The sequence below is a fragment of the Salaquimonas pukyongi genome (assembly GCF_001953055.1).
Lineage (GTDB): Bacteria > Pseudomonadota > Alphaproteobacteria > Rhizobiales > Rhizobiaceae > Salaquimonas > Salaquimonas pukyongi.
Genome location: NZ_CP019044.1, coordinates 567,372 through 680,829, shown reverse-complemented (window position 1 = coordinate 680,829; position 113,458 = coordinate 567,372). Strand labels below are relative to the sequence as shown.

Below are 113,458 nucleotides of genomic sequence, written 5' to 3'. Positions count from 1 at the left end.
TGGCTTGAATGCGGGCGTCACGCCAGCCAGGCGCTAGCATGCGCAGCGAATGGATGCCGAGAAATACAGCCAGTCCAGCGATCAACCAAAGCATCCTAATTCTCCAAAACTGGTCCCGGTCCGGGTTGGATGTTCATCCCATGTTTCGCGCATGGGGAAAAGGCATGATATGGAAAAACAGTGTTTGAAAGAAATGTGTGAGATCCATGGCGATTGATCTGAACAAGGCACGCCAGCGGCTGGCCGCCAAACGGGAAGAACTGGAGGAACTGTCGCGGATATCCCGGGAGGCACGGGCGACGGTCGAACTCGACCAGCAGTCCGTCGGGCGGCTTTCGCGCATGGATGCAATGCAGCAACAGGCCATGGCGGAAGCCCAGGAGCGAACGCGCAAGCGTGACCTCGTTCGCATTGAGCAGGCCGAAAGGCGGTTGCGCGAAGAAGAATACGGCTATTGCACGGAATGCGGCGAGGAAATCGCCGATGGACGGCTCGCCGTCGATCCGATGGCCGAAAAATGCATCAACTGCGCGTAACCGGTCTACTCAGCCGGTTCTTCGCCCCGCTCAAGCCATTCCTTGTCGATGTCCGGCAGTTCCTCGTTGGCAAATGCCGCTTCGAAGGCCTGCAGGCGTTTGTAAACGCTCATGAGCTCGACAATCGTCGTCCATGAATTGATGAGATACTGAAACGAACCCTCGACGCGTGAAAAGGCGCGGATGATCTGCTGCATGACACCAAGGGTGATGACGCCGCTGGCAATCGTCGGGGCAAGCGCGATGTAGGGCACCAGATTGCCGATCTGCAGATAGAAGATGCGCACGACGTTGAAATAGAGGTAATTGAAATAAAGCCGGAAGTAGTTCTTGCGGACATTGGAAAAGAGTTCGGCAACCGTCGGCGGCTGTGCGCGGTCGGCATGGTCCTCTCCGTAGACGAGTTCCTTGCGATAGGCGGCCTCAACCCGCTGATTTCGGAACTCGAGCCCGGGCAGCCGGATACCGACCAGTGCCACCAGTGCCGTGCCGAATATGGACCACAGGATCGCCACGAAAACCAGCCCCTGGGAGACCTCGCCGATAATCGGCAGCACCTTCACGCTGGCCGACAGGCCCCACAGCAACGGCAGGAAGGCAATGAGCGTCATCACCGAATCCAGGAGATTGACTCCCAGGCCCTCGGTAATCTGGGCAAAGCGCATCGTATCTTCCTGAACGCGCTGGGACGCACCCTCGATATGGCGCACTTCCTTCCAGCGGGACATGTAGTAGTCGTTCATGGCCGTGCGCCAGCGGAACACGAAGTGGCTGACGAAGAAGCGGAACAGGGTGGCGACGAAAACATACACCAGCGCGATCTTCAAAAAGGAGAGGATGGCGAGATAGATTTCGGTTTCGGTCACGCTGTTGGGCGTGCCAAGCGCTCTCTGGATCATGTCGTAGAAGGTGCCGAACCACTCGTTGATCATCACATCGAGCTGAACCAGAAACCAGTTGACGAAAAAGATCAGGGCCGAGCCGGCCACCGACCACAACTGCCAGGGGTGTGGCGCAAACCACATCCAGAAGCCGACAAAGGCGAAAATGAAAACCAGCATGTACTGGTAGAACCAGAAATTGACCGCCCCTTCCCGGGCAGCCTGAAAGGCGGCCGTGGCTGCCTCGTCAGCGCCTTCCGCCAGTGGCGGCGGAAAGGCGTAACCGGCAAGATTGCCGAGACTTAGGGCATCGCCCATGCCCTGGAAGACAAAGAACCACAACAGGATGCCTGCCAGTGCCCAAACCAGGAAGGAGGAAAAGAACAGCTTGGGATGGGGAAAAAAGGAATAGAACACAGGCGCAGGCTCCCTTGGTTTCCTGGAGCAGGCGGAATATCGCAGACCATGGCGGAAAGCTAGGTCATCACGAGACTTTGTCTGGCTACAAATTATGCACTGACGGGCAATCCTTGTCCCCGCGGTTAACTCTCTGATTACCGTTGGCACTCAAAATCGGCGCAAATGCATGGCGATTCGTGGAGCGTACGCTGCAATGAAAAAATCCGCACGGGGCAATGGCTCCAAACCTTCAATGGTCGTAAACAACACGGAAATCCTTCTGCCCGACATTGTGGAAGCAGAAAGGCTTGCCGGTGCAGCAGAGCCCAAGGATGCCGAAATGGCACGCCATTACGCTGAAATGATGGAGCAAATCTATCTTGATGCCGGCGAGCTGGATCTTGAAAATTGCGCACCTGACCGCCGGTATTTCAAGCGCGGCAAGGAAGCCTGGGTCTACGAACACGGCAACATCGCCGAACTGGTATTCGTGCGATAGGCCCGCATAGGGAGGGCGCGATCCGGCCAGACAGCCATTCACGGATTCGTCATCCTTGCGCTATTGGATTTTCCATCCAATGCTCCCAGATTGATCGCAAAAGACGATGTTGGGAGCATGAGATGGCCTACAAGAAAACCGACGAAGCAATTGCCCGCCTGACGCCCGAACAGCACCGGGTGACCCAGCAAAACGGCACCGAGCGCCCGTTCACCGGGGAATATGACGATCATTTCGAGCCCGGCATTTATGTGGACATCGTTTCCGGTGAGCCGCTGTTTGCCTCGTCGGCCAAGTTCAATTCCGGCTGTGGATGGCCGTCCTTCTCCAAACCCATCGTTAAGGACAACGTCAACGAACTGCGTGACACCACCCATGGAATGATCCGCACCGAGGTACGCTCAACCCATGGCGACAGTCATCTGGGTCATGTCTTTCCCGATGGACCGCAGGAGATGGGCGGGCTGCGCTATTGCATCAATTCAGCCTCGCTGCGCTTCATTGCGAAAGAAAAAATGGAAACGGAAGGCTATGGCGAGTATCTTGACCAGGTGGAGGAAGGATAAATGACCTTGCAACGTGCTGTACTGGCTGGTGGCTGCTTTTGGGGCATGCAGGACCTGATCCGCAAACTGCCTGGGGTGAGCCGGACACGGGTTGGCTATACTGGCGGCGATGTCGCCAACGCCACCTACCGCAATCATGGAACCCATGCCGAAGGCATTGAAATCTGGTTCGATCCGGAAAAGACCAGCTATCGCGAATTGCTGGAGTTCTTTTTCCAGATTCATGACCCGACGACCGTAAACCGGCAGGGCAATGACACGGGCATGAGCTACCGCTCCGCCATCTACTACACCGATGAGGAGCAAAAGCACATCGCCGAAGACACGATTGCCGATGTGAACGCATCCGGTCTGTGGCCCGGAAAAGTGGTCACCGAAGTGGCTCCGGCAAGTGATTTCTGGGAAGCTGAACCCGAGCATCAGGATTATCTGGAGCGCTATCCCAACGGCTATACGTGCCACTTCCCCCGCCCCGGCTGGGTTCTGCCCAAACGCGATGCTGCCGAATAGCGGCACTGAACATATGAGGGGGCCTTGCCCCCTCGCCTTCACGCATGATGATGGCGCGCGCTGCCGCTCACCGGCCCGGCTCATAATTCAGAACGAAGTCGATGACCTTTGCTTGCGGCATCTCACAGGGCCGCAGCAGCGGCTGGCCATCGGCCATGAAATACAAATTGAAGCTGACATGGCCGCTGCCGCCCAGTTCCTCGGCAAACAGCTTCATGCGCTTTTTGTCTGCCGAAACGGTAATGGCCGTGGCATACCGGCGGCTACGGTATCGGCCGGTTGAGTAGCCTTCCGGCAACCCGGCCAGGCGCTGTACAAATTCATCCATGGAAATGTCTCCGGGAAGTTGGCACCATGGGAACGGGTTTCATGTCAACTGCCGGAACCTGCTGCCTGAACACCATTGCCTGAAACAAGGTGCGCCGCCATGCTGACCTATACGCTCATTTTGACCATCCTGCTGGCGATGTTTCTTTATTCGCTGTTCAGCGCATCGATCAGCCGAAGCATCTTGACGCTGCCGATCCTGTTTGTGGCTTTCGGTTATGGAGTATCAGAGCCCTTGCGTGCGGCCGCCGACCCGGTGCTGTTGCACGAAGGAAAGCGGCTTCTGGCGGAAATCACCCTCATCCTCGTGCTGTTTTCCGATGCCAGCCACGTGCAGTTCAAACGCATTCGCGAATGCTGGCAGATATCGGCACGCATGCTGTTGATCGGCCTGCCGCTGAGCATCGTGCTCGGTGCTGTGACCGCCATGCTGCTGAACCCTGAATCGGGATTTGCCATGGCGCTGCTCACGGCGGCGCTGCTTACCCCCACCGATGCGGCGCTGGGCCAGCCGGTGGTTTCCAATTCCGCGGTCCCGGCCAGATTGAGCCAGACGATCAATGTCGAAAGCGGGCTGAATGACGGCCTTGTGCTGCCCTTCGTTCTTCTGGGCGCCATTCTCGCATCGGCCGGAATGAACGAGGTACATCCTGACGGGCTTGCACTTTCCACGCTCACCCAGATCGTATTGGGACCGGTGGCCGGAATTGCCATTGGCTGGGGCGCTGCCCGTTCGATGGATTGGGCACAGAACCGTGACCTGACGGCAGAATCGGCTGCAGGCGTGGTGTTTCTTACCACGGCTTTCGCCGCCTACATTCTTTCGTCCGCCATCGGCGGCAACGGATTTATCGCCGCCTTTGCCGCCGGCATGACGTTCGGCAACACGTTCCGCCATGACATAAGGTTCATCTCCGAGTTCATGGAAGGCGTCGGCCTGGTCCTGACCATGGCCGCCTTTCTGGTATTCGGCGCGTTCCTGCTTCCCGATGGCCTTGCCCACGCATCGACCAAGGCAGTGATCCTCGCCCTGCTCTTTTTGACGGTCGTGCGCATGCTGCCAGTTTTCCTGTCTCTTGCCGGCACGGGGCTACCGGTAAGGGAGAAACTGTTTTTGGGCTGGTTCGGGCCGCGCGGGCTGGCTTCGATCCTGTTTACCCTCATCATCCTGGACGAATTCGAACTGCCCAATGAGCCGGAATTGCTCGCCTGCGTTTCCATGACCGTCGCAGTTTCGGTCGTCCTGCACGGCATCAGCGCCACACCCCTTGCCAATCGCATCGGCAAACAGAAAGACTGAAATTTTCCGGTGGCGCTACATTGGCGGCAGGGCCAGCGGCCAACGCCCCAGATCGATATGCCGGCTACAACCGACAAGGCTCCTGACCAGAACAAAGTCCCTTACCGTCCAGCAAATCGGCGCATCAAGGCAGATTTCAGGAACGGGGCTGCGGTCCCATAACAAGGTAAGGTGGGGCGTGAATTTTCCCCGCCCCCACCAAAGCCCTGACCTGACCAATTCACGGATCAGATTTCTGCGCAGGCTTGAAGCCGGACTGGCGCCGGAACTACAGCGCAGCACAATTGCCCGGCGCTCGCCCCTGCCGAAAGCGCACAACCGGTCGAAACCGATGTCGAAACCGTGTACCCGCACCCGTGCCGCAGCACGCAATGCGGTGGCGATGTCGCCCTTTCTGGGGCCGCGCCTGGACATCGCCGGACACAAAGACACGTGCAACCGATTGGCGTCATAGGGTCGGCCGGACAAGCCATTGTGCCGCCGGCACTGACGCGCAAGTTCCACCGCCGCATCAGCAGCCGGACCATCGGGGCGGAGAGCAAAATAGAAAAGGTCGTGCTGTGGCGGCGGTTCGAACCGCAAGGAAATCTGTGTTTCCTGCATGGTTGCATCTATCGCTTCAGTTCATCTGTTCACTATATGTTCTTATTCTCGCGGCGCTGTGTCAACAAGTGTGCCGGACTTCGGCTGGCTGTTATTCCCACTCGATGGTGCCGGGCGGCTTGGAGGTCACGTCATAGACGACGCGGTTGATGCCGCGCACTTCGTTGATGATCCGGGTGGCGGCCTTGCCCAGGAATTCCATGTCGTAGTGATAGAAATCCGCCGTCATGCCATCGACGGAGGTTACCGCCCTAAGTGCGCAGACATATTCATAGGTGCGCCCGTCGCCCATGACACCGACGGTCTGGACCGGCAGCAGAACCGCAAAGGCCTGCCAGATGGCATCGTAAAGGCCGGCTTTTCTGATCTCGTCCAGATAGATGGCATCGGCTTCCTGAAGAATGCGGATTTTTTCACGGGTTACTCCGCCCGGCAGGCGGATTGCGAGGCCAGGTCCGGGAAAGGGATGCCGGCCGATGAAGCTGTCAGGCAGACCAAGCTCACGGCCAAGAGCTCTGACCTCGTCCTTGAAGAGTTCGCGCAGGGGCTCGACCAGCTTCATGTTCATGCGCTCGGGAAGGCCGCCCACATTGTGATGGCTCTTGATCGTCACCGACGGCCCGCCGGTAAAGGAGACGCTTTCGATGACGTCCGGATAAAGCGTGCCCTGGGCCAGAAAGTCAGCACCGCCGAGCTTCCTGGCTTCCTCCTCGAAGACATCGATAAAGAGCTTGCCGATGGTTTTGCGCTTTACCTCCGGATCGGCTTCACCTTCCAGTGCACCGACAAAGGTATCGGCAGCGTCCACATGGACGAGCGGAATGTTGTAGTGTTCGCGGAACATGGAAACGACCTCTGCCGCCTCGTCCTTGCGCATCAGCCCGTGGTCGACCAGGATGCAGGTCAGCTGATCGCCCACCGCCTCGTGGATCAAAAGTGCGGCAACGGATGAATCGACACCGCCGGAAAGGCCGCAGATCACCCTGCCCTTGCCCACCTGATCACGGATCGCGGCAATGGCCTGCTCCTTGTAGGCAGCCATGGTCCAGTCGCCCTTGAGCCCGGCGATCTTGTGCACGAAATTGGAGATCAGCTTGGCGCCGTCGGGCGTGTGCACCACTTCGGGATGAAACTGGACGGCATAATAGCGGCGTGCCTCGTCAGCCGTTGCCGCATAGGGGGCATTGGGAGAAGCGGCGATAACTTCAAAGCCCTTCGGCAGCTGCGTTACCCGGTCGCCGTGGCTCATCCAGACCTGGTGGCTTTCGCCGGCTTCCCAAACCCCCTCAAAAAGCGCCGAAGGCCGGACTACTTCGACGAAGGCACGGCCGAACTCCCGGTGATGGCCGCCTTCCACCTTGCCGCCCAGTTGCGCGCACATGGTTTGCTGACCATAGCAGATGCCCAAAACGGGCAGGCCGCTGTCAAAAACGACCTCCGGCGCGCCTGGGCTGTCCGTCTCGGTGGCCGAGGCAGGCCCGCCCGACAGGATCACCGCCTTTGGCTTTAACCGCTTGAAACCTTCTTGCGCCGACTGGAAGGGTACGATCTCGGAATAAACGCCTGCTTCCCGGACACGGCGGGCGATCAGCTGGGTGACCTGACTGCCGAAATCGACGATGAGAACGGTATCGGGATGGGAAGTAAGCGCATCGGGCATGGAGGAACCTTCCTTCAAAAGGTGCCCTTAGCCGGATACGGCCCATGGTGCAATTGCCGCGCTGCCGCTTCTCACAAAATGTCACCTGCCGCGATTGCTGCCTCGATGCGATCCACCGCGTCTGCCAGCTTCTCGTCGACCACATGCAGATACTGTTTCCAGTCGTCCACATGGGCAAGTTCTTCCGCACCATCTGAAATGCCGCGCAGGCCGGTCAGCGGCCTGCCAAAGGCCATGCAGGCACGCAGCACCGCAAAGCTCTCCATGTCGACCATCTCGGCATTGACTGCCTCATAGGCAGCACCCGAAACGATGTTGGCGCCGGTCGACAGGCTGGCGGACGGAATGCCGGGAACCTGCATCGTCAATTCGACCACGCCGGGAAGATCGAGAAACGGGGTTACGCCCTTTTCAAATCCAAGGGGGACGCATCCATATCCCGATAGCTGACGGAAGATGCCTGATAGACTTCCGTCTGGGGCAGTGTGGCAGAACCTGCCGAACCCAGGGACACGACCAGATCGGGCAGCAGGTCTTCATGCTTGAGGCGGCCCAGGGCAGCGGCAAGCTGAACGGCCGCCTCCACCGGGCCAACCCCGGTGATGAGCGGTGTGAACCGCTGCGCTAGATGTTCGCCAAATTCGGCTTCCGCCGCCATGACGTAGAGGACCGACTTTCCTGCAACGCTTTTGAGTTTCATTGCGCAGCCTTCAGTTCAAACTCGATATGGCCGCGTTCAGCATCGCCGCAAAGGATACCCACAAAAGATATGGAACAAACAGCCAGGAAGCGAGCGGTACTTCCTTCCGTGTTTCGCCGGTAAAGGAAAGAATTAACAAGAGCAGGATCATGATGACGGCCAGCGCAAGCTCAATCTGTTTCGCGCCGAAGAAGACTGCCGTCCACGCGCCATTGAGGATGAGCTGTGCAAACCAGACCCTTACCGCACCAGATTTCGGGTTCCGCCGCCAGGCCAGCGCACCGGCGAAGCCGATCATGATGTAGAGCACCGTCCAGACCGGACCAAACACCCAGTTGGGCGGGTTGAAAAACGGCTTGTTCAGTTCCCCATACCATTCGCCCACCGGGAACAAAAAGGACATGGCAAACCCGACCCCCAGGGCAAGGGTGACAAAGACAATGACAGGTCTGATGAGGGCAGGTCTGGCGAGGGTCATCCGCTTTTCCTTCAACTGCCTATTTGGAGCGCTGCATTACCGCAAAGAAGAAGCCGTCCGTGCCGGTCGAAGCGGGTGTCAGCGTGATGCATTTCATGTCCGAGGACCAGGGCTTTGCCTTGTCGAAACCGAACAAATCCTGCCAGACCTCACCAGCCGACAGCAGCTCCCAGCCTGCATGGCGCTCGCAGAACGCATAGGCCTGCTGCTCGTTCTCCTCGGCGAAGACCGAGCAGGTGACATAAGCAAGATAGCCTTCCGGGCGGACATATCGGGCTGCTTCGTCCAGCGCCGCCGCCTGCTCGTCCATTCGCGTTTCCAGCATGGCGGGCGTCAACCGCCATTTGGCATCCGGGCGCCGCCGCCAGGTTCCCGAACCGGTGCAGGGCGCATCCACCAATACCCGGTCCATGCGCCCTTCAAGGGGCGAAAGATCATCTCTGGGAGCCCGGGGGGAATGGACCTGCACATTACGCACCCCGGCACGCTTGAGCCGCTCGAAAATCGGAGCAAGGCGGTTCTTGTCGGCATCATGGGCGTGGACCTGGCCACGATTTTCCATCCCTGCGGCAAGTGCCAGCGTCTTGCCTCCACCACCGGCGCAATAGTCGAGCACCTGTTCACCACGACGCGCGAACACCAGATCGGCGGCGATCTGGCTGCCCTCGTCCTGGATTTCGAACCAGCCCTTCTGATAGGCGGGCTCGGCCTGCACATTCGGCAGGCGGCGCGCGCCCTTGCCCGGCGCAATTCGAATGCCGTTGCGGGCAATCGCGGTATTTTTTGCGCCGGTGGAAGAAAGCGCCCTGATCACCTTGTCCCGGTCTGCCTTCAGCGTATTGACGCGAAGATCAAGCGGCGGGCGGGCGGCAAGGGCCTTGGCCTCTGCGACCCACTCCTCTTCAAATGCCTCCTCAAAGGAGGGAACACACCATTCTGGTACATCCGCCTCGACATGGGCATCGGCAAAGGCCGTGTCCTTGCTTTCTGCCGCCAGCAGTTTTTCTTCCGGGATCGCTGGGGCGAAGCGGTCACCCTGGAAAGCTTCGCGCAATTGCTCCAGTCCGACATCCCAGTCGCGCTGCAAAGTGAGAAAGACGGCCGCATGGGGGCTATCGTCACCCATCAGCCATGCAGCGGAGGCCTGCTTGCGCAGTGTATCATAGACAAGATTGCCGATCGCAGAGCGGTCGCCGGAACCGGCAAAGCGGTGCGACAGCCCCCAATCGCGAAGCGCCTGTGCCGCCGGCCGCTTGCGCGCTGCCATATCCTCCAGGACTTCAATCGCCGCTTGTACCCTTCCGCCCAGACGCACAGGCCTATCCCTGTGCGAACAGCAGGGCTGAAAGGACGAATTCAGCCAGCATGAGCAGGATTATCTGCACGCTGCGAAAAAACAGGCGGCGGCGGCGAAACACATTGTGACGCCCCGTCATTTCCTGCAGGTGCAAATAGCGGAAAACAACAAAGGCAAAGGCCAGGAGGACGGTGAGCCAACTGGTCACCTTGAGCGCAAGACTTGCCGCCACAAGGGCATAGAAGATAACCGGCAGTTCGAACTGGTTTGCCACGGCACGCGAAAAGACCCGCAATTCATCCGGTTCATCGCGGGTTGCCTTGAAGGTTTCCGGCTCGACCTTTCCTGCCTTGATGGCAGCAATGCGGGCCTTCGACAGTTTCGAATAGGCGACAATCGTCAGAACGATCTGAGCCGCAAAAGCCAGGCACAGCAGTTTGACCTTCAGATCGGGCGCATACGCCCAGAGCTCCATCAAGATGTCCATCAGGCCATTCCTAGTTTCGGTGGTAGTTGGGGCTTTCGCGGGTAATCGTGATGTTGTGGGCGTGACTTTCGGTCAGGCCGGCGCCGGTGATCCGAACAAAGGTGGCCTTTTCCTGGAAGTCGGTAATCGACGTCCCGCCGACATAGCCCATGGCGGCCCGCAAGCCGCCGGCAAGCTGGTGTATGACGTGGGAAGCTGCCCCCTTATAGGCCACCTGCCCTTCAATCCCTTCGGGAACAAGCTTGTGGGTATCGCTGACTTCAGCCTGGAAATAACGGTCTGCAGAACCGCGCGCCATGGCGCCAACCGATCCCATGCCGCGATAGGCCTTGTAGGACCGGCCCTGATGCAGATAGACCTCGCCGGGGCTTTCCTCGGTGCCTGCCAGCAGGGATCCCACCATTACCACCGAGGCGCCGGCGGCGATGGCCTTGGCCAGATCGCCGGAATACTTGATGCCGCCATCGGCGATGACCGGAATGCCGCTGCGGTTTGCAACCTCCACTGCCGACATGATGGCCGACAGCTGGGGAACGCCGACACCGGCAACAATGCGTGTGGTGCAAATGGAGCCTGGTCCGATGCCGACTTTCACGGCGTCGGCACCGGCATCGATCAACGCCTTGGTGCCCTCTGCCGTTGCGACGTTACCGGCAACGATGCGTACGGCATTGGACAGCTTCTTGACCCGCGTCACGGCGTCCAGCACGCGCTGGGAATGCCCGTGGGCAGTATCGACCACCACCATGTCGGCACCGGCATCGATCAGGCGTTCGGCGCGCTCATGACCATCGTCGCCAACGCTGGTGGCTGCAGCGACCCGCAGGCGGCCCTGCCCGTCCTTGGCGGCGTTGGGGTTGAGTTGCGATTTTTCCATGTCCTTGACGGTGATCAGGCCGATGCAGCGGCCTTCGGCATCGGTTACCAGCAGTTTTTCGATCCGGTGCTGGTGCAGCAGTTTGCGGGCATCGTCCTGGCTGACGCCGTCGCGAACGGTGATCAGGTTCTCCTGGGTCATCAATTCGCTGACCTTCTGCTTCGGATTTGAGGCAAAGCGGACATCGCGGTTGGTCAGAATGCCGATCAGCTTGCCGGTAACGTGGCCGCCCGACCCGCCGTTTTGAACAACCGGAATGCCGGAGATGCCGTTGCTTTTCATCAGGCCAAGGGCATCCTCCAGCGTCGCTTCCGGACCGATGACCAGCGGATTGACCACCATGCCCGATTCGAATTTCTTGACCTGGCGAACTTCTTCGGCCTGTTCGGCCGGAGTCAGGTTGCGATGGATCACCCCCATGCCGCCGGCCTGCGCCATGGCAATGGCCAGCCGCGACTCGGTCACCGTATCCATTGCCGCCGACAGAATCGGCAGGTTCAGGTCGATGCCATCTGCCACCCGGGTGCGAATATCCACCTGCCCGGGCATCACCCGGGAATGGCCCGGCTGCAGCAATACGTCATCGAAGGTGAGCGCTATCTCACCGGTGGAAGTGTGAATAATACTGGACATTGCCAACCTGTTAGGAACCGCTTTGGATGGGACAGCCGAAGCTCCGCGGCTGCTTGAATGGCAGGCGACGGGACATGCACGTCAGGGCCTGCGGATTGGCAAGGGTGGTTACCACGGCGCCAGGCACAGTGCAAAGCCTATTCGCGCCGAGTACCCAAAATTCAGGCCAGCGGTGTTGAGGCCGTGAAGGCGGCGAAGTTACGCGGTCAGCGGAGAATGCGATAAACGCGAAGGCGGTCTTCCAAAGGGGAAACAAGCTCCAGCCATGGGGGTACGGAACCCGACCGCAGACGCATGCCCAAGGCGCCCGGTTTTGTTTTTCGGGCGGGCGTTTGCGAGATATTGGTACGCGGATCGCGCTGACAGTAAACCAGATAATCGGCACCGCGCCTTGCTGCAATCTGCCTGGCAGTTTCGTCATCAGCGGCGAAGAAATCCAGTGTGTCCAGTATAGCCTGTTCGTTGCGGTGATAATTGCCGCCGACCACCGAATGGTGTGTGAAGACAAGGATCGGCGGGCCTGAACCCAGATCGTTCATCACGATACCGGCGGGCAGGGATGCCAAATCGGCATAATCGCCTTGATGGTTGCAGAACCTGCGAATCGGGCGTTCTTTCTGCCATGACGGCGCAGCAGCATTGGCGACCACTGTTTGCTTGTTACCTGGGAAAACAAAACCGGCAGTAAGCAGCCAGACGGGCGTCAGCAGCGGAAGACAGGCTATCGCGGCCATCGCGGTGCTTGAAAGGCTGGCCGTTCCGGTCGCCGCAAGAATACGCCGCCGAACAAGGTCCGCCAGAACGACGCAGAGCGGCACCGCTGCGAAAACCCCGATCCGCAGCGCCCGGACCTGCAGAAAGGAAAGCAGGAGGCTGATGGCAAGAATGGAGAGGACGGGCAAAATGGCATTGCCGATTATTCCCTTCACACGCAGCCAGACGCCGGCAACCAGCAGGATTGCCAGATAAAGGGGGACGGCAAGCTGCGCTTTGCCGAACATTTCTACGAAATCAATCAACCCCTTGGCTTCGGAGATTCTGGCCAGCCAGCGGGCCGTCAACTCAGCGCTCAAAGTGCCATAGGGACCGCCAATGCACTGGGGATAGGCGAGCCAGACAACAAGCCCGCACAGGCTTGCAGCAAGCGCGCCGGCTGACAGGCGAATCACCGTGCTGCCCAGTTGCGATGATGTGAGCCTTTCTGCCGGCAGCGCCGGCAACAGGACAAAGGCTGCGCAAACTGCACCCATTGCCGCAAGATAGACAATCGAAATGGAATCACAGCGTGCGATGAACCAGGCAGAGGGCGCAACCGCAAGGGGATAAAGCGCAAGCAACGAAACTGAAGCGGAAAGTCCAAGATGCCGTATGGCGGCTCCTGCGTCCGGCATGCCGAAAGCCCAGGCAAGTCCCACGCAGCCGAACAGCAGAACCACAAGAGGCAGGTTGTCGAGGCCAATCACGAGGGACAGGGAGACGGCAAGGCCTGCCAGCAAAATACCCCATTTTTTGTCTGCAGCAATCAATCCCAATACGGCAAGAAACACCAGCAGGGCCTGAACGTTATGGTGGTCGATCCTGCCGGGGGCGAACATGGTTAGCGCGGCAATGTTGCTGACCGCAAAGAACACCGTGACCAGCCGGTTGGCGGACGGCCAGATGCGCTCAACGATGGCGACAAGAGTCATCAGGGTCGCGAAAAGCACCAATGCTGGCCAGATCAGGGCGGCGATACGGAAGGCAACAGCCTGCCCGGCGACCGGTTCCATCAAGACGGCGATGGCAGCGATGGGCACATCGATCAACCGTGACCAGTGCAGGTCCGCTCCAAGGGGAGCGTTCATCCGTGAAACGGACACGTCGTACCATGCCTGGCCCTGAAGCCAGTTCTGCACCTGATGAAGACGCAGAAAATCATCCGGGTCAGGCATCGCGCCCTGGCTGAACAACGCCGTCAGCGGATTGATGAACCAGGCGGCATAATACAATGCAATCCATACGGCCATGCGCAAGACGGACACGCGAGCCGGTTTGAGGTTTTCGCCCGCCGGACTGCCGATGGTAGCGCTTGGTCCCTGCTGTAGCATGATTTAGATCCAATTGAATTTGCCGCCGGCGCAATCGATTTGGCTCACGGTTCGGCGCAGGGACAGATTCGGCTATTCAATTTAAGATTTGATTTACGGCGAATGGCTACTGTGTGCGCACAAATCCATCTGTCATGTGCGTAGAGTTCGCTCTGGCAGGGCGCCACCGGCAACACAATCAGAAACACAGGGCAGAACCAGCAGGGCAGAACCAGCAGGGCGGAACCAGCAGGCGAATTATGCTACAGCTTTCAAAAGCAGAGAAAACCGAGATGACCAAGGCAGCGCAAAAGGCAAAGGAAATGCGCATTGCAGTCCTCGTTCCGTGCAAGAACGAGGAAGTGACGATTGCCAAGGTGATCAAGGACTTCAAGAAGGCGCTGCCTGCAGCCGCCGTCTACGTCTACGACAACAATTCGACCGACGACACGGCAGCTGTTGCCAGCAAGGCCGGAGCTGTGATCGGCTATGAAAGCCGGCCCGGCAAGGGCAATGTGGTTCGGCGCATGTTTGCCGAGATCGATGCCGATATCTACATCATGGTCGATGGCGATGACACCTATGATGCCGCCAATGCGCCGCTTCTGGTCAGCAAGCTGATCAACGAGCGGGCCGATATGGTGGTGGGTGCGCGCATCGGCGCCGACACCGATCATCAACGGCGCGGCCATGCCGCGGGCAACCGGTTGTTCAACCTGCTTTATACGTCCCTGTTCGGCCGCGAGTTCAGCGATATTTTTTCAGGCTATCGCGCCTTTACCCGCCGTTTCGTGAAGAGTTTTCCTGCAGTCTCCGCCGGTTTCGAGATTGAAACCGAGCTTTCCGTCCACGCGTCGCAGCTGCGCCTGCCGGTCGCAGAACTTGCGCTGGAATACAAGGACCGGCCGGAAGGCTCCGAAAGCAAGCTTTCAACGGTCCGCGACGGGTTGCGCATCCTCAAGACGATCATCGTGCTGTTGAAGGAATACAAGCCTTTCTGGTTTTTCGGGGCAATCGGCCTTGCCGGCATCCTGTTTGCCTGCGCACTAGCGTTTCCCCTGATCATCGAATACAGCCGCAGCGGTTTTGTAACGCGGCTGCCCACGGCAATTCTTGCCACCGGTATCGTGATCGTTTCGATGCTCACCATTACCGCCGGCGTGGTGCTCGATTCAATTCGCCGCATGCGCGCGGAGATCAAACGCATGTTCTACAACATGACCCGCACCCGGGCTGGAGAATAAGCCATGCGGCTTGACCTGGCCCTGTTGATCATCGTGCCGGTGATGATTGCCTTTGGCCAGTTCCTGTTCAAGATGGCAGGGCGCCAGTTAAGCGGCAATCTTGCGCGCGATCTTTGGAGCATCGCCTTCAACCCTTATTTCATCGGGGCAATGGCGCTTTACGGCATCGCCTCGTTCTTGTGGGTGATCGCCGTCTCCAAAACCGATATTTCCCGCGCCTACCCATTCATGGCGTCGGGCTTCGTCATTGTGCCGATCATCGGGTACTTTCTGCTTTCCGAGCAGCTCAACCCGACCTTCTTCTTCGGCACAGCATTGATCGTTGCCGGCATTTTGGTCATCAGCCACGCCTGATCTGAATCCAAGATCAGCAAGGGGCCGGCGCGCAACCGGCCTCTGCCTACATCCCCAGACCACCGACACAGACATATTTGGTTTCCAGATAGTCCTCGATGCCCTGATGGCCGCCTTCACGGCCAAGCCCCGATTCCTTGAAGCCGCCAAAAGGAGCTTCCACCGTGGTGATCACCCCCTCATTCACCCCTACAAGCCCGTATTCCAGGGCTTCTGAAACCCGGAAGGCACGGCCCAGGTCACGGGTGTAGAAATAGGCGGCAAGCCCGTATTCGGTGTTGTTGGCAAGGTCGATCGCCTCTTCCTCGGTCTTGAATTTGTAGACCGGGGAGATCGGCCCGAAAATCTCCTCTTTGGTGAACTTCATGCGCGGTTTGGCATTGGCAATGACGGTCGGCTCGAAGAAACTGCCGCCCAGTTCATGCCGCTTGCCGCCGGCGACGATCTTGCCGCCCTTTTTTGTGGCATCGGCAATCATCGCCTCCACGGTTTCCACCGCCTTCATGTCGATCAGCGGGCCCTGCTGCACCCCTTCTTCAAGCCCGTTGCCGACCTTTAGTTCCCCGGCGGCGGCAGCGAGCTTATCGACGAACTTGTTGTAGATCTTCGACTGAACGTAAAACCGGTTGGTGCACACACAGGTCTGGCCGGAATTGCGGTACTTGGCGGCGATTGCCCCCTCCACCGCACGGTCGATGTCGGCATCGTCGAAGACGATGAAAGGCGCGTTTCCACCCAGTTCCATGGAAACCTTCTTGACGGTACCCGCGCACTGTTTGAGCAATTGCTTGCCGACTGCAGTGGAACCGGTGAAGGTTACCTTCTTCACCTTGGCGTTGCGGGTGATTTCGCCGCCGATTTCGGAAGCCGAGCCGGTGACGACGTTGATCACGCCGGGCGGAATGCCCGCCTCTTCGGCCAGCAGGCCCCAGGCGATGCCGGAATATGGCGTCTGGGAAGCCGGCTTTACAACGCTGGTGCAGCCAGCGGCTATGGCCGGGCCGATCTTGCGGGCCAGCATGGAGGACGGGAAATTCCATGGTGTGATCGCAGCAATCACGCCGACCGGCTGCCTGGTTACCATGATGCGGCGGTCGGCCCAGGGAGAGGGAACAAGATCGCCATAACTGCGCCGCGCCTCCTCTGCAAACCACAGAACATAGCCGGCGGACATGCCGACTTCACCGCGCGCTTCAAACAGCGATTTGCCCTGTTCCTGGGTCAGCAGCTGGGCGAGCGCTTCCTGATTGTCCATGATCGCGTCATGCAGGCGGCGCAGCATTTTCGAGCGCTCCAGCGCGGTGGTCTTGCGAAAGGTGGCAAATGCCTGAGCCGCCGCATCAATGGCGCGGGCGGTTTCCGCCTTTCCGGACCTGGGAACCGTGCCGATGGTCTCACCCGTTGCCGGATTGTTGACGGACAGCGTTTCGCCGCTGTCAGCATCCACCCATTCGCCGCCGATCAGATTCTTTTCTTTCAAATATGCGTTGGAATTTGCCAGCATCATCAGTTCTCCGCATTATGATCGTGTTGGTGCAAAAATGGTTCATGGTCTGCCGTGCAGAATGGCACGGAATAAAACCTGATTGAAGCGCAGGCAGCAACCCAGCACACGAAGGCGCTACTTGGCAGCATCCGCCCTTTCCTTGCGCGGCGGTTTGTCCCGGGATGTGCCTGCACGCTTCGGCTCAGTGTCAGGCTGGGATCCTGGGCCGGGCTTCTGTCCTGGGCCGGACCGGGATTCCGTTGCGCTCTTTTCGGCTTCTTGCAGAAACCCTTCAGGCGGCGGTGGGCATTCGCGGAAGATGCGTGCCGTACAGGTAGCACAAATATCCTGATCAAGCACCGGCACGATCTCGGCGATCGCATCGCCCTTGGAGGTGTGAACGTGTTCGGTGGAAAGGGCTTCTGAGACGTGAAAGCGGTCAAGGCGCTTGATGGCCGCAACCTGTTTTGCCTGGACGTGGAAAGAGCCGCCCCGGCGCTTGCGGCGGCGTGCTTCCTCGATCAGCAGTTCGGCAGCGGGCAGGTCAATCTCCCCTACCCCCTTGACCATGAACAGCATGTGCTTTTGTCTGGCGCGCTTGCGCTCGATCTCGCGGAACTTGCGGCGAACATGCTCCACCGAACCGAAATAGAATGGCCCGTCCATGCGCACGAACACCATCTGCGGACACTCCACCAGCCCATGGGTTTCGGAATTGCGGAACACGCGATGCGTCGTATTGGGGTCCGGGGCACCGATGCCGATGAAGGGATGCGCCGACTTGTTGAGAAAGATCAGGAAGGACAGCATCACACCGATATAGATGGCGAACTCAAGATCGATGAACAGCGTCGAAACGAAGGTGATCATTGCAATCGAGGTTTCGGCACGGCTGGTGTTCATGATGTGCCACAGCTCCCGGAAATCGATCAGCTTCCAGGCGACCAGGATGATCACACCTGCCATTGCCGGAATCGGCACATAGGCAAACAGCGGCGCCACAAAAATCAGGATCAAAAACAGGAAGGCGGCAGCGAAAATGGCGGCAAGGGGGGTTGCAGCGCCCACCTCGTAATTAAGCCCCGAGCGGGTGAACGATCCCGAAGCTGCATAGCACTGGAAAAATGCTCCAAAGGTATTTGAAACGCCCTGACCGATGAATTCCTGGTTGCCGTCGAGTTCCTGACCGGACTTGATGGCAATGGCACGTGCGATGGAGACGGCCTCAAGCAGGCCGACCAGGGCGATGGCGAAGGCTGCCGGGGCAAGATCGCCCATCAGATTGATGTTGAAGGAAGGGGCGGAAAACTCCGGAAAGACCGAGGGAATGGCACCGACCAGATTGACGCCGTTTTCCTCGCCCTTCAACGCCACGCTGGCGAAGGAGCCGGCAAGCAAGGCAAACAGGTAATTCGGCAATCTGGGAAAATACCTTTTCGATACAACGGCGACCGCAAGCGCGATGAAGGCAATCAGGGCCGAGCGCCAATCCGTTGCGGCGACATTGTGATAGGCGGCCACTGCATAATCGACCATGTCGTCTGGCCTGGGCAACTCGATCCCGAGGGCGTGTTTTATCTGGCTCAAGGCAACCAGCGTGGCAGCGCCGGCCATGAAGCCTACCATCACCGAATGGGAGACGAAGTCGACCAGGGCGCCAAGGCGTGCCAGGCCGAGCGCAAGCTGGAAAATTCCCACCAGAAGAGTGAGCGTTATGGCCGCCTGAATCCACTGGCCCGATCCCGGCTCGAACGAACCGGACAGGGCACCGAAAACGAGTGCGGAAATCGCCGTGGTGGGACCGGAGACCACATGCCAGGACGAGCCGAAAAGCGCCGCGACGACCGGCGTGATCATCGCAGTATAAAATCCGTATTCCGGCGGAAGGCCGGCAATGGCTGCAAACGCGACTGCCTGGGGAAGCACGATTGTGGCCCCCGTCAATCCGGCATAGACATCGGACCGCAGGGCCTGGCCGTTGATCATGCTGCGCCATTCGAGGAATGGCAGCAGGCGCTGCAGGGATACTCCCTGAAGGTATGCTACCAGATCTCTAGGGCGGAAGCCAGCCATGGTGATTACGTCCAAAAAAACAGGAAATCAGCCAGTGTCCGCGGGAGGCCGGCATCGCAGACTTCCCGCGCAACGGATATCCAATTCCTGCCCGTATAGTCCCCGACGGCCCGCCGGGAGTAGTGCCAGATGGTTCAAACCGTTTTGGCGAACGGGTGTTGCGGTAGTGTGGCGCCGGTTCAGCTGTGCATTCCACCCGTTACCCCAAAAAGGGTGGAGGACGGTTGCAGCCTGCCTGCGGAAACGCAAATCCGGATTGCCAGCAGGACCTAACGTCAAGACATGCGCCTTTGACCGGCGAGAATCAACCCCAAAACCGCCAATGTGATGGCCATCAGCGCATACAGGAAAAGGTCGAGCCTTCCGCCGACCAGCAAGGCGATGACACCAGAGAAAACAGCGGAAAAAAGCCGGCTTGCCGACTCAACAAAAGAGGACACGAAACCGGCGATGGCGCCATGGGGGTCGAGCGACAACGCCATGCAGTTTGCCGCCATGGTCAGAAAACTGGTGGCAAACAGGATCATGGTGAAGGACAGGAGATAGGCATCGAGCACACCGGCGAACCAGAAAACCAGCATCAGCGCAACCGAGGCAACGGCAATCATGCCGCCCGTAAACAGGGCAAACTGCGGACCGCGTCGATGGATCAGGGCGCGGTTGAAATACTGTCCGATGATGATGCCAATGCCGTGTATGGCAAAAAGGACGGCAAACAGTGCGCCCTCAATGGCGAACTCCTCCCTGTAGATGCGGGGAACGGAAATCAGGATCAGCATCATCAGGCTCATGACGGGCCCAAGCAGCAGGCCGTAAAACCGCGACTGCCGGTTGCGCATGACAGCAACAGCGTTCGCAAGCAGGGTCGAAAGGCGGGTGGCACGCGGATCGGTCCTGGCGATGGTCTCGGGCAGGAACGCCATGCCGACCAGCAAAAGCAAAAGACCGAACAGCAAAATTGCAGCGAAAATCATCCGCCAGCTTCCGAACTGCATGAAGGCTACGCCGGCAAGGGGTGCCACGATCGGACCAAAGGCAAACACCATGGTTGCCAGGGCGATGTTGGCGGCAAGCTGGCGGCCGGAGAAAAGGTCACGCAAAATGGCGCGTGCGACTACCGGGCCGCCGGAGGCCCCAAGCCCCTGAACTGCCCGGCCTGCAAGCAGCATGGCCGCATTTTCCGCAAACAGGCACAAAACGGTTCCCGCGGCAAAAGCTGCCAGCCCCGACATCAGAACCGGACGCCGCCCGAACCGGTCCGACAGGGGACCGGTGAAGAGCTGCCCGATGCCGATGAACGCAAGGAATACCGGCACCGCCATCTGTATGGCGCTGTAGTCGGCGTTGAGGTCAGCCGCCATCAGCCCGAAGGCAGGCAGAAGAATATCGACGGAGAAGGCAGACACGCTGAGCAGCAGGCCGCAATAGATGATGATCTGAAGTGGTGTCACGGAGGAATACCCGCCAGGTGAACGCAAAGTCCTGCTGTAGCGAATTGAAAAGCAGAGCGAAAGCAAAAGGCAAAAAGAGATGTTCACCATTGCGGGCCGGCAATTGACTAGACCGGGCAATGGCCTTCATTAAGAAGCCATGGCGATTGTCCGTCTTTCCGATTCCATGATCAACCAGATTGCCGCCGGCGAGGTCGTCGAGCGGCCCGCAAGCGTTGTCAAGGAACTGGTGGAAAACGCCATCGATGCCGGCGCTTCCCGCATCGACATCGTTACGGCGGAAGGCGGCAAGGCGCTAATCCGCATTTCCGACAATGGCAGCGGCATGACGCGCAACGATCTGGCGCTTGCCGTTGAGCGCCATTGCACCTCGAAGCTGGCGAACGACCTGCTCGATATCAGTACGCTTGGCTTTCGCGGAGAAGCGCTGCCCTCCATCGGCTCCATTGCAGAATTGCGCATTCTTTCGCGGGCAAAGGACGAACCCAATGCCTGGCAGATTTCCGTCGACAATGCGAACGTTCACCCCGTCAAGCCCGGCGCGCTTTCAGCCGGAACAGTTATTGAAGTACGCGATCTGTTTTCGCGCGTTCCGGCACGGCGCAAGTTTCTGAAGTCGGACCGTGCAGAAACAAACGCAATCACCGAAACCGTCAAACGCATTGCGCTTGCCTTTCCCGGCATTCATTTCACGCTTGGCGGCGGTGACCGCAGCGCACTGGACTGGCCAGCCGGCACCATGCGCGACCGCATCCGCCAGATTGTTGGCCGGGAATTTCTCGATAACGCAATGACGGTGGAGGCAGAACGCGAAGGCATTGTAATGCGCGGGTTTGCGGGCCTTCCGACCTTCAACCGGGGCAATGCCCTCAACCAGTTCTTTTTCGTCAACGGCAGGCCGGTGCGCGACAAACAGCTCATGGGCGCGGTGCGTGGCGCGTATTCCGATTTTCTGCTGCGGGACCGGCATCCGGTCCTGGTGCTGTTTCTCACCGTGCCGCCGCAGGAAGTGGATGTTAATGTTCATCCGGCCAAGGCAGACGTGCGCTTTCGCGATGCAGCGCTGGTGCGCGGCCTGCTGGTCGGAAGCCTGAAACGGGCCATTCTCGATGCCGGGCATCGTGCCTCAAGCGAAGGCGGCGCGGGAATGGCTGCAGCGTTCCGGCCAGGATTTTCCAGCCCGCAGGCACCGGCATTTAAGCCTGGCAGCTACCATGCCCCGCTCAACGACCCTTCACCTGCGCAAGATGCCGCTGCATTCCCGCCGGCGGCCTCCCCTTATGCAGACAACGGATTTGGCGAGGCTCCTGCAGCATATCAGCCGGAAATGGACAGCTTTTCCCAGCCTTCCGGCAATGCGGCCGCCGTGCAAGATGAACCGGCAGAAGGAGCACAGCGCCATCCGCTGGGAGCGGCCAGAGCGCAGTTGCACAAGAACTACATCATCGCGCAGACCGAACGGGGGCTGGTGATCGTCGACCAGCATGCAGCTCACGAACGAATTGTCTATGAAGCGCTGAAGGTAGGCCTGAAGGACGGGCTACCCTCGCAAATGCTGCTCATTCCCGAAATCGTCGACCTGCCTGAAGAGGACGCTGCAAGGCTGGCGGAAGCAGCCGACGAACTTTCCGCGCTTGGGCTCACCATCGAACAGTTCGGCCCGGGGGCAATTGCCGTGCGGGAAACGCCGGCCATGCTTGGCGAGGTCGATGCCCAGGCGCTTGTTCGCGATCTTGCGGACGAACTTGCCGAATGGGGATCGGCCCAGGGACTGCGCGACCGGCTTGAACATGTTGCAGCCACCATGGCCTGCCACGGCAGTGTGCGGTCTGGCAGGTTGCTCAAGCCCGACGAAATGAACGCGCTGCTGCGGCAGATGGAAGTGACCCCCAATTCCGGCCAGTGCAATCACGGCAGGCCGACCTGGGTGGAGCTTGATCTGAAGGACATTGAACGCCTGTTCGGGCGGTAACCAGCAATCTACCGGCTGCGATGCTTGCACGGTCTGGCCTGACACTCTAAATGGTAGGCTACTGACAAGGCGGAGAACGCGATCATGCTGGAACCGGGCTCCAGAGAAGCAAAAATACGCTATGGCGATGCCGACTTTGACGTGATTTCGCCAGGCTCCTTTGTGCGCTGCGCGGTGACCGGCAAACCGATCCCGATTGATGAACTCAAATACTGGTCGGTTGACCGCCAGGAGGCTTATGTTGACGTGGCTGCTTCCGTGCGGCGCGAACAGGGTCTTGCCTGATCTCAGCCGGCAGCTTCCAGCCCATCTTCCGGTTTTTTTGCAGATTCCAGTTGGCGCTTTTCGAAGCGCTGCAAGGTAGCATCGATGATGCGCTCATCGGTGCCATTATCGGCAAAGGCCAGCTCAATTTCGGCAACGGCGCTCGCCTTGGCAAGGCGTTCCTGTGCCTCGCCCATGCCCCTGAGGCGTACATGGTCCTTGGCGGTGGTTACCAGTTCCGCGTTTGTCAGCTTGGCGCGGTCCAATAATTCAGTAACATCGTCGCGGGAAAACAGATGGTGATCGCCAAATGCCCTGACCATGGCCAACTGCCCGCCTGCCCCGACCAGGCTGTCGAAAAACTTCTGCGGATCGGCGATGCCGGAATAGGCAAGCAGTGATTTCCCCTTCCAACGGGCGGCGTCGAGCATCTTGTAACGGCCCTGATAGACCGGCTTTCCGGCACGCGCTGCCATGCGCACCGCCGATTGTGCACCTGCGTCGTCGCCAATCACCAGAATGGCATCGGCAAGCGGCAACTGGTCCTTCATGCGTACGCGCAGCGGGCCGGCCGGCATGGCAAAACCGTTGCCGATGCCGCGCCGGGAATCGACGACGACCAGCGCATAGTCCCGCTTCAGGCGCGGGTTTTGAAAGCCGTCATCCATGATGATGAAGTCGCAGCCCAGTTCGACCAGCATTTGTGCGCCGGTAAGCCGGTTGGAGGAAATCACCGTTGTCGCCGAACGGGCAAGCAGCAATGGTTCATCACCCACATCCCCGGCATTGTGGCGACCGAGCTCCACCTGAGCGGGGCCGGAAATCCTGCCGCCATAACCGCGCGAGAGAAACCCCGGTTTGAAACCGCGTTTTCTGACCGTTTCAGCCAGAGCCAGGGCGGTCGGCGTCTTTCCACCACCACCGGCAACAAAATTGCCGACGCATAAAACCGGCACGTCGACAGCGCCTGACGACCGCGCATGCATTGCCAGGGCCGCAGCTCTTGAATAGAGGATGGAAAACGGCGCCATCAACCAGGCCTTTACCCCCGGCGGTTCGAACCAGAACGGTGGCGTTTCGTTAATCGCCATTTCCGATGTCCTCGAGTTTGCGCTTTACCGTCAGCGGGAAGACATAGGAATCCAGCACGTCGATCGTGCGGTCGAGCGCACCGCGCATGTCGCGTACGGTGTCCTGGGCTGCCTGGATCATCCGTTCGCACTCATCTGGATTGCTCAGAAGAAATTCAAGGTTGGCAGCCAGCATGTCGCCATCCTCAACCAGCCGCACCGCCTTGCGCGATAACAGGCTGCGGTAGGAATCGCGAAAGTTTGTTACATGCTTACCCGACAGGATCGCATTGCCGATGGCTGCCGGTTCCAGAGGGTTCTGGCCGCCATATCCTGCCAGGCTTCTGCCCATGTAGACAATCGGCGCCATGCGCAGATAAAGCCCCATCTCGCCGATCGTATCTCCCAGATAGACATCGGTGATGGCGCGGATCGCCTCCTTGCGGCTGCGCCTTGCGACATCCAGCGACAGGCCCTGTGCCAGCGCCTCGATCTCATCACCGCGTTCAGGATGGCGGGGAACCAGAATAAGCAGCAATTGGGGAAATGCAGGCTTCAGCCGCTTGAACACATCGAGCAGGATCTGCTCCTCACCGCGGTGGGTGCTGGCGGCAATAAAGGCAGGGCGGCCGGTGAGATGACCTGCAACGCGGCGCAGTTCCGCCTCGTCATATGGCAGTTCCTTGGTGTCGACCTTCAGATTGCCGGAAATAACAACCGGCCTTGCCCCGAGTTTGCGGTAGCGCTCGGCATCGAGCGAGGATTGGGCGATCACATGGGAAAAACTCTCAAACAGGGCCGAGGCAACCTGAGGGGCGTTTTTCCAGCGTGCATAGGATTTGTCCGACATGCGGGCATTGACCAGCACATGCGGGATGCGGCGGTGCCTCAAGCGCTCGATACAGGTCGGCCAGATCTCCGATTCGGTGAATACCGCGAGATCCGGTTTCCAGTGGTCGAGAAACCGGTTGACGGCCTGTTCCAGATCGAGCGGCACATATTGATGAAACGCCCCTCTGGGCAGCCGCTTTGCCACTACCTTGGCGGAAGTGACGGTGCCGGTTGTCATGACCGCATGGACGCCATGGGCGTGTACCCGCTCGATCAGTGCCAGAACCGCCATGGATTCGCCGACACTGGCGGCATGAAACCAGACCAGGGGGCCGGCAGGCCGCTCGGTACTGGGATAGCCATAGCGCTCATAGCGGCGGGCGCGATCTTCCTTGCCGCGCCGGGCCCTGAGGGCAAGAAACGGTCCCATGAACGGATAGATCAGCCGGCCGAAACGCCGGTATCCGCCAAGGGTGAGGCGGGTGATGAGATCATTCATCGCCAAGCCGCAAACTCCCCTTGCCGCGCAATCCTGCTGCTGTATCCATCCGGAAGTCTCATTTTCCCTCTCCCGGCATGCCCGTCACTTCAGGCTCCGGTACGCCCGTCAGTTCATAGGCCCTGCGGGTAATGCGGTCCATCTCGTCCTTCAGCCTGATGCGCGCTGCTTCCAGTTCGTCCGGCCCGGCAGTGGCGGAAACCCTGACGCGCTCGCCAGCCACGATGGCAGATTTGCCGAACGGCAGGTTGATTGTCGTCCTGTCCCAGCTTTTGGGCAAGACCCAGCGGCGGGAAGACGCCACGGCCAGCGGCACAATCGGCCGGCCGGATTTCTGCGCAAGGGAGATAATCCCCTGCCCGACGCGCCGCGGGGTTCCCTTGGGAATGTCGGCGGTCTGGAGCACGTTCTGCCCGTTCTTCAGCATGCGCAACATTTCAAGAAACCCCCGCAAGGCTCCCTTGGACAGGGTATGGCGCGGATTTCGGCCTCCCGAAGCCCGGATCGTGCTGGCGCCAAAAGCTTCCGCAACGCGGGCGGTGATTTCACCATCCAGGCTGCGTGAGATCATTACCGCACCGCTGAGCCCGATGGGAATGGCAGGCAGGAGAACATGCTGGCCATGCCACACGGAGACAATAACCGGCAGTTCCGGCTCAACCTGATCAAGAATGTCGTCCGGCTCCACCACCCAGGAATTGGTCCTGAAAACGAACTTCAGATACCGCACGGCAATCCAGGCGACGATGGCGGCGAAAGCTCCATTTTGCGAAATCCATCGGCCGGGCTTGCGCAGCCAGACGGGCGTCCTGCGCCGTTTCGGCTTTGCCGTGCCGGGTTCCTCAGTCTTGCGACCGGACATAACTTGCTACCTTTTTTGAAACCGGCCGCGCACTCCATGCCGGCATTGGCGCACCCTGTCGCCTTCAGCCGTATTTTCCGTCACCATCGGGATCGAGAATCTTGTGCAGGTGAACGATGAAATAGCGCATGTGAGCATTATCAACCGTCTGCTGTGCCTTGGCCTTCCATGCCTGATGGGCCGAGCGGTAATCGGGGAAAAGACCGACAATGTCCACCTTGTCGAGGTCGCGAAAGGTAACGCCCTGAAGTTCGTTCAGTTCGCCACCGAAAACCAGATGCAGCAACTGGCCATCCTTTTCCACCGGTTTGTTCTTGTCTTCACTCGTCATTTGCTGCTCCGGTTGCGTTGAATTGTCATTACCCTGGTGTTGGTCAGGCGATTTCCGCTAGCCGAAAATCCGGTATTGCTTGACCAGCCAAATGCGGTTGTGCGTTCAGCGTTCGCCGATTCCGCCAAAACCTGAATTGCTCTAATGAAGAAATCCGCCTGATTTCGCAAGTTCGATAACATCCCCCACCGCCTCCATGCCACTGGCAAGCAGGGGGCCGTATCGGGTTGCCGGCTGATTGTATTGCGGGCGCGCCCCATCCAGCCCGGCCAGAATGCCGCCCGCTTCCTGCAGGATGACATCGGCAGCGGCGATATCCCATTCGCTGGCACCCTGTTTTACAAGCGCGGCGTCCACCTTGCAGCCCGCCACCATGGCAAGCCGGTATGCCAGCGAGGGCACAAACGGCACTACGCTGAGCGTGTCGCCATGGCTTGCCCTGATTTCCCGGTTGAGCTTGCTCGAAGCGGTAACGCTGGCAACGGAACGGCCGGAAAGTACCGCCAGCTTGCCGCCGTTCAGCCTGGCGCCCAGACCGCCGGCTGCAGCATAGGTTTCGCCCAGTGCAGGGCATTCGAGAACGCCGGCAACCGGAACGCCGTTTTCCACCACCGCAACAGAGATGCACCATTCCTTTCTGCCATCGATGAACCCTCTTGTTCCATCGATGGGATCAACGACGAAGATGCGGCTTGCCGAAAGCCGCTCGCCGCTGTCCTCGGTTTCCTCAGAAAGCCAGCCATAGCCAGGACGTGCCGCCCGCAGGGTTTCGATCAGGAAGCGGTCAACGGCAAAATCAGCTTCCGAGACGGGAGAATTGCCATGCTTGTGCCAGACCTGATTGTCGGCCCTGAAAAACGTCATGGCGATCCGGCCTGCTTGTTTGGCAGCTTTTTCGATCAGCTGAAGATCGGCAGAAAGCGGAGCAGGATCATTTGCCGCCAATGGTCATGCCCTCGATCAGCAGGGACGGCGCATTCGTTGCACCCCGGAACTCCAGATCATTGGCCGGTGTCATTGCCATGAACATGTCCTTGAGATTGCCGGCGATGGTGATCTCCGCAACCGGATGGGTGATCTTTCCGTTTTCGATCCAAAAACCACTGGCGCCCTTGGAATAATCGCCGGTTACCATGTTGATGCCGTGTCCGATGGTTTCGGTACACAGGAAACCGGTGCCGATGTCGCGCGCCAATTCCTGTGGTGACTTGCTGCCATTGGCAATCCAGGCATTGGTGGAGGATGGCGATGTGCCCGAGCCGCTGCGCGAGGCACGCGCATTGGTTTGAAGATCGAGTTCGCGGGCTGTCGCCCCGTCCAGCAACCAGGTGGTCAACTGTCCCTTGTCGACAAGAACCAGTGGTTTGCAGGCCAGGCCTTCACCATCGAAAGGCCTTGAACCCAACCCCCGCTTTCGCAGCGGGTCGTCGGTTACCGTGATCGCGGAAGCAGCAATCTGTTCGCCCAGCCGGTCCCGCAGGAAACTGGTTTTGCGAGCCACCGAAGCTGCATTGATGGCACCCAGCAGGCTTGCAAGAAGGCCGCCGGCAAGACGCCGGTCGAAAATCACCGGATAATTGCCACTGTCGACCTTTCTGGGATTGGCGCGGCGCACGGCGCGCTCCCCGGCTGTCCTGCCGATTTCCGCCGGGCTCCTCAGATCGCCGCGATGGACGGCACTGGAAAAGTCGTAGTCGCGCTCCATCGTGTCGCCATCGCCGCTGACCATGGAAGCCGACACCGAACAGCCCGAACGGGCATAGCTGCCGGAAAACCCGGCAGAGGTGGCAAGCACGAAACCGGAGATGCCCCAGCCCGCAGATGCTCCCATTGATTTGGAAACGCCGGTGACGGCCAGCCCGGCGTCTTCCGCCTCAAGCGCTGCCTCCTGCAGCCGGGCAGGATCGGGCGGGGAGGATTCCAGCAGGTCAAGATCGGGGATTTCGGTGATCAGGTCTTCGCGCGGCGCCAGATCCTGAAACGGGTCTTCCGGCGAAACGCGGGCCATGGCGACGGCGCGTTCTGCGACCATCGCCAGGTCACTAACCTGGTTGGTCGATACCGTGGCAACGCGCTTGCCGGAAAAAACGCGAAGGTAAAAATCATCGCCCTCCGCACTGCCGGTGTTTTCCACCTTGCCTTCGCGGACCGAAACACCAACGGACTGCCCTTTTGTAACGACAACGTCACACTGGTCAGCACCGGCCTTCAGCGCTGCAGAGACGAGGCGGCTGGCATCTTCTTCAAGGCTTTCAAACTGAACCACCAAACGGCGTTCCTTTCCCATAATGCATACGGACCGTGCGTTCCATAGGGCGTTGCACCGCCCGCTTCAAGGTGGCAATTGCCGAGCGTGTGTTGACAGGTCGGCCTCCAGGGCGCAGGAGGCAATGAAAATGTCTGCGATGGTCTGAATTACGGGGCGCTTCTACCTTGGCCAAAACACCAGCTAAAGGGGTACAGAACGGCCCGGCTTTTCTGACCGGCTCCACCATGCGTCATGTGGTGGTCATGTCGACGACCGGCGCGCTGGGCCTGGTTGCCATCTTTCTGGTCGACCTTGCCAACCTTTTCTATATCTCGCTGCTTGGCCAGCAGGAACTGGCGGCGGCAATCGGCTATGCCTCCACCATCATGTTTTTTGCCGTTTCGGTGTGCATCGGCCTGACGATCGCGGCAGGCGCGCTCACCGCACGCGCCATCGGCTCCGGCAATGAAAGGCGGGCCAAGGCCTATGCGGGGGCATCGCTGATCTTCATGCTTGTCATGGCCATTATAATGGCCGTCGTGCTTTTTACGTTGATCGGATGGTCGCTTGATCTCCTCGGCGCAAAGGGGCGCACGAAGGAAATTGCGGCCGGTTTCATGGCCATCACCATTCCTTCCATCCCTCTGCTCGGGATTGGCATGGCAAGCGCCGGGCTGCTGCGTGCCAAAGGCGATGCCAAGCGGGCAATGTATGTCACGCTTTCCTCCGGTCTATCGGCTGCCGCCATCGACCCGTTGCTGATTTTCTATTTTGATCTGGGAATAACCGGCGCGGCGATTTCAGTGGTGATCGTGCGCGTACTTTTCGTGATCGTCGGCCTTCATGGCACGGTGCGCGTGCACGACATGGTGCGCATGCCAAGCGGAGAGGAATTGCATGCCTTTACAGCCCCCTTCCTTCGCATTGCCGGCCCCGCCGTTCTCACCCAGGTGGCAACACCGGTCGGCAATGCCTATGTGACGGGCGCCATCGCAGGTTTCGGCGATGATGCGGTTGCCGGCTGGGCGATCGTGGGGCGGATCATTCCCCTTGCCTTTGCCGCCATCTTTGCGCTTTCGGGCGCCGTTGGCCCGATCCTTGCGCAGAATTACGGTGCAGGCCGTCTTGACCGCGTCAACAGCGCCATGCGTGACTCGCTGGTATTCACGCTGGTCTATGTCGTCGCCATGTGGGGCCTGCTGGCGCTTCTGAAAGATCTGATCATCTTCGTATTCGGCGCCAAGGGCGATGCGCAGCAGATGATCGCCGTCTTCTGCTATCTGGTTGCCGGAACGCAGATATTCGCCGGCTTCCTGTTCGTTGCAAATGCCGCCTTCAACAATCTCGACCACCCCATCTATTCCACCTTTTTCAACTGGGGGCGGGCGACACTGGGCGTCATTCCCTTTGCCCATGTGGGCAGCCGCTGGGGAGCAGAAGGCATCATCATCGGCTGGGGGCTGGGCGGCGCACTGTTCGGCATTCTGGCGCTTGTGGCCTGTCACGTCGTTCTGCGCAGCCTGCCTCGCCAGGCTGCAAAAGAGGGCATCAGCGTCTATGTGCCGGCCGTGGCCAATTCACCGTTTTCCTCCGGCCGGGGAGCGGGTCTCTAGAGTGTGTCTGCTTCCAGCAGGCGTTCCAGACCGCGTTTAGCCTCTTCGTATACCGGTGCGGTTTCGGCAAGGATTTCGCGCACCTTGAGAAAATCGAGGACCCGGTAGGCATCGACCTTGGGCCGCAGAAAGAGGTCGGGCGGATCGGTTCTGAGTTTTAGTCCGGTGATCGACTGCATCATCAGCTGGCTGGCACCAAAGGCAGAATCGATCCGGGAAGGCAGCTTGCCGGGCGTTCCCATGGGCAGGCCGACGACATCCACGGCAACGACCCTGTATTTCGCGCTGTCGAGCAGGTCGAACGGCAGGGGATTGTTGATGCCGCCATCAATCAGCACACAGCCATCGATGATAACCGGAACAAAGACCACCGGAATGGCGGCAGAAGCTGCCACGGCCTTTCGCAGGTCGCCGGTGTCCAGCACCTTCAGCGCATTGCCATAATAATCGGTCGCGGTAATGGAAAGCGGAACCGACAGCTCATCAAAGGTATGGGGAAAGGTTTCCGGCAGGAACGTCTCCAGCACCATTTCAATGTCCATCTGGCCAAACGGCACCGCGCCGGAAAACGCACGCAACGGCTGGGGACGCAACTTCCACAAACTGGCAAACACCGCGGTGCGGTTGCCGAACGCTCCCAGCAAGAGTTCCTCGATGTCCGCACCGCTCATGCCCGATGCATAGCCGGCCCCAACAATGGCGCCGATAGACGAACCGGATATCGCCGCCGGCGTGACGCCCAGATCGTCAAACGCCTTGAGAACATGGATATGGGCAATGCCCCGCGCACCGCCGCCGCCCAATGCCAGGGCAACCTTTTTTTGATTTGTCATACGTAGTTTTCCCGCATGAAACCGGAACTGGCCTGCCCATACACAATGGAGGACCGCCGGTCCATGCTCATGCCAACGCTTTGCAGTTAGCGGTCAGTTCGCCGCGGCATCCCGGAGCACGGGCTGCGGTCCGATGGTGACGATGGCCGGTTCCACCGAGAGCAGGCGCGATGCGATTTCCCTTACATCATCGAGCGTGACCGAGTTGATGTATTCAGGCCTTTTCTCGACATAATCAATGGGCAGCGCCTCGGCCTGAAGACGAACCAGCCCGTCGGCAATCTTGGCCGAGGTATCGAGGTTGTTGATCGCATAGGCGCCAAGAACGAATTTCTTGGCCGCTTCCAGTTCGCCTGCTTCCGGTCCGTTCTCGGCCATGCTGCGTATTTCATCAAGCATGAGATCGAGTGCCTGTCCTGCCTGGTCGGGCCTCGTGGAAAATCCCGCGGAAAGATAGGCACTGTGGCGAAGCGTGCTCAGATTCGACCCGATATTGTAGACAAGGCCGCGCTTTTCCCGGACTTCATCATACAGCCGCGAGGAGAATGTGCCGCCGCCAAGAATGTGGTTCATCAGATAGGCGGCAAAGAAATCGGGATCGGCACGCTTGACCCCCGGCAGGGCAATGGAAACCGTTGTTTGCGGCGTATTGAATTCGATGTGCTTTTTGAAACCAAACACCGGCTCGACATCGCCAACGGGCTCCAGGGCGGCATTTGCAGGCAGGGCGGAGAAGGCTTCATCCACCATCCTTGCAGCATCCTGCGGCGCAATTGCACCGACGATGCCTATGGTCAGGTTGTCGCGCGCCATAATGCGCTGGTGCTGTTCAACGATATCCCGGCGGGTGATGCGGGCAAGCGTTCGCTCGTCTCCGCGCGAGCCCAGGCTGTAGGGGTGCCTGGAAAACAGGTTGTCCCGCATGGTGTTTGCTAGAATGGCCCGCGGACTGGTTTTGCTGCGCACAGCCCGCTGAATGAAGCCTGCACGGATGCGTTCCAACGCCTGCTCCTCGAATGCCGGTGCTGCCAGAATGCCGGCGAGCAATGTGAACGCGCCTTGAACTTCCTCTGCCAAAACGCGCATGCCGCCACTAAGGGCATCGCGGCCGGAGGAAAATCCCATTTCAATACCGCGCGCCTCAAGCTCGGCCTTGAGCTCGGCAGCATCCATGCCGCCGGCTCCCTCATCCATCATTGCCGCAAGCACGGCGGCAAGGCCGGCTTTTCCGGCCGGATCCTGATTGGCGCCCCCTTTAAACTCGAAGGACAGTGTCACTATGGGAACGGTGTAGTCTTCAACAATCCAGAACCGTATCCCTGAAGGCGAAGTAACTTCTCGGGTGTCGGCGGCCTGCGCGCCAGTTACCGTGCCCACCACCATGAGCAAGACCGCCAAAAAGCGCAGAGTGGCAGGAAACAGCGGAAAATTCCGGTTCATGGCTTGGGCCTTAAATAGGAGGTAACGGAGCGCTGCGGGCGCAGATATTTGCGTGCCACAGCATTGACGTCCTCAACGGTTACGGCGGCAATGCGATCCGGCCATTGGTGGATGTCCTCGATCTTACCGCCCAGCGAAAGAACCGTGCCGTAGAGGCGGGCAAGGGTCGTCTGGCTGTCGCGCTCGAAAATGACGCTTTTCAGCAGGGCATTGCGCTGGCGGTTCAGTTCTTCCTCGCTGACCCCGTTCTCGATGATGTCGTCGAGTACGTCCGCAATGGCGCGCTCCACGTCTTCCACGGTGAATTTGCCGCGCGGCCTGCCATAGAGGCCGAAACGGGTCTGGCCCCTGGAAGCGCCCTGAAACCAGGCCCCTGCCCCCGTGGCGATTTCATCTTCTACAATCAGCTTGCGGTAAATGCGTGCGGTGGTTGACCCGCCGAGGATCGATGCCAGCAGATCGAGCGCTTCGGCTTCTCCCGGCTGTGCCGTCTGATAGGAGGGAACGAGGTAGAAACGCTCGAAGGAGGGGGTTGTCACCCGCTCGTCAAAATATTCGGCAGAGCGTGCTGCCACCGGCTCGGGTTCAACAACCCGGTTGACCGGCACCACTCCTTCACCAGGCGGCAGCTTGCCATAGGTGCGGCTCGCCAATTCCAGCACGTTTTGCGCCTCGACATCGCCGGCAACCACCAGCACGGCATTGTCCGGCCGATAGTGCTGCTTGTAAAACTGCATGGCATCGTCAAGGGCAAGACCCTTGATCTCGTGTTCCCAGCCAATGATCGGAATGCCGTAGGGGTGATGCTTGTAAAGCAGGGCTGCAACCGTTTCGCCCAAAATACCGCCCGGACTTGAATCGACCCGCGAGCGGCGCTCCTCCAAAATCACATTCTTTTCCGGTTCGATGACGGCCTCGGTTAAAACCAGATTCGCCATGCGGTCGGCCTCGTAGAACATGACCATTTCCAGCGCCTGGGGTGAAACCTTCTGATAATAGGCGGTGAAATCCACGGTGGTGAAGGCATTTTCCTGCCCGCCGATTTCAGCCACCTTGCCGGAAAATTCACCGGCAGGAACGTTTCTGGTTCCCTTGAACATCAAATGCTCAAGGAAATGTGCAAGGCCGGATTTTCCTCTTGGGTCCTCCGCCGAACCGCTCTTGTACCAGACCATGTGGGTGACGACGGGTGCGCGGCGGTCCGGAATGACCACCACTTCCAAGCCGTTGGCAAGCAGAAACCGGGATATCTCCGGCTTTCCTGCTGCAGTGCCTGCGCTTGCGCCGGCAAACGCTGCCAGGGTGCAAGCAACAGCCAGGCAAACAGCGGCGATACGAATTCGAAAGCTCAGGATGGAAACCTCCCATTGACGGATCAAACCGGAACTACAGCTCGCAGAAATACTCCACAAAACTACGGGGAAACATACCGGGCTGCCGTCAAATGAACAGCGCAAATTCACAGGCTTTCATCACAAGACGTTCATCGGTGAAGCGTTTCAGACGGCGAAAGAATGGCGATGGACGTCTCGCCACGGGTTCGCAGGTCCAGCACGTCATAGCCGTCAAATGAGCCAGGCATGGCTGCCGTATTTTCCTCCAATATCACGAGGGCATCGTCAGCCAGCCAGCCGCCATCCCTTAATGCGGCAAGCGCACGCTCTCCCAGCCCCTTGGCGTAGGGTGGATCGAGAAAGGCGAGATCAAATGGCGGCATGTTTCCGCACGGGCCGGGCCTGGTGGCATCGCGCCTGAAAATCCGGGTGCAGCCCTGCAGCCCCAATTGCTCGATATTGGTTCTGAGCAGGGCGCGGCCTTCGGTGCTGTTGTCGACAAACAGCGCATAGGACGCGCCCCGGGACAATGCCTCGAGACCGAGCGCACCGGTGCCGGCAAACAGGTCGATCACCCGCTTGCCGGTAACATCCATGCGGGCTGCCAGAATGTTGAACAGGCTCTCGCGATTGCGGTCGCTGGTCGGCCGGATCAGGCCTCTGTTTGTGTTTGACTTTGGGCCGGCCAGCCGCCGCCCGCCAAACTTACCGCCGACGATCCGCACCGGGTTTCCCCTTTTGTGGCACTGCAGGCGATACCTTGCGGGCGACCTTTGGTTTGCGCTTTTTGGCGGGCCGTGTCGACAGTTTGTCCAGCGCTTCCTCGGCGGCGGGTTTTCTGTTGCCCGTATTGTACCGCTTGCCCCTTGATGCCTTTTTTGCAGGGCTCTTTTTTTGCGTTGCAGGCTGGACGCTGTTTGGTTTGAGGGCGGGGTTGGGTGCAGCGGTTTCGAACTGCGCCCCGGCCTTGTCGATCAACCGGGCGCCCAACTGGTCGCGAAGGGTGCGGCCCCTGATTTCGCGTACCGTGCCGGGTTCAAGATCGCCAAGCTGAAAGGGACCGTAGGAAACACGGATGAGGCGGGTGACGGCAAGACCCAGCGTCCCCAGGACCTGTTTGACTTCGCGGTTTTTTCCTTCCCGGAACGCCATGGTGATCCAGGCATTGGTTCCCTGGGTGCGCTCCAGCACTGCCTCGATGGAGCCGTAGAGAACCCCGTCAACGGCGATCCCTTCCTTGAGTGTGTCGAGTTGTTGCTGGTTGACCGAACCGTGAACACGCACCCGATATCGGCGCAACCAGCCGGTATCGGGCAATTCCAGAACCCGTGCAAGGCCGCCATCATTGGTCAACAGCATCAGACCCTCGGTGTTGATATCAAGCCGGCCCACCGTGATAACGCGCGGCAGGTTTTCCGGCAGGGCATCGAACACCGTTTTGCGTCCTTCAGGATCGCGGTTTGTCGTCACCAGTCCGGACGGCTTGTGATAAAGCCACAGCCGCGTGCGGTCCTTCGCCGGCAAAACCTCACCGTCCACCTCGATATGATCTGCGTTGCTGACGGTCACCGCCGGCGTGTTCAGCACCTTGCCGTTAAGACGGACCCTGCCTGCAGCAATCCAGGCCTCCGCTTCGCGCCGCGAGCAAAGGCCGGCACGGGCCATGCGCTTGGCAATCCGCTCCGGCTTGTCTTCTTGCCCGGCCGGTGTGTGTGTGGTTTCAGGTTTGTCTTGCATGACGGGATGATTTAGACGGTTTTGAGTTCGGCGAACAGCCACCATTGTGTCAGTGGCGCAAAAAACCGGAGCCAATGTTGAGCGGCTGGATGGACATTGCGATGGAAGAAGCCGCCGCGGCCGGTGCCCGGGGCGAAATTCCGGTGGGTGCGGTCATCTCGAAGGATGGCAGGCTTGTCGCACGGGCGGGCAACCGGACCCGCGAGCAGAACGATCCTACTGCCCATGCGGAAATTCTTGTGATCCGCGAGGCATGCCGCGCGCTTGAAAACGAACGGCTGACCGATTGTGATCTTACGGTAACGCTGGAGCCCTGTGCCATGTGTGCGGCGGCCATCAGTTTTGCGCGCATCCGGCGGCTTTACTATGCCGCATCCGACCCAAAAGGCGGCGCGGTGGAAAACGGCACACGGTTTTATTCCAGCGCAGCCTGCCACCACCGGCCGGAAGTCTATTCGGGAATACAGGAAATCCGCGCCAATGAATTGCTGACGGAATTCTTCAAGAAACTGCGGAATTAGGCTCCAGGCCCCTACAGACTTGGCCTGGTGGCTTCTTCGAGCTCACGGCGTTTGCGATCTGCTGCCGCCTTGGCCAGTTCTTCTTCTGTGTAGCCCTGATCGCCGACCGGCGCATTTTCCGAATAGGTGCGGTATTCAATCGGCGGTTCCGTCAGATAGCGGCGCTGATGGCCGGTCTTGCCGACCGAGGCGATTTCCTTGCGTTCAGCGCGCACTGCCTTGGAAATTTCCGATGGGGTACAGCGGCGCGCCGAAATGCCGCTCGGATCGCAGTTTACATTGGGGATGCCTTCTCCCTTGGGGGCATCGCCCGGACCGGCTGAACGGAAATTCTTGGTGCTGCGGGCAAACCGCATTTCCTCGACAATATCGCCACGCACCGATTCAGCCTCCTCGCGAACGCGGGCAATTCTTTGTTCGGGGGTTTCCGGCCAGGCTTGATCGTCCACTTCGGCACTCTGCGTTGGCTCGATCAGCTGTTTCTCCTCGGGAACCACCAAATCGGGCCGGGGATCATAGTCGATTTTCTGGGGACGCTTCTTGCGGAACGAGAGGATGTTCGCAAGATCGCTCACCGTCGCCTTTTCCTGGGCGACGCCGGTTCCATAGGTGGTGCCGCCTACACAGCCTGAAAGCGTTGCAGAAGCCAGCAGGACGCCGGCCAGCACCATTGTGGATTTTTCAGTAATCACAGCGCTCCCCTGAGCCTTGTCACGCGTTGCACTCAAACTCCGGTCTGAGCCGGCTTGTCCGGTATCGTGCGCATGCATAGCCAGAAATACGGCGTATTTCCGGCACGCGATGAAAATATCGCATTATCCCCCCTGAATCAATGCGACAGCTCCGCGCGGTGGGAGGATTCCCGCTCCTGTGCGCCGTAAACCGCCAACGGGGTTAACGCTGAAGATGCCGGTTCAGGCCGATGATGCGGCTGATAACGCCGGGAATCAGGCTTTTGCGTCGATCTCGCGCACAGCAGCAGCGTCGCGCAGCGAAAGCTCTGGATAATCGGGATCAGAGCCGACTTCCGGCAAAATCCGCCATGATCGGGCGCATTTCCTGCCTTGCGCGGGTTTGTGAACCACGCCAACGCCGGAAACCTCGTCCAGCATGAAGGCATCTGCAGGCGGCGCATCGGCGGATACGCCGATCTGGCTTGTGATGCAGATTTCGGCAAGATCAAGCCCTTCAACCGCGGCCATCAGTTCATCATCGGTGATGTGGACAACAGGAGCCGATTCGAGCGAGGAGCCAATGCGCTTTTCACGGCGCTCGATCTCCAGCGCGCCGGTAACCACACGGCGCACCCGGCGAACCTTCTTCCATTTGGCAGCCAGCGCATCATCGCGCCAGTCCTCGGGGCATTTGCGGAACTGTTCCAGATGCACGGAGCGGGCCTGCGGGAACCGCTCAAGCCAGGCTTCTTCCATGGTAAAGGGCAACATGGGGGCGAGCCAGGTGACCACGCGCTCGAAAACGAGACGCACGACCTGCAGCGCCGCCTTGCGGCGCAGACTCGAAGGCGCATCGCAATAGAGCGTGTCCTTGCGGATATCGAAATAGAATGCCGACAGGTCGGTGACCATGAAATCGAGCAGATGGTGAGCGATGCGCTTGAAGTCAAAACTGTCATAGCCGGTGTTGACGACGCCATCGAGTTCCCGCAGCCGGTGCAGCATCAGCCGCTCCAGCTCCGGCATGTCGGCAGGCACTACTTCGTCCCCTGCATCGTGGGCAAGGGTACCGAGCATCCAGCGGATGGTGTTTCTGAGTTTGCGATAGGCGTCGATGTTGGTCTGGATGATGGTCTGGCCGAGGCGCTGGTCTTCCCAGTAGTCGGTGGTCATCACCCAAAGGCGCAGAATGTCTGCGCCGGACTTGTTCATCACATCCTGTGGAAAGACCTGGTTGTTGAGTGACTTCGACATCTTGCGGCCGTCCTCAGCCATGGTGAAGCCATGGGTGATAACGGTCTCATAGGGCGCACGGCCGCGCGTGCCGCAACTTTCCAGCAAGGAGGAATGAAACCAGCCACGGTGCTGGTCCGATCCTTCCAGATAGACGTCGGCCGGCCATTTCAGATCGTCGCGATCTTCAAGCGTAAAGGCATGGGTGGAACCTGAATCGAACCACACGTCGAGAATGTCCGTGACCTTTATCCATTTGGCGGGATCATGGTCGTTGCCGAGAAAACGCTCCTTTGCCCCTTCGGCAAACCAGGCATCTGCTCCTTCAGCCTTGAAGGCTTCGAGAATGCGGGCATTGACGGCTTCGTCCTTGAGCACATTGCCGTCTTCATCGGCAAAGACGCATATCGGCACGCCCCAGGCGCGCTGGCGCGACAGCACCCAGTCGGGCCGCTCGGCAATCATCGAACGCAGGCGCACCTGACCGGCGGACGGCACAAAGCGGGTGTCGTCGATGGCGTTGAGCGCACGCGAACGCAAGGTCGAGCCGTCACCCAAATCCTTGTCCATATAGACGAACCATTGCGGCGTGTTGCGGAAGATTACCGGCTTCTTCGAGCGCCATGAATGGGGATAGGTGTGTTTCAGGCGGCCACGGGCAAACAGCCGGTCGGCCTCGATCAGCGCGGTGATGACCGCCTGATTGGCGTTGCCCTTCTTGCCCTTGTCATCGATGACGCGGGCTGCGCCCTCTTCCCGGTCAGGACCGAAGCCTGGTGCATCCTTGGTAAAATAGCCCGCATCGTCCACGGTGAAGGGGATGGCGGGAGAAATGCCCCGCCCCTCAAGATCGCGGGCGTTGTCCATCCAGGCATCAAAATCCTCCCGGCCATGGCCAGGGGCAGTGTGGACAAAGCCGGTACCGGCATCGTCGGTAACGTGATCGCCTTCCAGCAGGGGAACGGCAAATTCGTAGCCGCCGCCAAAGCCCTTCAACGGATGGGCACAGGCAAGGGCCGCCAGTTCGTCTGCTGCAACATCGCGCAGGCGCTTGTATTCGAGCTTTGCTTTTTCGAAGGAACCTGCCGCCAGCTTGTCGGCAAAGATCAGCTTCTCGCCCGGGCGCGGGCCAAAGTCGTTTTCGGCCGCCGTGACCTCGTAAAGACCGTAACCAATGCGGCTGGAATAGGAGATGGCGCGGTTGCCGGGGATGGTCCAGGGCGTCGTCGTCCAGATAACGACGAAGGCATCCGACAGTTCATCGGAGCCAGCTGTAACAGGAAACTTCACCCAGATCGTGTCGGACTCGTAATCCTGATACTCGACTTCGGCTTCGGCCAGTGCGGTGCGCTCGACCACGGACCACATCACCGGCTTGGAGCCGCGATAGAGCTGTCCGGACATGGCGAATTTCAACAGTTCACCAGCGATGCGGGCCTCTGCCTTGAAATTCATCGTGGTGTAGGGCTGTTTGAAATCGCCCTCAACGCCCAGGCGCTTGAATTCCTCGGTCTGTACATCGATCCAGTGCTGGGCAAATTCGCGGCATTCCCTGCGGAATTCGTTGACCGGCACCTCGTCCTTGTTTTTGCCCTTTGCGCGGTATTGTTCCTCGATCTTCCATTCGATCGGCAGGCCGTGACAATCCCAGCCGGGCACATAGTTCGAGTTGTAACCACGCATCTGGAAGGAACGGGTGATGACGTCCTTCAGGATCTTGTTGAGTGCATGGCCGATATGGATGTTGCCATTGGCATAGGGCGGGCCGTCATGCAGCACGTAGAGCGGGCGGTCCCTCGCATCCTCGCGCAGCAGGCGGTAGAGGTCCATTTCCTGCCAGCGGGCGACGATTTCCGGCTCCTTCTTCGGCAAGCCGGCGCGCATGGGAAACTCGGTTTTCGGCAGATAAAGCGTTTGAGACCAGTCTCGGTCTTGGGTGTTCTTGTCAGTCATTGTTCTCAATCGGTGGTGTGCCCGCTTGCAATCAAGCGGCGGGGACCTTGCGGTTTACTCGAACTTGCAGGGAAAAGGCCGTGCGGCGCATGCCGGTACAACCCAGACAACAACGCTTCCCGGGACCCGGCTGGCCGACAAGGCTCAGGCCGGGACCGGGCCGGTAATTCGTATGGCAAAGGCGAAGGCGGGGCGCTTTTTCATGGCGCTTCCATAGCAGCAGGCAGAGGGCGAATAAATAGGCTTGTTCTTGAATTTTGCGCCAAATGCGCATACTCTATATGGCAAATGGCAAAGAGAGGCGGCAATGAGTAACAACATTCAGGCAGCAGCACCAGCGGTTGACGAGAAAGCGCGTGCAGGGACGAACCCTTCTGTCAGCGCCTTCAAAGTGCCGGCAAGCCGATTGGAAAAGCTGAAGTCCCTGGGGTTTTCGGCCGGGGAAATCGCCGAGGTTGTGGCGCCCCGGCGTACCCTTGACCGCAGGAAAAAGAGCCCAAAACCGCTACCGCTTGACGAGTCGGACCGTGTGTTGCGTCTTGAGCGCATCATGGAGCACGCAGAACGGGTTCTGGGTACAAGAGAGAAAGCCAATTTATGGCTGCGCCGCCCAAACCGGGCTTTGAACGGTGCCATTCCCATGGAACTTCTGAAGTCTGAGTCCGGTGCATTCCACGTCTCGGAAGTGTTGGGGCACATTGAATTCGGCATGTATTCATAACCGATGAAAGTCTGGCGCATCTCCGCTTTCGCCGACTTGTCGGGCCGTGGCGGGATGATTTATGCAGCGCGGTGGAACCATCGCGGCACTCCCATTGTCTATACCTCCGATCATGTCTCAACCGCATTGCTGGAAATGCTGGTTCATGCCGATCTGGCGCTTCTGCCGGATTTCTATCAATTGCTGGAAATCCGGATACCCGATGATGTTGTCATAAAAGAACCACAACTGCGCACCGGGTGGCAGGACGATGTCATGGTTACCCGGCAAATCTGGCAGGATTTCGTGGAAAAGGACGAGGGTATGGTTCTGCAGGTTCCCTGTATCATCGCACCGAATGCCTTCAATTATCTGATCAATCCGGCGGCCCTGCAGGAAAGCGGAATAAAGATTGTTTCATCGAACCGACATGCCATTGATCGACGTTTTCGGGTTTAATCACCACACCTCGCGGTCCAGCCTGTCATAGATCAGGCGGCGCATGGCCCGTGCCGCCAAGCCTGGAAACCCCCTTCCCGCAAAGGAAAAGAACACCGGCCCGAAACCTGGAATGATCGTCGGTTTGCCGGAAAGGGCACCGGCCAGAATTTTCTGCGCTGCCTCCTGCGGCAACATGCGTTTTTCCGCCTTGGCCCCTTTCGGTGCGTGACGCTCGGCATGGGCGGTGCGCAACGGCCCGGGAAAGGCACAACTGACCGAGATACCCTGCCGGGCAAACGGCTTGCGGATGCTTTTTGCGTAGATGGCAATCACATCCTTGGTTGCGGCATAAACCGACGCGCCGGGATAGGCGGTGAAATGGGAAAGCGAGGAGACGAACACCAGATTGGAACCTGCATTCAGTTTGCCGGCGCGGGCAAGACCGGCAGCAAGTGCCATGGGAGCGAAAGCGTTGAGATGAACGAGCCTGGGGATCGCATCGGCATCAATCACTTCAAACCGGCCCGTAGCATTGGCGCCCGCATTCAGGATGACAAGATCAAACGTTTCTTTCCGTGCAAGGCGGGTCAGCAGTTTTTCAACTTCAGCAGGCTCTGACAGGTCGCACTGAAAATGAACGCCATTCGTTGCAGAAAACTCCCGTCCGGTGTGAGCATGACGGTCAACGGTTACCAATTGCCAGCCGTCCTGCACCAGTTTTTCAGCAAATGCCCTGCCAAGCCCCATGGATGTGCCGGTGATCAATGCCCTTTTCTTCGCCACTTCACAGCCCCCGAGCCAAAAGGCCTTCGCCCGACCAATAACGCAGGAAGGAAAGCCTGCGGACCGCAACCCGGCGGGCGATGGCGTGATCGATCATCGCCGCCATGGCAGCCGGCGGTGTGAAGAACGCGCCTGCCCTGCCGGTATCCAGTCCGGCCTTTTGATGCATGGTTGTGCGGGTGGGACCGGGATGAAGGATTTGCACCCGCACCCGGCCGCGCCACTCTTCGCGCAGCGAGCGGGCAAAGCCGTTCAGGCCCGCCTTGGAGGCGGCATAACTTGCAAAGGCCGGAGCCCCGCGATGCGCCGTCGAACCGATCAGCGTCAGCGTTCCCCCACCCTTTTCAAGCAGCGGGAAAAGATGATGGGCCAGCACCATGGAAGCCGTCAGATTGGTGGTCAGCGTTTCCAGAATTCGCGCGATATCCTCGTCCGCCGGATCACAGACAAAGCCGGTGCCGGCATTGAGCACCGCGTGATCGAGCATCTCCCAGCCGCGCGCTGTAATCGCCGCCGCAATCCGGCCAGCTGCATCCCTCGGCTTTGCCTGATCGGTCCTTGAATGGGTAAGGCCCGGGTTCTGCGCCGCCAGGTCTGAAAGTTCTTCAGGAAAGGAGCGCCCGGTGGCAATGATCTCGTGGCGCTTTACCCAGCGGCGGACGAGTTCCAGGCCAATTCCGGACGTGCCGCCGGTCACAAGGATGCGCCGGCGCTTTGCCGCAAGCGTCGTCATTGCACCGTAACGGGCGGACTGCGTTCAAGTATCCGGCGCGCGGCCAGGCTGTCCTCATCCATTTGATAGACCAGCGCTTCGGCACTTTCGAACTTCTCTTCCGCCCGTATCCAGCCATGAAAGAAAACCGTTACCGCTTCGCCGTAGAGGTCGCCGGAAAAATCGAAAATGAAGGTTTCCAGCAGCGGTGCCCCGTTGTCGAAGGTGGGGCGCCGGCCGAAACTCGCCACACCGTCATGCAGGCTGCCATCAGCCCGCTGCAGGCGCACCGCGTAGACGCCATGGCGAAGCTGCGTTTCTTCCGGAAGCTTCAGATTGGCCGTGGGATAGCCGAGCGTGCGGCCAAGCCGGGCGCCTTCCACAACGGTGCCCGCTACATCGAATGGCCGGTCCAGCAACCGGTTGGCGGTAGCGACATCTCCTTCGCCCAGCGCGGTTCTGATCCGGGAGGAAGAAACGATGCTGGATGGCTGTTGCGGATCGTTAAAGGCATCGATCAGCGTCACACCGAAACCATGTTCCCTGCCCCATTGCATCAACAGATCGGGGGTTCCGCCCCGGTTCCGGCCGAAATGAAAGTCGTGACCGGCAACCACGTGGGAAACCTTCAAGCCCTGCTGGAGGTGCTTCTGCAGAAAATCTTCAGCTGTCTGCCGGGCAAGACCATCGTCAAAGGGTTCGCTGACCACACCATCCATGCCAGCGTCCAGCAGCAGGTGGGCCTTGCGCCGGGCACCTGTCAGGCGGAATACCGGCTGCTGCGGGCGGAAAAAGGTTCTTGGATGGGGTTCGAAGGTCAGCGCCAGTGCCGGAACGGATGTTGTACGGGCAATTTCCAGTGTCTGCTCCAGCACCGCCCGGTGTCCCAGATGCACACCGTCGAAATTGCCGATGGCCACAACTCCGCCCTGAAGACGGGCCGGCAGGCCGGATGTTGATTCATACCAGTCGCTCAAAGTGCCCTGCATGGCGGCCAACACGCCCTGCTACCATTCCAGCCGGGGCATGTAGGCCACCGGATGGGCGTCATGTCCGGCCAGAAAGCGGCCCACAAGGTTATGATCGGGCTCCTCTGGCGCACCGTATTCCTGTGCGTGGATGCCGCCGCTGATGTAAAGCGCATCGACCCCATAAGCGGCGGCCCCGGCGATATCTGTCGGCATGCCATCCCCGATGGCCAGAATGCGCTTGCTGTCAAACGTTTTTCCGGCAATGCGCCCGGCTTCGGAAAGGGCCAGGTCATAGATCGGTCTGTAGGGCTTTCCGGCAATTTGCGTTTTGCCGCCCAAACGCTCGTATTCGCGTGCGATGGCACCGGCGCAGTAAATCAGTCGGTCACCAAGCTCCACGACGATATCGGGATTGGCGCAGATCATGCTGAGACCACGGTCCTTAAGCCGGGCAAGAAGCGGTGTGTAGTCTTCCGGCGTCTCGGTCTGTTCATCCCACGGACCAGAGCACACGACGACTTCCGCTTCATCCTCGCCAACCAGTTCCACGTTGAGACCCTCAAAGAGGTTGAGATCCTTTTCCGTGCCGATGTGAAGGATCTTCGCGGGGCCCTGTGCAATAAGGCTGCGCGTCACATCGCCTGACGTCACCACGGTATCAAAAGTGCCGGACGGAACGCCGAGCTTTGCCAATTGGGCAAAGACCGATTTGCGCTGGCGGGGCGCATTGGTGATCATCACTACCGTACCGCCGCCCTGGCGAAAAGAGGAAAGTGCGCTGACCGCCGCCGGCTTGGCCGCCAGCCCGTTATGCAGCACGCCCCATACGTCGCACAAAAGCAGATCGTAGCCATCGGCAATTCGTGACAGGCCATCGATCCGGGGCGCTGCCGGTTTTTCGCTTGCCGGCACAGCCGTGTTCATTCCGCATCCTTCCGAAATTGAGGCCCGCAGCCTGCATGTTTCACATTGACGCCCTTATGACCAGAGTGTCGCGCCCGTTGCAAGCCAAAGTCGCGCCTGCTGGACAAGGCTGTATCAACATTTTTGAGCGGCCATTTAATCATGTTTGCTTACCATCCAGGCGGGATGGGCTTTGAGAAGCCGCCAGCTTGGTGTTTACTATGGGGAGTTTGGTGGCGGCACGGCAGCTTTTGCCGGTGTTGCGGCGGAGAATTCCAGTCATGCGTATGCTCGGCAAGATCGGTCTACCCCTTGCGATCGCCTTGATCGCGGCCATTGCCGCTATCGCGGCAAGGGGGCTGTTTGCCTTGTCGGCAGTGGATACGGTGATGGCAGCAGCAGCCGTCTTCTGCTGCCTGATGGTTCTGGCCATCTATTCCGGCCAGGCTATTTCCAGCCATCTGATCCGCAAACGGCTTTCAGCGGTATCTTCCTTCGACAGCGACATTGTACGCCGGCTGGACCAGATCGAACGCGATCACCCCGACCGTGCGCAGTTTGCCAGCATGGATGAACGGCTGGATGAACTGGAAGACAAAATGCTTGGCCAGATGGCTGCGCTTTCCGCCGGCACTTCACATCCGCGCCAACTGGCGGAAAACCCGGCAGGAAACGCTGCCAAAGCTGCCGAAAGCAACCGCGACTGGTCGCTGGACTTCGAGAACGAAAATGTCGTGCGGCTTGTAACCGGCAAGGAAAGCGATGCACTGGCTGACAAGAACCACAAACAGTACCTTCAGCAAGTTGCCCGATCGCTGGATAAAGGGACGCTGCGCATCAAACTGCAGCCCGTTATCGATCTGCTGTCCCGCAAGATCGCCTATGTGGAAGCGGTGCCTTGTGTGGAAATCGATGGCATGGAGCATGCCACACGCAGTCTGCTGAGCAGTCTCGACACGCGCCAGAAGGCCGAGATCGATCATTTTGCGGTGTTCGAACTGGCCCGGGTCTGCCGCGCCATGGACGAGGATTCAGAATCCGCAGGTATTTTCTACCGTTTCCACTGTCCGGAATATGAAGACAGCGATCACTGGCAAATACTGTCCCGCAAACTCAAAAGCGATCATAAACTGGCGGAGCGGTTTATCGCGGTAATTGCTGTGGAGGCCGTAAACAGCAAGGCGGAGGAACGACTGAATCCGCTTTTCTCGCTGGCCGAACTGGACATTTCAATTGCCCTGGCAGGAATTGGCGGTACCCGGAAAACTCTGCGACACCTTGCCGGGCGGCGCTACAGCCATCTGCTTGCCCCGGCTAGCGCCCTGCTCTCCTATCTGCCCGGAACGAACCGGCGGACCGGTGAAGAGATTGTTCCAGGTGCTGCAAGAGCCGGAAGCACTGTGATTGCAACGGATATCACAGAACGCCACCAGGCCACCGGGCTGCTGGACCTTGACGTCCCGTTCGGAACGGGCGATCTCATCTCCCCGCCACGCAGCATCAGGCTGTATTCCAGGGCTGACGAAGCAGCCGGCAAGGCAAACGATCATTCCGCCTGATGATATCCAGGGCATGCGCCTTGATGCCTGCCATGGCGGATAAATTTGCAGTAAATCCCCCCGCCCTCTCCATCGATCCATTGACAAGCGGCGGTCTGCTGCCTATCTCCCCCTTGTTAGCACTCTCCTACTGGGAGTGCTAAAGTTTTTGAGGCCCTGTTTCCGACCGGCTCCGGTCGTTTAAACAACAGGTAAATGGTTCAGAAAATTGGGAAAATAGCGATGGCTAAAATGAACTTCCGTCCACTTCACGACCGTGTGGTCGTGCGCCGCGTTGAATCCGAGGAGAAAACTGCCGGTGGGATTATCCTTCCCGACACCGCTCAGGAAAAGCCTTCCGAAGGAGAGATCGTTGCAGTTGGCTCCGGTGCCCGTGACGAAAACGGCAAGCTGGTGGAACTCGACGTCAAGGTCGGCGACCGCGTGCTGTTCGGAAAATGGTCCGGCACCGAGGTAAAGCTCAACGGCGAAGAAGTGCTGATCATGAAAGAATCCGACATCATGGGCGTGATCGGCTAACGCCGCCCCTAATTACACACTTATCCGGGCTGGCTGACAACGCCGCCCCAACATTCAGGAGCAGAAAATGGCTGCAAAAGAGGTAAAATTCGGTCAGAGTGCCCGTGAGCGCATGCTCAAGGGCGTGGACATTCTCGCCGACGCAGTAAAAGTGACGCTTGGCCCGAAAGGCCGCAACGTCGTTATCGACAAGTCCTTTGGCGCACCGCGTATCACCAAGGACGGTGTGACGGTCGCCAAGGAAATCGAACTTGAGGACAAGTTCGAAAACATGGGCGCACAGATGGTGCGCGAAGTCGCTTCCAAGACCAACGACATCGCCGGTGACGGCACCACCACCGCCACCGTTCTGGCACAGTCGATCGTGCGCGAAGGCGCCAAGGCAGTGGCCGCCGGCATGAACCCGATGGACCTGAAACGCGGCGTTGACATGGCCGTGACCGAGGTCGTTGCCGAGGTGGTCAAGAAAGCCAAGAAGATCAAGACTTCGGAAGAAGTTGCGCAGGTTGGTACGATTTCGGCCAATGGCGAAAAGGAAATCGGCGAGATGATCGCCAGCGCCATGCAGAAAGTCGGCAATGAAGGCGTGATCACCGTCGAGGAAGCGAAAACGGCTGAAACCGAACTGGAAGTCGTTGAGGGCATGCAGTTTGACCGCGGTTACCTGTCACCTTATTTCGTGACCAACCCCGACAAGATGATCGCCAGCCTGGAAGACCCCTACATCCTGCTGCACGAGAAGAAACTCTCCAACCTGCAGGCCATGCTTCCGATCCTTGAATCGGTCGTCCAGTCTTCCCGTCCGCTGCTGATCATCGCCGAAGACGTTGAAGGCGAAGCCCTGGCCACGCTGGTAGTCAACAAGCTGCGCGGCGGCCTGAAAATCGCTGCCGTCAAAGCTCCAGGCTTCGGTGACCGCCGCAAGGCGATGCTTGAAGACATCGCCATCCTCACCGGCGGCCAGGTCATTTCCGAAGACCTCGGCATCAAGCTGGAAAACGTCACGCTCGACATGCTCGGCACTGCCAAGAAAGTGGAAATCTCCAAGGAGAACACCACGATCGTCGATGGGGCCGGCAAAAAAGGCGAGATCGAAGGCCGCGTAAGCCAGATCAAGCAGCAGATCGAGGAAACCACTTCCGATTATGATCGCGAGAAGCTGCAGGAACGTCTTGCCAAACTGGCAGGCGGCGTTGCCGTAATTCGCGTTGGCGGCTCGACCGAAGTCGAGGTTAAAGAGCGCAAGGACCGTGTTGACGACGCCCTGAACGCTACCCGCGCTGCGGTTGAAGAAGGCATTGTCCCGGGCGGTGGTACCGCACTGGCACGCGCTTCCAACTTCATCAACTCGAAAGGCGAAAACGCCGACCAGGACGCCGGTATCAACATCATCCGCCGCGCCCTTCAGTCGCCGCTGCGCCAGATTGCGCAGAACGCCGGTGCTGAAGCCTCGATCGTTGCCGGCAAGGTGATGGAATCAAAATCGGCTTCCTTCGGCTTTAATGCCCAGACCGGTGAATATGGTGACATGATCGCCATGGGCATCGTTGACCCGGTCAAGGTTGTGCGCACCGCACTGGAAGACGCTGCTTCCATTGCCGGCCTGCTGATCACCACCGAGGCCATGGTCGCTGAAGCGCCGAAGAAAGAGTCTGCTGCTCCGGCCATGCCCGACATGGGCGGAATGGGCGGAATGGGCGGCATGATGTAAGAACGCGTCATACGCGTTCGCCGTCAAGGCCAATCAAATGCAGGGGCCGTCCTTCGGGGCGGCCCTTTTGCTTGAACAGGTTCCATCAAACAATCTGCTTGTCAAAACGGCCGCGCGGCGCCACTGTATCGGCGATGGTTTCGTCGAATCACCGGTTCGGCGAATGCAAAAGGGAACATGGTGCGGCAATGCCGAAAGGCAGCGTCAATTCCATGACTGCCCCCGCAACTGTAGGCGGTATGCGACCCTGAAACAGCCACTGGGCATTTCCACCAAGGAGTGCGCCCGGGAAGGATCAGGCAAGCTGCGACCCGCAAGTCAGGAGACCTGCCATCACAATGCAAACCCAACCGGGCGGGGTGCCCCGGCAAGGAGCATTTTGATGACCGGTCCTGCAAGCTGCAGCCCTGGTTTGAATTTCTGCCCCTTCCTTCCCCGCCTGAACAACGTGGCGCGGAGGGCGCGATGGTACTTGAAAAAATCATGAATGCACTGAAAACGGCTCCCACCGGAGCTGAAGCATCCGGCCAACTGGCCCGGATTACCTTTCTTGAATGGCTTTGGTCGCTTTCCGATGACGCCGATTTTGCCGCACAGGCAGCAGCGGTGGATGCCCGTTTGGCCGCGAGTGGATCTGCCGCCCCGGCAGTGCTGGCCTTTCGCGCCTGCCTTAAGGATGCGACCCGGCCGCTGGCGGTGCCGCGGCGCCGTGGCGGTGCACGGGGACGGCGGCTGCTTCACTGACGCCATTGCTCTCAAAACCGGCGTTGAAAGGCAGGGGTCTGATACCGTATGATGGGTCAGGAGGCCCGCCGTGACCCGTAGCCGCATCGAGACCGATTCCCTTGGCCATGTGAAGGTGCCGGCCAACCGGTATTGGGGCGCACAAACCCAGCGCTCGATTGAGAATTTTCCGATCGGCGGCGAGCGCATGCCGCTGCCGCTCATTCATGCGCTTGGCCTCGTGAAGCTTGCTGCGGCAAAAGCCAATGTCAAACTTGGCACGCTGGACAAGAAGCTTGCCGAACCGATAATGGCGGCAGCAAGGGAGGTTGCTGACGGCAAGCTCGATGAGCACTTTCCGCTGGTGGTCTGGCAGACCGGATCTGGCACCCAAACCAACATGAACGCCAATGAGGTGATCGCCAACCGGGCGATTGAAATGCTTGGCGGCAAGATGGGATCGAAAGAGCCGGTTCATCCCAACGACCATGTAAACTGCAGCCAGTCGTCGAACGACACCTTTCCCACCGCCATGCATGTGGCAACCGCAATCGGGTGCGAGCGGGAATTGCTGCCGGCCATGCGCAATCTCAAACAGGCGCTGGGCGCCAAGGCCTCGCGCTGGCGCAAGCTGGTCAAGATCGGCCGCACGCACACCCAGGACGCCACGCCCCTGACACTCGGTCAGGAGTTTTCCGGTTATGCGGCGATGATCAAGCGCGACGAACGGCTGGTGCGGCGCGCGATGGTGCATGTGATGGACCTTGCCCAGGGCGGGACGGCGGTCGGCACCGGGATCAACGCGCCGGGGGAGTTTGCAAAGACGTTTGCCGCCATCATGGCCGAAGAGACCGGCATGGCATTCAAGACCGCGCCGAACAAGTTCGAGGCGCTGACATCCCACAACGCATTGTCCATTCTGCATGGGGCGCTCAACGCGCTGGCAGCCGACCTTTACAAGATCGCAAACGATATCCGCCTTTTGGCCAGCGGCCCGCGGTCGGGTATTGGCGAGATTTCCCTGCCGGCCAACGAGCCCGGTTCCTCCATCATGCCGGGCAAGGTCAACCCGACCCAGGCGGAGGCACTGACCATGGTGTGCGCCCAGGTGATGGGAAACCACCAGACCGTCACCTTCGCCGCCAGCCAGGGGCAATTCGAGCTCAACGTCTTCAAACCGGTGATAGCGCTGGCCGTTTTGCAGTCGCTAAAGCTGCTGGCTGACGCCATGAACTCTTTCGCCTTGCGTTGTGTTGCCGGTATTGAGGCAAATACCGCTCGGATCGCGGAACTGGTCGATCGCTCGCTGATGCTGGTAACGGCGCTGGCTCCGGAGATCGGTTATGATGCCGCCGCCAGGATTGCCAAGACAGCCCATGAAAACGGCACCAGCCTGCGCCAGGAGGCGCTTGCCTCCGGACTGGTTGACGCTGAAACCTTCGACCGGCTTATCGACCCGCGCAGGATGGTCTGATTGAGTGCACAAAGCGCCATGGATCGTTCATTCTGAATGAACACTGTGTGCGCTCCTTGACGGATTGCGTATTGATCGCAATGGCATACATGGCGATGACGCTACATCATCTCGAAAGGCTGTTTCATGTCCACTTCTGCAAAACTGCTTGCCGCCCGCATTTTGATGTCTTTCATCTTCATCATGGCGGGCCTGCAAAAACTCGGCTCCATCGACGGCACGGCCGGCTACATCGCCGCTTACGGCTTTCCGGCCTCCACGTTACTTGCCTGGGCTGCGGCCATTTTCGAACTGGTTGCCGGCGGCTTTATCCTGGCCGGCTTCTTTACCCGCACCACCGCCTGGGCGCTTGCTGCCTTCTGCCTGTTTACCGGTGCCGTGTTCCATTTCGATCTGGGCGACCAGATGCAGACCATTCTGCTGATGAAAAACATCGCGATTGCCGGTGGCTTCGTTGCCCTTGCCGCCGTTGGGCCGGGCACGATTTCAGTCGATGGAAAGCGCTTGCGTTAACCTGTGAAGATCAGTTTGCCGCCACCGCTTCGGCGACCTGGCGGCAAACGCCTTTCAGAACCGCCCGGTCTTCCCTTGAAAGGCGAATTTTCTTCGAGGCGATGAGGTTTGCCTGCGATCGGAGGATGATGCCGTCTCTCAAGATCCTGAGATGGTTTGCCTTCAGGGTCGAACCTGTCGAGGTGATGTCGACAATGATGTCGGCGGTGCCGGCTGCCGGCGCGCCTTCGGTTGCTCCAAGACTTTCGGCAATGCGGTAAAGCGCGATGCCGTGATCGGCAAACCAGTTCTGCGTTAACTGCCAGTATTTGGTGGCAACGCGGAGTGGGCGATGGTGACTGCGCCGAAACCCGGCAGCAACATCATCAAGGTCGGCCATGGTGGTGACATCGGCCCAGGCATCGGGCACGGCGACCACGACATCAGCGCCGCCAAAGCCCAGCCGGCAGGCAAAATCGAGGAAGGTTCCGGGATCTGCAACGCTTTCGCGGGCCAGGTCCTCGCCGGTGACACCAAGCGCGATCTTGCCGGCAATCAGCTCGCGGGCAATTTCGGAGGCTGACAGAAAGGCGATTTCGATTTCAGGCCTGCCCTTCACCGAACCGCGATAGGAACGGCTGTCCTTCGGCAGTTCGATCCTGAACCCCGCCTGGGCGAAAACTTCCAGTGCCTTTTCCTTCAGCCTTCCCTTGGAGGGCAGCGCGATGGTGATCGTCATGGCCGCGCCTCCATTGTTCCAGGCGTTTCCTTCAGTTTCGGCTTTACCCGATCGACATAAACGGCAAAGCCCGTCGCCGGCATTTTCTGCCGCGAGCCAAGAACCGTCATCAGCCGGTCATAGCGTCCGCCACCTGCCAGCGGCTTCGCGTCGGACGAGCCGCCACGCACCTCGAATACAAAGCCGGTATAATAGTCGAGCGTGCGCCCGAAACCGGCGCGGTAGCGCAGGGAGACATTATCAAGATCGAGTTTTTCCAGCGCCACGGCGCGCTTGTGGAAAGCTTCCAGCGCCTTGCCAAGGGGAATGTTGGCGCGGCGCGCAAAGGACCAAAGCCGCCGGTTGGCATCTTTCAGCGGCATGTCCAGATCGAGAAAGGCTTCCAGCACTTCGCGTTTTTCCGGTACAAGGTGCGCTGCGGCAAGGGCGGCCTTTTCCATCAGTCTTGCGGCGATCTCTTCGGCGGTGCGGCCTGATTGCGGCGGCAGGCCGGCCTTCTTCATGTCGCGGGCAATGGCCTTTTCCACCGCTTCGCGGTCGCCCGCCTCGACGGCCCTTGCCAGCTCGGGCGCCAGATGGTCCAGGCTGCCATTGTTCTTGCCCGACAGGCGGTCGAGGTCGGCTGTAAGGCGTGTCGAATCGCCGAAATTTCGGCCAAGACGTTCGCGCCAGGCCTTGGGCAGGCCGAGGGATTTCAGCACCGCCTCGAAAATCGCCTGATCGCCCACGGCCACCGACAGGCGGTTTCGGCCCAGCATGCGCAAAAGATCGATGCAATCGGCCAGGCAGCGCACATCGGCGGCCCCTTTCTTTTCAGTGCCGATGTCCTCGATGCCGGCCTGCAGGAATTCCGCCGGCTCGTCGGCGCGCTGGCGAAAGACCTTGCCCACATAGCCATAGCGTTTTCTCGCCTTGCCGCTTTCAAGATGGCTGAGGCAGACAGGAATGGTGAATTCCGGCCGAAGACACAGGTCGCGGCCGCGCTGATCGGCGGTGATGAAGATACGGCGGCGAATGTCCTCACCGGCGGTGTTCAAAATGGGCTCTGCCGGCTGCAGAAGGCCGATTTCCGGCAGGGCGCATTTTTTTTCGCGCAGGAAGGATTCAATGCGCTGGGAAAGGGCAGTCATCGATTAACCCGCTTCCCACTCGGCTTTCTGTTCGGCGAGCAGGCGGGTGACCTCGGCGAGAAGGTCGGCCTCGTCGATTTCGAACTGGCCGGGGCGGGTTTCGCGCCATTCCTCATTGCTCTCGATGGCCGCGGCCTGTTTGCGGCCCTCGATCATGTCCTTGATCTGGACCTTGCCTTGCGCGCGCTCGTCGGATCCCTGGATGATGGCGATGGGCATTTCGCGCCGGTCGGCATATTGCAACTGTTTGCCGAACTTGTTGGGATTGCCCTGATACATCTCCGCGCGGATGCCCGCTTGGCGCAGGTCCTGCACCATTTTCTGGTAATTGCCGAGCGCCCCGGTATCCTTGTCCATGACGGTCACAAGGACCGGGGCAACCTCGTCATCCTGGCCAAGCTTGCCGAGGTTTTTCAGCGCCGTCATCAGGCGCGAGACGCCGATGGAAAAGCCGGTGGCCGGCACGTCCTGTCCGGTAAAGCGCTTGACGAGGCCGTCATAGCGCCCGCCGCCGCCAACCGAGCCGAAGACCACTTCCTGGCCTTTTTCGTTTTTTACGGGGAAGGTTAGTTCTGCTTCGAAAACAGGACCGGTGTAATATTCAAGGCCACGGACAACGGAGGGGTCGATTTTGATGCGGTCGGAGCTGTAGCCAGCGGCAGCGACGAGAGCCTTGATGTTTGCAAGATCGACTGAACCTCGCTCAAATGTATTCTCAGCGTCCCCCTCGAAACGGTCTGTGTCGAATCCCTCATAGATATATCCGCACCTCTTGCCATCATCCAAAACAGCAAAATCGATGGAAGATGCGAGAAATGACAGCAGCCAGTCTATGTCATTTGAGCGGAGCCCAACACCCGGCGTAAAATCCCCCTCGCCTTCCTTGCCACCGTCCCAGCGGCCCGGGCCGAGCAGGAGCTTCACTCCCTCGATGCCGAACTTGTCGAGCTTGTCGATGCTCCGCATGACGCCGAGGCGCCTTTCGGCATTTTCCTCGCCGCCCAGGCCGATTGCCTCCATCACACCGTCGAGCACCTTGCGGTTGTTGACGCGGATGACATAGTCGCCGCGCGCAATGCCGAGCGCCTCCATGACATCGGCCATCATCATGCACATTTCCGCATCGGCCTGGACGCCGGGCGCGCCGACACTATCGGCATCGAACTGCATGAACTGGCGGAAACGGCCCGGACCCGGCTTTTCGTTTCTGAACACCCAGCCATTGCGGTAGGTGCGGTAGGGAAGCTGTATTTCGTTGATGTTTTCGGCCACATGGCGGGCCAGCGGCGCGGTCAGATCATAGCGCAGGCTCATCCACTGTTCGTCGTCATCCTGCACCGAAAAGACGCCCTCGTTCGGGCGGTCGGAATCAGGCAGGAACTTTCCGAGGCAGTCGGTAAATTCGAACATCGGCGTTTCGACCGGATCAAAGCCGTAGCGCTCGAAAACCTCGCGGATCTTCGCCACCATTTCATCCGTAGCGCGGATGTCGGCGGGCGAACGGTCAACGAAACCGCGCGGCAGGCGCGCCTTCAGTTTCTGCGGCTTTTTCTTTTTCTCAGACATGTTCGGAAGGCCATCACTACAGGCAATCGGGATTTGCGGGTTTTCCTAGAGCGTGTCTTGATTAGCTGGAAGCAGTTTGAATGGATGGATTTTTCGTGCCTGGCAAGGAGAATACCACAGCAGGATGTTTATCCATCCTGCGAGGATTTCGACGAAGCCAGCGCGAAAAAGACACCACAGGTGATACAATACCATGTGGAATACCCTTTTGTTCTGCAATCGCCTGAACCTGGTTCCCGGGCCCTCGGACTGCGTTGCAAAACGCTGACAGTGCCTGCACTGCTGCGCTTTTTGCGCCTTGCCGAAGACCCGGTAACCGGCGTTCAAACGATTCCATCTAACCAGGACACGCTCTAGACGATCACCGGGTGAAGAACAAGCGGGAGAGGGCTTTGTGTGCCCGGGCAGTGGTGACAAGCACAGGAATGACGGAAGAGTGGGATAGCGCCTTGCCCGAAGTGATCATCGAGTTTGCGCCTCGCTTGCATCCCCTCTCAAGAGCAAAGAACAGCGCAACAATCGGGTGGCGGGGCTGCCGCCATCTCTTGTAGAATGCCGTCATGAACAATATCCATCTCACCCTGTTTAACACCACCCTCGGGCGCTGTGGCATTGCCTGGGGAGAAAGCGGCATTCTTGCCGTCAGCTTTCCCGAAGACAGCGATGACAGAACGCGGGAGCGCCTGCGCCGCCGGGCTGTTGATGCCGAAGAGGCCGGCGAAGCACCGCCGCATGTTGCTTCGGTGATAGCGGCGATCCGGGCACTGATGGATGGCCGCAGCGAAGACCTTCACGAAGCCGAACTGGACATGAGCGGACTTGCCGAATTCGACCGGCAACTCTATCGGCTATCGCGGCAGATCAGCCCCGGCAAGACCCGCACCTATGGCGATCTGGCGCGTGACCTGGGCGATGTGGCGCTGTCACAGCAGGTTGGCCAATCCCTGGAGCGCAACCCCTTCCCGATCATCGTTCCCTGTCACCGGGTGGTGGGCGCCGATGGCAGAATGACGGGGTTTTCCGCACCGGGCGGCGTTGAAACCAAACGGCAATTGCTCAAGATCGAAGGCGCCATCGAACCGGACCTGCTGGATCTGATGGGCACTGCCTGACGGCATGTTACCGGTTCAGGTCCGCTGTTTGTTACGCAGCTTGTGGGTCAGCGCCATGGCGATGCAGTGGGAAAGTTCTTCTTCCGGCAGTTCATCGCCCGTTTTAAAGATCAGGGCACGGTTTCCCTCGTAGTCGAACCTGTCGGGGTATTGCTCCCTGAAACGCTCCACCAGGCCACTGGTGCAGATAAAATACATGGCAACCGCATCGGGGCGGCCGCGCACTGCATCGATGCGAATCGTGCTGCCCGATTTCGGATTTTCCGTCACGAAGGAGGGCTGGCCCCACTTCAGGCATTCCACGATTTCACCAGCGCCGTGCGTTTTACTGGCGGTATCAAGCACCAGTTGCCGCAGCCGGCGCAGCATTGCCTGCCGCTTCGGGTCGATTGGCGCCAGATGGGTTTCGAACAGTTCTGTCATCGTGTTGCCGTTTACACTTAAACCGGCCGCTTCAGTGCGTTGCGCTTTTCCTCAACGCCTTGACGGCAGCAGCAGCCTTCCACGTGATCGTTGACGAGGCCCATCGCCTGCATGAAGGCATAAACGGTGGTCGGGCCGACAAAGGACCAGCCACGTTTTTTCAGGTCCTTGGAAATACGGGTGGAAGTTTCCGTCTTGCCGAGCTGGCGCAGCGATTCCCAGTCGCAGCACGCCGGGCGATCTTCAGGCCCCGGCTCCTGTGCCCAGAAATAGGCCGCGAGCGAGCCGAACTCCTGCTGCATTTCAAGGGCGCGGTTTGCATTGTTGATGGTGGAGACGATCTTGCCGCGATGGCGCACAATACCGGCATCGCCCAGCAGGCGTTCAATGTCGGCATCGCCAAACGTCGAAACTCTGGCAATGTCGAAGCCGGCGAACGCCTTGCGGAAATTCTCGCGCTTTCTGAGAATGGTGAGCCAGGAAAGGCCGGACTGGAACCCTTCCAGGCAGAGCTTTTCGAACAGGCGGGTGTCGTCGGTGACCGGTTGGCCCCACTCATTGTCGTGATAGGCCAGATAATCGGCCATGTTGCCGTGCCACCAACAGCGCCACTTGCCATCCTCGCCCTCAATCAGGCCATTTTCAGGTGCCATCGAAATACTCCATTCGAATCGCAGTGATTGTGATGAAAGTAACACCTGCTGGCGACAAATTCCGTCAGGATAAAAAACCGGTTTGAATCGACCGGCGTTTCGATATGATCACGCCGCCAGAGCCAAAGAACACGTTTCCTGTCATGCTGTTTTGCCGATTTCCGTTTTTGCGTATGTTCACCGGGCGTTGCCTTCTCCCGGCAATCGCCTGCATTGCGGCGGCATTGGTAACCATCCAGCCGGTGCGGGCGGCAAGCAATGACGATCTGCTGCGCGGCTTCAACCTGACGGTCTTTGGCGCAGAGTTCGCACCGTTCGGAATTCAGTCACGTTATATCCGCAAATTCAACGGGCCGGTTCGGTTCAACATCATCAATCTGGCAAAGCGTGACCGGACAGCGGCGGTAAAGCGGTTCATCCGCTCGCTCAACGGCGCCGTTTCCGGCCTGAGGACATCAACGACCCGAAACCCGGCATTGGCCAATTTCAACGTCTATGTGGTCGATCAGGCAGACTATGTGAAGGTGGCGCGTGAACAGGTCTACAAACGCTCTACGGCACGGGTGCCGGGCAAATGTCTTGTGCGCTCGGTTTTTTCACGCAGTGGCATTATCCGTTCAGATGCGGTGGTGGTGTCGGATGGCGGCGAAGCCCTTTTCAAGCGCTGCATGATTGAGGAGATCCTGCAGGGGCTGGGCCCGCTCAACGAGCATCCGTCCCTGAAGGAGAGCATGTTCAACGACCGTTCGCGCCACACCACGTTTACCCGCTTCGACCGGATCATTCTCAACATGCTGTATGACCGGCGCATTCGAAATGGCGCAACCATCGGCGCAGTGCAGGATATCCTGCCGGCTGTGCTGGCCGATGCCAAACGGCGGGTGCGCTGAGCTGATTAACCCATTGCTAACCGTGCTGCTAAACCTCCCGGTTACCAAGAATCGAGACAGTTTTAGCCTTCGCGTTCATCTTTACCATTCCGTTGCCATGGCAGCGCAGGATTGACTGCAAAGACAGGGCTGACGGACAGGGGTGAGGTTACCGCTATCCATTTTTGCCAGTTCTGTGCATTCCAGTAGCGAGTAAACGATGCGCAAAATGTTCCTGGCCGCTTCTGCCGGCGTTGTGATTTCACTGACCCTGTCATTGTCCGCCGGTGCGCAGTCACGCTACAGCCCGCCACCGGCAACGGTGCTTTCGGGCGATCTAGCTTCACCGTGGCTACTGCAGCTCACCAACCGCGACCAGTATCGCAAGGTAACGCGCCGCAATGCCGCCGCCTTGCAACTGCTCAACAAACAGCGGAAGAAAAAGCGGTTGAAACGCACCGCCATGCAGCAGGATTCCCAGCAGGTTATACAGCCGGTTTCCCGATCACAGCCGCAGGCCGCCCCTCAAATGGCGGCATTGCCGAAGAAACCCGATGACGGGCTGGATCCGAAATATCTGCCCCAGCGTGTCGCCTATTCGGGCAGCGAAAAACCTGGAACCATCGTTATCGATACCTCACGGCGCTATCTCTACCTGGTGGAAGATAACGGCCAGGCCACGCGCTATGGCGTCGGCGTTGGACGGGAAGGTTTTTCCTGGACGGGTACGGAAAAAATCACCCGCAAGGCCGAGTGGCCCCAATGGCGCCCGCCAGAGGAAATGCGCATCCGTGAAAGAAAGAAAGGGCGCGAACTGCCCGTCGTCATGGAGGGCGGGCCCGCCAATCCGCTCGGTGCACGGGCGCTCTATCTGGGTAGCACGCTGTACCGCATTCACGGTACCAATCAGCCCTGGACCATCGGAGGTGCTGTTTCATCCGGTTGCATCCGGATGCGTAACGAAGATGTGACAGACCTCTACGCACGCGTCGGTGTCGGCACGAAAGTGGTTGTCCGCTAAGCTGCATTGCATCACGTATCCGCCCGAAAAGCGCCCTTTGTTGCTGTTTTTCAATGCCCTAACGGTTAACTGCCGGCATGTTGGCAATGTTGCGCTTTTTCAACACATCAACAATTCCTGAGAACAAACGGGTGCATTGCGGCTTTTGCCGGCGCGTAACCCCTTGAATTTCCTATGGCCTTCCGTAAGGTGGCGCCGGGGCGTGCCAGAAGGCACCAGCAGACTCACAGTCATATGGGAAATAAAGATGCTTACGAGGAGAAGCTTCGTAACCGCACTGGCAGTAGGAACCGTTCTTGGAACCGGTATGCTGAACAGCACCAACGCTGAAGCGCGGTATTTTGATTCAACAACGAGGACCTGGGTTGAAGGCGAACCGGTGAAGCGCCGGCTCGACCAGCGCAAGGTTCCCTCGAAGTTCAAGCGCCGCAACGTAACGGTTCGAACCAGCCAGCAGCCTGGTACGGTAATCATCCACACCGACGAGAAGTTCCTTTACTACGTTACCGGCAGGAACAAGGCCATTCGTTATGGCGTCGGCGTGGGGCGCGAGGGCTTTGGCTGGAATGGCGAGGTTGCCATTCGCAGAAAAACCGAATGGCCGGTTTGGATTCCGCCAAGGGAGATGATCCAGCGCGAACGCGAACAGGGCCGTGAATTGCCAGCGCGCATGGAGGGGGGACCGGAAAACCCGCTCGGCGCCCGTGCCCTGTATCTTTACAAGGGTAACCGCGACACACTTTACCGCATTCACGGCACCAATCAGCCCTGGTCGATCGGGCTTAACCTTTCCTCCGGCTGCATCCGCATGATGAACAAGGATGTGGAAGATCTCTATGAGCGTGTCGATATCGGCACGAAAGTGATCGTCATCGGGCCCGGCGAGGATCCAAGTCCCTATATCAGCGCGCCGCGCAACCCGCTGGCCGCGATATTCGGCAACGGATAATACCCGGCTGCAAGTCATCATCGGTTTGAAACGGCCCGCCTGGAGAAATCCCGGCGGGTTTTGATTGCGCCTAGAGCATGTCCTGATTAGCTTTTGTTTTCTGCAATCGCCTGAACCTGGTTCCCGGGCCCTCGGACCGCGTTGCAAAACGCTGACAGTGCCTGCACCACGGCGGATTTTTCGCCTTGCCGAAGGCCCGGTTACCGGCGTTCAAACATTCCATCTAACCAGGACACGCTCTAAGCTTCTTCACGGCTTGCGGCATGGTTCCGCCATGGGCCCAGTTGAGCAGCTCGGCCGTGTGAACGATAGGGATATCCGTGCCGCTGGCAATCTGGGTAATGCAACCTATGTTGCCGGCCGCGATGATCTCCGGCTCTACCCGTTTGATGTTGGCGATCTTTCTGTCCTTCAGCTGCGAAGCGATGTCGGGCTGAAGAATGTTGTAAGTTCCCGCAGACCCGCAACACAAATGGCCTTCGGGAACATCGACAACGGTAAACCCGGCATCGGCCAGCAGTTTCTTTGGTTGCGTGGTGATCTTCTGGCCATGCTGCATGGAGCAGGCAGAATGATAGGCGAGGCGAATGCCCCTGCCGGCTTCGCTCTGTGGCAGATCGATATCCGCAAGGAACTCTGTAATGTCCTTTGCCATGCCGGAAACCTCGGCGGCCTTGTCTGCATAGGCTGCATCCTCGCGCAGCATGTGCGCGTAGTCCTTTACGGTGGTGCCACAGCCTGACGTGGTGATGATGATCGCATCAAGGCCACCCTTGTCGGCTTCGCCCAGCCAGGCATCGATATTGCGCTTGGCAGCCTTGTGGGATTCTGCCTCGCGGCCCATGTGGTGCACCAGCGCGCCGCAACATCCTTCTGCCGGCGGCGTCAGCACTTCGTAACCCAGCCGGGTCAGCAGGTTGATCGTTGCAAGGTTGATTGCAGGATCCAGTATCCGCTGGGCACATCCCTGCATCATGACGACCCTGCCCCGGGCGCTGCCGTTTTGCGGCGCGTGGCGGGAGTTCTGCAACTTGCGATCGGCCTTGGGCAGGCTAGAGGGCGCAAGCGCAAGCATCGCCGCCATGGGTTTGGTGCCCGGCAGGCTTTTTATCAGCCCGGCAAACGGTTTTCCAAGACGCGCCGCCGACAAGGCAAAACGAAAACGCTCCGGATAGGGCAGAACCTGTGCCAGCATCCATCGGTACAGACGATCAATCATGGGGCGCTTGTAGGTTTCCTGGATATGGGCTCGGGCATGGTCAACCAGATGCATGTAGTGAACGCCGGAAGGACAGGTCGTCATGCAGGCAAGACAGGAAAGGCAGCGATCGATGTGCTTTACCGTTCGCGCGTCTGCCGGGCGGCCGTTTTCCAGCATGTCCTTGATCAGATAGATGCGGCCACGCGGGCTGTCGAGTTCATCGCCAAGGGTCAGATAGGTGGGACAGGTTGCCGTGCAGAAGCCGCAATGAACGCATTTGCGCAGGATTTTCTCGCTATGCGCTGTGGCTGCATCCTTCAGCTGTTCTTCAGTAAAACGGGTCTGCATCTTATGCCTGCTCCACCGCTCGGGCCATCAGGCCCGGATTGAGGATTCCGGCAGGATCGAATTGCCGCCGCAGGTTTTGTGAAATCGCTGCGATGCGTGGTGCTTCGGGATGAAAGGCGTCAGCTTCACCTTTGCCATCAGCCTGCCGGCGGAACAGGGTTGCGTGACCGCCATGGCCATCAACCGCACTGCGGATTAGCGAAGCGGCCTCATCGTCCGGCGTTGCGGTGTTGAGCCAGATGAGCCCGCCACCCCAATCATAGACGGCTTGGCTTTCCAGTTTGCCGGAAATCCGGGCGACCACATCCGGACCGTCGGACGGCTTGACCGAAAGGCGCCAGATAGATCCTTCCCTGCCAGCAAAGGGTTCTACGTCGCGAACCCAGCGCCACCCTGCCGCGGTTTTTTCCGGATCGGATTCGATTGCCAGCTGCGCTTGCGGGGGCAGAAGCGGGGCCAGCATTTCCTTCAGCCGTCCGGTCCTGTAATTCACCGACTCCGGCAGGCCCTCGCAACGGATCATGGTAACGGGGTTGCCATCCATTCCCTTTTGCAAATGCGCCGCTCCGGTCACATCGAAGGGCGAGCCCAATGCCCTGGCAAGGATCGTTATTGCCGTCCGGTCGTCCAGCCCCTCGACAAGGACAACGCCGGTCGCCCGGGGCCGGGGCAGCAGTTTGAAGGAAACCTCGGTCAGCACGCCCAGCGTGCCATGGCTGCCGCACATGAGTTTGACCAGATCATAGCCGGTGACGTTTTTCATCACCCGCCCGCCATTCTTGATGGCCTCGCCTTCCCCGCTGACAAAGCGGACACCAATCAGGCTGTCGCGTGCGCTGCCTGCCTGCATCCGGCGCGGCCCGGAGACGCCGGCGGCAATCACCCCGCCTATTGTCGAAACACCTTCCGTCCCCAGCAAGGCGCGATAATCGGCCGGTTCGAACGGGAGATGCTGGTCTTCAGATGCCAGCGCATCGACAATCGTCTGAAGGGGAGTGCCGGCTTGTGCCACCAGGGTCAGTGCGCCGGGTTCATACAGGGTGATGCCCGACAGTTTTTCCGTCGACAGGATATCGGCAGCCCTGACCGGATTACCGACAGGCCGTGTCCCGCCGCCCGCGATCTTCAGCGGTGCAACGGTGTTGAAGCGGCCGCGAATCAGTTCGGCCAGCGCCGCCTCGCTATCGGGTTTGAACAGTTCTGCCATGAATCACGCCGCTTTCCGGCGATTTGCATGCCTGCGCCCATGGCTTGAGGGCATTGGAAAAACCTTGGCCGGATTGAGCAGCCAGTGCGGATCGAAGACATCCTTGACGCGCATCTGGATTTCCAGATCGGCATCGTTGTACTGATGCACCATCAGGTCGCGTTTTTCGATGCCGACACCATGTTCGCCAGTCAGGCAACCACCAACCTCGACACAGAGTTTCAGGATATCGGCGCCGAAGGCTTCACACTTTTCCAGATCGCCAGGCTTGTTGGCATCAAACAGGATCAGGGGGTGGAGATTGCCGTCACCTGCATGAAACACATTGGCAACGCCCAATCCGTAATCTACCGACATTTCCTGCATGCGCTTTAGCACCTCCGGCAGGCGTGAGGTGGGAATGGTCCCATCCATGCACATATAGTCCGCCATCTGACCCATGGCGCCGAAGGCTGCCTTGCGGCCTTTCCAGATAAGGTCGGATTGCACCGCGGAATTGCTTTCGCGCATGACCTGCGGATCATGGCGGGTGGCAATGGCCTTGATCTTCTCCAACTGCTCGGCGATTTCGGCCTCCGAACCTTCCACCTCGACGATCAAAAGCGCCTCCACATCGGTGGGATAACCGGCATGGGCGAAATTCTCGCAGGCAATGATGGCCGGCTTGTCCATGAACTCCATGGCTACCGGAAGAACGCCGGACTTGATGATGTCTGCGACACAGGCACCGGCAACCTCATTGGCATCAAAGCCCAACAGAATGGGCCGGGCACCTTCCGGCTTGGGCAGTATTTTCAGCACTGCTTCGGTGACCATGCCGAACTGGCCTTCCGAACCGCAAACGATCCCCAGAAGATCATATCCGGCAGGATCGAGATGCGGACCGCCAATCTCCACGACTTCGCCGTCCATCATCACCATGGTCACGCCGAGCAGGTTGTTGGTGGTGACGCCATATTTAAGACAATGGGCGCCGCCGGAATTCATGGCGATGTTGCCGGCGATGGCGCAGGCAAGCTGGCTCGACGGATCGGGTGCATAGAAAAAGCCGCCTTCTGCAACGCTGCCGGAGACCGCAAGATTGGTGATGCCGGACTGAACCCTTGCAAAGCGGTTGTCATAATCCACTGCCAGTATCCGGTTCATGCGGGCTACCCCGATGACGATCGAATCGGCAGTGGGAAGCGCCCCGCCGGCAAGCGACGTACCGGCCCCACGCGGGACAACCGGCAGGCCCATGGCGCTGCAAATGCGCAAAACCTGGGAAACCTCTTCCGTGTTCCGTGGCAGACAGACCGCCAGCGGGGGCAGCGATACGCCGTCAGCGCATCGCATTCATAGGCAAGGGTTTCTTCCGGGTCATGGATTACACCATCCTTGCCAATCGCTGCTTCAAGCGCGGCAACAATCTCCCTCTTGCGCGACAGGATTGCGCCATCTGCCTTTGGCATCTCGACAAGCGACATCCTACCCTCCTCCGGTTTCAGGAAACACAGCAGGATAAATGGTAAATAATTTTTACCAATATGGCAAGCCTCACCCGAAAAGGGGGCATTTTTCCGGTTTGGCGTGTGACAAAACGCCTGTCAGTCCGACTTGCCGTGACGGCCCCTGATCCTGCGGACAAGCACCCAGACACAGAAAACAGCAACCGGCACAAACATGCCTGCCAGCATTTTGGGTGTAAGCGGGGCAGGAAGATATTTTTCCAGGGCCTGGCTGAGGTAGTAGAACAGGCCGACCACGTAATAGGAAACCGCGGCCACTGAAAGCCCTTCGACCGTCTGTTGCAGGCGCAGTTGCATTCGGGTCCGCTTGTTCATGGACGAGAGCAGATTCCGGTTCTGGCTCTCGATCTCGATGTCCACCTTGGCACGCAGCAGATTGGCCACCCTTGCCAGTTTGCGCGACAGGTTGGCCTGGCGGTCCTCCACGGAGGCACAGGTGCGCAAGGCCGGCGGCAGGCTACGGTTGAGGTAGCTTCCCAGGGTAACATTGCCGGACAGCGATTCACTGCCCAGTTCCTTGATGCGATCCTGAACGATGCCGCCATAGGCGCGGCTGGCACCAAACCGGAAGAGGCTGGCCGCCGCATCGCTTTCAAGTTCAGCGGCAAGGGAGTTGATCTTGGCCAGCAATTCCGCCGATTCATCGGCCGAAGCATCCTTCGTCTCTGCAGTCAGGCGCGAAAGGTCGACCTCCATATGGGACAGCTTTTGGGACAGGCTGCGGGCGAGCGGCAGTCCCAGCATGGCCAGCGTGCGATAGGTTTCAAGTTCAATCGCCATTTTGGTGTAGGCACCGACCTGCGCCGAACCGAGACCGGATTCGAGCAGCAAAAACACCGTCATGCCATTGGGATCCTGACGGAAATCGGTTGCAAGCAGGGATTTTCCGTCGGAAAGCCGGTTAACGGCCAGACTCTCGGGATCGAACTTGGCCAGCAGCTTTCGATTGGCCGGGGTATTTGCGCGAATTTCCAGGCGCGTTGCCGAAATCAGGCTGCCTGGCGGATTAAAACCAGCCGCGAAGGGATGGTCGTGCAGATCGCCCAGAAAGCTGCGCGGTGCAGGCGCATCGAAGGTGAAGGCGGTGAACTCGCTGTGACTTTCCCACTGCAACCGGCCCCTGCCCCAGGGAATGGCATGGTACCGCATTTCGGCTGCCGGCACCGTTTCTCCGCGCATCCGGCACAAATGGGCGAAGACGGCGCTTGCCACCGATTTGCCGCCCTCCGACATGAAGGCAAAGTGCAGTACAACGCGGTTGGTCTCGAATTCGGGCAAAGGCCGGGAGTGGATTTCACCGACGACGAAAGCGTGTTCGGGGTGACGGGGAAACTCGTTCAGCCTGGCAGTCGCCGCACTGGTGTGGTTGGCCAGTTCACTGGTGCCATCGGCATGTCTGCGTGCTGCAGCCTTGCGCGATCCAGCCCTTGATGAAGCGGGTTTCGACATGGTCCTCTCCTGCGCATTGCCCTGTTGCTGGCGGAAAAACGCTTCAAACGCAGGCTTCCTGCCTTTGCAACCGGCAGATTGCAACCAAACCCGTTTCATAGACCTGCTTGTGCAACCAACCAACCGGCAAATTTTGCATTCTATTTATGATCGGGAGAATGCCGGTTTTCAGTGGTAAGAATTATTGACCAATGTTGATGATCTCTGTATCGTTGCAGCATGACCATATTCCAGCAAGTCAGCCAGGACAGATCCGCCGACGAGGTGGCCCACCAGATTGAGGGACTTATTCTGGAAGGGGTTTTGCGGCCTGGTGATCAATTGCCGGGTGAGCGGGAACTTGCGACAGAACTTGGGATATCAAGGCCGGTTGTACGCGAGGCCATCGAAACCCTCGTTGCCAGCCATATCCTGCACCGGCGCCAGGGAGATGGAACCTTTGTCGGCGATATTATCGGCCAGGTCTTTTCCGATCCGATTGCCACACTGCTGCCGCATCACCGCAAGGCAACGCATGACTATCTGGAATACCGCCGGGAAGTGGAGGGTATTGCGGCCGGCATGGCCGCGGAACGGGCAACCGGATATGACCGCGACATGCTGCATCAATGCATCGAGCGGATGCAGTCGGCCCATGAGCGGCAGGATTTTGCAGAAGAGGCGAAAGTCGACCTGGAGTTTCATTCACTGATTGGCGAGATGGCGCACAATCTGGTGCTGCTGCATACCCTGCGTTCCTGTTACAAACTGCTTTCGGAAGGCATTTTTCAAAACCGCAGCAGGCTTTACGAAAAACCAGGCGCTCGCCAGGCGCTCTTTGACCAGCACATGGCGATTGCAGGGGAAATACAGGCAGGCAACCGCGAGGCGGCAAGCAAGGCGGCACGCGATCACATGTCCTATGTGATGGAAAAAAGCCTGGAACTGGACAATGAAGCAGAGCGTGAGCGGATTTCCAGCCTGCGCTTCAAAAAACGGGAACACTGACGCGCTTGCGCCGGCGTACGATCATAAAAACTGCTGGGGGAATATCATGCCACAACCGGTCAAAGTTGGCCTTTTCGTTACCTGCCTGGTCGACCTGTTCCGCCCGACCGTCGGGTTTGCGGCGGTCAAACTTCTGGAGGAGGCAGGCTGTGACGTGCATGTGCCCGTGCAGCAAACCTGCTGCGGACAGCCGGCCTGGAATTCGGGCGACCGGGCCGATACTGCCGATATTGCAAAGCAGGTGATCAAGGCTTTCGAAGAGTTTGATTATGTCGTGGCGCCGTCGGGTTCGTGCGCCGGCATGTTGTCGAAACACTATCCGGAACTGTTTGACGGTGTTCACGTGTGGGGGGAGCGAAGCCGCGCCTTCGCCGTCAAGGTGCATGAACTGGTAAGCTTCCTGACCGACGTCATGGGCGTTGAAGCGGTTGAGGCAAAGCTTGAAGCCACCGTCACCTATCACGACTCCTGCGCGGGCCTTCGGGAACTGGGCGTTCAGGCGCAGCCGCGAAAACTGCTTGAGAGCGTTGAAGGCCTGAGGCTGAAAGAGATGAACAACGCGAATGTATGCTGCGGCTTCGGCGGCACCTTTGCCGTCAAGTACAGCGACATTTCCAATGCGATCGTGACGGAAAAGGCGGGCAATATCGACAAGGCGGAAGCCGATTTGCTGCTGGCAGGCGATCTGGGCTGTCTGTTGAACATGGCTGGAAAATTGCGGCGTTCAGGCTCGAAAACACAGGTGCGCCATGTCGCCGAAGTGCTGGCAGGCATGACGGATGCCCCGCCGATTGGTGGAAAGGACTGACGCCATGCAGACCACCAGCCAAAAGTTCAAAGAGAATGCAAAAGCCGCCCTTGCCAATGAGCAGTTGCAGGCTTCGCTCATCCATGTACGGCACAATTTCATCGACAAGCGTGCCAAGGCGGCGGCCGCCCTGCCCGAATTCGAGGCGTTGCGGGACAATGCGGTGGCGATCAAGAACCATGTACTTGAAAACCTCGATGCCTATCTTGAAACCTTCGAGCGCAACGTTATCGCCAATGGCGGCAAGGTCCATTGGGCGGCGACCGCGGCCGATGCCCGGGGCCTCATTCTCGACATCTGCCGCAAGGCCGGTGCACGGACGGTGACCAAGGGAAAATCGATGATCTCCGAGGAGATCGGCCTCAACGAGTTTCTCGAAAACTCCGGCATTGAGCCGATCGAGACTGATCTGGGCGAATACATCATCCAACTGCGGGGAGAAAGCCCGTCACACATCATTGCACCGGCGGTTCACGTCAACATGGATCAGGTGCGCGACGACTTCAAACGGGTGCACACCCATCTTCCGCCCGAACGCAACATGAACGAGCCGGAAAGCCTGCTCAAGGAAGCGCGCAGCGTATTGCGCGACCGTTTTCTTTCTGCCGATGTGGGCCTTACCGGCGCCAACTTCCTGGTGGCAGAAACCGGTTCCACCGTCATCGTGACCAACGAAGGCAATGGCGATCTGACACAAACGCTGCCCCGGGTGCATGTGGTGATCGCTTCCATCGAAAAGATTGTGCCGACACTGGAGGACATGAGCCAGATCATGCGGGTGCTGGCCCGCTCGGCAACCGGGCAGGAAATGAGCGTCTACACCACCCTGTCGAGCGGTCCCAAACGCAAGGAAGATCCCGACGGGCCGGAGGAATTTCATGTGGTGCTGCTTGATAACGGGCGCACCGACATGCTGGGCACGGAGTTCAAGGACATGCTCAGATGCATCCGGTGTGGTGCCTGCATGAACCACTGTCCGGTGTATCACGCGATTGGCGGGCACGCCTATGGCTGGGTTTATCCCGGACCCATGGGCTCGGTTCTGACGCCGCAGTTTATCGGCGTTGAAAAAGGTGGCCAGTTGCCCAATGCCTCGACCTTTTGCGGGCGGTGTGAGGAAGTCTGCCCCATGCGCATCCCCCTGCCCAAGCTGATGCGTCACTGGCGCGAACAGGAGTTCACCAGACATCTGACACCACCGGCACAACGCCGTAATCTGAAAGCCTGGGCGTGGCTCGCCAAGCGCCCGAAACTCTATCGTCTGGCTACAAGGCTCGCTGCACGGGGCTTGTCGATCCTGGGCGGGCGCAGACACCGGACCAGCTTTCTGCCCATGGCCGGTGCCTGGACCCGGCACCGCGACATGCCGACGCCGGAGGGGGCCACATTCCTCGCCCAATGGAAGGCAGGCACTGCACGGCAAGGCGAACGGAAAGGAACGGGAGGCGGCCGGTCATGACCCGTGAGTTCATTTTGGAGAAACTGGCCCGCAATCTTGCCAGCACACCGGAAAATCGTGCGAAAAAGGCAGCCGGGCGCATTCGCCAAACCGAAAAAGGCATCTTGCCGAAGCAGCCCAGAACCCGGATCGCACGGGTGAACCACTTCATCGCGAAAGCCCGGGAAGCACAAGCAAGCATTGCCACCTGCGGCACTGAGCAGCTGGCCGACGCCATCGGCAAATGGCTGCGCGAAAACAACCTGCCGCCTGACATCCGCATTGGCGAAGATGCGCGTCTGAGCAGCCTTCACGAAACAAACAACAACATGCTTGCGGTCAAGCAGGGCCCCAGCGACGGCAAAGACGTGACGGGCGTCAGCCATGCTGAGTGCGGTATCAGCGAGACAGGCACACTGGTGTTGCTGTCAGGGGCAGACAATCCGACAACGCTGAATTTTCTTCCGGAAAATCATATCGTTATCGTACGGCGTAGCGATATTGCCAGTCATTACGAGGATATCTGGCCACGTCTGCGCAAACGCTTCGGCAAGGGTGAGATGCCCCGCGCCCTCAACCTTGTGACCGGGCCATCCCGGTCCGCCGATATCGAGCAGACCTTGCTGCTTGGCGCGCACGGCCCCGTCCGTCTGCACATTCTTGTCACCGAGGACTGACCCAAAAATGCCGCTGCAAAACCGCGTCAGACCCGATGGTGTGCTGGAAGCGGTAAAGGCCCGCGGCATGTTCACCGGAAACCGGGGCATCATCCATGATCCAGATGCCAAACAGCTTCTGGGGCGGCGATGGACCGTGAAAGCATGGATCTGCTGCGCCCTTTGCTGGAAAGACAGGTCCAGGGATGTGTGGGGCCGGAATTATACCAGAGGCGATGGTTCGCCTGGGACCGGCTGGAGCGAGCTTTTCTTTCTCGATGAGGTAACGGCGCTCGCCGCCGGCCACCGGCCCTGTCACGTCTGCCGCCGGGACAATGCCATCGCCTTCAAGGCCGCTTTTCGTGTTGCACATGATGGCGCGAAGACATCCGACATCGACACCATTTTGCATCGGGAGCGGCGGCTTTCCGCACGCGCATTGCCGCAAGCACTGTGCGCCATCGACCTGCCGGCCCTGCCCGATGGCACCGTTGTGGAAACCGGCAACGGCTTTTTCGCACTCAAGCAGCGCCAGGCCCTGCCGTGGTCTCATGCCGGTTATGGACGACCGCGAAATCCGGGGCAGCTTGCCCGCAGTCCCGTCAGGCTGGTTACTCCCAAATCCATTTTGAGCGTGTTGCGGCGTGGTTATGCGCCGGCATGGCATGCGAGTGCTGCTTGATTCAGATTGCAATGTCGGTAAAGGCTGCTCCATGCCGATACATGATTTTAAAAGCCAGCGCCTGTATCTCGACCACCCCCTTGGCGAGGGAACGGCGATTGAACTCGACCGCAGCCAGGCCAATTATCTGATTTCCGTCCTGCGCTTGAAAAGCGGCGCACAACTGCTGGTTTTCAACGGACGGGATGGCGAATGGCGGGCGCAATTCGAGGTCACAGGCCGAAAGTCCGGCACGCTGACCCCATTTGAACAGACAAGACTGCAGCCGCCGGCAAACGATCTCGTCTACTGCTTTGCACCGCTTAGACAGGCGCGGCAGGATTACATGATCCAAAAGGCGGTGGAGATGGGGGCCGGCGTCCTTCAGCCGGTGATCACGCAGCATACCCAGGTGCACAAGGTCAATCTGCAGCGCATGCAGGCCAATGCGATCGAAGCGGCCGAACAATGTGGCATTCTTTGTATCCCGGACTGCCGCGAGGCGCTGCCCCTTGAGACATTGCTGGAACAATGGAATGGAAAGCGCATCCTGATCTTTGCCGATGAGGCCGCAGCGGAGATCAATCCTCTTGAAGTACTGAAAGCCTGCCGCGGCAGTCCGCTCGGCCTGCTGGTGGGGCCTGAAGGCGGATTTTCACAAGCCGAGCGCGAGCAGCTTGCCAGCTTCGAAAATGCGGTAACGATATCGCTCGGCCCAAGAATTCTGCGTGCCGATACTGCAGGTGTGGCTGCGCTTGCCGTCACTCAGGCAGCCTGCGGCGACTGGTAGAAAGCGAAAACCGCCAACAGCCTTCAAAACAATTCACTTGCGGTTTGAAACCTGCCTTCATAGGGGTTGAACAAACACAGACATCACGTGAAGGTCATTCCCATGGCACGCGATACCGTTGATGACAGACCTCTGGAAGATTTCGGGCAAATGCTCGAATGGTTCACCAGCGGATGCAAGCCGGAAGCCGATTGGCGCATCGGTACCGAGCATGAGAAATTCGCCTTTTATACCGACAGTCATGCGCCGGTTCCCTATGAGGGCGATCGCGGTATCGAAGCACTCTTGAAGAGCATGCAGGCCGAGCTTGGCTGGGAGCCGATTACCGATGAGGGCAGGATTATCGGCCTGGCGGGCGGCGATGGCGAAGGTGCCATATCGATAGAACCGGGAGGGCAGTTCGAACTCTCCGGCGCGCCGCTCGAAAACGTGCACGAAACCTGCCGGGAATCCAATCAGCACCTGCGCGCCATCAAGTCGGTCGGCAAGGAACTGGGCATGGGATTTCTGGGGCTTGGTTCAAGCCCGGTATGGACGTTCGAGGAAACGCCGCGAATGCCCAAAAGCCGCTACAAGATCATGTCGGCCTATATGCCGAAAGTCGGCAGCCGGGGGCTCGACATGATGTACCGGACTGCCACGATCCAGGCCAATCTCGATTTCAGTGACGAAACGGACATGCGGCGCAAACTGCAGGTCTCCCTGAAATTGCAGCCGCTGGCAACCGCGCTGTTTGCCAATTCCCCGTTCACCAATGGCGTCCCCAATGGCGAACTTTCCTGGCGGGCCGGGGTGTGGCGGGACGTGGACAATCAACGCGGCGGCTATCAGCCGCAAATGCTTGATCCAGCCTTCGGTTTCGAGGAATACGTCAACTGGTGCCTCGACATTCCGATGTACTTCATCATTCGCGACGGCGGCTATGTCGACATGACGCATATGACGTTCCGCGACTTTTTTGAGGGCAAGGCATCCGGGGAACTGCCGGGCGTTGTGCCAACCATGGGCGACTGGTCCAATCATGTCAGCACGCTTTTTCCCGATGTCCGGCTGAAGCGGTTTCTGGAAATGCGCGGCGCTGACGGCGGCCCGTGGCGGCGTATCTGCGCCCTGCCCGCTCTGTGGGCAGGACTGCTGTATGACACCCAGGCTCTTAACGAGGCAGAAGACTATGTGCGTGACTGGACAGCCGAAGAAGTAGGGACCCTGCGGAACAGCGTTCCGGAAAAAGGGCTGGATGCTGAAATCTGCGATACCAGCATGCTGGAAGCAGGAAGACGTATTCTGAAGATTGCCAGGGGCGGGCTTGAGCGCCGCGGCTACCTCAACAGCGAGGGCCTTGACGAACGCTTGTTCCTGGTGCCGCTGGAGGAGGTGGTCGCAGCAAGACGCACCTCCGCAGAAAACCTGCTATGGATGTATCGCGGCCCCTGGGAAGGCGATATCGACCGGGTTTTCGAGGAGATGGCCTACTGACGGACGCTAACCGGCCTATGATCTGCGGTCGTCCCGAAAGCGCACATTGTCGGCCCGTGCGGTGAACGATACCCGAACGGTGTTTCCCCGCCGCTCCAGGACATGGCAATCGTAGCGAATGCTGTCCGGCTCGACATACAGGAAAAACCGGTCCGGTATTCCCATCAGGCCGGAAACGGTCAGGCGGGCGCCATCTTCGGCATAGTCTCGCATGGCGGCGTGGAAACGCTGGCCTTGGCCTTCCACGACCAGCCAGGCAAGCCGGTTGGAGCGCCGGTTGTCGGCACGCTTCGACGTCGCAGCTGTTGCTTCCCGCCGTTTCGATGCCGCCTTCGGCGAGCCCAATTCCGCCCCACTTCTTGTTATTGCGGTTTCAAGCACTTACGTAATCCGTTGTGATCAGTTTCAACGCTCACGCTAGTCCAGTATGGTTAATGCGGCCTTAAGCTGGAACCGCAAGGGAGGGGTTTGATGAATCCGCTTTTCGACATGCTCAATCAGATGCAAAAAGCGCAGGGGCAGGCTTCGCTCGCCGAGCAGATGTCCGGACAGTTCGGCATTCAACAGCAGCAAGCACAACAAGCCATTGAAGCGCTTATGCCTGCCTTTGCCCAGGGCTTGCGGCGGAATGTCAGTTCTCCCCAGGGATTTGCCGGGTTCATGCAGGCGCTCGCCACCGGCAATCACACCCGCTACACGCAAAACCCTGCAGAAGCTTTTTCACAATCCGGCCTTGAAGAAGGAAACGCCATTCTCGGTCATCTTTTTGGTGGCAAGGAGGTCAGCCGGGCCGTGGCCAGGCAGGCGGAAGCGGCAAGCGGCCTTTCCCAAAGTATTCTGAAACAAATGCTGCCGGCACTTGCGCCCTTGATCATGGGCGGCCTGACCCAGCAGATGACGGGCGCACAACAAAGCAGGATGCAGGCAAGTTCACAGCCTGCAAACGCCTTTGGCGGTGGTGGCATTCTCGGCCAAATTCTCGAACAGATGATGCGCAACGGCATGCTGGGTGGAAAAACCGGCGGTGGTGCGCAACCGCGCTCTCCGGGTGGACGCAACCCGCTTGAGGAGATTCTGGAACAGATGACAGGCCGGCGCAGCCCGGACGGCGGCCGCGGTGCTCCGTCAGGAAACTCAGGCGACAATCTGGGGGATATTTTCAACGACATGCTGAAGCAAGGCCCCGGCGGACGGTCACCCTATCGCGAAGCTGGTGACAGCGATCCTTATGAGGCACCGCAAACCGGGCCCGAGGCAGGGCACGAGCACGATGAGCCTGCAACGCAGGATAGCCGGCAGCGCCAGGGCTATCCCGAAGGCACAGGGCTTGAAGACCTTTTCGGCGACCTGTTCAAGCCGCCAAGCGGAAGCTCTCCGAAATATGAAAAGGACATCGAATCCATTTTCGATGAGTTTCTTCCCAGGAAGTAGCGAGCTCGGCAAAACCGGCGCCCGAACCGGCCACAAGATTGTAACAACCTCGTTTACCTGACTGAAACCCGGCTTTCCTACAATTGCAGCATCATTGCAATGACGGGAAAACGAACATGGTGGACAAACGGTTTCAGCCGGTTTCAGGCCTCGATCTGCCGCGCTTTGCGGGCGTTCCGACTTTCATGCGCCTGCCGCAAGTCGATCCAGCATCAAAAGATCTGTCGAATGTCGATATCGGGTTGATCGGCGCACCCTGGGACGGCGGCACCACCAACCGGCCTGGCCCGCGCCACGGCCCAAGGCAAATCCGTGACCAGTCAACCATGATCCGGGCGCAGAACGGCCATACCGGTATTCGCCCGTATGAACTGGTCAATTGCGCAGATCTGGGCGATGTCGGCCCTAACCCGGCCAGCGTCGAGGACAGCCTTGAGCGCTTTACCAGCTATTATGACCACATCAGACAAGCTGAAATCCTGCCGTTGACGGTGGGCGGCGATCATCTTTGCACGCTCCCCATCCTGCGTTCTCTTGGGCGTGGCAATCCGCTTGGCATGATCCATTTCGACAGCCATACCGATCTGTTTAAATCCTATTTCGGCGGCTTCCAATATACCCACGGTACGCCGTTCCGCCGGGCAGTGGAGGAAGGGCTGCTCGATCCCAAACGCGTTTGCATGATTGGCATACGCGGAACCGCCTATGACAGCGAAGACCGGGATTTCGCCGACAGTGTTGGCATTCGTGTCATCGCAATCGAGGAGTTCTTCAAGCGGGGTGTCGATGATGTCATGCAGGAAGCGCGCGCAATTGCCGGGGATGGACCGACCTATGTCTCCTATGACATCGATTTTGTCGACCCGACCTTTGCCCCCGGCACCGGGACACCGGAGATCGGCGGTCCCAATTCCTTTCAGGCAATCGAAGTCGTGCGCCATCTCGATGGCCTCAACTTCGCAGGGGCCGATCTGGTGGAGGTTTCTCCCCCTTTCGACCAAAGCGGCAACACCGCCTATCTCGCCGCTTCCATACTGTTCGAACTGCTTTGCGTGATGGCTGTATCCCGAGCAGGCCGCAATGCCGGCTGAACACGCCTTTAGCCTTATGACCATGGAGCCATCAATGAACCCGCCTGCCCTTGTTATTTCCGAACTCAGCAAGACATTCGACAAGCCTGCAGTCCGCGATTTGTCGCTCACGATCCGGCCGGGCGAGTTCTATGCGCTTCTTGGCCCCAACGGTGCGGGCAAGACGACAACGCTCAAAATGGCCGCGGGCCTGCTGGTTCCCGACGCCGGGCGGATATCGGTCTTTGGTCACGACATGCTGAACGACCCGCTCGGTGCAAAACAAGTTACCGCCTGGGTGCCCGACGAACCGATGATCTATGACCGGTTGACACCGCTTGAATATCTCGAATTCGTCGCCGGCCTGTGGGATGTTCCGGGCGACAAGGCACAGGAGAGTGCGCATCAGATTCTCGATGTGCTTCAGCTTTCGCCCCATGCCCATGAACGCTGCGAAGGGTTTTCCAAAGGCATGCGGCAGAAGGTGGCGCTTGCCGGTGCGCTCATCCATGAACCCCGGCTGATCATTCTCGATGAACCCCTGACCGGGCTTGATGCGGGTTCTGCCCGTCTGGTCAAGGATGTGCTGCTGCGCCGGGTCGAGGAAGGCTGCACGGTAATCCTGACCACCCACATCCTGGAAGTGGCTGAACGCATGGCGCAGCGCATCGGCGTTATTGCCCGCGGACAACTGGTCTGCGAGGGCACGCTGGATGAACTTCGCAAGGCAAATGGCGGTCATGAGAGCCTGGAAGACATATTCCTGAAGGTTGTTGCTCAAAGCGGCCATGAACAGGCCACCCAAGAGCACGCCGCATGATGGCGGCCAACTCCACGCTCTGGTTTGCGTTGCATGAATTGCGCATTTCCTGGCGCGATCTTTATGCCATGCTGTCGGCCAACAAACCGGGCCGTGGCAAGCGCATAGCCGCAATCGGCGGAGCGATCCTTCTGGCCCTGCATTTTCTTGCCTGGGCTGCCTTGAAGGGGATCGGCATTGAAAAAATCCCGCCCGATCTGCCGACGCTGGTCATGGTCAGCGGCTTTCTGCTGCTGCCTTTGTCGCTGATGGCTTCGCAGGCGATGGAATCGATCACACGTGCCTTTTACAACCGCTCGGATCTTGAACTGATCCTGGCTTCACCCGCGCCTTCGCGAAAACTGTTCTTCGTGCGCATGCTGGCGATCGCGCTTTCAACCAGCGGGCTGACGCTGGTCGTTTCAATGCCGGTTATCAACATCCTGGCGCTCACCGACAGTCCGGCCTGGCTTGTTGCCTATCCCGTTATTTTCTCGCTCGGCATGGGCGCTACCAGCGCCGCCATTGTGCTGACCATGGGAATGTTCACCGTGCTGGGGCCAAAGCGAACCCGGCTGATTGCCCAGATCGTGGCAGCAGTCGTTGGTGCCGGTTTCGTCATCGGTGTGCAATTATTGGCAATTGCCTCGATCGGATCGATCTCGCGGCTTGCCTTTCTTCAATCGGAAGCCGTGCTTAATGCTGCGCCGGCAGCAGGGCATTTCATCTATCTTCCCGCATTGGGCGCGATGGGCGATTTGGGCGCTGCGCTTGCCGTCTGTGTCGGCGCCATCCTGCTGTTTGCGCTGACGCTGGCTGCCACTGCCGGCCAGTACGGCCATATTGTCCTGAAGGCAGCGTCAATCGATAAGAGCACCGGCAACAAACGCCATGACCGGGCTTCATTCGACAGTGCGGGTGCGGCAGCCGTGTTGCGGCGCAAGGAATGGAAACTGCTGTTGCGCGACAAATGGCTGATTTCACAAACGCTGATGCAGCTTTTATACCTTGTTCCGCCCGCCTTCATGCTCTGGAACAATTATGGCGAGGATCATTCCGCCATGGTGGTTGTGGTTCCGGTCATCATCATGGCGTCAGGCCAGCTTGCAGGCGGTCTTGCCTGGCTGGCCATATCGGGAGAAGACGCGCCGGAACTGGTGACGACCGCACCGGTGGCTGCAGGCAAGATTGTCCGGGCAAAGGTGGAAGCGGTTTTTTCAAGCGTGGCCATCGTCGTGGCGCCGCTGCTGCTGGCAACCGCCCTGCTGGCACCCAAGGCAGCATTGATCGGCCTTGTCTGCATCAGCGCCTCGGTGGTTTGCGCCACGGTGATCCAGCTCTGGTTCCGCAGTCAGGCAAAGCGCAGCAGCTTCCGCCGGCGCCAGACGTCTTCCCGGCTCGCAACCTTCAGCGAGGCGTTCTCTTCCATATTGTGGGCCGGTGTTGGCGGCCTGTGGATTGCCGGTTCCCCGGCTGCGGCTGCCGTTGCGGGCCTGGTGCTGTGCGGCCTTGCATTCACCTGGTGGATCAGCCCGGCACGCCAGACCTTCACCGCCCGCAAGGCCTATTCGCAAAGGCTGGCTTCCTGATCCCGGCAAATGGGGCGCATCTTGCTGCTTCAATTTTTTTGACTGCCGATGGGTTCTCAAACCTGTTAGGGTCAGGACAGCACTTTTCTGCGCGAACCAATCTGACGGAATATCATGTCTTTGAACCACGGAAGGGAACAACTGGCCATTCCCGGCCCGTCTGTCATTCCCGATCGGGTGCTTGCCGCCATGCACCGCCCCTCGCCCAATATTTATGAAGGCGAGCTTATCGATCTTACTGCCAGCCTTTATCCCGATCTCAAGGCGGTTGCCCGCACCGCCCACAGCGCTGCCATCTATATTTCCAATGGCCACGGCGCCTGGGAAGCGGCGCTGCGCAATACGCTTGTTGAAGGCGATGGCATTCTCGTGCTTGCAACCGGACGGTTTGCGGACGGCTGGGCCGATCTGGCCGAGAGCCTGGGTATCGATTGCACGCGGATTGATTTCGGCATGCAGGGTCAAGCCGATCCGGCAAAACTCGAGGAAGCGTTACAGGCGGATACCGAAAAACGTTACAAGGCTGTGCTGGTGGTTCAAACGGACACCGCTTCCTCCGTGCGCAACGATATTCCGGCACTTCGCCAGGCGATCGACACTGCCGGCCATGATGCGCTGTTCATGGTCGATTGCATCGCTTCGCTCGGCTGCGACCGCTACGAGATGGACCAATGGGGTGTCGATGTGACCGTGGCCGCCTGCCAGAAAGGATTGATGACGCCTGCGGGCATCGCTTTTTTGTTCTTCAACGAAAAGGCCGCAGCCGCACGCGGCCGTGCGCGGCCCGGCCTCTACTGGGATTGGCATCCGCGCGCCAACCCGGAGATCTACTATCAGCAATTCGGGGGAACGGCGCCGACCCAGCATCTGTACGGACTGCGCGCTGCGCTTGACATGATCGTGCATGAAGAAGGCCTGGAAAACGTCTGGAATCGGCACGAAACCCTGGCGCAAGCCTATTGGGCAGCGGTGGATGCCTGGGGTGCCGGTGGCAAGATATGCCATAATATTGCCGACCGGCAAAAACGAAGCTGTGCGGTTTCGACCATCGAGACTGCGCCGGAGGATGCCGCACGATTGCGCAAATGGACGGAGAAGGAAGCCGGCATCACCCTTGGCATCGGACTTGGTTTTGGCACGCCGGGTTCAGCCGGCTACAACCGCCGTTTTCGCATCGGCCATATGGGACACCAGAACATTCCCATGACCTTCGGTGTGATCGGTGCGATCGATACCGCGTTGAAAGCACTCGGCATTGACCATGGCGACGGCGCCCTGGAAGCAGCGGCAAAGGTGATGGCAGCGAATACTACCGCAAAGGAATAAGCGGTCCTGTGAGGCTTTCGTCCATCCGGTGATCTGGTAGGATCGTGGGCCGAATCCTACTTACCGCGCAAAAACCATGACCCGCATTGATCCTGAAACCGGTGAAATCCTTTCCAAGCCCGAAGGTTCGGGAGGAACCTCCAACGTCACCGAATTTTCGGTTTCGCAAATCTCCGGCCAGCTCAAACGGCTGGTTGAAGATACGTTTGGAAGGGTGCGCATTCGCGGGGAGATCGCCGGTTATCGCGGGCCCCACTCTTCCGGCCACATGTATTTTGCGCTCAAGGACGACAAGGCACGTATTGAAGCGGTCATCTGGCGGGGCGTCGCCGGCCGGTTAAAGCACCGGCCGGAAGAAGGCATGGAAGTTGTCGCAACCGGCAAACTGACGACCTATCCCGGCTCATCGAAATATCAGATCGTCATCGACCAGATTGAACCGGCAGGTGCCGGCGCATTGATGGCATTGCTGGAAGAGCGCAAGAAAAAGCTCGAAGCCGAAGGCCTGTTCGCCGAGGCGCGCAAGAAGCCCCTGCCCTATCTTCCCCTGGTCGTGGGAGTCATTACCTCGCCTACCGGTGCAGTGATCCGCGATATCCTGCACCGGATATCCGATCGTTTTCCCCTGCATGTCCTTGTGTGGCCGGTTCGCGTTCAGGGAGAAACCACCGGCACCGAAGTTGCCAATGCCATCAACGGCTTCAATGTGCTGGAGCCGGCTTCTGCCCTGCCCCGGCCGGACGTCATCATTGTTGCGCGCGGTGGCGGCTCGGTGGAAGACCTGTGGGGGTTCAATGATGAGGTGGTTGTGCGCGCGGTGGCCAAATCCGCCATTCCGCTTGTTTCCGCCGTTGGCCATGAAACCGATTGGACACTGATCGATCTGGCTGCCGATATACGTGCACCAACGCCCACAGGCGCAGCGGAGTTCGTGGTGCCGGTCAAGGGTGAACTGGAAGCCCACCTTGCCACGCTCGCAGCGCGGCTGGGCTCTGCCCTTTCAAGGTTCATGGAAAACCGGCGAACCGCACTCCGGGCGGCAGCGCGGGGCCTGCCTTCGCCCGACAGCCTGTTCGCCTTGCAGAACCAGCACATCGATGCAATCGCCCTGCGGCTTGACCGCGGCCTGGTATCGGCCGTGCAGGCAAAATCGGCGCAATTGGGAAGGACCGCAGGCAGGCTCGGCCCTTCCCTGCTTTCCGTGCCAATCCGCCACAATCACCAGAAACTTGCCTTTGCGGCATCCCGGCTGGCTGGCGCACAGACCAGCCGGATTGAGGCAAAACGCTCCCAACTGCAGCGCCTTCGGCTCAACCCGGTGCTGCTCAACGTGCCGATGCGGGAGGCGAAAAGAAAGTTCGATCAATCCTCACATGCCCTGGCTAACCAGCGGCGGGCTGGAATGGAGCGCTTCTCCGGCCGGCTTCAACAGGCCGCACGCCTGCTTTCCTCCTACAGCCACGAAAAAACGCTGGAACGCGGCTTTGCGCTGGTCAGGGACGGCAAGGGCGCAGTAATAACGCGCAGTGCGCAGACAGCACCGAAAACGGGCTACTCGGTGGCGTTCGCCGATGGCGCGATCGATGTGGTGCGTCTTGATGGCACCAGCAAAGCAAAAGTGGCACGAAGGCCTGCGGCCAAAAGCAAAAAAGAAAAGACGGCAAAACAGGGGGACCTTTTCTGATCTTTCCTGCCAAGCCCTTTAATTCCGCCTTTGCCATTCCCATTATTGACATCTTACTGTTCTTAAAGAGGGTCAGTCTTGTACAAGGCAGACCGGATAATTTAACGATTTGTTAACCATTGTTACTCGACAATTACGAAACGGAACGCTTACAGACACGAGCCATGACCACAACTGCAATCAGTTTTTCGCCCCTAAGGCACCTTGCAAACTCGCTGGCACTGCTGCTTCAACGCCCGCCGAGAAGGCAGGTAGCAGCGCTTTGCTATCGCCGGCGCAAGGGGAAAACGGAAGTGCTGCTGGTGACAACGCGCAATACCAAACGCTGGATCCTTCCCAAAGGTTGGCCGGGCGCAAGACGCTCTGCTGCGAAAACGGCAACCATTGAGGCCTATGAAGAAGCCGGTATCATCGGCGAAGTGGCGAACCGGCCACTTGGCGAATACCGCTCGCAAAAGGGCCTCGGCAATGGTTTTACCGTGCGCACTGCCGTTACCGTTTTTCCGCTGAAAGTGAGCAAGCAGGTCAGCGATTTTCCGGAAAGTGGCGAACGCAAGCAGCGCTGGCTCACGCCTGAACAAGCGGCCGAATTATGCGGCGATGAGGGTTTGCGTGATATTCTCCTTTCGCCAAAGGCCAAAAGCCTGTTGATGGCTGCCTAGAGGCCGCCAAACTCCTTGCATACAGAAAAATAGGTCTGTTACCGGAAAGGCTGACAGCGCCGCCGGAGCATTCATGGATACCAAGAAGCCGACCCTCGACAAGGATCTCGACAAGATCAGCTATGTCGAGGAAGCAGCCGGCAATCTGGCGCGCGGGTATGCGGCACCGGGACTGGCGCTGCTTTTCATCATCCTTGTCATGGTTATTGCCACGGCGTTTTTTGCCGGCGCCACTGGCGCCTGGCTGATTATCGCGGCGGCGGCCATTGGCGGCTATATGGCGCTCAATATCGGCGCCAATGACGTTGCCAACAATGTGGGACCTGCGGTCGGCTCCAACGCCATGACGATGGGAACGGCGCTGATCATCGCAGCCGTGTTCGAAAGCGCCGGCGCATTGATCGCAGGCGGTGACGTCGTTGGCACCATCTCCAAGGGCATCATCGACGTTGATGCGGTGGCAGACAAGAATGTTTTCCTGGCGGCAATGCTGGCGGCCCTGGTTTCCTCCGCATTGTGGGTCAATCTGGCGACCTGGGTCGGCGCGCCGGTGTCGACGACCCATTCCATCGTTGGCGGCGTGATGGGGGCAGGAATTGCGGCAGCCGGATTTTCCGCGGTCAACTGGCCGACCATGAGCAGCATCGCGGCAAGCTGGATCGTGTCGCCCGTGCTGGGTGGCATCATCGCGGCGCTGTTCCTGTTTTTCATCAAGGAAATGATCATCTACCGCGAGGACAAGATCGCCGCAGCAAAGCGATGGGTACCCGTGCTGATCGCCATCATGGCCGGCGCGTTTACCTGCTATCTGGCGCTCAAGGGTGTAAAGAAGGTCATCAGGATTGATTTGACGACTGCATTGCTGCTTGGTCTTGGGGCGGGCATTGTCACATGGGCAGGCACAAGGCCGTTGATCGCCAAACAGGCTGAAGGCCTTGAAAACCGCAATCAGTCGGTGCGGCGGCTCTTTGCGATCCCGCTGGTGTGTTCGGCCGCTCTTCTCTCTTTTGCCCATGGCGCCAATGACGTCGCCAACGCCGTCGGACCGCTTGCTGCCATTGTTCATACGGTGGAACTGGGCGATGTGGCGCCCAAGGTCAGCATCCCGCTTTGGGTCATGGTGGTAGGGGCGCTCGGCATTTCCCTCGGCCTGCTGCTGTTCGGCCCGAAACTCATCAAGATGGTGGGAGAACAAATCACCCGGCTCAACCCCATGCGTGCTTATTGCGTTGCGTTGTCGGCGGCCATTACGGTGATTATTGCGTCCTGGCTGGGACTGCCGGTTTCATCGACCCACATTGCCGTGGGGGCGGTGTTTGGCGTTGGCTTTTTCCGCGAATGGTACACGGAGAACTCCAAGAAGCGGCGGGCATGGGTCAAGGCGCATGAAAGCCGCAATCAGCCGAACACCGGGGAAATCCGTGACAGGCAGGAAGTTGCCCGGCGCAAACTGGTGCGCCGCTCCCATTTCATGACCATCGTTTCTGCATGGATCATCACCGTTCCCGCAGCCGCGCTGCTTTCGGCGGTGATGTACTTCGTGCTGTCGACCGTGCTGGTCTGATCGGCATGCCCAAGCGGCCGGCCACAGTTCGGCAAATCAGCTAGAGCGTGTCCTGATTAGCTGCAATCGCCTGAACCTGGTTCCCGGGCCTTCGGGCTGCGTTGCAAAACGCTGACAGTGCCTGCACTGCTGCGCTTTTTGCGCCTTGCCGAAGTCCCGGTTACCGGCGTTCAAACGATTCCATCTAACCAGGACACGCTCTAATCGCTTTCAACCGCGCCAGCAGGCTTGAGGTGTCCCAGCGATTGCCACCCATTTTCTGGACATCCTTGTAGAACTGGTCGACCAGCGCAGTGACCGGCAGGCTGGCGCCGTTGCTGTCAGCCTCGGCAAGACATATGCCGAGATCCTTGCGCATCCAGTCAACCGCAAAGCCGTGCTCATACTGGCCTTCATTCATGGTCTTGTGGCGGTTTTCCATCTGCCAGGAGCCGGCAGCCCCCCTGGAAAGCACACTGATCAGCTTTTCCACATCAAGCCCTGCGTTCTGAGCAAAATGAATGCCCTCGGACAGGCCTTGCACCAGACCGGCAATGCAGATCTGGTTGACCATCTTGGCAAGCTGCCCGCTTCCTGCCGGTCCCATAAGACCAATCATGCGGGCATAGCAGTCGATCACCGGCTCGGCCTTTTTGAAGACGGCTTCATCGCCGCCAACCATCACGGTGAGAACGCCGTTTTCAGCGCCCGCCTGGCCGCCGGAAACCGGAGCATCGAGAAAACCGATGCCCTTTTCGCCAGCCCGTTCGGCAAGTTCACGCGCCACGACCGCAGAGGCAGTGGTGTTGTCGATGAAGACCGACCCCGCCTGCATCGAATGAAGGGCCCCGCTCTGTCCGGTGACGACGGACCGCAAGTCATCGTCATTGCCAACACAGGCAAAGACGAACTCACAATCACGTGCCGCCTCTTTCGGCGTGGATGCCGATTTGCCGCCAAATTCGCCTGCCCATTTTTCCGCCTTGGCGGCGGTTCGGTTGTAGACGGTGACATCGTGGCCTGCCTTGGCGATGTGACCGGCCATGGGATAGCCCATGACACCCAGCCCGAGAAACGCAACCTTTGCCATACCTTCCTCCAAAAAACACGACTTGCTTCCGTTTAGAACAATTCAGGCTTTGACGGAATCGGAAAAACCAGAATGTACAAAGCGTGGGCAGCTTACGGCAGCGGGCCGACGCCGAAGAGGACCGGGTGAACCGATATTAGCACGGCATAAAGAACAACCCCTGCTGCGCAGCGAAGAACAAATTCGGCCCTTTCGAAAGGAAAAGACAAGAGCGGGGTCAAGGCAACCGCCTGCTGGAGCGTTTGCCACCGGGCGCCCATTTGCCTTTTCATGCGCTTGTCGACCAGAAGCTGGCCAATGAATGCGAATATCGCAAAAACACCGAACAGAAGAACATGAGCAAGATCGCCATTCGGCACTACATGGGAAAGCGCCCATAGCGCCAGCGCCACCAGCAGCGGATGACGCATCCAGCGCACCAGGCCCGCCCGCTCGGGATTGAAATCATCATTGTTCGCACCGCCAAAGGAGAACGGGTTCGGCCGGGCCATGGCGAGGGCAACCAGCAGGCAGACCGGCAGCATGGCCATCAACGGAACGTGGTTTTGCCAGGGGTCATATTGCCACAACGCCACGTAAGGCGCTCTGCCGGCAGCAGAGATGAGCCAGGCAAGCACACCCAGGGACAAAGCCGAATAAGCAAATGTAAAGCCCCGCACGCCGAGATGGCCCACCAGCCAGGGACGGACCGGCGGCCGCACGGGGATTGCGTGCGTTAGAAGGAACGCCGCGAACGCAAGGAGGAATTCAGCCCAGTTCATGGGTGGAGCACCTAGTTCTTGAAATGGCAGAAGAATTCAAACCCATCATGCGTTCGTTGGCTGGTTGTGTGTGGCGATAGCGTGTATCCGGGCATATGAGAAAGCCATCATCAACTGCAATAGCGGTGCGCAAACCAGCAAGAAAACCGGCAGAAGCAATATCAGACCACCGCTGATCCCCAGATAAAGATACAGATTGTGCGGATGATCCATATAGAGGACTGCACATTTATCTTCCGCAGGCAATTCCCTCACAAGCCTCCGTTTGTCGTATGCGCCATATCCCAGGAAAGGACGTACAAGCCATGCGTTGAACGCAAAATCGTAGATGGCAAGCCGAAGCGTTATGTTCAGGTCCTTGCCGCTACCGGTTAGATCTTCGACCTTTGCGGAGCCGTCCTGGCAGTTGGAGACTGCCGATTTTTCTTCCAGATCCTGACTTTTTGCCGAGGGGACGGAAGACAACTGGTTTTCGATGTTTCCGGTGGTTCGCCAATCCACGGATTTATCACAAGCCGTTTGACTGCGGGCCAGCTTTTGGTCGCTTCAGGAACCACTTTGTCCCAGTGGAGCCCGCCAAGCAGCGCAAGCAGGACGAACATCAAACAGGCTGCCTTTACATGACCAAGGCAGATCAGCACCATGGCCGTCCCGATTGATGCTGTGGCAATGCCGATCCAACCGGCACGGCTTTCGGAAAAAACGATGATGTTGAAAAAGAATACCGTCACAACGAGGGGAGCAAGCCACCGCGTGCCTTGCAGGTCAGAGGCCGTTCCTGAACGGCAAGAACGGTTGTCCACACCGAGGCGCAGATGAGAATAACGGCAAAATCATCGAAGAAATTCGGATTGCGGCTGAAAAAGCCGCTTCCCCGCCCAAGCAACGTTTCCAACCCGATGCCTGATGAAAGCCCCCCCGTTACCAGCACATAAACGAGTTTGATCAAGACAAGCGCAAACAAGCCAAGGTGGTAGGTGCGGTACATTCTTGCCGCATCAAGCGGGATTTGAAGAAGTGCCACGTGGGTGAAATCGGCGAGAACCGGAGTGAGCAGGAGAAGAATGAAGAGCCTGTGATGGTGCAAGATACTGGCTGCAAAAAAGCAGATACGGTTGGCACCATTTGCCATTAGAGCCAATTCTGTCTAACGCAATGTCATAATTGGAAAGTGTGGTAAATCCAGACCGAACAAACCGTTCTTTCCCAAAAACACTGAAAGTGCCATGAAACGACTCTTCGACATCGCTGTTTCCTCATTGATGCTTGTAGTGCTGGCACCGGTCATGGCGGCCATTGGAGCAATGATCTGGATAAACATGGGAAGACCGGTATTGTTCGCACAGGTAAGACCGGGGCTTAACGGCACGCCTTTCAAGATGCTCAAATTCCGCACCATGACGAACGAGAAAGACAGGCAAAACAATCTTTTGGTTGACGGCAAACGCCTGACCCGCCTGGGCAAATGGTTGAGAGCGAACTCACTGGACGAACTGCCGGAACTTTGGAACGTGCTAAAGGGCGAAATGAGCCTGGTTGGCCCCCGCCCGCTACTGATGGAATATCTGCCGCTCTACAATCAACGGCAGATGAGGCGTCATGAGGTCAGACCCGGGATCACCGGATGGGCTCAAGTCAATGGGCGAAATGCCATTTCCTGGGAGGAGAAATTCGAGTTGGACATCTGGTATGTTGACAACCGGTCATTTCTTCTTGATCTGAAAATCATTGTGTTGACCATCCTTCGCGTGTTTTCCCGGAAGGGAATTTCTGCTGATGGTGAAGCGACCATGCCGAGATTCAGAGGCTGATCGTGGAACGCCTTACTATAATCGGTAGCGGCGGCCATGGGCTGGTGGCGGCGGAAACCGCGGAAGCGATGGGAGTTTTTGCTCCCATCGAGTTCGCCGATGACCGATATCCTGAGCAAACGAAATCGGGCCCTTGGCCTGTGACCAGGCGCATTCAAGCCGTTGTTGATAACCCGGCAGTCGGTGAATTGCTGTTCTCGGCAGTCGGTGACAACGCCACCAGAGCCGCTATTGACCGAAAGCTCGGTTTTCCTGCAATGCCGCAGATTGTGCATCCCACGACAAGCATCTCACGCCATGCAAAGCTGGGAGATGGAACGCTTGCAGTTGCCGGGGTTGTGGTAAACATCAACGCTAGGATAGGCCGCTGTGTCATTCTCAACACGGCCTGTTCCATTGATCACGATTGCGAATTGGCAGATTACGTTCATGTCTCGCCAGGTGCCAGGCTTGCAGGGGGCGTGTGTGTCGGTACCGGAAGCTGGATTGGAATTGGTGCTGTGGTTCGCGAGGGAATCGCAATAGGCAAAAACGCTGTGGTTGGCGCCGGATCCGTAGTCGTATCCGATGTGGCTGACGGAGAGGTTGTATTCGGCGTTCCTGCCGGGCAAAGAAGCAAGCGCAATGAGCGGTGAGAACAAACACCCATGGCCGAATTACTCGGACGAGGAAATCAAGGCCGCTGAACGCGTGCTTCGGTCCAACCGTGTCAATTACTGGACGGGTGAAGAATGCCGGATGTTCGAGCACGAATTCGCTGCGTTTGCGGGCACGAAACACGCAATTGCCGTGGCCAATGGCACGGTCGCGCTGGAGCTCTCCCTTCATGGCCTAAGAATCGGCGAACGCAATGGCGGAAGTGCCAGTGATGAAGTCGTTGTCACCCCTAGAAGCTTTATCGCGTCGGTATCCTGCGTGATTAACGCCGGCGCTACGCCGGTCTTTGCCGATGTTGACCGGCATACCCAGAATATTTCTGCAGAAAGTATCCGAGCGGTTGTCACCAAGAACACTCGCGCCGTAATTTGCGTCCACTTGTCGGGCTGGCCGTGTGACATGGATGCAATTCGCGTTGTTACCGAGCCGCGCGGAATCAAACTGATCGAGGATTGTGCACAGGCCCATGGTGCTTCCTACAAGGGCAAACCGGTAGGATCTTTGGGAGATGTTGCTGCATGGTCTTTTTGCCAGGACAAGATCATGACCACTGGTGGTGAAGGCGGAATGATAACCTGTTCAGATGATGCACTTTGGCAACGCATGTGGTCATTCAAGGATCACGGCAAGGACCACGAAAAAGCTGTTTCGAATGAAGTTGGCGCCGGATTTCGCTGGCTGCACGACTCGTTCGGGTCCAACTACCGAATGCTGGAAATCCAGGCCGCAATCGGCCGGATACAGCTGAAACGAATGCCCCAATGGCATGCAGAGCGGGCAGCGAATGCGGAAGCCGTCAAGAAAATCCTCGCCCCTGCACGGGGGAAAGCGGCTGGCTTCGCGTCCCGGTTCCAGGTGATCATGATTGCGATGGTGCTGCGGAAAACGTCTTAGAACACGGCTGGTACCGCATCTATGCGTTTGTGAGGCCTGAAAGGCTGCCTGGGGGCTGGGATCGCGACCGTATAGCCAAGATGTTCGCCGATCAGGGATTACCATGTATGCAGGGCATTTGCCCTGAAATCTATCTTGAAAAAGCCTTTGATGATACCGGCCTGCGACCTGCACAACGATTACCCATTGCCCGGGAACTCGGAGAAACCAGTTTGATGTTTTTCGTTCATCCGGGAATGACTTATCCGCAAATAGAGTTTCCAGCAGAGCTTAGAACGGTATAAAAGGCACACCTGCCCGTTCCGAAAAGCCGTTTGCAGCGTTCCATGTATCAAACCTTGACCAATCTGCCGCGCTGGGCAAAGTCCGGAATTCTGCTGGCCTATGACCTTTTGGCCATCGTGGCGGCCTATTACGCGGCGCTGGTGCTGCGGCTAAACGATATCTGGCACGAGGCATGGATCTCGCGTTCACCGTCCATCATTGCGATTACGCTGATGGTCGGGAGCGTCCTTTTCTTTGCTCTGCGGCTCCACACCATCAAGCTGGCGGGATTTGAAACCAACGCCGCCCTTCGAACAGCGTTATGGGCTGCGATCCTTTCGCTGGGCGGGTTCGTGGTCAATCTGTGGCTGTTTTCTGTCCCGCGCACCGTTCCGCTGATCTTCGGGCCGATCCTGTATCTGCTGGTGCTGGGGGCACGGTATCTGGCGTTGGGCATTCTGGCATGGCTTTCAAGCGGCGTGACGGGCAAGACACCGGTTGCGATTTACGGTGCGGGCTCCGGTGGGCTGCAACTGCTCGCAGCATTGCGAAGCGACACAAGCTACAAGCCGGTATTGTTGATCGACAACAACCGCAAGCTTCAGGGTTTGATGATTTCAGGGCTGAAGGTTTTTGCGCCCGAAGCGCTCGGCGATGCCATAAAGCGCTTTCAGATCGGAACCATCTTTCTGGCAATGCCGTCGATCACCCAGGAGCGGCGGCGGCAGATCATCGAAGACGTCAAAGCCTATGGGTGCAGCGTCATGGAACTACCGTCCTATCTTGAAATTATCCAGTCTGGCGGCATCCTCAAGAGTCTGCGGCCGGTCAGCATTGACACTTTGCTGGGAAGAAGTGGCGTTGATCTGGAAATGCCGGCCATTCGCGAGAGCTACACCGGCGAAAGAATAATGGTGAGTGGAGCCGGCGGCTCCATCGGATCAGAGCTTTGCCGCAAACTGCTGGAGGCGAAACCGGAAGCCCTTGTGCTGTTCGAACAATCCGAACATGCACTTTACCAGATCGAACTTGAACTGCGCACACTCGCCAATGAAGCAGGAACCGAACTCATTGCAAAGCTTGGCTCGGTCACGGACCGCAAGCGCGTGCAGCAGGTTTTGAGCCAGGACAATATGTCGGTTGTTTTTCATGCCGCGGCCTACAAGCATGTGCCGCTTACGGAACGAAACGAACTGGCCTGCATCCGAAACAATGTACTTGGCACGCAGGTGCTGGCGCAGGAAGCTGCCCGTGCCGGCATCAAGCGCTTTACCCTGGTCTCTACCGACAAGGCAGTTCGCCCGACCAGCGTAATGGGAGCAAGCAAGCGGCTGGCGGAACTGGTGGTGCAGGACCAGCAGGCGCGCACGCCAGGCACCTGTTTTGCAAGCGTGCGCTTCGGCAATGTACTGGGATCATCCGGGTCGGTCATTCCGCTGTTCAAGAAACAAATCGAGGATGGCGGGCCGATTACCGTAACCCATGAAAATGTAACGCGCTATTTCATGACCATTCCCGAGGCCGCACAACTGGTGCTGCTTGCAGGCAGTTTTGCCGAAGGGGCAGATGTCTTCCTGCTGGACATGGGAGAACCGGTAAAGATCATTGAACTGGCGCGGCAGATGATCGAACTTTCCGGACTGTCGGTAAAGGACGGCGAAAACCCCGATGGCGACATCGAGATTTGCATAACCGGCTTGCGGGAGGGCGAAAAACTATACGAGGAACTGCTGATTGACGCCGAAACGCTCCCCACGCCACACCCCAAGATTTTGCGCGCGCGCGAGACCCGGTTCGGCAAGCGTCAGTTCTCGGCAATCATGAAGAAACTGGAAGCAGCGCTGGAGGATGAAGATGCCCTGGCCGCACGAAAGATACTTTCCGACCATGCCGGACTTGTTGAGGAAGGACACTTCGGCCCAGCATCCCGGTCGGCAACGCCTGCATGAGGCATACGACGCTGCCACTTTTTTCTTTCTGCAAGGGGTGCTAAGGCACCAGCGCCAGCCAGGCAGAGCTGAACCCTGAAGCGAGATTCAGGCAACCGATCTCAACGAACAAAGCGACCAATCCGATGACAACATCAGGCATCAAGTCGGGCCCTATTGCCATCATTGGGCTGGGATATGTCGGGCTACCACTGGCGGTCGCTTTTGGATCGTGCCGTGACGTCGTCGGCTTCGACATCAACAATGAACGGGTAGATGCACTTAAGGCCGGGCAGGACAGTACGCTCGAAGTTGAACCTGAAGAATTAGCTGCCGCCGAGCAATTATCCTTTACATCCGACCCTGACGATCTGGCAAAGTGCAGCACCTACATTATCACTGTTCCCACGCCGATTGATCATGCGAAAAGGCCCGACCTGAAACCGCTGGAACGTGCCTCCAGACTGGTGGGTGAGCATCTGGCGAATGGCGATGTCGTGGTCTATGAGTCCACGGTCTTTCCCGGCTGTGTAAACAATTACTGCGTGCCAATTCTGGAGCAGGTTTCCGGCCTCAAACACAATCAACAGTTTTTCACCGGGTACAGCCCGAGCGCATCAACCCCGGTGACAAACAGCACCGCCTGCCTTCGATTTTGAAGGTTACGAGCGGATCGACTCCCGAGGTAGCAGAAGCGATCGATGCGATGTATTCGGCGATCATCACGGCGGGAACATTCAAAGCGGCCAGCATCGAGGTGGCCGAGGCCGCCAAGGTGATTGAAAACACGCAACGCGACTTGAACATTGCCTTGATGAACGAACTGGCAATCATTTTCGAGAGGCTGAATATCGACACCCAGGAAGTGCTCGCGGCAGCTTCTACCAAGTGGAATTTCCTGCCCTTCAAGCCGGGTCTGGTTGGCGGACATTGCATCGGCGTGGACCCCTACTACCTTACCCACCGCGCGCAGGAAGTCGGCTATCATCCGGAAGTCATTCTTGCCGGCCGGCGAATTAACGATTCCATGAGTGCCCACGTGGCGGAGCGGATTGTCAAATTGATGCTGGCGCGCAATTCGCAGGTTGCGGGGGCGCGGATCCTGATCATGGGGCTTGCTTTCAAGGAAGACTGTCCGGATCTGCGCAACACAAAGGTTGTCGATCTTGTGCAGGAACTGCAGGCCTACAGCGCCCAGACCGAGATCTGGGATCCGTGGGTTGATGCCGATGAAGCCAAAAAAGAGTATGAAATTGAGATACTGCCCCAGCAACCGGACAGCGGCACATATGATGCGGTAGTAATTGCCGTGGCCCATCGGCAGTTTGCAGAACTGGGTGCTTCTGTTATTCGCCGGTTTGGTAAAGAAGGGGCTGTTCTTTTTGATATCAAGGGGATGCTGGAGCGCAGCCAAAGCGACGGGCGATTGTGACGGAGTTGCCCGAGACAGGGCACACAGAATGCCTCCCGGCTGCATGTCTCCGGAAAACTGCACGGCGCAGCAATTTTTTGGTCATCCTTTTTGCGATGATCCACTTGATTTATGAACCAGCAGTTCAAAACCCGTCTGAGAACAGCTGAGATGATTTGGTAACGAGGTGGAAAATGAAGAACTTTGCCCTGATCGGTGCTGCGGGATTTGTGGCGCCCCGGCACATGAAAGCCATCAAGGACACGGGTAATAATCTGATTGCTGCCTTGGACTCCAACGATTCTGTCGGCATTCTGGATAGCTATTTCCCTGAAACAGACTTTTTCAGGGAATTCGAGCGTTTCGACCGGCACGTCGACAAATTGCGCCGTGCCGGCAGCCGGCAGAAAATCGATTTTGTATCGATCTGTTCACCGAATTACCTGCACGATTCCCATATTCGATTTGCTCTGCGTTCTGATGCCGATGCGATTTGCGAAAAACCGCTGGTGCTCAATCCGTGGAACATCGATGGTTTGTCGGAGGTCGAAGCCTCCACCGGCAGAAAGATCAGCACAATTCTGCAATTGCGGCTGCATCCGGCCATCATTGATCTTCGGGACAAGATCACAAAAGAGCCAGGCGATACAAAGCATGAAGTCGATCTTTGTTATGTCACTTCGCGGGGCAACTGGTATCTTCGCAGCTGGAAGGGCGACCTGAAAAAATCGGGCGGTATTGCCACCAATATCGGCGTTCACTTCTTTGACATGCTGCACTTCATTTTCGGCGAATTGCAGGACAATGTTGTCCATCTGCACGAAGATACAAAGGCAGCCGGCTATCTGGAATTCGAACATGCCAGGGTTCGCTGGTTCATGTCGATCGACGTAGAGGATGTGCCGGCGAGATTGCGCGAAGATGGAATGAGGACCTTTCGTTCCATTACCGTTGACGGCGAGGAAATCGAGTTTTCCGGCGGTTTTACCGAACTCCACACACGCAGCTATGAAGCCATCCTCAGAGGAGAAAGCTTCGGCCTCGAAGACAACAGAACCGCCATCGAGGCGGTGGCAAATATCCGAAATGCAAAGACAGCCACATCGGGAGAGATGCACCCGCTGGCGGCCAAGGCCAGCTGACGGGTGCCACGGAGACCCCGACATGAACTACTTTAGCCATGAAAGTGCAATCGTTGACGAGGGAGCCAGCATCGGTGACGGCAGCCGGATATGGCATTTCACCCATGTTTGCAGCGGCGCCAGAATTGGCAGCAACGTATCGCTGGGTCAGAACGTGTTCGTTGCGAACCGTGTTGTCATTGGCGACAGCTGCAAGATACAAAACAATGTGTCCATCTACGATAACGTCACCTTGGAAGAGGGCGTGTTTTGCGGCCCGAGCATGGTGTTCACCAATGTGAATAACCCCCGTGCCCTTGTTGAGCGCAAAAACGAATACCGCCCAACCCTGGTGCGCGCAGGCGCCACGCTTGGCGCAAACTGCACCATCGTTTGCGGTACCACGATCGGCGCCTATGCCTTTGTGGCTGCAGGAGCTGTGGTAACCGGTGATGTGCCCGATTATGCTCTGGTGGCCGGCGTGCCGGCGAAGTCCATCGGCTGGATGAGCCGGCATGGAGAAAAACTCGAACTCCCGGCTGAAGGCAATGGCGAAGCGGCTTGCCCCGCGACCGGAGAACGCTATTTTCTCCAATCCGGCACCCTAGCGAGAGTGGATGAGTCGAATGAAAATTGAGTTCATCGACCTGAAACAACAGCAGACCCGGATCCGGAACAGTCTTCAGCAAAGAATGGACCGTGTGCTGGATCACGGGCGCTATATTCTCGGGCCCGAAGTGGAGGAACTTGAGGAGAAGCTTGCCGCTTTTGTTGGTGTTCGCCATTGCATAAGCTGTGCGAACGGAACCGACGCGCTCCAGATCGCCCAGATGGCGCTTGGCGTTACCCGCGGTAAGGAAGTCATAACACCGGGATTTACCTATATTGCCACAGCAGAGTCGGCGGCCGTGCTGGGCGCCGATCCGGTCTATGTCGACATACTCCCTGAGACCTGCAACATGGACCACCGCATGCTGGAGGATGCGATCACCAGCAAGACGCGCGCCGTCATTCCGGTTTCCCTGTTTGGCCAATGCGCCGACATGGACGAGGTGAATGCGATTGCCGGCCAAAAGGGCGTCGCCGTTATAGAGGATGCTGCCCAGAGTTTTGGTGCGACCTACAAGGGATGCCAATCCTGCAGCTTGTCGAAAGTTGCCTGTACCAGCTTCTTCCCGAGCAAGCCGCTTGGCTGCTACGGCGATGGCGGCGCCATTTTCACCGATGACGACGAACTGGCCGTCGTCATGCGCCAGATATCACGGCATGGCCAGGATCGCCGTTATCACCATATCCGCGTGGGCCTCAACAGCAGGCTGGACACGCTGCAGGCCGCCGTACTTCTGGCAAAGCTGGAAATTTTCGAGGACGAACTCGCCCTGCGACAGGAAGTTGCCCAGCGCTATAACAACCTGCTTGGCGGCATGAATTCCGTACAGCTTCCCTTTGTTGAAGCGCATAATACCAGCGCATGGGCGCAGTATACGATACGGTTTGATCCCGCCATCAGGGACAGCGTTGCCCACTATTTGAAGGAAGCGGGCATACCGACGGCGATCCATTATCCGATACCACTCAACCGGCAGCCTGCTGTCGGCAATGATGTGTCAGGGCTTGAGGAAGGAGAGGCAGCCTCGAAGGCTGTCCTGAGCCTTCCCATGCATCCCTACCTTGACGCCAGGACCCAGAAGTTCATCTCGGACAAGATTTGTGAGGCAGTGGGGTGAAGGGAAGCTTGGACCGGCATGTTTCCCTTTCGAATTTCCATACAATCGATGCACTCTTCCCTGGCTTCAGAACTCAGCGGTGCTGCCGCAGCCGCTGCCTTAATTCCGTGTAGAGCTCATCGGCCTGTCTGTGCCTTGAGTAGTGCATGATTTTGGACAGGTCTGGACGATAGGCGGTAGCCTGCGAGACACCATCCAGGCATTGAACAAGAAATTGCTTGAGGGCTACGGTATTGTCGTAACTGAATGAAATACCAGTTCCCGTTTCAGACAGAAGCTTGGGGATTTCGTAGTCAGCAAGACTGCCAAGGCTGAGAACGGGCGTACCGGAAGCGATGTATTCAAACACCTTGCCCGTCAAAACGCCACGCGCTCTGGGATCAGGGCTTTCAAGCAGCAGCAGCAAATCTGCCTGCTGTTGCGCTTTCAGGGCTTCTGCCCTTGGAACATGGCCCATCAGCCGGATAAAGGGGCGTATTGCGGGTTTTTCGCCAAACGGCGGGCCGGATCAATCCGGGCGCCATAGAAATCGACCGAGATCTCTCCTTCAGCTATCTTGCCCTCATTGAGGAGCGCTGCAAGTGCTGCAAGCAAAGGCTCTGGATCGCGTAGCCCCTCGTAAAGTGTCCCCGTATGCACAAGCCGTAATGGAGCCGAAAATCGGCTTGCTTTCATTTTCAGCCGCTTCCGCAGCATATCCTCTTCGATGTCGAACCCATTGCGTACCAGAAGGACCGGCTTGCCTGTCAGCTTACCCAGCTGTTCAACCATGTCGTGTGAAACAGCGGTCAGCAGGTCTGCTTTTTTACCGACCGTGGAGACCTCACGCTCACGTTCGCGCGCTCGATGCGAGGGCGTTAGTTCGACGGTGTGACGCTGGCTCCAGAGATCGCGATAGTCGGCAACCCAGAACAATGCCGGATTGTGTTGTTTCATTTCAAAAGCAATGAGATGGGAGGCAGCCGGGCCATAGGTGCTGACAACGATGTCCGACTTTTCAGATAATTGCAGCGCGCGTTGCCGTGCTGCGGCCTGCCATTTCTCCCGTATGTCGGCATTCACCCCGAACCGGCTGCGAAACCATCCAATTAATGTCTTCGCGAATTGGCGGGTTGGGCCGTCCCTGAGCATGCCGCCGCCAAGTTTCGCGACAGTACTGCCATAGGCGACTTCCTCAATCCCGACACCCGGCAGCGGCGGAAGATCGAGGTCAAGCGGGGCGTCGTAGGGGTGCTTTTGCGCCGTCAGCACGGTGACGCTCGCGCCCAGTTCCGACCAGCGTTTGGCCCAGGCATAGGGCCGGTGGGTGCCGATGGCGTTCCTTGGCGGCCAGTTATAGGTGACAATGACGATTTTCAGCGGCTTCATGCCAGCGCTTCTACGATTTTCACTGCGGCATCACCGGCACCATAAAGTTCGCTTCTGACAGAAGGCGCCTTCGCGTTTGCAATTGCGGACGATATCGCCTTGCTGTCCGCCCCGACAATGGCGTTCCAGCCATTTTCGACAAGTTCGACCCATTCGGTTTCATCGCGAAGTGTCACGCATGGCTTGGCGAAGAAATAGGCCTCTTTCTGTACACCGCCGGAATCGGTCGCCACGCAATGACAATTTGCCTCAAGCCAGACCATTTCCAGATATCCCGCAGGCTCGACAAAGTGGAGGTTTTGCTGGCGGTCAATCCTCATGCGATCAAGCCGCTCGCGCGTGCGCGGGTGGAGCGGAAGCACTACCGGCCTGCCGGCTTCAGCCAATCCGTTCATTATCCCCTGCAAGCGTTGCAGATCATCGGTATTCTCCGCCCGGTGAACAGTCGCCAGCACAAACTCTCCCGGCGCGACCCCCAATTTCTCAAACCAGCGGGGCATGCGAGCCCGGTCCCTGTAGTACAATGAGGCGTCGTACATTACGTCGCCGACCAGGTGCAAACGCTCTTGCGGCAGGCCTTCATTGCGCAGATTTTGCATTGCAGTTTCAGTCGGCGCAAACAGCCTGTCGGCTGCATGGTCCGTCAGGACGCGGTTGATCTCTTCGGGCATGCGGCGGTTGAAGCTGCGCAATCCCGCCTCCACATGAGCAACGGGAATATGCAGCTTTACAGCGGCCAGAGCACCGGCGAGCGTGGAATTGGTGTCACCATAGACCAGAACCCAATCGGGCTTTTCAGCAAGCAGAACTGCTTCGATCGCCTCGAGTTGCCGGCCTGTCATGACACCATGGGAACCGCCGCCAATTCCCAGATTGTGTTTGGGCCGCGGGATATCCAGTTCATCGAAGAAAACACCGCTCATATTGGCATCGTAATGCTGGCCGGTGTGAACAATGCCCTCGCTGACCCCTTCAAGAGCAGCGAACCGGCGGGACACCGCAGCAGCCTTGATGAACTGCGGCCGCGCGCCGATGATGGTGGTGAGTTTCATGTTTTTCCCCTCGAAAAGATACGAAGAAACAAAACAATATCTTTCCGCGTCGGCAGCATGAATTCCCACCAACGGGTATCGTTCAGAAACTCTTGCAACGCCAGGTGAGCCATTAGGGATAGGGAATAAGCCAGTGTCGTCGCCGCAGAGGCGCCGACGACGCCGTATAGTGGGATCAATATGAGATTACCAATTGTATTAACAACAAGAACCAAGCCGGCCAATATCAAGTTGGTCCCGACCCGCCCCGTGAGGCCATATCATTACCGAGAACCCGTGCACAGGCGAACAGCACTATACCCGGAAGAAGAACTGCCAGCGCTATCGCCGCCCAAGCAAAATCCAGTCCAAACAAAAGGTTTATCAGCGGTTGCGCGATGGTGGCCAGCAGTCCAGCCGCTACGAGCGTGCTCCAGAGCACTGCCCGGGCCATGAACGGGGTAAAGGCCCGCCGCGCCTCCTCGTCCTCTACCATAGCCGAAAGACGGGGAAGAATTACGGTCGATACTGCTTGGGAAATAATCCACAATTGCTCAGCAAAGCGAACAGCAACCGTGTAGATACCCGCCGCCGCTGGGCCCGCCAGCAGATTCACCAGAAAAAGGTCTAAACGGTGGTTCAGGAAACTCAGTAGATTGCCCAGATGCGCTTTCATTCCATAGGTTAGGGCGGGGCGCAAATACCCCAGCTTTGCGAAACTGCCTCTAGCAAGGGGAACATGCTGATGAAGCAGTGCCAACACCACAGTTAGAGCCACCACATGCGACAGCATGACGATCAAAAGCACCACAACAAGATCCACGCCGCCGAGGAGCCACAATAGACTAATCCCGGCGAGTGATAACATTGGCTGTACCAGAACCGCGATGTTGAAGGCCCGAAATTCCTCTAGAGCCTGAAACAGCCCTGCCGCCATTCCCGCCATCAGGCTGGGCGGGTAGATCAGCAACGCCGTGACCAATACAGCCTGCGGGACACCCGGAAAAGCCAGCGCACCGAGTGTAGTCACGACGATCAGCCCCAGCGCCAGCCCCGCTATGCTCATCAGCAGCATCAAGTTTCGTGAAGTCGCCCAGACCTGCTCTAGCGGAAACTGACGCGAAGCTACGAAATAGACATTTGCACTGTTCAGCCCCAAATTTAGAAGTTGTGTCATTAGCGTGGGCAACAAAAGCGCCACGGCATAGGTACCTGCCCCTTCCGGTCCCAGCACCCGTGCCACGATCAACACCTGACCCAGTTGCATTAACCCAGCAAGGAACTGCCGGCTAAATGTCAATGCGATGTCGGTGGCAGTCCGCCGCAGAGGTACTGTCATCGAATGGCCTTGAGACGGGTCACCGCGTCGGTGTAGATTTCGAGCCATTGTGTCGCAATCTTTTTGGGCCCGAATCGCTTCCGGCATCTTTCGCGGCGTGCACGCCGTTCGGAAGGGGGCGACGGTGTAGCAAACTTTGCCAAGGCGTCTGCAAGCTCCGCAACATCGTCAACGGCAACCAATACCCCATCACCGGTTTTTATGATGTCCTCTGGTCCACCACAACGGGTGGCGATAACCGGAACTCCCATCGCCAGCGCCTCCACGACTACGACGCCAAAAGTTTCGACCTTGCTGGGAAGCACGAATACATCTGCTTTTGACAATTCTGTGATTACATTTTCGCGCGATAGTTTCCCAAGGAACGTAACCTGTTCAGCGATACCCAGCCTAGCTGCCAGTTGCTCAAGAGCGGGACGCTCAGGCCCATCTCCGCCAATTGCAAGAGTGACGTAATTTGCGCCCACAAAAGCTCTGGAAAAGCTTTCAAGCAAGACAGACACATTTTTCTTGGCGGTCAGCAAGCTGATATGAAGATACCGTAAGCGGTTGCTAGACGGTGTAGACAGTTTGTGCGCTAGAAAGCCAGTTTGAACAAGATTTGGCATGACGTCGAGAAGACCTGCCGGTAACTCCAGTTTCTCTTCAAGTAAAGTCGCGAATGGCCTTGAAACAGCAAATGGGTGGGTTGCTTGCAGTGCGACCTGCTTTGCTATCGCCAAACCCGCCGGGTGAATGACATTTCGTGCAAATGCTGTACTGTGCTCTGAATAGACTAATGGAAGGTCATAGGTTCGTGAAATTTTGACCGCGGCAGCGCCAATGGGCAAAGCCGCATGAACATGAAGCACATCAGGTTTGCCCCGATCAGCGATATATTGTGAGAACATTTCCTCGGTCAACTTCCCAATCCGGCGAACCGTGGGGCCCCATAACCGAGGGGAGATGTGCATAATTGAGGCCCGATATGTGTGAACGCCTTTGTCGACCTGCTTATCCAGGCGGTGATCACCAATTACCGCGCTCCATGGACGCCGTAACGACCGCAAAGAAGGCGCAATGACGCCAACGCTTGCACCAGCATCCGCAAGAGCGATTGCTTGCTCGCGAAAAAAGCACCCGGACGAATCATTCGGGTGTTCGGGATACCACGAAGGGAGGAAAAGGACATGCACTGGAAATCTATTGTTTTTGTCTGCTTCGTCGCAGAAACTTTTTTATCTTGTTTACGATATCTCGGCGCACCTCAACTGTTATCCCGGGAATAATCTGTCTTCTTGCAGGTGCGCCTTCAGCTCGCCGCGTTCGATCAATAAACTCCGCCAATCCAGCTTCGAGTGTTGCGAGTCGTGCTCTGGGCGAATTCAAGCTTTTCACGTTTGAGAAGTATACATCTCTATCCAATTTAAAGAGTCTAAACCAACCAATATCTCTAAGTAATTCTCTTGCTAAATCCTCTTGATTTTTATTTAGTAATTCTAATTGTATATACCCCCTATTATTCTTCAATAGTTCTTTGGCTCCTTTCAGAACTTGAATCTCGTGCCCCTCCACATCCACCTTTACAACGATTTCACGATTTGAAAAATTCAAAACATCGTCTAGCTTGCACTTTCGGTATGACTCCACGCTACGATAGGGCAGATCGGAGAATAGATGGGTTTCTTGAACCCCGCTGTCTCCTGCAAAATCCGACCGCACTATGAAGTTTGCTCTCCCAGATTCATCTGATAGAACGAACTCATACATCTCCGTTTTGTCTTTTATTCCATTGAGATCAATGTTTCTCCGCATTTCTTTTGCAAGTGAAGGCACCGGCTCAAATGCATGAACTTTACTAACGGATTCTTCAGCAGCTAGAACAATGGAATACACCCCTATATTTGCTCCTATATCAATAAATACGCAATTTGAGCATTTGCGAGAAATACAGCGAAGAATATCCACTTGAAGCGGCTCATACTTTTGCGTCAAGTTATTGCGTTTTTCCGAGATGCTGGTCCAACGAAAATTATCAAACATCTAACTACCAGTATCGTCATGACTCTTGGCAGCATACCGCGTAAGAAGAGATAGAATGCGCAAGTCATTCGCCTTTTTTGTAAATGAAGAAGTCAGACTGGGAAGTGTTTTCAGGGTCCGAAAGGCTGTAGGGGTATTTGTTCGGAACCCGGTCAGTCAGCTTCCACTTTGGAGCATTGCTCTCAATCCATTTTGTGAATTTTCTCCCCTTCTCATGCTTCGACCTGTAATTCTTTTCAAAGTCATAAGCATAAATGATTATAAAACGCCGTGAGCTGTTAAAAAGTTTTTCCATATAAGATTCGAAAACATCCTCTTCAATTAGATGATAAATGACGTCGAGTGAAAGCGCGAGATCAACGGGTTTCAGGGCGTTAAAGGCCTCTGATTGCACTGTGTGAAACGAAAATTCAGGGCGCTTTGAAAACAATTCTTTACACAGGCGAATAGCGGCTGGCGATACGTCAAACCCAATATAGTTTGGATATTTGGCAAGTGTCAGTTGCGCTCCATCACCGCAACCGAATTCAACTATTGACTTGATGTCGTTTTTCTCTACGAAATCATTCAGGAAATCAGCCTTAAACTGGGCTAGCCTGCCATAGCTTCCGCTTCCAGAGGTTCTACCGGCGCGGTAGCGGTCCTCCCAATATTGGTCTGACGACTTGAATTCAATTATTTTTTTTCCAGTAATTTTTTGATGAACCCAACGAAGTATGGGGCCGACCAATGGCAATGCAGCAGTCGTTTTCTTAATTTGCGCCAGCATTGAAATTTCTTCCCAAAATTATTCGGATATTGACCGTAAGAATTCCCGCAATATTGCAGCTATCAATGCGCATATGTACCGATTTCTCGGTAGGAACTCCCGCTTCGCACAAATGCTAGCACTCAAAGTTCCAGATACCCAAGGAGGGCGCGATTGACGGCATTGACGTCATATTTTCGCTCCGCGATCAACCTGCTTTTTTCACCCATTGTCTTTCTCAAATCTGGTTTTCGCGCCAGTTCAAGCATTTTTTCTGTTAACACACCAACGCTTTTTACCGGCACCAAAAACCCGTTTTCCCCCTCAACGACCGTCTCCCGGCAGCCCGGTGCATCGGTGGTGATGATCGGCCTTCCCATCGACATGGCTTCCAGAACCGAGCGTGGCGTTCCCTCCCGGTAGGACGGCAATACGTAAACGCTGGCTGCGGCGATTGCCGGGCGCACATCCTCCAATGGGCCGAGATATTCCATGCCGCGTGATATCCAGCGCTCAAGCTCGTGCTGGCCGATGCCGTCCTTTCCTTCTTCATGGAAGCCGGCCAGCAGGCATCGCGCATCGGGAACTTGTTTCAGCACCGCTGTCGCCGCCTCGGCATATTCGCGCACGCCCTTGCTGACAAGAAGACGGGCGATCAGGAGGAAGACGGGTTTTTCCGGCAAGGGTGCCACTGCATAGTGAGCGGTATCCACCCCCGATCCGTTGACGAGGCGGGCTTTGGAGGCATCATTGAGACACCCTGCCGCGATGAAATCTGCAATGTCATCGGGGTTCTGAAAGATGACAACACGATTGTACGCCGTTGAGCGGCGGTAAAGAAAGGCAATTGCCTTTCTCAGCATCGTGCCGGCGAGGCCGGTGCTTTCGCCGGTGAAAACGGAGCCGAGGCCGGTGACCATGGCCGCGGAGGGAACACCGCAGCGGCCGGCCGCAAGCCCGCCCCAGATGTTGGGCTTTATGGTGTAGGTGAGAACAAAGCCGGGCTTTTCGGTCTTGATGATGCCGAGAAGCTTGCGGTAGTAGGCAAAATCGCCAGCGGGACTGAGACCGCGCCGCGACAGCGGCGTCTCGATCATTTCTGCGCCCAGTTCGCGCAACTCGCCACGCAGCAGGTCTCCAGGCGATGGCACACCGACAACGACCTCATGTCCGCCGGCACGCAGGTCACTAATCAGCGGTCCGCGGAACTTGATGACGGAATCGGCGAAGGAGCCGAGCAACAGTATCTTCAAATCGGTGCTTTCGGATTTAATGCCAAGCCTTGTCCAAGGTATCGGATCTGCCTTGCGTTTCCGGCAGGATTTCCCGGCTGTACTTTATTTGCGGCTGCTACTGGCGGAGAGACAGGGATTCGAACCCTGGGTACGCTCGCGCGCACAACGGTTTTCGAGACCGCCCCGTTCGACCACTCCGGCACCTCTCCGCAGATGTTCGGTTTGACTTCGATCGAACGGCGCATCCCATATCGAGAGTGGTCGAACTTATCAAGTGAAAGTAGCGCTGCCTCGCAGCGCGGGCGACCACTCCGGCACCTCTCCGCAGATGTTCGGTTTGACTTCGATCGAACGGCGCATCCCATATCGAGAGTGGTCGAACTTATCAAGTGAAAGTAGCGCTGCCTCGCAGCGCGGGCGACCACTCCGGCACCTCTCCGCAGATGTTCGGTTTGACTTCGATCGAACGGCGCATCCCATATCGACAGTGGTCGAACTTATCAAGTGAAAGTAGCGCTGCCTCGCAGCGCGGGCGACCACTCCGGCACCTCTCCGCAGATGTTCGGTTTGACTTCGATCGAACGGCGCATCCCATATCGACAGTGGTCGAACTTATCAAGTGAAAGTCGTGCTGCTTTGCGGAACGGCGCGGCCGGACAGGCATGCAAAACCGCAAATGCGGAACCTTGGCCGGCAACACCGCTTCCGGTTGACTTTCACTGCCATTTTGACCTATATCCCGCCCAACTGCGGCGCGGAACCATTCTGCGCCCTGTTTTTTCGGGCCAATGCTTGAGCCAGCCCGCAACCAGACCGGAAATCAGACTGACAAAAAGACAGGCTGGCCGCCTGCTCTACGCGCAGCATGGCCAAGACCCTGTGACAGAACATCGGAAGGAAAAAACATGTTCGCAGTCATCAAAACCGGCGGCAAACAGTATCGTGTTGCCGCCGAGGATGTCTTGAAGATCGAAAAGGTCACCGGAGATGCCGGCGACATGGTGGAATTCAACGAAGTGCTCGCTGTTGGCGACGACATCGGAGCGCCGCTTGTTTCAGGCGCGCTGGTAACCGCCGAAATCCTCGAACAGGGCCGCGCCAAAAAGGTGATCTCCTTTAAAAAGCGCCGGCGCCAGAATTCGCAACGCACAAAGGGCCACCGCCAGCACCTGACCACCGTCAAGATCGCCGAAATTCTGACGGGCGGCGCCAAGCCGTCGAAGAAGGCGGCAGCAAAACCGGCGGCGAAGGCCGAAAAGCCTGCCGGGGACGAGAAAGCTGCTGCAAAAGCCGATGCTGCAAAAAAGGACGCTCCCAAGAAGGAGGCTCCGAAAAAAGAAGCAAAGGCGGAAACCAAGGCCGCAACGCTCTTCACCGCACCTGATGGCGATGGTGACGATCTGACCAAGATCAAGGGCATTGGCCCGGTTGCCGCCACCCAACTCAACGAACAGGGAATTACGACCTTTGCCCAGATCGCCAAGCTGAGCGACAAGGACATTGAGCGTATCGACGAAGCCATGCCTTTCAGCGCCGACCAGATTTCCGACTGGCGCCATCAGGCCAAGGCAATGAAGTAAGCGGCGAAGCAGGAAGGAACATTTCTCATGGCACATAAAAAAGCTGGCGGTTCTTCGCGCAACGGCCGCGATTCAGAATCCAAACGCCTCGGCGTCAAGAAATTCGGCAACGAGAACGTCGTTGCCGGCAACATTCTCGTGCGTCAGCGCGGCACCAAATATCATCCCGGCGCCAATGTCGGCATGGGCAAGGACCACACGCTTTTCGCTCTCACCGAGGGCAAGGTGGCATTTTCGGTCAAAGCCAATGGCCGAAGCTTTGTAAGCGTGGAAGCGCCTGCAAGCGGCAAATAACCGGCCCGCCACGCCGGAACCTTCCGGCCTCTGAATGATAAATTGAAGGGGCCGGTTTTCCGGCTCCTTTTCGTTTGCGGGAAAACTTTTCAAAAGGGCCGGCAGCCTCGTCAATCGATCGTCACGGTTTGTGCTATATTGCGATTCGAAGCGAGACTGTCCCACCGGCCCCGTAATCTGAGTGCAGGCGCCTGCGATGCGCCGAAGGTCATGTGATGACTGCTTTGAAGCAAGACTATACCGAATCGGCGTTGTTTCTGGACACGCCCCTGTTGACCACCGACCGTCTGGTCCTTCGGCCGCCCCACGAAGAGGATGCCGAGGAACTTGCCGTGCTGGCCAACAACATCAAGATTGCGCGCATGCTCGCCCATATGCCGCACCCCTATACCCGGGAGGATGCCGGCACGTTCATTGAGCGCGCCAAGCGCAATGAAGGCCGGGCCTGCATCTATTCGATTACCGAAGCAGACAGCGGACGGCTGGTTGGCGTAGGCAGTCTGCACGATGTGGAAGGCGAACCCGAACCGCATCTTGGTTACTGGATCGGTGAACCCTATTGGGGCAAGGGGTATGCAACCGAAGCTGCCCGTGCGCTGGTCGATCTTTATTTCAAGGTGACTTCACGGCCGATTTTGCTGGTTTCTGCACGGGTGAACAACGAGGCTTCCAAAAAGATCATCCGCAAATGCGGCGGCCATCACACCGGTTCAAGCGAGGTGGTTCATCCCCTGCTGGGTGAAAAACAAAGACTCGACCATTTCGAGATCACCCGCGAAAGCTGGATGGGCGAGATCGCCGCCTGATCCAAGCCGCCAAGTCCGGATTGCCGCCATGAAATTTCTCGACCAGGCAAAAGTGTATATCCGCTCGGGAAATGGCGGCGCGGGTTGCGTGTCGTTCCACCGGGCAAAGTACCAGGAATTCGGCGGACCTGACGGCGGCAATGGCGGCCGGGGCGGTGATGTATGGGCAGAGGCCGTTGATGGTCTCAACACACTTATCGACTACCGTTACCAGCAGCACTTCAAGGCAAAAACCGGCGTTCATGGCATGGGGCGCAACCGCGACGGCAGGAAGGGTGACGATGTCATTCTCAAAGTGCCGGCGGGTACGCAGATTTATGAACAAGACAATGAGACGCTGATCTGCGACCTGCAGCAGACCGGTGAACGCCACCTGCTCGCCAAGGGGGGCAATGGCGGCTTCGGCAATGCCCATTTCAAGACATCGACCAACCAGGCGCCGCGGCGCGCCAATCCAGGACAGGAAGGCATTGAACGCACGGTCTGGCTGCGGCTGAAACTGATCGCCGATGCAGGGCTTCTCGGCCTTCCCAATGCGGGAAAATCGACGTTTCTTGCCACCGTTACACGGGCCAAGCCCAAAATTGCAGATTATCCGTTTACGACGCTGCATCCCAATTTGGGGGTCGCGGCAATTGACGGGCGGGAATTCATCATCGCCGACATTCCGGGCCTGATAGAAGGCGCCCACGAGGGCAGCGGCATCGGCGACCGGTTTCTCGGCCATGTGGAGCGCACCAATGTGCTTTTGCATCTGGTTTCAAGCCGGAACGAAGATGTGGCCGAAGCCTATCGCACGGTGCGCAAGGAAGTTGAAGCCTACGGCCATGGATTGACCGACAAACCGGAAATCGTGGCTCTGTCGCAGGCCGATCTGCTGCAGGAAGATGATCGTGCTGAAACAAGCGCTGCACTGGAAAGGGCCTGTGGGCAACCTCCCCTCTTGCTTTCCTCGGCAACCGGCGAAGGCGTGGAAACGGCGCTTCGCGCCCTGGCAGGCCGCATTGAGGAATTGCGCCAGCAGGACGGAGAAGAGGGAACCGACGATGATCGCTGGAGCCCGATCGAATGAAAGCATCGTCCGCCGGCAGGCTCTCCAGCTTCAAGCGCATTGTCATCAAGATCGGCTCTTCCCTGCTGGTCGACCGCCGCGACGGTTTGAAAACTGCATGGCTGCAGTCGCTTGCTGACGACATCGGTGTACTTCGGCAAAACGGCCATGAAATTCTGATCGTCTCTTCCGGAGCCATTGCCCTTGGCCGCGGGCTGCTGGGCCTGAAGGGAACCCGCCTGAAGCTTGAGGAAAGCCAGGCGGCGGCAGCGGCAGGCCAGATCGCACTTTCCAGGGCCTATCACGATACGCTGGAAAGGCACGGCATTCAGGCCGGGCAAATCCTGCTCACCCTCAGCGATACGGAGGAACGGCGGCGTTATCTCAACGCCCGCGCTACCATCGACACGCTGCTGAGGCTGGGGGCAGTGCCGATTATCAATGAGAACGACACGGTGGCGACCAGCGAAATCCGCTATGGCGACAATGACAGGCTGGCTGCAAGGGTTGCAACCATGATGGCCTGCGACCTGCTGATCCTGCTGTCGGATATTGACGGTCTTTATTCTGCTCCCCCGGCAAGCGACCCTGATGCCCGTTTCATCGAACAGGTGGACGCGATAACACCGCAGATCGAAGCGATGGCGGGCGACGCGGGAACCGAGCTTTCACGCGGCGGCATGGTAACAAAGATCGAGGCCGGAAGGATCGCCACCGCCGGCGGTACCGGCATGGTGATCGCATCGGGCAAGACGCTTAATCCCATCCGGCACATCATGGAAAACGAACGGGCCACCTGGTTCAAGGCAAGCGGCAATCCGGTTACCTCGCGCAAGAAATGGATTGCCGGACAGTTGGCGAAAAGCGGCTCGCTCCATCTCGATGCCGGGGCGGAACAAGCGCTTTTATCCGGCAAGAGCCTGCTGCCTGCCGGCGTAAAGAAGATAACCGGACAATTCACGCGAGGCGATGTGGTTGCTCTCGTTAATGGCGATGGAATTGAAATTGGTCGCGGTCTCGTGGCATATGACAGTGAACAGGCTGCGGCCATTTGCGGGCTGAAGAGCAGCGAGATCGAGGCGGTTCTCGGTTTTGCCGGGCGCAGCGAGATGATCCATCGCGATGACCTGGCGTTGCGCCCGAAAGATGGCCAGGACGAGACAGAAGCACAATGAACACCCAGGTAAGCGCCGTAGCGAAAGACGATATCCGGACGCCCATGAAAGCCATGGGCAAGGCAGCGCGCGATGCTGCGAACGTGCTGGCGACCGTCTCCGGCGAACGCAAGCATGCTGCCCTGATCGCCATGGCCGACAGCCTGTGGCGCAATCGCACTGCCATTCTCAATGCCAATGGGATCGACATGGCAACGGCGGGTGAAAACGGCATATCCGGTGCTTTCCTCGACCGGCTGGAACTCAACGAAGAACGCATCCGCGGCATGTGCGAGGGCGTTCGCGCCATCGCCGAATTGCCTGATCCGGTCGGGACCGTCATCGCCGAATGGGACCGGCCGAACGGCTTGCATATCGAGCGGGTCAGGACGCCGCTCGGCGTAATTGGTGTTATTTTTGAAAGCCGTCCCAATGTAACGGCAGATGCAGGGGCACTGTGCATGAAGGCCGGTAACGCCGTGATCCTGCGGGGTGGATCAGATTCCTTTCACTCCTCCCGTGCCATTCACCAATGCCTGGAAGAAGGGCTGAAAGCGGCAGGCCTTCCGGCCGAGGCGATCCAGATCGTGCCCACCACAGACCGCAGCGCGGTGGGTGAAATGCTCAAGGGGCTGGAAGGAACGGTGGACGTTATCGTGCCGAGGGGCGGACGCGGGCTGGTCGAGCGCGTTCAGAGTGAGGCCAGGGTTCCTGTCTTTGCCCATCTTGAAGGGCTCTGCCACGTTTATGTGGACAAGAGCGCCAAGGTGGAGATGGCAGCCGAGATCGCCGTCAACGCGAAAATGCGGCGTACCGGCATTTGCGGCGCGGCGGAGACATTGCTTGTCGACGAAGCTGCCCTGGATAGCCACCTGGCACCCGTTCTCGATGCCCTGCACGATGCAGGCTGCGAAGTTCGGGGCGATGAGAAAGTCTGCCGCGCATGGCCGCAGGCTGTGCCCGCGATCGGGGAGGACTGGGCAACGGAATATCTGGCGCCGGTCATTTCGGTACGCATGGTCGGCGGGGTTGGCGAAGCCATAGAGCACATAAACCGCTGGTCTTCCCACCATACCGAGGCAATCATCGCTGAGGACGCCGGCGCGGTGGCACGTTTCTTCAATGAAATTGATTCGGCAATCCTGCTGCATAATGCATCGACCCAGTTTGCCGATGGCGGCGAATTCGGAATGGGCGCGGAAATCGGCATCGCTACCGGCAAGATGCACGCACGCGGCCCCGTCGGCCTGGAACAGCTTACCAGCTTTAAATACCAGGTCCGTGGCAGCGGCCAATGCCGGCCCTGATTTCGGACTGCTGACCGGTGACACCACCCTCAAAGCATGACGATGACAGCCTGCTCCGCGAAGCGGCGCGCTTTCCCCATGTGGAGCGCGGACAGCGGGTCGGTCTGTTCGGCGGTTCTTTCAATCCCCCGCATGAAGGCCACCTTCACGTCAGCGAAACAGCGCTCATCCGCGGTGCCCTAGATCAGGTCTGGTGGATGGTCACTCCCGGCAATCCCTTGAAGGATCATTCCGAACTCGCGCCGCTTGCCGAGCGCATCCGCCTTTGCCGGCAGGTTGCCAGGCATCCGGGCATCAAGGTTACCGCCTTTGAGGCGCGCTACAAGGTCAACTACACCGAACAGGCACTAACCATTGTCAAACGCTACCATCAGGACGTTCGCTTCATCTGGCTGATGGGCGCGGACAACCTTGCCGGGTTCCACCGCTGGCAGAACTGGCGCAGGATTGCAGGCATGATGCCGATTATGGTGGTTGATCGTCCCGGTTCCACCCTGGCCTACCGTTCTGCGCGGGCGGCAATTGCACTTTCACGATACCGCGTGGACGAAACGGACAGCGAATTGCTTGCAGACCTCTCACCTCCCGCCTGGACGTTTATTCACGCGCCGCGAAATGTGCTTTCATCAACCGCGATCCGCAATTCCCGCAAGAACGGAACAGCGGACTGATCGCACAACCGCATGCGAAACGGTTTCATTCGAGAGCGAAAAAGTGTAGGCTGAATGCGCCGGCACCATCTGGCCGGCAATGTAAACGTGCTGATCAACTACCAGAAAGGTGCAAAAACTGGTCACAACCATGCACGCGGGCGCAGCCGTTGAAAACGCTGCACCATCGGCATCCGAAGCCGCAGACTACTCGGTGGAGGATGTCCTGAATGCCGTCACGGCGAGCCTTGAAGACTCCAAGGCTGAAAACATCACCACAATCGACATTCGCAAGAAATCGGCGCTGGGAGACTACATGCTTGTCGCCTCGGGCCGGTCGCATCGCCATGTCGCTGCGATTTGCGATCACCTTTTGCGCGCGATCAAGGATTCGGGTTACGGCCCGGCCCGCGTCGAGGGATTGCAGGCCGCCGACTGGGTCCTGATCGACACAGGGGATGTCATTGTTCATGTCTTCCGGCCGGAAGTGCGCGAGTTCTACGGCATCGAAAAGATGTGGACCATGCCGGAAACCGGCGGCCGTCACTAGCGGCTACCGGTTTGACGGCTAACTCTGCGGCAGGGGCCGCGTATGGCAAGGCGCTCTCCTTGCAGGGTGATCCATGCGCCTGAAAATCATATCTATAGGGAAAATGAAAAAGGGGCCGGAAAGCGACCTCCTTGAGCGCTATGTCGACCGCGCCGCGAAGACCGGCAGGCAGCTCGGCATACAGGAGGTTGACGCAAGCGAATGGGCTGAGAGCCGCGCCGCTGGCGCCGGTCAGCGCAAGGCAGACGAGGCCAGCCGGGTGTTGAGCAGCGTGCGGCCCGGTGCCCTGCTGATTGCGCTCGATGAAAACGGAAAAGACATCGATTCGGAAGGAATTGCCAGCCTGATCCAAAGATCGCTGGCAGATGGTGTGCCGGAAATCTGCCTCGCCATTGGCGGGCCGGACGGCCACGGCCGTGCGCTACTGGAAAAAGCAGACATGATATGGCGCTTCGGGCGGGTGACCTGGCCGCATCAACTGGTGCGCGTTCTGGCTGCCGAACAACTCTACCGGGCCACCACCATTTTATGTGGCCATCCCTATCACCGGGAATGACCGGCGGCGTGCCATCTGCACCGGCACACCAGTGCCATCACCGCGCCACGATTGCATGGTGAAGGGTCGTTCGTGCAGCGCATTTCAATTTTACCCTTTCGCAGAATCCCTGTATTCAGGCCGAGTCGCCGCTTAAGGCCTGCAGACGCAAATCGATTCGGGCGCTGGGGCAGGCTACCGATGGGGCATTTGCGGCACGGCGGGCTGGAAAGAAGCGATACCATGATGGCCATGCGGATATTGCTGTTGCTTTTGCTGGCATGTTTGCAGTGGCCTGCCGCCCATGCACAGGGCGGCCGAGTCGAGGGGCTGGATCAGCAGCGGGCCAAGACCGAACAGGAACTGACGGATCTGCGCCAGGCGATCAGCCTGTCGGCAGAAATGAAAGCGTCACTGGAGGCGGAAGTTGCCAGGCTGGACGAAGACACGGCAACCATTACCCGTACCCTGATCGAAACCTCCACGAGATCGCGGGCTATCGAAGAACGTATTGAGCGGGCAGCCAACCGGCTCGAGGAATTGCGCGTTGACGAAGCAGCGGCCCGCCAGTCCCTGCAGGAACGCCGCGGAGTGCTGATCGAGATCGTTGCCGCGCTTCAGCGCATGGGCCACAAACCGCCCCCCGCCCTGCTGGTGACACCGGAAGATGCATTGAACTCGGTGCGCTCTGCCATTCTGCTGGGCGCAGTATTGCCGGGAATCCGGGAGGAAACGACCATTCTGGCAACCGAACTCGGCAACCTGGTCAGGATACGCGAAGAGATTTCTGCCAGCCGCGAGAAACTCTCCAGCGACATGACCGCCCTTGCAGAAGAGGAAAGGCGTCTTTCCCTGCTGTTTGAACAGAAGAAAAAGCTGATCGGTGAAAAACAGGCAGAGCTGGCAAGACAAACCGCACAAGCTGCCGAACTTGCCGGCAAAGCAACCAATCTTGAAACCCTTATCGAGGACCTCAACCGGGAGATCACTTCCGTCCAGCAAGCGCAGGAGGCTGCCAGACGGGCCGAGGAAGAGCGTTTGAAGCAGGAGGAGCAACGCATTGCCGAGGCCCGCGAAAGTGCTACGTCAAACGGATTTGACGATCTTTCGAGGATTGCACCGGCGATGGCGTTCGCCGATGCCAAGGGCTTGCTTCCAAAGCCCGTTGCGGGCGTCGACATTGCCGGGTTCAACCAGAAGACGGCGAGTGGCGAGATTTCCAAAGGGTTGTCAATTGCAACCCGCAGCGGCAGCCGCGTGCTTTCGCCGACCGATGGCTGGGTAATCTATGCCGGGCCGTTCCGCTCCTACGGGCAACTATTGATCGTCAATGCCGGCAACGGCTATCATGTGGTCATGGCCGGTATGGAGCGAATCGATGCCGTGCTGGGACAGTTTGTACTTGCCGGTGAACCCATCGGCGCGATGGGCGAGACCCGCGTTGCAAGTAACGTCAATGTTGATATTGGAACCCGAAGGCCTGTGCTATATGTAGAGTTCAGGAAGGATGGGGTTCCGATCGACTCAGCTCCGTGGTGGGCAAGAACGAACCTTAAAGAGAGTAGCGGATAATGAAAAAAACCGGACTGTTCATCGTTGGCCTGCTGGTAGGCGTTTCGGCCGGCCTGGGCGCAACCACTCTGGTCACCCAAATGGCATCTGCCAAGGCCGCCGGGGCGGAGACCTACCGGCAACTGGCCCTGTTTGGCGACGTGTTTGAAAGGGTGCGTTCGGTTTACGTTTCAGAGCCCGATGAAGAGGAACTGGTCGAAAATGCCATTAACGGCATGCTTGCTTCACTCGACCCGCATTCGAGCTACCTGAATCCGAAAGACTTTTCCGACATGCGGGTACAGACCCGCGGTGAATTCGGCGGGCTGGGCATCGAGGTCACCATGGAGAACGAACTGGTGAAGGTCATTTCCCCCATCGAGGGAACACCTGCCGCTGAAGCGGGTGTACTTGCTGGTGACCTGATTTACCAGATCGACGGTGAAGCCGTGCGCGGACTGACCCTGCAGCAAGCCGTTGAAAAAATGCGCGGCCCGGTCAACACCCCAATCGAACTGAAAATCCAGCGCGACGGCGCGGACGCGCCGATAACCATCACCGTGATCCGCGATATCATCAAGGTGCGGTCGGTACGCTGGCGGGTGGAGCGCGACACCATCGGCTATATCGACATCAATTCGTTTACCGAACAGACCGACAGCGGGCTGGAAGAAGCCATCGAGAAAATTAACGAGCAGGTTGGCGCAGACAAGGTCACCGGCTATGTGATCGATCTGCGGCTCAATCCCGGTGGCTTGCTCGATCAGGCCGTCAACGTCTCCGATGCATTTCTTGACCGGGGCGAAATTGTTTCGACCCGCGGGCGCGACGAAAGCGACATCACCCGTTATCAGGCCCGTCCCGGCGATCTGGTGGCAGGCAAACCGATTATCGTTCTGGTGAATGGCGGCTCGGCAAGCGCCTCGGAAATTGTTGCCGGCGCGTTGCAGGATCACAAGCGTGCCACGGTTCTGGGCACCCGCACGTTCGGCAAGGGCTCCGTTCAGACCATTATCCAGCTTGGCGGCAATGGCGCGCTTCGGTTGACCACTGCGCTTTACTACACGCCGTCCAACACCTCCATTCAGGCCAAGGGGATCGAGCCGGACATCAAGGTGACGCAGCCCCTGCCCGATGAATTGAAAGGCCGTGTGGAGGCCGCGGGCGAATCGCGCCTGCGCGGTCACATTACCGGCGAAGAGGAAGATGATGAGGGCTCGGGTTCCTCGGCATATGTCCCGCCCGATCCGGAAGATGACATACAGCTTAACCACGCACTGGACCTGATTGCCGGCGCAAAAACTGCCGAAGGCGTTTTCCCGCCCGATCCATCCAAAGCGCTTCCGAACTGATGACAAGCAACCCGGCACACGCCGGGTTGTTTTTTTCTGGCGCATTGGCGGAAGATGCAAAGCAACTTGCAGTCAGGCCAACTCCGATTCAGACTTGTGCGAATCAGTCTCGACCGTTTGCTGCGGAACGGCGTGAACTTCTGCGAGGAATCGACTTGTGAATGAGTTGAACCGGCCACTCGGGGTCAAATCGCAAGCCCGCAAAGGCCCCAAACCGGCGAGGAGCGGCAATCTGCTGGGCCTTGTTTCCCTGCTGTTTGCCGTTGCAGCAATGGGGCTTGCCGGCTGGCTCTATCTTGCCAAGGAACCTCCAATCCAAATTGCCGGAGTTCCTGCTGCAGATTCCCCCTCGCAAGAAAATTCTGAAGAAACAGAAGACAATCCCGCAGCACCGCCGGGCAATGAAACAGACGATGAACCGGCAGATGAAAGCGCTGCGGAAAACCAGGGCGTAACCGGCCTGACGCCACTGCAACCATCAGGAAACATTGCCGTTCCCGAGCCCCGCCCTCCCAGAGCAGCGCCCCAGGAAGCCGGCCTTGCCCATCTGCCAGATCCCGAGCTTGTCGAACGGGGGGCGACAGGGGCCATTCCCAGGCGCTCGCACGACGGCAGAAAGCCGATGGATGTCTACGCCCGCGAGCCGGATACAACCGGCAATTTCGGCGTTGCACGGGTGGTTCTCATCGTGGGCGGCATCGGTATCAGCCAGACCAGTTCCCAGGAAGCCGTACGCAAACTGCCGGGGACAGTAACACTTGCCTTTGCGGCCACGGGCAACAGCCTGATGCGCTGGATGCAGGCAGCAAGAAAAAAGGGCCATGAACTGCTGTTGCAGGTTCCCATGGAACCTTATGGCGCATCCGGAAATCCTGCCGGTTCGCGCCTGATCAACAGCGCGGCAAGTGCGGAAGAAAACCTTGCCAATCTGCACTGGGCGATGAGCCGTATCACCAATTATGTGGGCATCATGAATTATCAGGGCGGCAAGCTGCTGAGCGAACCGGGCGCCCTCAAGCCCGTGTTTGACGAGATTGCCGGGCGGGGTCTGCTTTTTGTCGATGACGGCTCATCCGGCGCCAATCGCAGCAAGGCGGTGGCGGATGCATCGCTCCTGCCCTATGCGCGGGCACACATATTGATCGATGCAAAGCGCACACGCCAGGACATCGCCAAACAGCTGGAAGCACTGGTGAAGGAGGCCAAGCGAACAGGCCTCGCCATTGGCGTTTCCAACGGTTATTCGGAAACCATCGACATGATTGCGGACTTTTCGAGCAGGGCGAATGCGCTTGG

The 113,458-nt window shown here is 58.4% G+C and carries 112 protein-coding genes, 1 tRNA gene, 3 pseudogenes and 1 riboswitch (2 of these 117 only partly in view); of the genes and pseudogenes, 61 read left to right on the top strand and 55 right to left on the bottom strand.

Annotated elements, in window-relative coordinates; all coding sequences use genetic code 11:
- Positions 1–94, bottom strand: partial view of an NnrU family protein gene (locus tag BVL55_RS03315; RefSeq protein WP_075995721.1) — the 5' portion only. The gene continues 476 nt to the left of window position 1, outside the view; the window shows 94 of its 570 coding nt (coding positions 1–94); the start codon lies at positions 92–94; its stop codon lies beyond the left edge, outside the window.
- A 112-nt stretch (positions 95–206) separates the two neighbouring features.
- Between BVL55_RS03315 and BVL55_RS03310 the strand changes: the two genes are divergently transcribed.
- Positions 207–536 (top strand): TraR/DksA family transcriptional regulator, encoded by a 330-nt coding sequence (locus BVL55_RS03310; RefSeq protein ID WP_075995720.1) that lies wholly within the window; start codon positions 207–209, stop codon positions 534–536.
- A gap of 5 nt (positions 537–541) precedes the next feature.
- Here the strand turns inward: BVL55_RS03310 and sbmA are convergent, their stop codons facing one another.
- On the bottom strand, positions 542–1,834 hold the full coding sequence (sbmA, locus tag BVL55_RS03305) for a peptide antibiotic transporter SbmA (protein WP_075995719.1): 1,293 nt from the start codon (positions 1,832–1,834) through the stop codon (positions 542–544).
- 196 nt (positions 1,835–2,030) lie between these two features.
- Between sbmA and BVL55_RS03300 the strand changes: the two genes are divergently transcribed.
- The 3 genes from BVL55_RS03300 to msrA all read left to right on the top strand — a co-directional run bounded on the left by BVL55_RS03300 (position 2,031) and on the right by msrA (position 3,391).
- On the top strand, positions 2,031–2,315 hold the full coding sequence (locus BVL55_RS03300; RefSeq protein ID WP_075995718.1) for a hypothetical protein: 285 nt from the start codon (positions 2,031–2,033) through the stop codon (positions 2,313–2,315).
- Positions 2,316–2,437: 122 nt separating this feature from the next.
- A complete protein-coding gene (gene msrB / locus BVL55_RS03295) occupies positions 2,438–2,881 on the top strand; it encodes a peptide-methionine (R)-S-oxide reductase MsrB (RefSeq protein ID WP_075995717.1) in 444 nt (147 codons plus the stop codon).
- Positions 2,882–3,391 carry a peptide-methionine (S)-S-oxide reductase MsrA gene (gene msrA, locus BVL55_RS03290; RefSeq protein ID WP_075995716.1) on the top strand — a complete coding sequence of 170 codons (510 nt, stop codon included), beginning with the start codon at positions 2,882–2,884 and terminating at the stop codon, positions 3,389–3,391.
- Between the two features lie 67 nt (positions 3,392–3,458).
- On the opposite strand, the gene BVL55_RS03285 is transcribed toward msrA, so the two are convergent.
- The gene (locus BVL55_RS03285; protein ID WP_075995715.1) at positions 3,459–3,719 is read right to left on the bottom strand and encodes a hypothetical protein; all 261 of its coding nucleotides are present in this window, start codon (positions 3,717–3,719) and stop codon (positions 3,459–3,461) included.
- A 99-nt stretch (positions 3,720–3,818) separates the two neighbouring features.
- On the opposite strand from BVL55_RS03285, the gene BVL55_RS03280 reads away from it, so the two are divergent.
- Positions 3,819–5,018: a cation:proton antiporter gene (locus BVL55_RS03280; protein WP_075995714.1), complete on the top strand. Its 1,200-nt coding sequence runs from the start codon at positions 3,819–3,821 to the stop codon at positions 5,016–5,018.
- A 15-nt stretch (positions 5,019–5,033) separates the two neighbouring features.
- Here the strand turns inward: BVL55_RS03280 and BVL55_RS03275 are convergent, their stop codons facing one another.
- The 8 genes and pseudogenes from BVL55_RS03275 to BVL55_RS03240 all read right to left on the bottom strand — a co-directional run bounded on the left by BVL55_RS03275 (position 5,034) and on the right by BVL55_RS03240 (position 13,840).
- Positions 5,034–5,621 carry a 2'-5' RNA ligase family protein gene (locus tag BVL55_RS03275; protein WP_075995713.1) on the bottom strand — a complete coding sequence of 196 codons (588 nt, stop codon included), beginning with the start codon at positions 5,619–5,621 and terminating at the stop codon, positions 5,034–5,036.
- A gap of 91 nt (positions 5,622–5,712) precedes the next feature.
- The gene (guaA, locus tag BVL55_RS03270) at positions 5,713–7,281 is read right to left on the bottom strand and encodes a glutamine-hydrolyzing GMP synthase (protein ID WP_075997851.1); all 1,569 of its coding nucleotides are present in this window, start codon (positions 7,279–7,281) and stop codon (positions 5,713–5,715) included.
- 71 nt (positions 7,282–7,352) lie between these two features.
- Positions 7,353–7,981, bottom strand: a pseudogene (locus BVL55_RS03265) (5'-methylthioadenosine/S-adenosylhomocysteine nucleosidase).
- A 10-nt stretch (positions 7,982–7,991) separates the two neighbouring features.
- Entirely contained in the window at positions 7,992–8,459 is a 468-nt protein-coding gene (locus BVL55_RS03260; protein WP_075995712.1) for a TspO/MBR family protein, read from the bottom strand.
- A gap of 19 nt (positions 8,460–8,478) precedes the next feature.
- Positions 8,479–9,774 (bottom strand): RsmB/NOP family class I SAM-dependent RNA methyltransferase, encoded by a 1,296-nt coding sequence (locus BVL55_RS03255; protein ID WP_075995711.1) that lies wholly within the window; start codon positions 9,772–9,774, stop codon positions 8,479–8,481.
- Between the two features lie 4 nt (positions 9,775–9,778).
- Positions 9,779–10,243, bottom strand: coding sequence for an MAPEG family protein (locus BVL55_RS03250; RefSeq protein WP_075995710.1), 465 nt, complete (start codon positions 10,241–10,243; stop codon positions 9,779–9,781).
- A 10-nt stretch (positions 10,244–10,253) separates the two neighbouring features.
- On the bottom strand, positions 10,254–11,753 hold the full coding sequence (gene guaB / locus BVL55_RS03245; RefSeq protein WP_075995709.1) for an IMP dehydrogenase: 1,500 nt from the start codon (positions 11,751–11,753) through the stop codon (positions 10,254–10,256).
- 206 nt (positions 11,754–11,959) lie between these two features.
- On the bottom strand, positions 11,960–13,840 hold the full coding sequence (locus tag BVL55_RS03240; protein WP_156892399.1) for a hypothetical protein: 1,881 nt from the start codon (positions 13,838–13,840) through the stop codon (positions 11,960–11,962).
- Positions 13,841–14,112: 272 nt separating this feature from the next.
- Between BVL55_RS03240 and BVL55_RS03235 the strand changes: the two genes are divergently transcribed.
- Positions 14,113–15,063 carry a glycosyltransferase gene (locus BVL55_RS03235; RefSeq protein ID WP_244530581.1) on the top strand — a complete coding sequence of 317 codons (951 nt, stop codon included), beginning with the start codon at positions 14,113–14,115 and terminating at the stop codon, positions 15,061–15,063.
- 3 nt (positions 15,064–15,066) lie between these two features.
- Positions 15,067–15,417, top strand: a complete 351-nt coding sequence (locus BVL55_RS03230; protein WP_075995706.1) for an EamA family transporter — start codon at positions 15,067–15,069, stop codon at positions 15,415–15,417.
- Positions 15,418–15,463: 46 nt separating this feature from the next.
- On the opposite strand, the gene BVL55_RS03225 is transcribed toward BVL55_RS03230, so the two are convergent.
- The 3 genes from BVL55_RS03225 to BVL55_RS03215 all read right to left on the bottom strand — a co-directional run bounded on the left by BVL55_RS03225 (position 15,464) and on the right by BVL55_RS03215 (position 20,427).
- The gene (locus BVL55_RS03225) at positions 15,464–16,921 is read right to left on the bottom strand and encodes an NAD-dependent succinate-semialdehyde dehydrogenase (protein ID WP_075997850.1); all 1,458 of its coding nucleotides are present in this window, start codon (positions 16,919–16,921) and stop codon (positions 15,464–15,466) included.
- 117 nt (positions 16,922–17,038) lie between these two features.
- Positions 17,039–18,976, bottom strand: coding sequence for a SulP family inorganic anion transporter (locus BVL55_RS03220; protein WP_083649613.1), 1,938 nt, complete (start codon positions 18,974–18,976; stop codon positions 17,039–17,041).
- A 275-nt stretch (positions 18,977–19,251) separates the two neighbouring features.
- Positions 19,252–20,427, bottom strand: a complete 1,176-nt coding sequence (locus BVL55_RS03215; protein ID WP_162841440.1) for an MFS transporter — start codon at positions 20,425–20,427, stop codon at positions 19,252–19,254.
- Positions 20,428–20,566: 139 nt separating this feature from the next.
- Between BVL55_RS03215 and mutL the strand changes: the two genes are divergently transcribed.
- Both mutL and BVL55_RS03205 read left to right on the top strand, forming a co-directional pair.
- On the top strand, positions 20,567–22,399 hold the full coding sequence (gene mutL, locus BVL55_RS03210; protein WP_075995703.1) for a DNA mismatch repair endonuclease MutL: 1,833 nt from the start codon (positions 20,567–20,569) through the stop codon (positions 22,397–22,399).
- An 84-nt stretch (positions 22,400–22,483) separates the two neighbouring features.
- Positions 22,484–22,684: a DUF2093 domain-containing protein gene (locus BVL55_RS03205; protein ID WP_075995702.1), complete on the top strand. Its 201-nt coding sequence runs from the start codon at positions 22,484–22,486 to the stop codon at positions 22,682–22,684.
- Positions 22,685–22,686: 2 nt separating this feature from the next.
- Here the strand turns inward: BVL55_RS03205 and lpxK are convergent, their stop codons facing one another.
- From lpxK to BVL55_RS03175, 6 genes are all read right to left on the bottom strand, one after another.
- Positions 22,687–23,754 carry a tetraacyldisaccharide 4'-kinase gene (gene lpxK, locus BVL55_RS03200; protein WP_075995701.1) on the bottom strand — a complete coding sequence of 356 codons (1,068 nt, stop codon included), beginning with the start codon at positions 23,752–23,754 and terminating at the stop codon, positions 22,687–22,689.
- The gene (locus BVL55_RS03195; RefSeq protein ID WP_075995700.1) at positions 23,744–25,063 is read right to left on the bottom strand and encodes a 3-deoxy-D-manno-octulosonic acid transferase; all 1,320 of its coding nucleotides are present in this window, start codon (positions 25,061–25,063) and stop codon (positions 23,744–23,746) included. The genes lpxK and BVL55_RS03195 overlap by 11 nt, the downstream gene beginning before the upstream one ends.
- 58 nt (positions 25,064–25,121) lie before the next feature.
- Entirely contained in the window at positions 25,122–25,925 is an 804-nt protein-coding gene (locus BVL55_RS03190) for a lysophospholipid acyltransferase family protein (protein WP_075995699.1), read from the bottom strand.
- 64 nt (positions 25,926–25,989) lie between these two features.
- Complete coding sequence (locus tag BVL55_RS03185) at positions 25,990–26,256, bottom strand: DUF4170 domain-containing protein (RefSeq protein WP_075995698.1); 267 nt, start codon at positions 26,254–26,256, stop codon at positions 25,990–25,992.
- Between the two features lie 141 nt (positions 26,257–26,397).
- Complete coding sequence (locus BVL55_RS03180; protein WP_075995697.1) at positions 26,398–27,201, bottom strand: 3'(2'),5'-bisphosphate nucleotidase CysQ; 804 nt, start codon at positions 27,199–27,201, stop codon at positions 26,398–26,400.
- The gene (locus BVL55_RS03175) at positions 27,188–28,522 is read right to left on the bottom strand and encodes a TldD/PmbA family protein (protein WP_342098041.1); all 1,335 of its coding nucleotides are present in this window, start codon (positions 28,520–28,522) and stop codon (positions 27,188–27,190) included. Before BVL55_RS03175 ends, BVL55_RS03180 begins: the two co-directional genes overlap by 14 nt.
- Before the next feature lie 167 nt (positions 28,523–28,689).
- Here BVL55_RS03175 and BVL55_RS03170 point away from each other — a divergent pair, with 167 nt between their 5' ends.
- Positions 28,690–30,117: an MATE family efflux transporter gene (locus BVL55_RS03170; protein ID WP_244530579.1), complete on the top strand. Its 1,428-nt coding sequence runs from the start codon at positions 28,690–28,692 to the stop codon at positions 30,115–30,117.
- Here BVL55_RS03170 and BVL55_RS03165 read toward each other — a convergent pair.
- The 5 genes and pseudogenes from BVL55_RS03165 to BVL55_RS03145 form a co-directional block, all read right to left on the bottom strand.
- Positions 30,114–30,950, bottom strand: a complete 837-nt coding sequence (locus tag BVL55_RS03165) for a patatin-like phospholipase family protein (RefSeq protein ID WP_075995695.1) — start codon at positions 30,948–30,950, stop codon at positions 30,114–30,116. The two genes, BVL55_RS03170 and BVL55_RS03165, sit on opposite strands and share 4 nt — an antisense overlap.
- A 93-nt stretch (positions 30,951–31,043) precedes the next feature.
- Positions 31,044–32,390 (bottom strand): M16 family metallopeptidase, encoded by a 1,347-nt coding sequence (locus BVL55_RS03160; protein WP_075995694.1) that lies wholly within the window; start codon positions 32,388–32,390, stop codon positions 31,044–31,046.
- Positions 32,387–33,769, bottom strand: coding sequence for a M16 family metallopeptidase (locus BVL55_RS03155; RefSeq protein ID WP_244530578.1), 1,383 nt, complete (start codon positions 33,767–33,769; stop codon positions 32,387–32,389). Before BVL55_RS03155 ends, BVL55_RS03160 begins: the two co-directional genes overlap by 4 nt.
- A gap of 104 nt (positions 33,770–33,873) precedes the next feature.
- On the bottom strand, positions 33,874–34,449 hold the full coding sequence (gene rsmD / locus BVL55_RS03150; RefSeq protein WP_244530577.1) for a 16S rRNA (guanine(966)-N(2))-methyltransferase RsmD: 576 nt from the start codon (positions 34,447–34,449) through the stop codon (positions 33,874–33,876).
- 225 nt (positions 34,450–34,674) lie between these two features.
- Positions 34,675–35,506, bottom strand: a pseudogene (locus BVL55_RS03145) (pseudouridine synthase); the annotation flags it as partial.
- 29 nt (positions 35,507–35,535) lie between these two features.
- On the opposite strand from BVL55_RS03145, the gene BVL55_RS03140 reads away from it, so the two are divergent.
- Entirely contained in the window at positions 35,536–35,982 is a 447-nt protein-coding gene (locus BVL55_RS03140) for a nucleoside deaminase (RefSeq protein ID WP_075995691.1), read from the top strand.
- Between the two features lie 11 nt (positions 35,983–35,993).
- Here BVL55_RS03140 and BVL55_RS03135 read toward each other — a convergent pair whose 3' ends face one another.
- A complete protein-coding gene (locus BVL55_RS03135) occupies positions 35,994–36,674 on the bottom strand; it encodes a hypothetical protein (RefSeq protein ID WP_156892398.1) in 681 nt (226 codons plus the stop codon).
- A 255-nt stretch (positions 36,675–36,929) separates the two neighbouring features.
- Positions 36,930–39,842, bottom strand: coding sequence for an isoleucine--tRNA ligase (ileS, locus tag BVL55_RS03130; protein WP_075995689.1), 2,913 nt, complete (start codon positions 39,840–39,842; stop codon positions 36,930–36,932).
- Positions 39,843–40,149: 307 nt separating this feature from the next.
- Between ileS and parS the strand changes: the two genes are divergently transcribed.
- Together parS and BVL55_RS03120 are read left to right on the top strand one after the other, a co-directional pair.
- On the top strand, positions 40,150–40,563 hold the full coding sequence (gene parS, locus BVL55_RS03125) for a type II RES/Xre toxin-antitoxin system antitoxin (RefSeq protein ID WP_083649342.1): 414 nt from the start codon (positions 40,150–40,152) through the stop codon (positions 40,561–40,563).
- Between the two features lie 3 nt (positions 40,564–40,566).
- Positions 40,567–41,001 carry an RES family NAD+ phosphorylase gene (locus BVL55_RS03120; RefSeq protein ID WP_075995688.1) on the top strand — a complete coding sequence of 145 codons (435 nt, stop codon included), beginning with the start codon at positions 40,567–40,569 and terminating at the stop codon, positions 40,999–41,001.
- Here BVL55_RS03120 and BVL55_RS03115 read toward each other — a convergent pair whose 3' ends face one another.
- Genes BVL55_RS03115 through BVL55_RS03100 form a run of 4 tightly spaced genes read right to left on the bottom strand, consistent with a single transcriptional unit; the run spans position 41,002 to position 44,373 of the window.
- Positions 41,002–41,766, bottom strand: a complete 765-nt coding sequence (locus BVL55_RS03115) for an SDR family NAD(P)-dependent oxidoreductase (RefSeq protein ID WP_083649341.1) — start codon at positions 41,764–41,766, stop codon at positions 41,002–41,004.
- Position 41,767: 1 nt separating this feature from the next.
- Positions 41,768–42,499 carry an SDR family NAD(P)-dependent oxidoreductase gene (locus BVL55_RS03110; protein WP_075995687.1) on the bottom strand — a complete coding sequence of 244 codons (732 nt, stop codon included), beginning with the start codon at positions 42,497–42,499 and terminating at the stop codon, positions 41,768–41,770.
- Entirely contained in the window at positions 42,496–43,479 is a 984-nt protein-coding gene (locus BVL55_RS03105) for a bifunctional riboflavin kinase/FAD synthetase (protein WP_342097867.1), read from the bottom strand. The genes BVL55_RS03110 and BVL55_RS03105 overlap by 4 nt, the downstream gene beginning before the upstream one ends.
- Positions 43,480–43,485: 6 nt before the next feature.
- Entirely contained in the window at positions 43,486–44,373 is an 888-nt protein-coding gene (locus tag BVL55_RS03100) for a TIGR01459 family HAD-type hydrolase (protein ID WP_075995685.1), read from the bottom strand.
- 260 nt (positions 44,374–44,633) lie between these two features.
- Here BVL55_RS03100 and BVL55_RS03095 point away from each other — a divergent pair, with 260 nt between their 5' ends.
- From BVL55_RS03095 to BVL55_RS03070, 6 genes are all read left to right on the top strand, one after another.
- On the top strand, positions 44,634–45,911 hold the full coding sequence (locus BVL55_RS03095; RefSeq protein ID WP_162841439.1) for an EAL domain-containing protein: 1,278 nt from the start codon (positions 44,634–44,636) through the stop codon (positions 45,909–45,911).
- A 222-nt stretch (positions 45,912–46,133) separates the two neighbouring features.
- Positions 46,134–46,430 (top strand): co-chaperone GroES, encoded by a 297-nt coding sequence (gene groES / locus BVL55_RS03090; protein WP_075995683.1) that lies wholly within the window; start codon positions 46,134–46,136, stop codon positions 46,428–46,430.
- 67 nt (positions 46,431–46,497) lie between these two features.
- Entirely contained in the window at positions 46,498–48,141 is a 1,644-nt protein-coding gene (gene groL / locus BVL55_RS03085; protein ID WP_075995682.1) for a chaperonin GroEL, read from the top strand.
- Positions 48,142–48,259: 118 nt separating this feature from the next.
- Positions 48,260–48,490, top strand: a riboswitch (cobalamin riboswitch).
- A 116-nt stretch (positions 48,491–48,606) separates the two neighbouring features.
- Positions 48,607–48,885: a hypothetical protein gene (locus tag BVL55_RS03080; protein ID WP_075995681.1), complete on the top strand. Its 279-nt coding sequence runs from the start codon at positions 48,607–48,609 to the stop codon at positions 48,883–48,885.
- A gap of 70 nt (positions 48,886–48,955) precedes the next feature.
- On the top strand, positions 48,956–50,338 hold the full coding sequence (gene fumC, locus BVL55_RS03075; protein ID WP_075995680.1) for a class II fumarate hydratase: 1,383 nt from the start codon (positions 48,956–48,958) through the stop codon (positions 50,336–50,338).
- Between the two features lie 126 nt (positions 50,339–50,464).
- A complete protein-coding gene (locus BVL55_RS03070; protein ID WP_075995679.1) occupies positions 50,465–50,851 on the top strand; it encodes a DoxX family protein in 387 nt (128 codons plus the stop codon).
- A 10-nt stretch (positions 50,852–50,861) separates the two neighbouring features.
- Here BVL55_RS03070 and hisG read toward each other — a convergent pair whose 3' ends face one another.
- From hisG to hisS, 3 genes are read right to left on the bottom strand one after another with little or no spacing between them, the layout of a single operon-like run.
- Positions 50,862–51,569, bottom strand: a complete 708-nt coding sequence (hisG, locus tag BVL55_RS03065; protein WP_075995678.1) for an ATP phosphoribosyltransferase — start codon at positions 51,567–51,569, stop codon at positions 50,862–50,864.
- The gene (locus BVL55_RS03060) at positions 51,566–52,699 is read right to left on the bottom strand and encodes an ATP phosphoribosyltransferase regulatory subunit (RefSeq protein WP_075995677.1); all 1,134 of its coding nucleotides are present in this window, start codon (positions 52,697–52,699) and stop codon (positions 51,566–51,568) included. The genes hisG and BVL55_RS03060 overlap by 4 nt, the downstream gene beginning before the upstream one ends.
- Positions 52,700–52,702: 3 nt before the next feature.
- Entirely contained in the window at positions 52,703–54,265 is a 1,563-nt protein-coding gene (gene hisS / locus BVL55_RS03055; protein ID WP_075995676.1) for a histidine--tRNA ligase, read from the bottom strand.
- Positions 54,266–54,322: 57 nt separating this feature from the next.
- Here hisS and BVL55_RS03050 point away from each other — a divergent pair, with 57 nt between their 5' ends.
- A complete protein-coding gene (locus BVL55_RS03050; protein WP_156892397.1) occupies positions 54,323–54,622 on the top strand; it encodes a hypothetical protein in 300 nt (99 codons plus the stop codon).
- Positions 54,623–54,626: 4 nt separating this feature from the next.
- Here BVL55_RS03050 and BVL55_RS16365 read toward each other — a convergent pair whose 3' ends face one another.
- On the bottom strand, positions 54,627–54,827 hold the full coding sequence (locus BVL55_RS16365) for a hypothetical protein (protein WP_156892396.1): 201 nt from the start codon (positions 54,825–54,827) through the stop codon (positions 54,627–54,629).
- Between BVL55_RS16365 and BVL55_RS03045 the strand changes: the two genes are divergently transcribed.
- Entirely contained in the window at positions 54,826–55,377 is a 552-nt protein-coding gene (locus BVL55_RS03045; protein WP_075995674.1) for a methylated-DNA--[protein]-cysteine S-methyltransferase, read from the top strand. The genes BVL55_RS16365 and BVL55_RS03045 overlap by 2 nt on opposite strands.
- 15 nt (positions 55,378–55,392) lie before the next feature.
- Here BVL55_RS03045 and BVL55_RS03040 read toward each other — a convergent pair whose 3' ends face one another.
- Together BVL55_RS03040 and BVL55_RS03035 are read right to left on the bottom strand one after the other, a co-directional pair.
- Complete coding sequence (locus BVL55_RS03040; RefSeq protein WP_075995673.1) at positions 55,393–55,800, bottom strand: DUF1801 domain-containing protein; 408 nt, start codon at positions 55,798–55,800, stop codon at positions 55,393–55,395.
- A 17-nt stretch (positions 55,801–55,817) separates the two neighbouring features.
- A complete protein-coding gene (locus BVL55_RS03035) occupies positions 55,818–56,453 on the bottom strand; it encodes a DNA-3-methyladenine glycosylase I (protein ID WP_075995672.1) in 636 nt (211 codons plus the stop codon).
- A 173-nt stretch (positions 56,454–56,626) separates the two neighbouring features.
- Between BVL55_RS03035 and BVL55_RS03030 the strand changes: the two genes are divergently transcribed.
- From BVL55_RS03030 to BVL55_RS03020, 3 genes are all read left to right on the top strand, one after another.
- Positions 56,627–57,343 (top strand): DUF2927 domain-containing protein, encoded by a 717-nt coding sequence (locus tag BVL55_RS03030; RefSeq protein ID WP_075997845.1) that lies wholly within the window; start codon positions 56,627–56,629, stop codon positions 57,341–57,343.
- Positions 57,344–57,542: 199 nt separating this feature from the next.
- Positions 57,543–58,343 (top strand): L,D-transpeptidase, encoded by an 801-nt coding sequence (locus tag BVL55_RS03025; RefSeq protein WP_075995671.1) that lies wholly within the window; start codon positions 57,543–57,545, stop codon positions 58,341–58,343.
- A 247-nt stretch (positions 58,344–58,590) separates the two neighbouring features.
- Positions 58,591–59,292 (top strand): L,D-transpeptidase, encoded by a 702-nt coding sequence (locus BVL55_RS03020; protein ID WP_075995670.1) that lies wholly within the window; start codon positions 58,591–58,593, stop codon positions 59,290–59,292.
- 223 nt (positions 59,293–59,515) lie between these two features.
- Here the strand turns inward: BVL55_RS03020 and glcF are convergent, their stop codons facing one another.
- From glcF to BVL55_RS03000, 4 genes and pseudogenes are all read right to left on the bottom strand, one after another.
- Entirely contained in the window at positions 59,516–60,841 is a 1,326-nt protein-coding gene (gene glcF / locus BVL55_RS03015; protein ID WP_075995669.1) for a glycolate oxidase subunit GlcF, read from the bottom strand.
- A 1-nt stretch (position 60,842) separates the two neighbouring features.
- The gene (locus BVL55_RS03010) at positions 60,843–62,048 is read right to left on the bottom strand and encodes an FAD-binding protein (RefSeq protein ID WP_075995668.1); all 1,206 of its coding nucleotides are present in this window, start codon (positions 62,046–62,048) and stop codon (positions 60,843–60,845) included.
- A gap of 3 nt (positions 62,049–62,051) precedes the next feature.
- Positions 62,052–63,514 (bottom strand): annotated as a pseudogene (locus tag BVL55_RS03005) (FAD-linked oxidase C-terminal domain-containing protein).
- A gap of 120 nt (positions 63,515–63,634) precedes the next feature.
- On the bottom strand, positions 63,635–65,005 hold the full coding sequence (locus BVL55_RS03000) for a DUF3422 family protein (protein ID WP_083649610.1): 1,371 nt from the start codon (positions 65,003–65,005) through the stop codon (positions 63,635–63,637).
- A gap of 219 nt (positions 65,006–65,224) precedes the next feature.
- On the opposite strand from BVL55_RS03000, the gene BVL55_RS02995 reads away from it, so the two are divergent.
- The 7 genes from BVL55_RS02995 (at position 65,225) to BVL55_RS02965 (ending at position 71,821) form a co-directional block, all read left to right on the top strand.
- Positions 65,225–65,992 carry a FadR/GntR family transcriptional regulator gene (locus tag BVL55_RS02995; RefSeq protein ID WP_075995667.1) on the top strand — a complete coding sequence of 256 codons (768 nt, stop codon included), beginning with the start codon at positions 65,225–65,227 and terminating at the stop codon, positions 65,990–65,992.
- 46 nt (positions 65,993–66,038) lie between these two features.
- Entirely contained in the window at positions 66,039–66,800 is a 762-nt protein-coding gene (locus BVL55_RS02990) for a (Fe-S)-binding protein (protein ID WP_075995666.1), read from the top strand.
- A 4-nt stretch (positions 66,801–66,804) separates the two neighbouring features.
- Entirely contained in the window at positions 66,805–68,259 is a 1,455-nt protein-coding gene (locus BVL55_RS02985) for a LutB/LldF family L-lactate oxidation iron-sulfur protein (protein WP_075995665.1), read from the top strand.
- On the top strand, positions 68,256–68,915 hold the full coding sequence (locus BVL55_RS02980; protein ID WP_075995664.1) for a LutC/YkgG family protein: 660 nt from the start codon (positions 68,256–68,258) through the stop codon (positions 68,913–68,915). Before BVL55_RS02985 ends, BVL55_RS02980 begins: the two co-directional genes overlap by 4 nt.
- Positions 68,916–68,922: 7 nt before the next feature.
- Positions 68,923–69,576: a hypothetical protein gene (locus BVL55_RS02975; protein ID WP_075995663.1), complete on the top strand. Its 654-nt coding sequence runs from the start codon at positions 68,923–68,925 to the stop codon at positions 69,574–69,576.
- A gap of 31 nt (positions 69,577–69,607) precedes the next feature.
- Positions 69,608–70,345 (top strand): 16S rRNA (uracil(1498)-N(3))-methyltransferase, encoded by a 738-nt coding sequence (locus BVL55_RS02970; protein ID WP_075995662.1) that lies wholly within the window; start codon positions 69,608–69,610, stop codon positions 70,343–70,345.
- Between the two features lie 102 nt (positions 70,346–70,447).
- On the top strand, positions 70,448–71,821 hold the full coding sequence (locus BVL55_RS02965) for a glutamate--cysteine ligase (RefSeq protein ID WP_075997843.1): 1,374 nt from the start codon (positions 70,448–70,450) through the stop codon (positions 71,819–71,821).
- 15 nt (positions 71,822–71,836) lie between these two features.
- Here BVL55_RS02965 and BVL55_RS02960 read toward each other — a convergent pair whose 3' ends face one another.
- Positions 71,837–72,202 (bottom strand): hypothetical protein, encoded by a 366-nt coding sequence (locus tag BVL55_RS02960; RefSeq protein WP_156892393.1) that lies wholly within the window; start codon positions 72,200–72,202, stop codon positions 71,837–71,839.
- Positions 72,203–72,292: 90 nt separating this feature from the next.
- Here BVL55_RS02960 and BVL55_RS02955 point away from each other — a divergent pair, with 90 nt between their 5' ends.
- The 8 genes from BVL55_RS02955 (at position 72,293) to BVL55_RS02920 (ending at position 81,946) form a co-directional block, all read left to right on the top strand.
- Entirely contained in the window at positions 72,293–73,252 is a 960-nt protein-coding gene (locus BVL55_RS02955) for a DUF937 domain-containing protein (RefSeq protein ID WP_075995660.1), read from the top strand.
- Between the two features lie 116 nt (positions 73,253–73,368).
- A complete protein-coding gene (locus tag BVL55_RS02950) occupies positions 73,369–74,343 on the top strand; it encodes an agmatinase (protein WP_075995659.1) in 975 nt (324 codons plus the stop codon).
- A 34-nt stretch (positions 74,344–74,377) separates the two neighbouring features.
- Entirely contained in the window at positions 74,378–75,142 is a 765-nt protein-coding gene (locus BVL55_RS02945) for an ABC transporter ATP-binding protein (protein ID WP_244530576.1), read from the top strand.
- A complete protein-coding gene (locus tag BVL55_RS02940) occupies positions 75,139–76,710 on the top strand; it encodes a hypothetical protein (RefSeq protein ID WP_083649338.1) in 1,572 nt (523 codons plus the stop codon). The genes BVL55_RS02945 and BVL55_RS02940 overlap by 4 nt, the downstream gene beginning before the upstream one ends.
- Positions 76,711–76,824: 114 nt before the next feature.
- Positions 76,825–78,036 carry a pyridoxal-phosphate-dependent aminotransferase family protein gene (locus BVL55_RS02935; protein WP_075995658.1) on the top strand — a complete coding sequence of 404 codons (1,212 nt, stop codon included), beginning with the start codon at positions 76,825–76,827 and terminating at the stop codon, positions 78,034–78,036.
- Between the two features lie 76 nt (positions 78,037–78,112).
- Positions 78,113–79,720 carry an exodeoxyribonuclease VII large subunit gene (xseA, locus tag BVL55_RS02930; protein WP_083649337.1) on the top strand — a complete coding sequence of 536 codons (1,608 nt, stop codon included), beginning with the start codon at positions 78,113–78,115 and terminating at the stop codon, positions 79,718–79,720.
- 164 nt (positions 79,721–79,884) lie between these two features.
- Positions 79,885–80,382: an NUDIX hydrolase gene (locus tag BVL55_RS02925; RefSeq protein ID WP_075995657.1), complete on the top strand. Its 498-nt coding sequence runs from the start codon at positions 79,885–79,887 to the stop codon at positions 80,380–80,382.
- A gap of 73 nt (positions 80,383–80,455) precedes the next feature.
- Entirely contained in the window at positions 80,456–81,946 is a 1,491-nt protein-coding gene (locus tag BVL55_RS02920; protein ID WP_075995656.1) for an inorganic phosphate transporter, read from the top strand.
- A gap of 184 nt (positions 81,947–82,130) precedes the next feature.
- Here BVL55_RS02920 and BVL55_RS02915 read toward each other — a convergent pair whose 3' ends face one another.
- The 4 genes from BVL55_RS02915 to BVL55_RS02900 all read right to left on the bottom strand — a co-directional run bounded on the left by BVL55_RS02915 (position 82,131) and on the right by BVL55_RS02900 (position 84,908).
- Positions 82,131–83,015, bottom strand: coding sequence for an NAD(P)-dependent oxidoreductase (locus tag BVL55_RS02915; RefSeq protein WP_075995655.1), 885 nt, complete (start codon positions 83,013–83,015; stop codon positions 82,131–82,133).
- 92 nt (positions 83,016–83,107) lie between these two features.
- Positions 83,108–83,716, bottom strand: a complete 609-nt coding sequence (locus BVL55_RS02910) for an NnrU family protein (RefSeq protein ID WP_244530575.1) — start codon at positions 83,714–83,716, stop codon at positions 83,108–83,110.
- 105 nt (positions 83,717–83,821) lie between these two features.
- Complete coding sequence (locus BVL55_RS02905; protein WP_075995653.1) at positions 83,822–84,277, bottom strand: O-antigen ligase family protein; 456 nt, start codon at positions 84,275–84,277, stop codon at positions 83,822–83,824.
- A gap of 226 nt (positions 84,278–84,503) precedes the next feature.
- On the bottom strand, positions 84,504–84,908 hold the full coding sequence (locus BVL55_RS02900) for a hypothetical protein (protein WP_075995652.1): 405 nt from the start codon (positions 84,906–84,908) through the stop codon (positions 84,504–84,506).
- 94 nt (positions 84,909–85,002) lie between these two features.
- On the opposite strand from BVL55_RS02900, the gene BVL55_RS02895 reads away from it, so the two are divergent.
- The 10 genes from BVL55_RS02895 (at position 85,003) to BVL55_RS02860 (ending at position 93,589) form a co-directional block, all read left to right on the top strand.
- Entirely contained in the window at positions 85,003–85,587 is a 585-nt protein-coding gene (locus tag BVL55_RS02895; RefSeq protein ID WP_075995651.1) for a sugar transferase, read from the top strand.
- Between the two features lie 2 nt (positions 85,588–85,589).
- Positions 85,590–86,222 carry a NeuD/PglB/VioB family sugar acetyltransferase gene (locus BVL55_RS02890; RefSeq protein WP_075995650.1) on the top strand — a complete coding sequence of 211 codons (633 nt, stop codon included), beginning with the start codon at positions 85,590–85,592 and terminating at the stop codon, positions 86,220–86,222.
- On the top strand, positions 86,155–87,138 hold the full coding sequence (locus BVL55_RS02885) for a DegT/DnrJ/EryC1/StrS family aminotransferase (protein WP_342097866.1): 984 nt from the start codon (positions 86,155–86,157) through the stop codon (positions 87,136–87,138). Before BVL55_RS02890 ends, BVL55_RS02885 begins: the two co-directional genes overlap by 68 nt.
- An 80-nt stretch (positions 87,139–87,218) precedes the next feature.
- On the top strand, positions 87,219–87,422 hold the full coding sequence (locus BVL55_RS16965) for a hypothetical protein (RefSeq protein ID WP_244530573.1): 204 nt from the start codon (positions 87,219–87,221) through the stop codon (positions 87,420–87,422).
- Between the two features lie 42 nt (positions 87,423–87,464).
- A complete protein-coding gene (locus BVL55_RS02880; protein ID WP_075995649.1) occupies positions 87,465–89,351 on the top strand; it encodes a polysaccharide biosynthesis protein in 1,887 nt (628 codons plus the stop codon).
- A gap of 125 nt (positions 89,352–89,476) precedes the next feature.
- Positions 89,477–89,989 (top strand): nucleotide sugar dehydrogenase, encoded by a 513-nt coding sequence (locus BVL55_RS17265; protein WP_342097865.1) that lies wholly within the window; start codon positions 89,477–89,479, stop codon positions 89,987–89,989.
- On the top strand, positions 89,986–90,762 hold the full coding sequence (locus BVL55_RS17260) for a nucleotide sugar dehydrogenase (RefSeq protein WP_342097864.1): 777 nt from the start codon (positions 89,986–89,988) through the stop codon (positions 90,760–90,762). The genes BVL55_RS17265 and BVL55_RS17260 overlap by 4 nt, the downstream gene beginning before the upstream one ends.
- Before the next feature lie 173 nt (positions 90,763–90,935).
- The gene (locus BVL55_RS02870) at positions 90,936–91,883 is read left to right on the top strand and encodes a Gfo/Idh/MocA family protein (protein ID WP_075995648.1); all 948 of its coding nucleotides are present in this window, start codon (positions 90,936–90,938) and stop codon (positions 91,881–91,883) included.
- Between the two features lie 22 nt (positions 91,884–91,905).
- Positions 91,906–92,499 (top strand): acyltransferase, encoded by a 594-nt coding sequence (locus tag BVL55_RS02865; protein ID WP_075995647.1) that lies wholly within the window; start codon positions 91,906–91,908, stop codon positions 92,497–92,499.
- Positions 92,489–93,589: a DegT/DnrJ/EryC1/StrS family aminotransferase gene (locus BVL55_RS02860; protein WP_075995646.1), complete on the top strand. Its 1,101-nt coding sequence runs from the start codon at positions 92,489–92,491 to the stop codon at positions 93,587–93,589. The genes BVL55_RS02865 and BVL55_RS02860 overlap by 11 nt, the downstream gene beginning before the upstream one ends.
- Positions 93,590–93,662: 73 nt before the next feature.
- On the opposite strand, the gene BVL55_RS02855 is transcribed toward BVL55_RS02860, so the two are convergent.
- From BVL55_RS02855 to BVL55_RS02810, 9 genes are all read right to left on the bottom strand, one after another.
- Positions 93,663–93,995 (bottom strand): hypothetical protein, encoded by a 333-nt coding sequence (locus BVL55_RS02855; RefSeq protein ID WP_156892392.1) that lies wholly within the window; start codon positions 93,993–93,995, stop codon positions 93,663–93,665.
- A 50-nt stretch (positions 93,996–94,045) separates the two neighbouring features.
- Positions 94,046–94,957, bottom strand: coding sequence for a glycosyltransferase family protein (locus BVL55_RS02850; protein WP_075995644.1), 912 nt, complete (start codon positions 94,955–94,957; stop codon positions 94,046–94,048).
- Entirely contained in the window at positions 94,954–96,009 is a 1,056-nt protein-coding gene (gene wecB / locus BVL55_RS02845; RefSeq protein WP_075995643.1) for a non-hydrolyzing UDP-N-acetylglucosamine 2-epimerase, read from the bottom strand. Before wecB ends, BVL55_RS02850 begins: the two co-directional genes overlap by 4 nt.
- 226 nt (positions 96,010–96,235) lie before the next feature.
- Positions 96,236–97,327: an oligosaccharide flippase family protein gene (locus tag BVL55_RS02835; protein WP_075995641.1), complete on the bottom strand. Its 1,092-nt coding sequence runs from the start codon at positions 97,325–97,327 to the stop codon at positions 96,236–96,238.
- Positions 97,324–98,502 (bottom strand): glycosyltransferase, encoded by a 1,179-nt coding sequence (locus tag BVL55_RS16360; RefSeq protein WP_075995640.1) that lies wholly within the window; start codon positions 98,500–98,502, stop codon positions 97,324–97,326. The genes BVL55_RS02835 and BVL55_RS16360 overlap by 4 nt, the downstream gene beginning before the upstream one ends.
- A gap of 7 nt (positions 98,503–98,509) precedes the next feature.
- The gene (locus tag BVL55_RS02825) at positions 98,510–99,349 is read right to left on the bottom strand and encodes an FkbM family methyltransferase (protein WP_075995639.1); all 840 of its coding nucleotides are present in this window, start codon (positions 99,347–99,349) and stop codon (positions 98,510–98,512) included.
- 64 nt (positions 99,350–99,413) lie between these two features.
- On the bottom strand, positions 99,414–100,118 hold the full coding sequence (locus BVL55_RS02820) for a class I SAM-dependent methyltransferase (protein ID WP_075995638.1): 705 nt from the start codon (positions 100,116–100,118) through the stop codon (positions 99,414–99,416).
- Positions 100,119–100,240: 122 nt separating this feature from the next.
- Complete coding sequence (locus BVL55_RS02815) at positions 100,241–101,350, bottom strand: glycosyltransferase family 4 protein (RefSeq protein WP_075995637.1); 1,110 nt, start codon at positions 101,348–101,350, stop codon at positions 100,241–100,243.
- A 101-nt stretch (positions 101,351–101,451) separates the two neighbouring features.
- Positions 101,452–101,541, bottom strand: a tRNA-Ser gene (locus BVL55_RS02810).
- Between the two features lie 696 nt (positions 101,542–102,237).
- On the opposite strand from BVL55_RS02810, the gene BVL55_RS02805 reads away from it, so the two are divergent.
- The 12 genes from BVL55_RS02805 to BVL55_RS02750 all read left to right on the top strand — a co-directional run.
- Entirely contained in the window at positions 102,238–102,912 is a 675-nt protein-coding gene (locus BVL55_RS02805) for a 50S ribosomal protein L21 (protein WP_075995636.1), read from the top strand.
- A gap of 27 nt (positions 102,913–102,939) precedes the next feature.
- Positions 102,940–103,206, top strand: coding sequence for a 50S ribosomal protein L27 (gene rpmA / locus BVL55_RS02800; RefSeq protein WP_075995635.1), 267 nt, complete (start codon positions 102,940–102,942; stop codon positions 103,204–103,206).
- A 215-nt stretch (positions 103,207–103,421) separates the two neighbouring features.
- Positions 103,422–104,012 (top strand): GNAT family N-acetyltransferase, encoded by a 591-nt coding sequence (locus BVL55_RS02795; RefSeq protein ID WP_075995634.1) that lies wholly within the window; start codon positions 103,422–103,424, stop codon positions 104,010–104,012.
- A 28-nt stretch (positions 104,013–104,040) separates the two neighbouring features.
- On the top strand, positions 104,041–105,084 hold the full coding sequence (gene obgE / locus BVL55_RS02790) for a GTPase ObgE (RefSeq protein ID WP_075995633.1): 1,044 nt from the start codon (positions 104,041–104,043) through the stop codon (positions 105,082–105,084).
- Positions 105,081–106,238, top strand: a complete 1,158-nt coding sequence (gene proB / locus BVL55_RS02785; protein WP_075995632.1) for a glutamate 5-kinase — start codon at positions 105,081–105,083, stop codon at positions 106,236–106,238. Before obgE ends, proB begins: the two co-directional genes overlap by 4 nt.
- Positions 106,235–107,524: a glutamate-5-semialdehyde dehydrogenase gene (locus tag BVL55_RS02780; protein WP_075995631.1), complete on the top strand. Its 1,290-nt coding sequence runs from the start codon at positions 106,235–106,237 to the stop codon at positions 107,522–107,524. Before proB ends, BVL55_RS02780 begins: the two co-directional genes overlap by 4 nt.
- Before the next feature lie 17 nt (positions 107,525–107,541).
- Entirely contained in the window at positions 107,542–108,195 is a 654-nt protein-coding gene (locus BVL55_RS02775; RefSeq protein ID WP_244530572.1) for a nicotinate-nucleotide adenylyltransferase, read from the top strand.
- A 130-nt stretch (positions 108,196–108,325) separates the two neighbouring features.
- A complete protein-coding gene (gene rsfS, locus BVL55_RS02770) occupies positions 108,326–108,724 on the top strand; it encodes a ribosome silencing factor (protein WP_075995630.1) in 399 nt (132 codons plus the stop codon).
- A gap of 103 nt (positions 108,725–108,827) precedes the next feature.
- A complete protein-coding gene (gene rlmH, locus BVL55_RS02765) occupies positions 108,828–109,280 on the top strand; it encodes a 23S rRNA (pseudouridine(1915)-N(3))-methyltransferase RlmH (protein WP_428977271.1) in 453 nt (150 codons plus the stop codon).
- A gap of 180 nt (positions 109,281–109,460) precedes the next feature.
- On the top strand, positions 109,461–110,831 hold the full coding sequence (locus BVL55_RS02760) for a murein hydrolase activator EnvC family protein (RefSeq protein WP_083649334.1): 1,371 nt from the start codon (positions 109,461–109,463) through the stop codon (positions 110,829–110,831).
- Positions 110,828–112,162 (top strand): S41 family peptidase, encoded by a 1,335-nt coding sequence (locus BVL55_RS02755; RefSeq protein WP_075995628.1) that lies wholly within the window; start codon positions 110,828–110,830, stop codon positions 112,160–112,162. The genes BVL55_RS02760 and BVL55_RS02755 overlap by 4 nt, the downstream gene beginning before the upstream one ends.
- A gap of 157 nt (positions 112,163–112,319) precedes the next feature.
- Positions 112,320–113,458: the 5' portion of a divergent polysaccharide deacetylase family protein gene (locus BVL55_RS02750; protein ID WP_075995627.1), read on the top strand. It continues 55 nt past the right edge of the window; the window shows 1,139 of its 1,194 coding nt (coding positions 1–1,139); its start codon is at positions 112,320–112,322; its stop codon lies off the right edge, out of view.

Coding starts and splice junctions, on each gene's coding strand:
- BVL55_RS03310 (WP_075995720.1), top strand. CDS start 207: ATGGCGATTGATCTGAACAAGGCACGCCAGCGGCTGGCCGCCAAACGG.
- BVL55_RS03300 (WP_075995718.1), top strand. CDS start 2,031: ATGAAAAAATCCGCACGGGGCAATGGCTCCAAACCTTCAATGGTCGTA.
- msrB (WP_075995717.1), top strand. CDS start 2,438: ATGGCCTACAAGAAAACCGACGAAGCAATTGCCCGCCTGACGCCCGAA.
- msrA (WP_075995716.1), top strand. CDS start 2,882: ATGACCTTGCAACGTGCTGTACTGGCTGGTGGCTGCTTTTGGGGCATG.
- BVL55_RS03285 (WP_075995715.1), bottom strand. CDS start 3,719: ATGGATGAATTTGTACAGCGCCTGGCCGGGTTGCCGGAAGGCTACTCA.
- BVL55_RS03280 (WP_075995714.1), top strand. CDS start 3,819: ATGCTGACCTATACGCTCATTTTGACCATCCTGCTGGCGATGTTTCTT.
- BVL55_RS03275 (WP_075995713.1), bottom strand. CDS start 5,621: ATGCAGGAAACACAGATTTCCTTGCGGTTCGAACCGCCGCCACAGCAC.
- guaA (WP_075997851.1), bottom strand. CDS start 7,281: ATGCCCGATGCGCTTACTTCCCATCCCGATACCGTTCTCATCGTCGAT.
- BVL55_RS03260 (WP_075995712.1), bottom strand. CDS start 8,459: ATGACCCTCGCCAGACCTGCCCTCATCAGACCTGTCATTGTCTTTGTC.
- BVL55_RS03250 (WP_075995710.1), bottom strand. CDS start 10,243: ATGGACATCTTGATGGAGCTCTGGGCGTATGCGCCCGATCTGAAGGTC.
- guaB (WP_075995709.1), bottom strand. CDS start 11,753: ATGTCCAGTATTATTCACACTTCCACCGGTGAGATAGCGCTCACCTTC.
- BVL55_RS03240 (WP_156892399.1), bottom strand. CDS start 13,840: ATGCTACAGCAGGGACCAAGCGCTACCATCGGCAGTCCGGCGGGCGAA.
- BVL55_RS03235 (WP_244530581.1), top strand. CDS start 14,113: ATGACCAAGGCAGCGCAAAAGGCAAAGGAAATGCGCATTGCAGTCCTC.
- BVL55_RS03230 (WP_075995706.1), top strand. CDS start 15,067: ATGCGGCTTGACCTGGCCCTGTTGATCATCGTGCCGGTGATGATTGCC.
- BVL55_RS03225 (WP_075997850.1), bottom strand. CDS start 16,921: ATGCTGGCAAATTCCAACGCATATTTGAAAGAAAAGAATCTGATCGGC.
- BVL55_RS03220 (WP_083649613.1), bottom strand. CDS start 18,976: ATGGCTGGCTTCCGCCCTAGAGATCTGGTAGCATACCTTCAGGGAGTA.
- mutL (WP_075995703.1), top strand. CDS start 20,567: ATGGCGATTGTCCGTCTTTCCGATTCCATGATCAACCAGATTGCCGCC.
- BVL55_RS03205 (WP_075995702.1), top strand. CDS start 22,484: ATGCTGGAACCGGGCTCCAGAGAAGCAAAAATACGCTATGGCGATGCC.
- lpxK (WP_075995701.1), bottom strand. CDS start 23,754: ATGGCGATTAACGAAACGCCACCGTTCTGGTTCGAACCGCCGGGGGTA.
- BVL55_RS03195 (WP_075995700.1), bottom strand. CDS start 25,063: ATGAATGATCTCATCACCCGCCTCACCCTTGGCGGATACCGGCGTTTC.
- BVL55_RS03190 (WP_075995699.1), bottom strand. CDS start 25,925: ATGTCCGGTCGCAAGACTGAGGAACCCGGCACGGCAAAGCCGAAACGG.
- BVL55_RS03185 (WP_075995698.1), bottom strand. CDS start 26,256: ATGACGAGTGAAGACAAGAACAAACCGGTGGAAAAGGATGGCCAGTTG.
- BVL55_RS03165 (WP_075995695.1), bottom strand. CDS start 30,950: ATGACAAATCAAAAAAAGGTTGCCCTGGCATTGGGCGGCGGCGGTGCG.
- BVL55_RS03160 (WP_075995694.1), bottom strand. CDS start 32,390: ATGAACCGGAATTTTCCGCTGTTTCCTGCCACTCTGCGCTTTTTGGCG.
- BVL55_RS03140 (WP_075995691.1), top strand. CDS start 35,536: ATGTTGAGCGGCTGGATGGACATTGCGATGGAAGAAGCCGCCGCGGCC.
- ileS (WP_075995689.1), bottom strand. CDS start 39,842: ATGACTGACAAGAACACCCAAGACCGAGACTGGTCTCAAACGCTTTAT.
- parS (WP_083649342.1), top strand. CDS start 40,150: ATGAGTAACAACATTCAGGCAGCAGCACCAGCGGTTGACGAGAAAGCG.
- BVL55_RS03120 (WP_075995688.1), top strand. CDS start 40,567: ATGAAAGTCTGGCGCATCTCCGCTTTCGCCGACTTGTCGGGCCGTGGC.
- BVL55_RS03110 (WP_075995687.1), bottom strand. CDS start 42,499: ATGACGACGCTTGCGGCAAAGCGCCGGCGCATCCTTGTGACCGGCGGC.
- BVL55_RS03100 (WP_075995685.1), bottom strand. CDS start 44,373: ATGAACACGGCTGTGCCGGCAAGCGAAAAACCGGCAGCGCCCCGGATC.
- BVL55_RS03095 (WP_162841439.1), top strand. CDS start 44,634: ATGCGTATGCTCGGCAAGATCGGTCTACCCCTTGCGATCGCCTTGATC.
- groES (WP_075995683.1), top strand. CDS start 46,134: ATGGCTAAAATGAACTTCCGTCCACTTCACGACCGTGTGGTCGTGCGC.
- groL (WP_075995682.1), top strand. CDS start 46,498: ATGGCTGCAAAAGAGGTAAAATTCGGTCAGAGTGCCCGTGAGCGCATG.
- BVL55_RS03080 (WP_075995681.1), top strand. CDS start 48,607: ATGGTACTTGAAAAAATCATGAATGCACTGAAAACGGCTCCCACCGGA.
- BVL55_RS03070 (WP_075995679.1), top strand. CDS start 50,465: ATGTCCACTTCTGCAAAACTGCTTGCCGCCCGCATTTTGATGTCTTTC.
- hisG (WP_075995678.1), bottom strand. CDS start 51,569: ATGACGATCACCATCGCGCTGCCCTCCAAGGGAAGGCTGAAGGAAAAG.
- BVL55_RS03060 (WP_075995677.1), bottom strand. CDS start 52,699: ATGACTGCCCTTTCCCAGCGCATTGAATCCTTCCTGCGCGAAAAAAAA.
- hisS (WP_075995676.1), bottom strand. CDS start 54,265: ATGTCTGAGAAAAAGAAAAAGCCGCAGAAACTGAAGGCGCGCCTGCCG.
- BVL55_RS03045 (WP_075995674.1), top strand. CDS start 54,826: ATGAACAATATCCATCTCACCCTGTTTAACACCACCCTCGGGCGCTGT.
- BVL55_RS16365 (WP_156892396.1), bottom strand. CDS start 54,827: ATGACGGCATTCTACAAGAGATGGCGGCAGCCCCGCCACCCGATTGTT.
- BVL55_RS03040 (WP_075995673.1), bottom strand. CDS start 55,800: ATGACAGAACTGTTCGAAACCCATCTGGCGCCAATCGACCCGAAGCGG.
- BVL55_RS03035 (WP_075995672.1), bottom strand. CDS start 56,453: ATGGCACCTGAAAATGGCCTGATTGAGGGCGAGGATGGCAAGTGGCGC.
- BVL55_RS03030 (WP_075997845.1), top strand. CDS start 56,627: ATGTTCACCGGGCGTTGCCTTCTCCCGGCAATCGCCTGCATTGCGGCG.
- BVL55_RS03025 (WP_075995671.1), top strand. CDS start 57,543: ATGCGCAAAATGTTCCTGGCCGCTTCTGCCGGCGTTGTGATTTCACTG.
- BVL55_RS03020 (WP_075995670.1), top strand. CDS start 58,591: ATGCTTACGAGGAGAAGCTTCGTAACCGCACTGGCAGTAGGAACCGTT.
- glcF (WP_075995669.1), bottom strand. CDS start 60,841: ATGCAGACCCGTTTTACTGAAGAACAGCTGAAGGATGCAGCCACAGCG.
- BVL55_RS03010 (WP_075995668.1), bottom strand. CDS start 62,048: ATGGCAGAACTGTTCAAACCCGATAGCGAGGCGGCGCTGGCCGAACTG.
- BVL55_RS03000 (WP_083649610.1), bottom strand. CDS start 65,005: ATGTCGAAACCCGCTTCATCAAGGGCTGGATCGCGCAAGGCTGCAGCA.
- BVL55_RS02995 (WP_075995667.1), top strand. CDS start 65,225: ATGACCATATTCCAGCAAGTCAGCCAGGACAGATCCGCCGACGAGGTG.
- BVL55_RS02990 (WP_075995666.1), top strand. CDS start 66,039: ATGCCACAACCGGTCAAAGTTGGCCTTTTCGTTACCTGCCTGGTCGAC.
- BVL55_RS02985 (WP_075995665.1), top strand. CDS start 66,805: ATGCAGACCACCAGCCAAAAGTTCAAAGAGAATGCAAAAGCCGCCCTT.
- BVL55_RS02980 (WP_075995664.1), top strand. CDS start 68,256: ATGACCCGTGAGTTCATTTTGGAGAAACTGGCCCGCAATCTTGCCAGC.
- BVL55_RS02975 (WP_075995663.1), top strand. CDS start 68,923: ATGCCGCTGCAAAACCGCGTCAGACCCGATGGTGTGCTGGAAGCGGTA.
- BVL55_RS02970 (WP_075995662.1), top strand. CDS start 69,608: ATGCCGATACATGATTTTAAAAGCCAGCGCCTGTATCTCGACCACCCC.
- BVL55_RS02965 (WP_075997843.1), top strand. CDS start 70,448: ATGGCACGCGATACCGTTGATGACAGACCTCTGGAAGATTTCGGGCAA.
- BVL55_RS02955 (WP_075995660.1), top strand. CDS start 72,293: ATGAATCCGCTTTTCGACATGCTCAATCAGATGCAAAAAGCGCAGGGG.
- BVL55_RS02950 (WP_075995659.1), top strand. CDS start 73,369: ATGGTGGACAAACGGTTTCAGCCGGTTTCAGGCCTCGATCTGCCGCGC.
- BVL55_RS02945 (WP_244530576.1), top strand. CDS start 74,378: ATGAACCCGCCTGCCCTTGTTATTTCCGAACTCAGCAAGACATTCGAC.
- BVL55_RS02940 (WP_083649338.1), top strand. CDS start 75,139: ATGATGGCGGCCAACTCCACGCTCTGGTTTGCGTTGCATGAATTGCGC.
- BVL55_RS02935 (WP_075995658.1), top strand. CDS start 76,825: ATGTCTTTGAACCACGGAAGGGAACAACTGGCCATTCCCGGCCCGTCT.
- xseA (WP_083649337.1), top strand. CDS start 78,113: ATGACCCGCATTGATCCTGAAACCGGTGAAATCCTTTCCAAGCCCGAA.
- BVL55_RS02925 (WP_075995657.1), top strand. CDS start 79,885: ATGACCACAACTGCAATCAGTTTTTCGCCCCTAAGGCACCTTGCAAAC.
- BVL55_RS02920 (WP_075995656.1), top strand. CDS start 80,456: ATGGATACCAAGAAGCCGACCCTCGACAAGGATCTCGACAAGATCAGC.
- BVL55_RS02915 (WP_075995655.1), bottom strand. CDS start 83,015: ATGGCAAAGGTTGCGTTTCTCGGGCTGGGTGTCATGGGCTATCCCATG.
- BVL55_RS02900 (WP_075995652.1), bottom strand. CDS start 84,908: ATGGCAAATGGTGCCAACCGTATCTGCTTTTTTGCAGCCAGTATCTTG.
- BVL55_RS02895 (WP_075995651.1), top strand. CDS start 85,003: ATGAAACGACTCTTCGACATCGCTGTTTCCTCATTGATGCTTGTAGTG.
- BVL55_RS02885 (WP_342097866.1), top strand. CDS start 86,155: ATGTGGCTGACGGAGAGGTTGTATTCGGCGTTCCTGCCGGGCAAAGAA.
- BVL55_RS16965 (WP_244530573.1), top strand. CDS start 87,219: ATGTTCGCCGATCAGGGATTACCATGTATGCAGGGCATTTGCCCTGAA.
- BVL55_RS02880 (WP_075995649.1), top strand. CDS start 87,465: ATGTATCAAACCTTGACCAATCTGCCGCGCTGGGCAAAGTCCGGAATT.
- BVL55_RS17265 (WP_342097865.1), top strand. CDS start 89,477: ATGACAACATCAGGCATCAAGTCGGGCCCTATTGCCATCATTGGGCTG.
- BVL55_RS02870 (WP_075995648.1), top strand. CDS start 90,936: ATGAAGAACTTTGCCCTGATCGGTGCTGCGGGATTTGTGGCGCCCCGG.
- BVL55_RS02865 (WP_075995647.1), top strand. CDS start 91,906: ATGAACTACTTTAGCCATGAAAGTGCAATCGTTGACGAGGGAGCCAGC.
- BVL55_RS02860 (WP_075995646.1), top strand. CDS start 92,489: ATGAAAATTGAGTTCATCGACCTGAAACAACAGCAGACCCGGATCCGG.
- BVL55_RS02850 (WP_075995644.1), bottom strand. CDS start 94,957: ATGAAGCCGCTGAAAATCGTCATTGTCACCTATAACTGGCCGCCAAGG.
- wecB (WP_075995643.1), bottom strand. CDS start 96,009: ATGAAACTCACCACCATCATCGGCGCGCGGCCGCAGTTCATCAAGGCT.
- BVL55_RS02835 (WP_075995641.1), bottom strand. CDS start 97,327: ATGACAGTACCTCTGCGGCGGACTGCCACCGACATCGCATTGACATTT.
- BVL55_RS02825 (WP_075995639.1), bottom strand. CDS start 99,349: ATGTTTGATAATTTTCGTTGGACCAGCATCTCGGAAAAACGCAATAAC.
- BVL55_RS02820 (WP_075995638.1), bottom strand. CDS start 100,118: ATGCTGGCGCAAATTAAGAAAACGACTGCTGCATTGCCATTGGTCGGC.
- BVL55_RS02805 (WP_075995636.1), top strand. CDS start 102,238: ATGTTCGCAGTCATCAAAACCGGCGGCAAACAGTATCGTGTTGCCGCC.
- rpmA (WP_075995635.1), top strand. CDS start 102,940: ATGGCACATAAAAAAGCTGGCGGTTCTTCGCGCAACGGCCGCGATTCA.
- BVL55_RS02795 (WP_075995634.1), top strand. CDS start 103,422: ATGACTGCTTTGAAGCAAGACTATACCGAATCGGCGTTGTTTCTGGAC.
- obgE (WP_075995633.1), top strand. CDS start 104,041: ATGAAATTTCTCGACCAGGCAAAAGTGTATATCCGCTCGGGAAATGGC.
- proB (WP_075995632.1), top strand. CDS start 105,081: ATGAAAGCATCGTCCGCCGGCAGGCTCTCCAGCTTCAAGCGCATTGTC.
- BVL55_RS02780 (WP_075995631.1), top strand. CDS start 106,235: ATGAACACCCAGGTAAGCGCCGTAGCGAAAGACGATATCCGGACGCCC.
- rsfS (WP_075995630.1), top strand. CDS start 108,326: ATGCACGCGGGCGCAGCCGTTGAAAACGCTGCACCATCGGCATCCGAA.
- rlmH (WP_428977271.1), top strand. CDS start 108,828: ATGAAAAAGGGGCCGGAAAGCGACCTCCTTGAGCGCTATGTCGACCGC.
- BVL55_RS02760 (WP_083649334.1), top strand. CDS start 109,461: ATGGGGCATTTGCGGCACGGCGGGCTGGAAAGAAGCGATACCATGATG.